Source organism: Williamsia maris, from assembly GCF_024171815.1.
GTDB lineage: Bacteria > Actinomycetota > Actinomycetes > Mycobacteriales > Mycobacteriaceae > Williamsia_A > Williamsia_A maris.
Genome location: NZ_JAMTCJ010000002.1, coordinates 1,081,404 through 1,196,746, shown reverse-complemented (window position 1 = coordinate 1,196,746; position 115,343 = coordinate 1,081,404). Strand labels below are relative to the sequence as shown.

General features: G+C 68.3%; 97 protein-coding genes and 1 riboswitch (2 of these 98 cut by a window edge). Of the genes, 45 read left to right on the top strand and 52 right to left on the bottom strand.

Annotated elements, in window-relative coordinates; all coding sequences use genetic code 11:
* Positions 1 to 1,110, bottom strand: the 5' portion of a protein-coding gene (locus LX13_RS12345; RefSeq protein ID WP_253661597.1) for an aminotransferase class V-fold PLP-dependent enzyme. It extends 222 nt beyond the left edge of the window; only the first 1,110 of its 1,332 coding nucleotides appear in the window; it begins with the start codon at positions 1,108 to 1,110; the stop codon falls past the left edge of the window.
* Between the two features lie 40 nt (positions 1,111 to 1,150).
* Positions 1,151 to 1,267, bottom strand: a riboswitch (SAM riboswitch).
* A gap of 140 nt (positions 1,268 to 1,407) precedes the next feature.
* Here LX13_RS12345 and LX13_RS12340 point away from each other — a divergent pair.
* Positions 1,408 to 2,508, top strand: a complete 1,101-nt coding sequence (locus tag LX13_RS12340; RefSeq protein WP_253661596.1) for an isochorismate synthase — start codon at positions 1,408 to 1,410, stop codon at positions 2,506 to 2,508.
* A gap of 154 nt (positions 2,509 to 2,662) precedes the next feature.
* Here LX13_RS12340 and LX13_RS12335 read toward each other — a convergent pair whose 3' ends face one another.
* The 4 genes from LX13_RS12335 to LX13_RS12320 are packed head-to-tail and all read right to left on the bottom strand — an operon-like array spanning position 2,663 to position 5,487.
* A complete protein-coding gene (locus LX13_RS12335) occupies positions 2,663 to 3,298 on the bottom strand; it encodes a DedA family protein (RefSeq protein WP_253661595.1) in 636 nt (211 codons plus the stop codon).
* Positions 3,299 to 3,314: 16 nt separating this feature from the next.
* Positions 3,315 to 4,523, bottom strand: a complete 1,209-nt coding sequence (locus tag LX13_RS12330) for an O-succinylhomoserine sulfhydrylase (RefSeq protein ID WP_253661594.1) — start codon at positions 4,521 to 4,523, stop codon at positions 3,315 to 3,317.
* 10 nt (positions 4,524 to 4,533) lie between these two features.
* On the bottom strand, positions 4,534 to 4,947 hold the full coding sequence (locus LX13_RS12325; protein WP_253661593.1) for a rhodanese-like domain-containing protein: 414 nt from the start codon (positions 4,945 to 4,947) through the stop codon (positions 4,534 to 4,536).
* A 45-nt stretch (positions 4,948 to 4,992) separates the two neighbouring features.
* Positions 4,993 to 5,487, bottom strand: a complete 495-nt coding sequence (locus tag LX13_RS12320; protein WP_253661592.1) for an Rv0361 family membrane protein — start codon at positions 5,485 to 5,487, stop codon at positions 4,993 to 4,995.
* Between the two features lie 117 nt (positions 5,488 to 5,604).
* Here LX13_RS12320 and LX13_RS12315 point away from each other — a divergent pair, with 117 nt between their 5' ends.
* Together LX13_RS12315 and LX13_RS12310 are read left to right on the top strand one after the other, a co-directional pair.
* Positions 5,605 to 6,612, top strand: coding sequence for an ABC transporter substrate-binding protein (locus LX13_RS12315; protein ID WP_253661591.1), 1,008 nt, complete (start codon positions 5,605 to 5,607; stop codon positions 6,610 to 6,612).
* Between the two features lie 127 nt (positions 6,613 to 6,739).
* A complete protein-coding gene (locus LX13_RS12310; RefSeq protein ID WP_253661590.1) occupies positions 6,740 to 8,128 on the top strand; it encodes an FAD-dependent oxidoreductase in 1,389 nt (462 codons plus the stop codon).
* 106 nt (positions 8,129 to 8,234) lie between these two features.
* Here LX13_RS12310 and LX13_RS12305 read toward each other — a convergent pair whose 3' ends face one another.
* The 3 genes from LX13_RS12305 to LX13_RS12295 all read right to left on the bottom strand — a co-directional run bounded on the left by LX13_RS12305 (position 8,235) and on the right by LX13_RS12295 (position 11,165).
* Positions 8,235 to 9,053, bottom strand: a complete 819-nt coding sequence (locus LX13_RS12305; RefSeq protein WP_253661589.1) for a DUF4435 domain-containing protein — start codon at positions 9,051 to 9,053, stop codon at positions 8,235 to 8,237.
* Between the two features lie 44 nt (positions 9,054 to 9,097).
* Positions 9,098 to 10,432: an AAA family ATPase gene (locus LX13_RS23490; RefSeq protein WP_253661588.1), complete on the bottom strand. Its 1,335-nt coding sequence runs from the start codon at positions 10,430 to 10,432 to the stop codon at positions 9,098 to 9,100.
* Positions 10,433 to 10,772: 340 nt separating this feature from the next.
* Positions 10,773 to 11,165, bottom strand: coding sequence for a hypothetical protein (locus tag LX13_RS12295; protein WP_229704836.1), 393 nt, complete (start codon positions 11,163 to 11,165; stop codon positions 10,773 to 10,775).
* A gap of 205 nt (positions 11,166 to 11,370) precedes the next feature.
* Between LX13_RS12295 and LX13_RS12290 the strand changes: the two genes are divergently transcribed.
* The 3 genes from LX13_RS12290 to LX13_RS12280 are packed head-to-tail and all read left to right on the top strand — an operon-like array spanning position 11,371 to position 14,305.
* Positions 11,371 to 12,381, top strand: a complete 1,011-nt coding sequence (locus LX13_RS12290; RefSeq protein WP_253661587.1) for a FecCD family ABC transporter permease — start codon at positions 11,371 to 11,373, stop codon at positions 12,379 to 12,381.
* A gap of 47 nt (positions 12,382 to 12,428) precedes the next feature.
* Positions 12,429 to 13,484 (top strand): FecCD family ABC transporter permease, encoded by a 1,056-nt coding sequence (locus LX13_RS12285; RefSeq protein WP_253661837.1) that lies wholly within the window; start codon positions 12,429 to 12,431, stop codon positions 13,482 to 13,484.
* Positions 13,481 to 14,305, top strand: coding sequence for an ABC transporter ATP-binding protein (locus LX13_RS12280; protein ID WP_253661586.1), 825 nt, complete (start codon positions 13,481 to 13,483; stop codon positions 14,303 to 14,305). The genes LX13_RS12285 and LX13_RS12280 overlap by 4 nt, the downstream gene beginning before the upstream one ends.
* A gap of 216 nt (positions 14,306 to 14,521) precedes the next feature.
* Here LX13_RS12280 and LX13_RS12275 read toward each other — a convergent pair whose 3' ends face one another.
* The 3 genes from LX13_RS12275 to LX13_RS12265 are packed head-to-tail and all read right to left on the bottom strand — an operon-like array spanning position 14,522 to position 17,063.
* Positions 14,522 to 15,001 carry a DUF456 domain-containing protein gene (locus LX13_RS12275; protein WP_253661585.1) on the bottom strand — a complete coding sequence of 160 codons (480 nt, stop codon included), beginning with the start codon at positions 14,999 to 15,001 and terminating at the stop codon, positions 14,522 to 14,524.
* Between the two features lie 3 nt (positions 15,002 to 15,004).
* The gene (gene purT, locus LX13_RS12270) at positions 15,005 to 16,720 is read right to left on the bottom strand and encodes a formate-dependent phosphoribosylglycinamide formyltransferase (RefSeq protein ID WP_372499884.1); all 1,716 of its coding nucleotides are present in this window, start codon (positions 16,718 to 16,720) and stop codon (positions 15,005 to 15,007) included.
* 10 nt (positions 16,721 to 16,730) lie between these two features.
* Positions 16,731 to 17,063, bottom strand: coding sequence for a UBP-type zinc finger domain-containing protein (locus LX13_RS12265; RefSeq protein WP_253661584.1), 333 nt, complete (start codon positions 17,061 to 17,063; stop codon positions 16,731 to 16,733).
* Positions 17,064 to 17,151: 88 nt separating this feature from the next.
* Here LX13_RS12265 and LX13_RS12260 point away from each other — a divergent pair, with 88 nt between their 5' ends.
* On the top strand, positions 17,152 to 18,756 hold the full coding sequence (locus LX13_RS12260) for a Na+/H+ antiporter (RefSeq protein ID WP_253661583.1): 1,605 nt from the start codon (positions 17,152 to 17,154) through the stop codon (positions 18,754 to 18,756).
* 12 nt (positions 18,757 to 18,768) lie between these two features.
* On the opposite strand, the gene LX13_RS12255 is transcribed toward LX13_RS12260, so the two are convergent.
* From LX13_RS12255 to LX13_RS12235, 5 genes are all read right to left on the bottom strand, one after another.
* Positions 18,769 to 20,331: an adenylate/guanylate cyclase domain-containing protein gene (locus LX13_RS12255; RefSeq protein WP_253661836.1), complete on the bottom strand. Its 1,563-nt coding sequence runs from the start codon at positions 20,329 to 20,331 to the stop codon at positions 18,769 to 18,771.
* A 113-nt stretch (positions 20,332 to 20,444) separates the two neighbouring features.
* On the bottom strand, positions 20,445 to 21,992 hold the full coding sequence (locus tag LX13_RS12250; protein ID WP_372499883.1) for an alkaline phosphatase D family protein: 1,548 nt from the start codon (positions 21,990 to 21,992) through the stop codon (positions 20,445 to 20,447).
* A 57-nt stretch (positions 21,993 to 22,049) separates the two neighbouring features.
* Positions 22,050 to 23,558, bottom strand: coding sequence for an HNH endonuclease signature motif containing protein (locus LX13_RS12245; protein ID WP_253661582.1), 1,509 nt, complete (start codon positions 23,556 to 23,558; stop codon positions 22,050 to 22,052).
* A 66-nt stretch (positions 23,559 to 23,624) separates the two neighbouring features.
* Positions 23,625 to 24,287: a hypothetical protein gene (locus LX13_RS12240; protein ID WP_253661581.1), complete on the bottom strand. Its 663-nt coding sequence runs from the start codon at positions 24,285 to 24,287 to the stop codon at positions 23,625 to 23,627.
* A gap of 4 nt (positions 24,288 to 24,291) precedes the next feature.
* Positions 24,292 to 25,578: an adenylosuccinate synthase gene (locus LX13_RS12235; RefSeq protein WP_253661580.1), complete on the bottom strand. Its 1,287-nt coding sequence runs from the start codon at positions 25,576 to 25,578 to the stop codon at positions 24,292 to 24,294.
* A 154-nt stretch (positions 25,579 to 25,732) separates the two neighbouring features.
* On the opposite strand from LX13_RS12235, the gene LX13_RS12230 reads away from it, so the two are divergent.
* Together LX13_RS12230 and LX13_RS12225 are read left to right on the top strand one after the other, a co-directional pair.
* Entirely contained in the window at positions 25,733 to 26,392 is a 660-nt protein-coding gene (locus tag LX13_RS12230) for a hypothetical protein (protein WP_253661834.1), read from the top strand.
* On the top strand, positions 26,389 to 27,171 hold the full coding sequence (locus tag LX13_RS12225) for a site-2 protease family protein (RefSeq protein WP_253661579.1): 783 nt from the start codon (positions 26,389 to 26,391) through the stop codon (positions 27,169 to 27,171). Before LX13_RS12230 ends, LX13_RS12225 begins: the two co-directional genes overlap by 4 nt.
* Positions 27,172 to 27,251: 80 nt before the next feature.
* Here the strand turns inward: LX13_RS12225 and LX13_RS12220 are convergent, their stop codons facing one another.
* The gene (locus LX13_RS12220) at positions 27,252 to 32,453 is read right to left on the bottom strand and encodes a beta strand repeat-containing protein (protein ID WP_253661578.1); all 5,202 of its coding nucleotides are present in this window, start codon (positions 32,451 to 32,453) and stop codon (positions 27,252 to 27,254) included.
* Here LX13_RS12220 and LX13_RS12215 point away from each other — a divergent pair.
* Positions 32,410 to 33,213, top strand: coding sequence for a hypothetical protein (locus LX13_RS12215; protein ID WP_253661577.1), 804 nt, complete (start codon positions 32,410 to 32,412; stop codon positions 33,211 to 33,213). The two genes, LX13_RS12220 and LX13_RS12215, sit on opposite strands and share 44 nt — an antisense overlap.
* Positions 33,214 to 33,594: 381 nt before the next feature.
* The gene (locus tag LX13_RS12210) at positions 33,595 to 37,083 is read left to right on the top strand and encodes an ATP-binding protein (RefSeq protein ID WP_253661576.1); all 3,489 of its coding nucleotides are present in this window, start codon (positions 33,595 to 33,597) and stop codon (positions 37,081 to 37,083) included.
* Here LX13_RS12210 and LX13_RS12205 read toward each other — a convergent pair.
* The 5 genes from LX13_RS12205 to LX13_RS12185 all read right to left on the bottom strand — a co-directional run bounded on the left by LX13_RS12205 (position 37,052) and on the right by LX13_RS12185 (position 41,117).
* Complete coding sequence (locus tag LX13_RS12205) at positions 37,052 to 37,774, bottom strand: hypothetical protein (protein ID WP_253661575.1); 723 nt, start codon at positions 37,772 to 37,774, stop codon at positions 37,052 to 37,054. The genes LX13_RS12210 and LX13_RS12205 overlap by 32 nt on opposite strands.
* Positions 37,775 to 37,861: 87 nt before the next feature.
* Positions 37,862 to 38,491 carry a pyridoxamine 5'-phosphate oxidase family protein gene (locus LX13_RS12200; protein WP_372499882.1) on the bottom strand — a complete coding sequence of 210 codons (630 nt, stop codon included), beginning with the start codon at positions 38,489 to 38,491 and terminating at the stop codon, positions 37,862 to 37,864.
* A 46-nt stretch (positions 38,492 to 38,537) separates the two neighbouring features.
* Entirely contained in the window at positions 38,538 to 39,452 is a 915-nt protein-coding gene (locus LX13_RS12195) for a cation diffusion facilitator family transporter (RefSeq protein WP_253661573.1), read from the bottom strand.
* Between the two features lie 98 nt (positions 39,453 to 39,550).
* Positions 39,551 to 40,651, bottom strand: a complete 1,101-nt coding sequence (locus LX13_RS12190) for an FUSC family protein (RefSeq protein ID WP_253661572.1) — start codon at positions 40,649 to 40,651, stop codon at positions 39,551 to 39,553.
* A gap of 49 nt (positions 40,652 to 40,700) precedes the next feature.
* Positions 40,701 to 41,117, bottom strand: a complete 417-nt coding sequence (locus LX13_RS12185; protein WP_188490312.1) for a DUF3151 domain-containing protein — start codon at positions 41,115 to 41,117, stop codon at positions 40,701 to 40,703.
* A gap of 186 nt (positions 41,118 to 41,303) precedes the next feature.
* Here LX13_RS12185 and LX13_RS12180 point away from each other — a divergent pair, with 186 nt between their 5' ends.
* Entirely contained in the window at positions 41,304 to 42,608 is a 1,305-nt protein-coding gene (locus tag LX13_RS12180) for an Rv0361 family membrane protein (protein ID WP_253661571.1), read from the top strand.
* An 87-nt stretch (positions 42,609 to 42,695) separates the two neighbouring features.
* On the opposite strand, the gene fbaA is transcribed toward LX13_RS12180, so the two are convergent.
* Positions 42,696 to 43,733 (bottom strand): class II fructose-bisphosphate aldolase, encoded by a 1,038-nt coding sequence (fbaA, locus tag LX13_RS12175; protein WP_253661570.1) that lies wholly within the window; start codon positions 43,731 to 43,733, stop codon positions 42,696 to 42,698.
* A 189-nt stretch (positions 43,734 to 43,922) separates the two neighbouring features.
* On the opposite strand from fbaA, the gene LX13_RS12170 reads away from it, so the two are divergent.
* The gene (locus LX13_RS12170) at positions 43,923 to 44,630 is read left to right on the top strand and encodes a DedA family protein (protein ID WP_253661569.1); all 708 of its coding nucleotides are present in this window, start codon (positions 43,923 to 43,925) and stop codon (positions 44,628 to 44,630) included.
* A 132-nt stretch (positions 44,631 to 44,762) separates the two neighbouring features.
* Positions 44,763 to 45,665, top strand: a complete 903-nt coding sequence (locus tag LX13_RS12165; RefSeq protein ID WP_253661568.1) for a hypothetical protein — start codon at positions 44,763 to 44,765, stop codon at positions 45,663 to 45,665.
* An 18-nt stretch (positions 45,666 to 45,683) separates the two neighbouring features.
* On the opposite strand, the gene LX13_RS12160 is transcribed toward LX13_RS12165, so the two are convergent.
* From LX13_RS12160 to LX13_RS12140, 5 genes are all read right to left on the bottom strand, one after another.
* Positions 45,684 to 46,358, bottom strand: a complete 675-nt coding sequence (locus LX13_RS12160) for a TrmH family RNA methyltransferase (protein ID WP_253661567.1) — start codon at positions 46,356 to 46,358, stop codon at positions 45,684 to 45,686.
* A gap of 6 nt (positions 46,359 to 46,364) precedes the next feature.
* Positions 46,365 to 46,904, bottom strand: a complete 540-nt coding sequence (gene pyrE / locus LX13_RS12155; RefSeq protein WP_253661833.1) for an orotate phosphoribosyltransferase — start codon at positions 46,902 to 46,904, stop codon at positions 46,365 to 46,367.
* Positions 46,905 to 46,928: 24 nt separating this feature from the next.
* Positions 46,929 to 47,867 (bottom strand): TtfA family protein, encoded by a 939-nt coding sequence (locus tag LX13_RS12150; protein WP_253661566.1) that lies wholly within the window; start codon positions 47,865 to 47,867, stop codon positions 46,929 to 46,931.
* A gap of 81 nt (positions 47,868 to 47,948) precedes the next feature.
* Positions 47,949 to 48,476 carry a hypothetical protein gene (locus LX13_RS12145; RefSeq protein WP_253661565.1) on the bottom strand — a complete coding sequence of 176 codons (528 nt, stop codon included), beginning with the start codon at positions 48,474 to 48,476 and terminating at the stop codon, positions 47,949 to 47,951.
* A 235-nt stretch (positions 48,477 to 48,711) separates the two neighbouring features.
* Positions 48,712 to 49,689 (bottom strand): D-2-hydroxyacid dehydrogenase, encoded by a 978-nt coding sequence (locus LX13_RS12140; RefSeq protein WP_372499905.1) that lies wholly within the window; start codon positions 49,687 to 49,689, stop codon positions 48,712 to 48,714.
* A gap of 71 nt (positions 49,690 to 49,760) precedes the next feature.
* On the opposite strand from LX13_RS12140, the gene LX13_RS12135 reads away from it, so the two are divergent.
* From LX13_RS12135 to LX13_RS12105, 7 genes are all read left to right on the top strand, one after another.
* Complete coding sequence (locus LX13_RS12135) at positions 49,761 to 50,585, top strand: SDR family NAD(P)-dependent oxidoreductase (protein ID WP_253661563.1); 825 nt, start codon at positions 49,761 to 49,763, stop codon at positions 50,583 to 50,585.
* A 67-nt stretch (positions 50,586 to 50,652) separates the two neighbouring features.
* A complete protein-coding gene (locus tag LX13_RS12130; RefSeq protein ID WP_253661562.1) occupies positions 50,653 to 51,996 on the top strand; it encodes an aspartate aminotransferase family protein in 1,344 nt (447 codons plus the stop codon).
* A gap of 11 nt (positions 51,997 to 52,007) precedes the next feature.
* Positions 52,008 to 55,070, top strand: coding sequence for an FAD-binding and (Fe-S)-binding domain-containing protein (locus tag LX13_RS12125; protein ID WP_253661561.1), 3,063 nt, complete (start codon positions 52,008 to 52,010; stop codon positions 55,068 to 55,070).
* Positions 55,067 to 56,530 carry an NAD-dependent succinate-semialdehyde dehydrogenase gene (locus LX13_RS12120; protein ID WP_253661560.1) on the top strand — a complete coding sequence of 488 codons (1,464 nt, stop codon included), beginning with the start codon at positions 55,067 to 55,069 and terminating at the stop codon, positions 56,528 to 56,530. Before LX13_RS12125 ends, LX13_RS12120 begins: the two co-directional genes overlap by 4 nt.
* Positions 56,531 to 56,562: 32 nt before the next feature.
* A complete protein-coding gene (locus LX13_RS12115; RefSeq protein WP_253661559.1) occupies positions 56,563 to 57,756 on the top strand; it encodes a M24 family metallopeptidase in 1,194 nt (397 codons plus the stop codon).
* Positions 57,757 to 57,785: 29 nt separating this feature from the next.
* Positions 57,786 to 59,012, top strand: a complete 1,227-nt coding sequence (locus tag LX13_RS12110) for an aminotransferase-like domain-containing protein (RefSeq protein ID WP_253661558.1) — start codon at positions 57,786 to 57,788, stop codon at positions 59,010 to 59,012.
* A gap of 41 nt (positions 59,013 to 59,053) precedes the next feature.
* Complete coding sequence (locus LX13_RS12105) at positions 59,054 to 60,226, top strand: M20 family metallopeptidase (protein ID WP_301301202.1); 1,173 nt, start codon at positions 59,054 to 59,056, stop codon at positions 60,224 to 60,226.
* Positions 60,227 to 60,345: 119 nt separating this feature from the next.
* Here the strand turns inward: LX13_RS12105 and LX13_RS12100 are convergent, their stop codons facing one another.
* Entirely contained in the window at positions 60,346 to 60,792 is a 447-nt protein-coding gene (locus LX13_RS12100) for an OsmC family protein (RefSeq protein ID WP_372499881.1), read from the bottom strand.
* A 482-nt stretch (positions 60,793 to 61,274) separates the two neighbouring features.
* Between LX13_RS12100 and LX13_RS12095 the strand changes: the two genes are divergently transcribed.
* Together LX13_RS12095 and LX13_RS12090 are read left to right on the top strand one after the other, a co-directional pair.
* Positions 61,275 to 62,306 (top strand): ArsR/SmtB family transcription factor, encoded by a 1,032-nt coding sequence (locus LX13_RS12095; RefSeq protein ID WP_253661556.1) that lies wholly within the window; start codon positions 61,275 to 61,277, stop codon positions 62,304 to 62,306.
* Positions 62,290 to 62,895 carry a flavin reductase family protein gene (locus tag LX13_RS12090; RefSeq protein ID WP_253661555.1) on the top strand — a complete coding sequence of 202 codons (606 nt, stop codon included), beginning with the start codon at positions 62,290 to 62,292 and terminating at the stop codon, positions 62,893 to 62,895. Before LX13_RS12095 ends, LX13_RS12090 begins: the two co-directional genes overlap by 17 nt.
* Before the next feature lie 89 nt (positions 62,896 to 62,984).
* Here the strand turns inward: LX13_RS12090 and LX13_RS12085 are convergent, their stop codons facing one another.
* Together LX13_RS12085 and LX13_RS12080 are read right to left on the bottom strand one after the other, a co-directional pair.
* Positions 62,985 to 64,367 (bottom strand): MFS transporter, encoded by a 1,383-nt coding sequence (locus LX13_RS12085; protein WP_253661554.1) that lies wholly within the window; start codon positions 64,365 to 64,367, stop codon positions 62,985 to 62,987.
* A 163-nt stretch (positions 64,368 to 64,530) separates the two neighbouring features.
* Complete coding sequence (locus tag LX13_RS12080) at positions 64,531 to 65,283, bottom strand: GntR family transcriptional regulator (RefSeq protein ID WP_253661553.1); 753 nt, start codon at positions 65,281 to 65,283, stop codon at positions 64,531 to 64,533.
* 166 nt (positions 65,284 to 65,449) lie between these two features.
* On the opposite strand from LX13_RS12080, the gene LX13_RS12075 reads away from it, so the two are divergent.
* Complete coding sequence (locus LX13_RS12075; protein ID WP_253661552.1) at positions 65,450 to 66,883, top strand: amidase; 1,434 nt, start codon at positions 65,450 to 65,452, stop codon at positions 66,881 to 66,883.
* 13 nt (positions 66,884 to 66,896) lie between these two features.
* Here the strand turns inward: LX13_RS12075 and LX13_RS12070 are convergent, their stop codons facing one another.
* The 3 genes from LX13_RS12070 to LX13_RS12060 are packed head-to-tail and all read right to left on the bottom strand — an operon-like array spanning position 66,897 to position 69,256.
* On the bottom strand, positions 66,897 to 67,652 hold the full coding sequence (locus LX13_RS12070) for a maleate cis-trans isomerase family protein (protein ID WP_253661551.1): 756 nt from the start codon (positions 67,650 to 67,652) through the stop codon (positions 66,897 to 66,899).
* 38 nt (positions 67,653 to 67,690) lie between these two features.
* Positions 67,691 to 68,320, bottom strand: a complete 630-nt coding sequence (locus LX13_RS12065; protein ID WP_253661550.1) for a hypothetical protein — start codon at positions 68,318 to 68,320, stop codon at positions 67,691 to 67,693.
* 51 nt (positions 68,321 to 68,371) lie between these two features.
* Positions 68,372 to 69,256 carry an SCO6745 family protein gene (locus LX13_RS12060; RefSeq protein ID WP_253661549.1) on the bottom strand — a complete coding sequence of 295 codons (885 nt, stop codon included), beginning with the start codon at positions 69,254 to 69,256 and terminating at the stop codon, positions 68,372 to 68,374.
* A gap of 92 nt (positions 69,257 to 69,348) precedes the next feature.
* Here LX13_RS12060 and LX13_RS12055 point away from each other — a divergent pair, with 92 nt between their 5' ends.
* The 4 genes from LX13_RS12055 to LX13_RS12040 are packed head-to-tail and all read left to right on the top strand — an operon-like array spanning position 69,349 to position 73,756.
* Positions 69,349 to 70,749, top strand: a complete 1,401-nt coding sequence (locus LX13_RS12055; RefSeq protein WP_253661548.1) for an amino acid permease — start codon at positions 69,349 to 69,351, stop codon at positions 70,747 to 70,749.
* On the top strand, positions 70,727 to 72,403 hold the full coding sequence (locus LX13_RS12050; protein WP_253661547.1) for a dihydroxyacetone kinase family protein: 1,677 nt from the start codon (positions 70,727 to 70,729) through the stop codon (positions 72,401 to 72,403). The genes LX13_RS12055 and LX13_RS12050 overlap by 23 nt, the downstream gene beginning before the upstream one ends.
* Position 72,404: 1 nt before the next feature.
* Positions 72,405 to 73,058, top strand: coding sequence for a DUF998 domain-containing protein (locus LX13_RS12045; protein WP_253661546.1), 654 nt, complete (start codon positions 72,405 to 72,407; stop codon positions 73,056 to 73,058).
* Positions 73,059 to 73,075: 17 nt separating this feature from the next.
* A complete protein-coding gene (locus LX13_RS12040) occupies positions 73,076 to 73,756 on the top strand; it encodes an SDR family NAD(P)-dependent oxidoreductase (protein WP_253661545.1) in 681 nt (226 codons plus the stop codon).
* 3 nt (positions 73,757 to 73,759) lie between these two features.
* Here LX13_RS12040 and LX13_RS12035 read toward each other — a convergent pair whose 3' ends face one another.
* Both LX13_RS12035 and LX13_RS12030 read right to left on the bottom strand, forming a co-directional pair.
* Complete coding sequence (locus LX13_RS12035; RefSeq protein ID WP_308214747.1) at positions 73,760 to 74,404, bottom strand: M15 family metallopeptidase; 645 nt, start codon at positions 74,402 to 74,404, stop codon at positions 73,760 to 73,762.
* Between the two features lie 45 nt (positions 74,405 to 74,449).
* Positions 74,450 to 74,881, bottom strand: a complete 432-nt coding sequence (locus tag LX13_RS12030; RefSeq protein WP_253661544.1) for an SgcJ/EcaC family oxidoreductase — start codon at positions 74,879 to 74,881, stop codon at positions 74,450 to 74,452.
* A 117-nt stretch (positions 74,882 to 74,998) separates the two neighbouring features.
* Here LX13_RS12030 and LX13_RS12025 point away from each other — a divergent pair, with 117 nt between their 5' ends.
* Positions 74,999 to 75,352 carry a VOC family protein gene (locus LX13_RS12025; protein ID WP_253661543.1) on the top strand — a complete coding sequence of 118 codons (354 nt, stop codon included), beginning with the start codon at positions 74,999 to 75,001 and terminating at the stop codon, positions 75,350 to 75,352.
* 3 nt (positions 75,353 to 75,355) lie between these two features.
* On the opposite strand, the gene LX13_RS12020 is transcribed toward LX13_RS12025, so the two are convergent.
* Positions 75,356 to 76,003 (bottom strand): TetR/AcrR family transcriptional regulator, encoded by a 648-nt coding sequence (locus tag LX13_RS12020; protein ID WP_253661542.1) that lies wholly within the window; start codon positions 76,001 to 76,003, stop codon positions 75,356 to 75,358.
* 145 nt (positions 76,004 to 76,148) lie between these two features.
* Between LX13_RS12020 and LX13_RS12015 the strand changes: the two genes are divergently transcribed.
* The gene (locus LX13_RS12015; RefSeq protein WP_253661541.1) at positions 76,149 to 77,666 is read left to right on the top strand and encodes an MFS transporter; all 1,518 of its coding nucleotides are present in this window, start codon (positions 76,149 to 76,151) and stop codon (positions 77,664 to 77,666) included.
* A gap of 71 nt (positions 77,667 to 77,737) precedes the next feature.
* On the opposite strand, the gene budC is transcribed toward LX13_RS12015, so the two are convergent.
* Positions 77,738 to 78,520: a meso-2,3-butanediol dehydrogenase gene (gene budC / locus LX13_RS12010; protein ID WP_253661540.1), complete on the bottom strand. Its 783-nt coding sequence runs from the start codon at positions 78,518 to 78,520 to the stop codon at positions 77,738 to 77,740.
* Positions 78,517 to 79,236 (bottom strand): SDR family oxidoreductase, encoded by a 720-nt coding sequence (locus LX13_RS12005; protein ID WP_253661539.1) that lies wholly within the window; start codon positions 79,234 to 79,236, stop codon positions 78,517 to 78,519. Before LX13_RS12005 ends, budC begins: the two co-directional genes overlap by 4 nt.
* 100 nt (positions 79,237 to 79,336) lie before the next feature.
* Between LX13_RS12005 and LX13_RS12000 the strand changes: the two genes are divergently transcribed.
* Positions 79,337 to 79,726: a winged helix-turn-helix transcriptional regulator gene (locus tag LX13_RS12000; protein ID WP_253661538.1), complete on the top strand. Its 390-nt coding sequence runs from the start codon at positions 79,337 to 79,339 to the stop codon at positions 79,724 to 79,726.
* A gap of 39 nt (positions 79,727 to 79,765) precedes the next feature.
* On the opposite strand, the gene clpB is transcribed toward LX13_RS12000, so the two are convergent.
* The gene (gene clpB / locus LX13_RS11995) at positions 79,766 to 82,330 is read right to left on the bottom strand and encodes an ATP-dependent chaperone ClpB (RefSeq protein ID WP_253661537.1); all 2,565 of its coding nucleotides are present in this window, start codon (positions 82,328 to 82,330) and stop codon (positions 79,766 to 79,768) included.
* Positions 82,331 to 82,829: 499 nt separating this feature from the next.
* Between clpB and LX13_RS11990 the strand changes: the two genes are divergently transcribed.
* From LX13_RS11990 to LX13_RS11980, 3 genes are all read left to right on the top strand, one after another.
* Entirely contained in the window at positions 82,830 to 83,648 is an 819-nt protein-coding gene (locus tag LX13_RS11990; protein WP_253661536.1) for a GGDEF domain-containing protein, read from the top strand.
* 160 nt (positions 83,649 to 83,808) lie between these two features.
* Positions 83,809 to 85,356, top strand: a complete 1,548-nt coding sequence (locus tag LX13_RS11985) for an LVIVD repeat-containing protein (RefSeq protein WP_253661535.1) — start codon at positions 83,809 to 83,811, stop codon at positions 85,354 to 85,356.
* The gene (locus LX13_RS11980) at positions 85,353 to 85,967 is read left to right on the top strand and encodes a DUF305 domain-containing protein (protein WP_253661534.1); all 615 of its coding nucleotides are present in this window, start codon (positions 85,353 to 85,355) and stop codon (positions 85,965 to 85,967) included. Before LX13_RS11985 ends, LX13_RS11980 begins: the two co-directional genes overlap by 4 nt.
* Here LX13_RS11980 and LX13_RS11975 read toward each other — a convergent pair.
* From LX13_RS11975 to LX13_RS11965, 3 genes are all read right to left on the bottom strand, one after another.
* A complete protein-coding gene (locus LX13_RS11975; protein WP_253661533.1) occupies positions 85,953 to 86,468 on the bottom strand; it encodes a PaaI family thioesterase in 516 nt (171 codons plus the stop codon). The genes LX13_RS11980 and LX13_RS11975 overlap by 15 nt on opposite strands.
* 72 nt (positions 86,469 to 86,540) lie before the next feature.
* Positions 86,541 to 87,134 carry a DinB family protein gene (locus LX13_RS11970; protein ID WP_253661532.1) on the bottom strand — a complete coding sequence of 198 codons (594 nt, stop codon included), beginning with the start codon at positions 87,132 to 87,134 and terminating at the stop codon, positions 86,541 to 86,543.
* Positions 87,135 to 87,180: 46 nt separating this feature from the next.
* Complete coding sequence (locus tag LX13_RS11965) at positions 87,181 to 88,653, bottom strand: MFS transporter (RefSeq protein WP_253661531.1); 1,473 nt, start codon at positions 88,651 to 88,653, stop codon at positions 87,181 to 87,183.
* A 114-nt stretch (positions 88,654 to 88,767) separates the two neighbouring features.
* Here LX13_RS11965 and LX13_RS11960 point away from each other — a divergent pair, with 114 nt between their 5' ends.
* Positions 88,768 to 89,481 carry a DUF1345 domain-containing protein gene (locus tag LX13_RS11960; protein WP_253661530.1) on the top strand — a complete coding sequence of 238 codons (714 nt, stop codon included), beginning with the start codon at positions 88,768 to 88,770 and terminating at the stop codon, positions 89,479 to 89,481.
* A 9-nt stretch (positions 89,482 to 89,490) separates the two neighbouring features.
* Here LX13_RS11960 and LX13_RS11955 read toward each other — a convergent pair whose 3' ends face one another.
* Positions 89,491 to 89,937 carry a YfbM family protein gene (locus LX13_RS11955; RefSeq protein ID WP_253661529.1) on the bottom strand — a complete coding sequence of 149 codons (447 nt, stop codon included), beginning with the start codon at positions 89,935 to 89,937 and terminating at the stop codon, positions 89,491 to 89,493.
* 296 nt (positions 89,938 to 90,233) lie between these two features.
* On the opposite strand from LX13_RS11955, the gene LX13_RS11950 reads away from it, so the two are divergent.
* From LX13_RS11950 to LX13_RS11935, 4 genes are all read left to right on the top strand, one after another.
* Complete coding sequence (locus LX13_RS11950) at positions 90,234 to 90,650, top strand: DUF732 domain-containing protein (RefSeq protein WP_253661528.1); 417 nt, start codon at positions 90,234 to 90,236, stop codon at positions 90,648 to 90,650.
* 112 nt (positions 90,651 to 90,762) lie between these two features.
* On the top strand, positions 90,763 to 91,143 hold the full coding sequence (locus tag LX13_RS11945; protein WP_253661527.1) for a VOC family protein: 381 nt from the start codon (positions 90,763 to 90,765) through the stop codon (positions 91,141 to 91,143).
* A gap of 123 nt (positions 91,144 to 91,266) precedes the next feature.
* Positions 91,267 to 93,018 carry a pyruvate dehydrogenase gene (locus LX13_RS11940; protein WP_253661526.1) on the top strand — a complete coding sequence of 584 codons (1,752 nt, stop codon included), beginning with the start codon at positions 91,267 to 91,269 and terminating at the stop codon, positions 93,016 to 93,018.
* 80 nt (positions 93,019 to 93,098) lie between these two features.
* Positions 93,099 to 93,848 (top strand): MerR family transcriptional regulator, encoded by a 750-nt coding sequence (locus tag LX13_RS11935; protein WP_253661525.1) that lies wholly within the window; start codon positions 93,099 to 93,101, stop codon positions 93,846 to 93,848.
* Positions 93,849 to 93,957: 109 nt separating this feature from the next.
* Here LX13_RS11935 and LX13_RS11930 read toward each other — a convergent pair whose 3' ends face one another.
* Entirely contained in the window at positions 93,958 to 96,165 is a 2,208-nt protein-coding gene (locus LX13_RS11930; RefSeq protein ID WP_253661524.1) for a glycoside hydrolase family 3 C-terminal domain-containing protein, read from the bottom strand.
* Positions 96,166 to 96,293: 128 nt separating this feature from the next.
* On the bottom strand, positions 96,294 to 97,079 hold the full coding sequence (locus tag LX13_RS11925) for an NAD(P)H-dependent oxidoreductase (protein ID WP_253661523.1): 786 nt from the start codon (positions 97,077 to 97,079) through the stop codon (positions 96,294 to 96,296).
* Positions 97,080 to 97,168: 89 nt separating this feature from the next.
* On the opposite strand from LX13_RS11925, the gene LX13_RS11920 reads away from it, so the two are divergent.
* Positions 97,169 to 97,507, top strand: a complete 339-nt coding sequence (locus tag LX13_RS11920) for a winged helix-turn-helix transcriptional regulator (protein ID WP_253661522.1) — start codon at positions 97,169 to 97,171, stop codon at positions 97,505 to 97,507.
* 106 nt (positions 97,508 to 97,613) lie between these two features.
* Positions 97,614 to 98,087 (top strand): hypothetical protein, encoded by a 474-nt coding sequence (locus LX13_RS11915; RefSeq protein ID WP_253661521.1) that lies wholly within the window; start codon positions 97,614 to 97,616, stop codon positions 98,085 to 98,087.
* Here the strand turns inward: LX13_RS11915 and LX13_RS11910 are convergent.
* On the bottom strand, positions 98,084 to 99,505 hold the full coding sequence (locus tag LX13_RS11910; RefSeq protein ID WP_308214738.1) for an LLM class flavin-dependent oxidoreductase: 1,422 nt from the start codon (positions 99,503 to 99,505) through the stop codon (positions 98,084 to 98,086). The genes LX13_RS11915 and LX13_RS11910 overlap by 4 nt on opposite strands.
* A 98-nt stretch (positions 99,506 to 99,603) precedes the next feature.
* The gene (locus LX13_RS11905; RefSeq protein ID WP_253661520.1) at positions 99,604 to 100,728 is read right to left on the bottom strand and encodes an amidohydrolase family protein; all 1,125 of its coding nucleotides are present in this window, start codon (positions 100,726 to 100,728) and stop codon (positions 99,604 to 99,606) included.
* Between the two features lie 78 nt (positions 100,729 to 100,806).
* Between LX13_RS11905 and LX13_RS11900 the strand changes: the two genes are divergently transcribed.
* Positions 100,807 to 101,955, top strand: coding sequence for an FAD-binding oxidoreductase (locus LX13_RS11900; protein ID WP_253661519.1), 1,149 nt, complete (start codon positions 100,807 to 100,809; stop codon positions 101,953 to 101,955).
* On the opposite strand, the gene LX13_RS11895 is transcribed toward LX13_RS11900, so the two are convergent.
* Positions 101,952 to 103,076 carry a DUF7159 family protein gene (locus LX13_RS11895; protein ID WP_253661518.1) on the bottom strand — a complete coding sequence of 375 codons (1,125 nt, stop codon included), beginning with the start codon at positions 103,074 to 103,076 and terminating at the stop codon, positions 101,952 to 101,954. The genes LX13_RS11900 and LX13_RS11895 overlap by 4 nt on opposite strands.
* Before the next feature lie 114 nt (positions 103,077 to 103,190).
* Here LX13_RS11895 and LX13_RS11890 point away from each other — a divergent pair, with 114 nt between their 5' ends.
* Positions 103,191 to 103,745 (top strand): hypothetical protein, encoded by a 555-nt coding sequence (locus LX13_RS11890; RefSeq protein ID WP_253661517.1) that lies wholly within the window; start codon positions 103,191 to 103,193, stop codon positions 103,743 to 103,745.
* Between the two features lie 2 nt (positions 103,746 to 103,747).
* Here LX13_RS11890 and LX13_RS11885 read toward each other — a convergent pair whose 3' ends face one another.
* The 3 genes from LX13_RS11885 to LX13_RS11875 form a co-directional block, all read right to left on the bottom strand.
* Entirely contained in the window at positions 103,748 to 105,211 is a 1,464-nt protein-coding gene (locus LX13_RS11885) for a dynamin family protein (protein ID WP_253661516.1), read from the bottom strand.
* Positions 105,208 to 107,094 carry a dynamin family protein gene (locus LX13_RS11880; protein ID WP_372499880.1) on the bottom strand — a complete coding sequence of 629 codons (1,887 nt, stop codon included), beginning with the start codon at positions 107,092 to 107,094 and terminating at the stop codon, positions 105,208 to 105,210. The genes LX13_RS11885 and LX13_RS11880 overlap by 4 nt, the downstream gene beginning before the upstream one ends.
* A gap of 202 nt (positions 107,095 to 107,296) precedes the next feature.
* Positions 107,297 to 111,778: an IniB N-terminal domain-containing protein gene (locus LX13_RS11875; RefSeq protein ID WP_253661515.1), complete on the bottom strand. Its 4,482-nt coding sequence runs from the start codon at positions 111,776 to 111,778 to the stop codon at positions 107,297 to 107,299.
* A gap of 283 nt (positions 111,779 to 112,061) precedes the next feature.
* Here LX13_RS11875 and LX13_RS11870 point away from each other — a divergent pair, with 283 nt between their 5' ends.
* Both LX13_RS11870 and LX13_RS23485 read left to right on the top strand, forming a co-directional pair.
* Complete coding sequence (locus tag LX13_RS11870; protein WP_253661514.1) at positions 112,062 to 113,918, top strand: Hsp70 family protein; 1,857 nt, start codon at positions 112,062 to 112,064, stop codon at positions 113,916 to 113,918.
* A protein-coding gene (locus tag LX13_RS23485; RefSeq protein WP_253661513.1) for a LuxR C-terminal-related transcriptional regulator crosses the window boundary here: on the top strand, positions 113,908 to 115,343 show its 5' portion. Its footprint extends 1,045 nt past the window's final position; the window shows 1,436 of its 2,481 coding nt (coding positions 1-1,436); its start codon is at positions 113,908 to 113,910; its stop codon lies beyond the right edge, outside the window. The genes LX13_RS11870 and LX13_RS23485 overlap by 11 nt, the downstream gene beginning before the upstream one ends.

Here is a 115,343-nt window from a genome sequence, read left to right as displayed (position 1 = left end):
GACGGTGAACGCGGCGATGCCCACGCGATCGGAGGTGTCGGACCAGATCGAGAGCGGCTCGACCCCGGAGATGGAGTCGAGACCGGCGTCGAGACGGCACCGCAGGGCGTGTTCGTGCAGACCGATGCGCTCGTGGCCGAGCTCGGTGACCGCCTCGCACGCCGCGGCGATCGCGACCGCGCCGAGCACGTTGGGGGTGCCGGCCTCGTGGCGTGCCGGTCCGGTGGCCCACTGCACGCCGGTGTCGGAACCGTCGTCGCTCGCTGCGTCCGACCCGCGGACGTCGAGGGTGGCTCCCCCGCCCGCGAGGTAGGGCGCGGCCGCGTCGAGCCAGTCGCCGCGTCCGGCCAGGACGCCGCAGCCGAACGGCGCGTAGAGCTTGTGTCCGGAGAAGACGAGGTAGTCGATGCCGTGGCTGACCATGTTCAGCGCGCGGTGCGGGGCCAGCTGCGCGGCGTCGACCAGGATGCGTGCGCCTGCGCTGTGCGCGATGTCGGCGAGGGTGGTCAGCGGAAGCACCTCGCCGGTGACGTTGGAGGCGCCGGTCACGGCCAGCAGAGCCGCGGGCGAACGCTGCAGTTCCTCCGACAGGGCGGTGATCGTCTCGGCCAACGTCGGACGGCAAGCGACCACGCGAGCCCCAGAACGCTTCCACGGCAACAGGTTCGCGTGGTGTTCGATGTCGAGGACGACGGTGTCGCCGGGGGTGGCTCCGGCGAGCAGGTTGATCGCGTCGGTGGTGTTGCGGGTGAAGATCACGTGGTCGTCGGCGCGGGCCCTGATGAACCTGCGCACCGAGACACGCGCCTTCTCGTACCGATCGGTGGTCAGCTGCGACAGGTACCCGGCGCCGCGATGAACGCTGGCGTACTGCGGCAGCGCTTCCGCGATCTCGGCCGCGACGGCCGACAACGCCGGCGCGCTGGCCGCGTAGTCGAGATTGACGTAGCGGACCGAACGTCCACTGCCGTCGAGCGCGGTGGTGATGTCGGCGCCCACCAGGTCGGCGATCGGGCCGGGCCCGGCCGGCGCGGTCCGCCGCACCCGCACGGGTTCGAAGACGGTGTCCGCACGCGGGAACGTGATGGGAGTGGGGGCTACAGCTGTCATGGAAGTGGCAGTCCTCTCGAGTCGTGTGGGACTCGCAAGGAGTCCGCGCTTGCACACGTCGATCTCGTACGTGTGCCTGGTCGTCACCCGGAGCACCCCACCGCGGTTGGAGGGTTGCCGATCAGCAAGCCGGGGCTGTGCGCTGATACTCATGACCTGGCAGAAGAATGCTCGCCGACCGGTCACGGTGTCAATCGAGGTGTGGCGTGCGCCACACTCACCGTCTCGACGCGGCGCGCCATCGTGGGCGGAATTGCGGTCACGGTGATCGCAAAGCCCCCGGGTAGCGTTGCCGGTGTGTCCTTCCACCTGTCCCGACCGCACGGATCGGTCCGCGCGGGTGTGCCCGTGGCGCAGTTCTCCTCGGCGTCGGATGCCGTCGACGCCATCGCCGCGGGACGGGCGACGGGTCGTCGGATCGCGGTGGTCGGCGCGTTGTCGTTCGACGCGGCCGCCCCCGACGCGCTCGTTGCCGTCGGCGCGCTCGAGCACGGCGGCCCGTCCGAGTCCGGCGCCGAGCCGCTGTCGGTGCCGGTGACGCTGACCGCCTCGGTTCCCACTCCCGAGGTCCACCGCGCGCGGGTCGCGGCCGTCATCGACCGCATCACCGCCGGCGAGGCCGACAAGGTGGTGCTCGCACGGTCGATCGAGATGCTCGCGGGCACCGACGTCGACATCGACGCGGTGGTCGCCGCACTGGCCGCAGGCAACCACGAGCACAACGGATTTCGGGTCGACCTGACGCCGGCCGGGACCGGCTTCGTCGGCCACACCCTGGTGGGCGCGAGCCCGGAGTCGTTGGTACGCAAGACCGGTGACCGTGTGACGTGCCGGCCGTACGCCGGGTCGGCCCCCCGCTCGAACGATCCCGACGTCGACGCGGCGCGGGCGGCGGCACTGCTCGCGTCGGCCAAGGACCACTACGAACACCAGATCGTGGTCGCCTACCTGACGTCGGTGCTGGCCCCGCTGTGCACGACGTTGTCGGTGCCCGAGGAGCCGATCCTGCTGAGCACCGGCGAGATGTGGCATCTCGCGACGCCGATCGAGGGGGTGCTGCGTGATCCGGACGCGACGTCGCTCGATCTGGCGATGCAGCTGCACCCCACCCCGGCGATCTGCGGCACCCCCACCGTGGCCGCGCGCACGATGATCCTCGAGACCGAGGAGCCGCGCGGCTTCTACGCGGGTGCGGTCGGATGGTGCGACACCGACGGTGACGGCGAGTGGATGGTCAGCATCCGATGCGCCGAGGTGTTCGAGGACCGGCGCACGATCCGCGCCTGGTCCGGCGGCGGCATCGTCGAGCAGTCGGATCCGGCGGAGGAGTTGGCCGAGACGTCGGCGAAGTTCGCCACGGTGCTGCGGGCCCTGGGCTGCCCGGACCTGCTCACCTGACCCCCTCACCCCAGTTAGGCACGTAAGTCCATCAGTTGGGCACGTAAATCGTTTGGTTGGGCAGTTGAGTCCACCAATCGGTCCGCAAACGCCCAGTCGAGTGAAGGTGCCCAACTGGCGGAGTTACGTGCCCAACTGGCGGGTTTACTGGCGGTCAGACGGTCTCGTCGACCGGGACAGCTCCCTGCCGACGACGCTCGCGCCACCATGCGAGCGCGAAGTATGCCAGCACCAGCACGCCGACGATCAGGCCGCCGTAGAGCAGCAGCCGCGCACCGACCGCGGCGCCGACCAGGTATCCGAGCATCCCGACCGCGATGACCCAGACCAGCCCACCGATCACGTTGGCCGTGAGATAGAGCTTCACCGGCATCCGCGACATCCCCGCCACGAACGGAGTCAGGGTGCGGACGTACCCGATCCACCGTGCCGCGATGACCGCCGGGATACCCCGGTGCTTGACCGCCCGCGAGACCTTGTCCCACCGTTGCGCACCGATCCTCCGGCCGAAGCGGGAGTTGACCACTCGCGGCCCGAAGTGTCGACCGAGCGTGAAACCCGTTGCGTCCCCGGCGATCGCTGCGACACACGCACCCGCGATGAGCCAGCCGATGTTGGTCGATCCGATCGCGGCCGCGACACCACCGGTCAGCAGGGCGGTCTCGCCGGGCAGGATCAGCCCGAGCAGCGCGGCCGACTCGGTGTAGACCAACGTCCACACCAACAGGTACACCACCCACGGCGGAGTCGTCTCGATGACGCCGATCAGCCAATCGATCACCGACTGCATCGCCGCGTCCTCCTGGCTACAGGGCCTGGCTCAGGTCGCCGACGAGATCCTCGACGCCCTCCAGGCCCACCGAGAGTCGGACGACGCTGTCCGAGAGTCCGATCGCGGCGCGCCCGTCGGGCCCCATCGCCCGGTGGGTGGTGGTCGCGGGGTGGGTGATCAGCGACTTCGAATCACCCAGGTTGTTGGAGATGTCGACGATCGCGAGCTTGTCGAGCACCTCGAAGGCGCGCAGCTTGCCGGTGACGTCGTCGCGGTCGTTGAGTTCGAACGTGACCACGGTGCCGCCGCCGGTCATCTGCGATGTCGCCAGTTCGTACTGCGGATGCGACTGCAGGAACGGGTATTTGACCCATTTGACCCGCGGGTCGTCCTCGAGGAACTGCGCGATCCGCAGCGCCGAGGCGGTCGAAGCATCGACCCGCAGGCGCAGCGTCTCGAGGCCCTTGAGCAGCGTCCACGCGTTGAACGGGCTCATGGCCGGCCCGGTGTGGCGCATCAGGGTCTGCACCGGGCCGTCGATGTACTCCTTGGAACCGAGCACCGCGCCGCCCATCACCCGACCCTGGCCGTCGATGTGCTTGGTGCCCGAGTAGACGACCACGTCGGCGCCGAGTTCGAAGCCACGCTGCAGCAGCGGCGTCGCGAAGACGTTGTCCAACACCACCTGTGCGCCGGCCGCGTGCGCCAGTTCCGACACCTTCGCGACGTCGACGAGCGACTGCATCGGGTTCGACGGCGTCTCGAAGAACACCGCCGTGGTCGGCACCGACAGTGCCTCCTCCCACTGCGCGAGGTCCTCACCGTCGACGAAGACGGTCTCGACACCCCAGCGCGGCAGGATCTCGTTGCACACCACGAAGCACGAACCGAACAGGCTGCGGGCGGTGACCAACCGGTCGCCGGCCTTCAGCAGCGCGCCCAACGACACGAACACCGCGGCCATGCCACTCGCGGTGGCGAAGCAGGCCTCGGCGCCGTCGAGCAGACGCAGACGTTCCTGGAACATCGCGACCGTCGGATTGCCGTACCGGCTGTAGACGAAGCGCTGGTCCTCGCCGGTGAACGCCCGCTCGGCCGCGGCGGCCGAGGAGTACACGTACCCCGAGTTGAGGAACATCGCCTCGGACGTCTCGTCGAATCCCGATCGCACGAGACCCCCACGAACCCCGATCGTCTCCGGGGAGACGCCGGGTGGGAGGTCACGACCCTGCGGGATCACCATGACCTCGCGGTCACGACTGACGCCAGGGCAGTCCCTGCGCCTTCCAACCGACGACGCCGCGGTGTCCGTTCGCGTCGGTGGCGCCCTCGAAACCCTCGCTGATGTTGTAGGCCTTCGCGACACCGTCAGCGGTGGCGGTCTGTGCCGCACCGACCGAACGCTGACCGGACCGACACAGGAACAGCACCTGGTTGTCGTCGGTGACGCCCGCGTCGCGCAACTGCTCGACGAAGTACTGGTTGCGTTGACCGTCGGGGAAGCTGACCCACTCGATGAGGACCACTTCCTTGCCGAGCTCGGACAGCTCGGGAACTCCGACGTAGGACCATTCGGCACGGGTGCGGACGTCGACGAGAACCGCGTTCGGGTCCTCGGCGAGGATGTCCCACGCCTGCTGGGGTGACAGATCGCCTGCGTAACTCACCCCAAAAGAGTGGCACAGACCCCGCGTGCCCCGCACATCAGATTCTCACGGACCCTTCGGTCCGCAGATCTTCCAGTCGTCACCCTGCTTCACCAGCGCCAACGGCAGGATCTGGTTCGACGGGTTCTTGTTGTAGTTCCAGTGCATGTTCGCCGTCGCAGACGAACCGTTGACCGCGGTCTCGGTGATGTCGGTGACGACGATGTTGCCGTGCTCGTCGCGCGAACGCTGCGCGGCGTCGCGGAAGGTCGCGGCCGACGGGAAGGTCGAGGCCTTCTGATCGGTCTCGCAGCTCGCGTCACGGAACTTGTCGTAGGTGATCGAGTTCTTCGCCGTGTAGTAGTCGTTGATCGCGTGGGTGATCTTGGCGGTGTCGGTGAGCCGCTCGGACGCGGGTCGCAGGACGTGGAACAGGCCGATCGCGCCCAGGGCCAGGATCACGATGACGACCGCGACCAGAAACGGCCAGGCCGCCTTCCACCCCGGGTCGTCCGGTGCATCCGGTCCGGACGGGTTCACAGAGGAGTCGGTCGTTGCCATGGGCGCGATTCTATCGAGCGCGGCGCCACGTCCGATTTGCCCCGATCCGCGCGACGGTGTCAGTGTAGAAAGTGAGTGCAGCCTTGCCTTAGCCGTACCGGGATCGAAGGAGTACCGATGCATCGTCGTCTGAGCGTTGCCGTCACCGCCCTCGCGGCGAGCCTCGTGATGGGGGTGTCGGCCGCGTGCTCGGCCCCCGCAGAGGACGCCGAGACCGGGAGCTCGGCCTCGGCAGAACCCGGCGCCCTGCCGGTGACAATCGACCACCGCTACGGCACGACGACGATCGACACCGCGGCCTCCCGCGTCGCAACGCTGGGCCCGGGCGACGCCGACACCCTGCTGGCGCTGGGCATCACGCCCACCACGATGGTGCCGTTCTCGGACCCGACAGAGAAGACCGTCGTCACGCCGTGGAACAAAGACCTCCTCGGCGAGAACCGCCCGGTGATCCTCGCCGGCGCCTCGCAGGACCTCGCGAGTGCGGTGACCAAGGCGATCGCCACGAACCCGCAGCTGATCGTCGCGGTCAACAACGCGGTCACGCAGAACGTCTACGACAACCTCGCGAAGGTCACCGACACCGTCGTCCGTCCGGCGCAGTACGAGGACTGGCAGGTCCCCTGGACCGCGTCGACCACCGAGATCGGCAAGGCCGTCGGCAAGCCGGAGGAGACCCAGAAGCTCGTCGCCGCCACGCAGCAGAAGTTCGCCGACGCGAAGGCGGCCAACCCGCAGCTGGCCGGCCGCACCAGCGCGGTCGTGATCGGATCGACCGGCGGCGGCGTCGACATCTACAGCCCCGGCGACGGTCGCGGCCAGATCCTGACCAACCTCGGGATGACGTTCCCGGCCTCGTTGGACAACACGATCACCAACGGCTTCTACGGGTCGATCTCCGATGAGAACCTCAACCTGCTGAGTGGTCTCGACAAGCTCGTGGTGACCGACTACGCGGGCTCGACCGAGAAGCTGAAGGCCAATCCGGCGTTCGCCAACCTCGACGTCGTCAAGCGCGGCGACGTGGTCTACGTCGACGCCGAGACCGGCAGCGCGATGTCGGTGCCGACGGTCCTGACGATCCCGTGGGTGCTCGACAAGCTGGTGCCGCAGCTCGCGAGCTGAGCGCCCTCGCCCCGACGTGGGCAAATCCACTCACCCGCGGTTGGCATAGGGTGCATCCCGACGCCTACCGTGGTAGGAGGCCTGCGCGAGCAGTCACCCGTCCCGATCAGAAAGTAAGTCTGAGCACATGAGCGCTGAGAACCGCCCGCTGCGAGTCGCCATCGTCGGTGCCGGCCCCGCCGGTATCTATGCCGCGGACGCGCTGATGAAGTCGGACACCGCCAAGGAGCGCGGGGTGAGCATCGATCTCTACGAGCGGATGCCCGCACCGTTCGGGCTGATCCGGTACGGCGTCGCCCCGGATCATCCGCGGATCAAGGGCATCATCACCGCCCTGCACAAGGTCCTCGACAAGCCGCAGGTCCGCCTGTTGGGCAACGTCGACTACGGCACCGACATCACCCTGGATGACTTCCGCACGCTGTACGACGCGGTGATCTTCTCGACCGGTGCGACTGATGACCGGGTGATGGACATCCCCGGCATCGACCTCGACGGCTCGTACGGTGCCGCGCAGTTCGTCGCCTGGTACGACGGTCACCCCGATTTCCCCCGCACCTGGCCGCTCGAGGCCGAAAAGGTCGCGGTCATCGGTGTCGGCAACGTCGCATTGGATGTCGCGCGCGTGTTGGCCAAGACCGGCGAGGAACTCCTGCCCACCGAGATCCCGCCGAACGTCTACGACGGGTTGCGTAACAACAAGGCCGTCGAGGTCCACGTCTTCGGACGCCGCGGACCCGCCCAGGCCAAGTTCACCCCGCTCGAACTCAAAGAACTCGACCACTCCCCGACCATCGAGGTCATCGTCGACCCCGAGGACATCGACTACGACGAGGGCTCCGCGGTCGCGCGGCGTGGGTCGAAGATCACTGACCAGGTCGCCACGATCATCGAGAACTACGCCATTCGCGAGCCCGGCGACCGCCCGCACAAGCTGTTCCTGCACTTCTTCGAATCCCCGGTGGAGATTTTGGGCGCCGACGGCGCGGTCGTCGGCTTGCGTACCGAGCGCACCCAGCTCGACGGGACCGGCAACGTCAAGCCGACCGGCAAGATGACCGACTGGAATCTCGGCGCGGTCTACCGCGCCGTCGGGTACCTCTCGGACAACCTCCCGCAGATCCCGTTCGACGAGCAGGCCGGCGTCATCCCCAACGAGGCCGGACGCATCTTCGACAACGGTGAACACCTCGTCGGGCTCTACACGACCGGCTGGGTCAAACGCGGCCCCATCGGCCTGATCGGGCACACCAAGGGCGACGCGAACGAGACCGTCGAATGCATCCTCGACGACATGAAAGCCGACAACCTCAACGCCCCCGCCACGCCCGAGGAATCCGCGGTCATCGAACTACTCGAATCACGCAACATCCCGTTCACCACCTGGGACGGCTGGTACCGACTCGACGAACACGAACGCGCACTCGGCGAGGCCGAGGGCCGCGAACGCGTCAAGGTCGTCGAACGCGACGCCATGCTCGCCGCCGCCGAACCCGACAAGGTCACCAAGGCCTGAACTAGCCCCTTCCAGGATGTCTCGACTGTCGCGAACGGGATCCACCCGCGTTCGTGACTGTTGCTCCCTAGGTTGAAAACTTCAGCGAAACCGATTTATTGCCCATTCAAGCCGCCTCGCATGGGCATCCGAAGCATGTAGCACCCGAATCGGTACTTGAAAGGGACGCCAGCGTGTCGAACCATTCAGATCGAGTGAAAGTATTGCAAGAAAAGGCAGCAAGAAAGCTCGCCGTCAAATTTTCTCCGCTGACGCTCTTACATCCGAAACCTCGCATCACTTGAGCCGCTGCGGCGAAGAAGTCGTGATCACCTACAAGCGATAATTTCTGGTCCTTATAAGTCTCGACAAACCTTCCGTGCTCGCTGCGTATAGTACCTTCGAGCCCAGACGGGGCGGACCAGTTTAATGCAAGCTGAACTAGCTCGGAATCGTCGGGAGTATCGGACGAGAGTTTGCCAAACGGGTAGTTCCTCAGATTCAGTCCCCAGTTATTTTCTACGCTGATTAATCTAAGGACACCCACCGAGAACGCCAACGCTAGCGCTTTCTCAATTATAACGCTGGCAACTATACCGGCACCGCCCTCAGCTACCTGCCCTCTAGCATGCGATTCGATTACCTTACGAACAATGGTTTGATCCGACAAGACAAGATCCATAACTAAATCGTGACCATCCGAAGCTACGACTGTACGTCCGTATGGAATTGTCGTTGACAAATAATTGTCGTAGTCACGATCAACGAAAAAGTACACACTTGAAATCGCATGCTCATCGACCTTGGAAGAGGCAACCAGAAGGTCAGACTTGCCCCCGAGACCCGCTAGAATGGTCACAGTTTCATCGGCGTGTTGTCTGAAAACATATTGGTCGTCACTGCCTTCAACAACGATAAATGAGCCACGCCTCTCGGGGCGAAGCATAGCAATGGTATTGAAAAGGGTGTTCGAATTCAGGTACTCTAGCATTAGAATTCAGATTCCGGAGGACCAAGACGCACAGCTTTATCCCACTCGCCGTTGATTATCTGTGGAGAATGGGTGGCCACGATAAACCGCAAACCACGAATAGATGCGATCCTCCGAATATCCGGCATAAACGCTACTTGCCAGCCGACGTGAAGTGATATCTCCGGCTCGTCGATGAGGACGAGCGCACCCTCTGGCACTGTGAACAACAGGTCGAACATGAGGATCGTCTCATGCTGCTCTCCGGACGACAGCGCATCCAGCGCTATCAGTCTTTCGTTTGTCTGATCTAGCACGACCAATCCATCCGCCGCGTTGACTTGCACCCGTTTCCGGAGCAATCGATGATTGATTATCTCCTCCAAAAGCTCAATACGCCTGAGGAGTCCTTCGAATGGGGCGAGTTTTTGGTCAGCATCACTCAGATACAGGTCGAGCAGTCTTAGCTGCCAGCCAACAAGGGACTTCTGCGGAAGCGACAACTCGTTCTCTAGTGGTACCGAAACGACCCGGCCGAGTCTAGATCGGAACTCATTCTGCCGATCGTACTTTTCGCGAATTACCTCGTCCACAAGCTCCGGCTTCCCCGGGGAGGCCTCTAGGACCCTATTAGGGAACGTTCTGTCGAGTTGCTGCGTAATGCGTGAGTGCTCGGTCTGCGCTTGATTAATAAGCGTTCTCATTACATCCGCTTGCGCGTTGATTCGCGATGGATTTGCGGCGGCCCGGCGGAGCCGACTTAGATTTACGCTTTTGCGCAGTCTTCGGTTCGCGAAACTCACCGTTCTGAGACGTTGGGTCTCAATCAGATAGACGGGAATACGTTCCTTAAAGTCTTGCATTTCCTCAGGAAGCTGACTGGCATCTGTCCCGCTCAGCTCAGATCCGAACTGCATCTCGAGGTCGCCATACGCAACGATTTCTCCGTCGCGTCGATCTTCCCACAGACCGTTGTCGAGCGGTCGCCAAGAGGTGTTTTCGACTAACCAGTCGATTCCCTCAGAGTCCTCGTACTCCCATGCGCGTAACAGCTCTGCGTCTCTGTACAACCGGAACACTAGGCCCTTTTCGGATCCGCGCCCATTCTCCGCGGCTATTCGAAATCCCTCAGAACACAAAACCTCGGCATATTCGAACGGCAGACCGGAGAGGGCTCGTCCGTCAATTCTGCACAACGCGTGAATTATCTCGAGAGTCTTGGTCTTTCCGACCCCATTAGGTCCGTAAATTATGACGTAATCATCATTCACATTAAAGTCAATACTGTGGTCATAACTGTCTAGCACACCAGTCACCGTTGCGCGCAGCAGTTTCAGCGAGATCGTGTCAGTCACGAGATACATCTTTGCACCTAGCCGCTCCTGGCGGAGGACACCGCGCATCGTTGGCGCGGCGTATAGAACTAGCGGTATCGCGAGGTAAGGGCGAGCGGGCGCCGGCGATGAGCAGGTTTGTCCGACCTCACTCAACGATTTAAACTGCGCCGTCCAGGGGAGAGCTGACAGGCGACCACAACTCAGCAGCGGGCGAGTCCTGCTGTACAAACCCGAGTCATTGTCGTCACATCGCTCCAGAGACCGACCGCGCAGGTGCGACGCAAAGCAACAGCGGCGACCCCCTCTCGGGGATCGCCGCCGTTCGTGTCAGGGCCGTTCGTGTCTGGGCTGAGGAGCGTCAGTTGCGGTAGTAGCCGATGTTGTCGAAGACGTTCTCGCGGATGTCGGAGATCGTGTAACCGCTGATCGACGACGGGAAGCAGCCGCGCTGCTTGGTGGTGATGTTGAGTCGCTCGCCCGGCTTGAGCGCGGCGGAGAAGCGACGCTGGCCGTTGAACTCCTGCAACGTCGTGTTGCGCATCGTCACTCCGCCGACGTTGGTTGCGGTCATCGAGCGGACCAGGGTGCCCACGAATTCGGTCCTGTCGCAATAGACCACACCGGTCAGGCGCAGCTCCGGCGGAGCCACGGCGTTGGCCGGGGCCGCGCCGATGATCCCGGCGGTGCCGACCGCGGCCGTCGCCAGGGTCGCAGCCGCCACACGCTTGAGGTTGTGCACGTTCATCTTCATGGGTGTCCCACCTTCTCCATCAGCCGTCGTTGGTCGAATCAGCCGCCCGTTGTCGACGTCACGGCCAATCCGCTACGTCTCAAGTGCAATGCACGGCTACCGATTGCATCGGTGAATCGAGCAAATCGGTTACCAATGATCGCCAAATTGTTACTTAGGGTACCCTTGCCGAGACCCCGAACGGGGTGTGAAAGCGAGCAGTCGATTGTCCTCCGCGGTCCCCCGCCGACGCACCACCGGTGTCGTCGCACTCGTGGTCGTACTGCTCGCTCTCGTGGTCGCGTCCATCGCGATCGGGTCACGCGCACTGGGCCTCGGCGAGGTGTGGGACGCGTTGTTCGCCCCACAGGACGCCGCCCGTGACGTCGTCGGCATCGTGCGCGACCTGCGCATCCCGCGGACCGCACTCGGCGTGGTCGTCGGGCTGGCCATCGGCGCCGCCGGAGCCCTCACGCAGGCGCACACCCGCAACCCCCTGGCCGACCCCGGACTGCTCGGCGTCAACGCAGGCGCGGCCTGCGCGGTGGTCGCGGGCGTCTACCTGCTCGGCATCAGCACCCCCATCGAGTACATGGGCTTCGGACTGCTCGGGGCGGTCGTGGCCGCCGGTCTGGTGTTCGGTGCCGCCGCGATGACCCGCGGCTCGTCGCCGATCACCTTGGTCCTCGCGGGCACCGGCCTGTCGGCGATGTTGCTGGCGATCACCTCGGCGATCGTCCTCACCGACACCGCGTCGCTGGACGCGTGGCGGTTCTGGAACGTCGGGTCGGTGACCGGGCGCGGCACCGACGTCCTCTACGCGGCGGCCCCCTTCATCGCGATCGGCCTGGTGCTCGCTCTCGGCAGCGGCTTCTTCCTCAACGTGCTCAGCCTCGGCGACGACATGAGCCGCTCGCTCGGATCGCGGATCGCGGTGGTGCGCGTCGTCGGCATCGCCGCGATCACCCTGCTGGCCGGCGCGGCCACCGCGGCATGCGGCCCGATCGTGTTCCTCGGCCTCGTCGTCCCGCACCTGGCGCGGTTCATCGTCGGCCCCGACTACCGCTGGGTGGTCCCGTACTCGGCGCTGCTCGGCGCCATCATGCTGCTCCTCTCCGACGTCATCGGCCGCGTCATCGCGCGTCCCGGTGAGATCCAGGCGGGCGTGGTGTTGGCCGTGCTGGGGGCGCCGTTCCTGATCAAGCTCGTGCGGGCTCGACGTCTGGTGGCGGTGTGAGCGCGACCGCGGCCGACCGCACCTCGGCCGCACCGCCGGTCGAGGAGGTGCGATCGTCGTTGCGGCGCAGCGTGCTCCGGGTGGGGTCGGCGTCGTTCATCGTGCGACCGCGGGTGGTCGCGGTCGGTCTGGTGACCGCCGTCGTCGCGCTGGTGTTGTTCGCGTTGAGCGTCGGCACCGGTGACTACCCGCTCAGCCCCCTCGACGTCGGCCGCATCCTGCTCGGCGGCGGCACCCGGGTGGAGAACGTCGTCGTCTTCGACGTCGCGCTGCCCCGCGCGCTGATCTCCGTCCTCGTCGGCATCGGATTCGGCGCCTCCGGCGCGCTCACGCAGACCATCGCCCGCAACCCGCTGGCGACGCCCGACGTCCTCGGCATCACCGCGGGCGCCAGCACCGCCGCGGTCGCCGCCATCGCGTTCGGCTCGAGCTGGGGATCGTGGTTCGCCGACATCGGCATCCCGGCCGCCGCGCTCGTCGGCGGCACCCTGGCCGCCGGTCTGATGTACCTGCTGGCCTGGCGGGGCGGGATCGACGCGTTCCGGCTAGTGCTGATCGGAGTCGCCCTGACCTGGGTGTTCCAGGCCCTGACGGGATACGCGCTGACCCGCGCGGCGATCAACGACGTCGGTCGGGCCCAGCGCTGGCTGGTCGGGTCGGTCTCGGACGCGTCGTGGTCGTCGGTGGTGCCGGTGGCGATCACGCTGGCCGTCGCCGCGGTCGTGTTGGGGTTCGTCAACCGCGCGATGTCGACGCTGAGCCTGGGCCGGGACATGGCCCAGGGGCTCGGCGTCCGCGCCGACGCCGTCTCGGCCCTCGGTCTCGTCGTCGCGGTCGCGATGGCGGCGATCTGCGTCTCGGCCGCCGGACCGATCGCGTTCGTCGCCCTGCTCGCCCCGCAGATCGCGCTACGCATCGCCCGCGTGGCGACCCCGCCGCCGGTGGTGAGCGGGCTGATCGGCGCGGTCCTCGTCGTCGGTGGCGATCTGCTGTGCAGGCACTGGCTGCCCGACGGCATCCCCGTCGGTGTCGTGACCGCGGGCGTCGGCGGGCCGTTCCTGATCTATCTGATGATCGCCGTATCGCGAAAGGCGTCCGCATGAACACCGTCGACACGCACGACACGTCGGCACCGGCCGACCGTCTCTCTGCGTCGGGACTGACCGTCGGCTACGCCGCGGACCCGGTGATCACCGACCTCGACGTCACCATCCCCACCGGCCAGGTCACCACCGTCATCGGGCCGAACGGCTGCGGGAAGTCGACGCTGTTGCGCACCCTGGGCCGTCTGCTGACCCCGCGCGCCGGGACAGTCATCCTCGACGGCGCCGACATAGCCTCCCGCAAGTCCAAAGACGTCGCCAGGACGTTGGGGTTGTTGCCGCAGAATCCCGTTGCGCCGCAGGGTCTCACGGTCATCGACCTCGTCTCCCGCGGACGCCACCCGCATCAGTCCTGGTATCGGCAGTGGTCGCGCGACGACGAGAAGGCGGTCGCGCACGCACTGGATCTGACGTCGACCACCGAGTTGGCCGACCGTGCGGTCGACTCGCTGTCGGGCGGTCAGCGTCAGCGCGTGTGGATCGCGTTGACCCTGGCCCAGGAGACCGATCTGGTGATGCTCGACGAGCCGACGACGTTCCTCGACCTCGCTCACGCCGTCGACGTGCTCGACCTCGTCAACGACCTCAGCGCCGAGCACGGCAAGACGGTCGTGATGGTGCTGCACGACCTGAACCTGGCTGCGCGCTACAGCGATTCACTGGTGGTCATGCGCGACGGGGCCATCATCCGCGAGGGCGCCCCGCGCGACGTCATCACGCCCGAGTTGCTCGACGCCGCGTTCGGTCTGCAGTCGATGGTGCTCACCGACCCGGTGTCGGGTGGTCCGCTGATCGTCCCGGTCGGCCGATCCGGTCGCTGACCCCACCCGCCAGTTGGGCACGTGAACACGCCAGTTGGGCACCTAACACCGTCAGTTGGGGCACGTAAACACGCCAGTTGGGCACGTAACACCGCCAGTTGGGCACCTGCACCCGTTCATCCGGCGGTCGCGGTGGTCAGAGTTGTCCGTATCCGCCCAGTCGACGTGTTTACGTGCCCAAGTGATGGGCGTACGTGCCCAACTGGCGCCGTGGCGTCAGAGGGCTATCGCGCCGGTGAGCCATCCGGCGGCGGCGAAGAGTGACGCCGTCAGCTCGATGAGGATGGCCACCCCGGCGGCCCGCATCGCCGCGAGCGCACCCCTCCACCCGGCCCGCACGTCCTGATCGCGGGCCCACTCGGCGACGAACGCACCCGCCAGGAACCCGATCGGCAGACCGATCACCGGGATGACGAAGAATCCGACGATGCCCACCAGTCCACCGATGAGGACCGTCCGGTTCGAGATTCCCGACCGCTTCATCGACCGGCCGGCGACGAGATACTTCAGCACCGCGGCGCCGACGATGAGCACGGCAGCGCCGACGACGACCGCCCACGCCCACCCACCGACGAAGATCGCCCAGATGGCGATGGCGGCCAGCACCAACGACGGGCCGGGCAGCATCGGGACGATCGTCCCCACCAGCCCGATCAGGATCACCAGGGCGATCAGCAGCTCACCGACCGCCGACACAGGCTACTTCTCCACGCTGATGCGACCCGACGAGATGTCCTCGTCGGTGTCGGTCGGTTCGGTCGCGGCGTCCTCGTCGTCGTCCCACCGGGGCAGCTCGGAGCGCTCGGTCGGCTGATCGGCACGATCGGCGGGACGGTCCGTCCGTTCGACTGGTGCGTCGGCGGCGTCGGACGTGCCGTCAGCATCGGACCGGGCGGGATCGGGACGGGGAGGATCGACACGGGGCGGGTCACCGGCCTGGGCCCGCCGGGCGATCATCTCGACCGAGATCCGGTCGGTGGCCGGGGCGGGCGGCTGTGCGGGCGGGGGCGGCCGATGGGTCGCGGTGGTCGTCGCCGTCGCCGACACCGGCGGTGCGGACGGGGCCGGGGGACGCACACCGCTGATCGGGCGCACCAGGGCGGCCGCGTCGGTGGCGCGACGACGGGCGCCGTTGACGTCGTCGGCCGTGGCCACGACCACGCCCATGCGACGTCGCTGGTAGCTCTCCGGCTTGCCGAACAGACGGATGTCGGTCTCCGGAATCGTCAGTGCCGCAGCGACGTTCTCGAACGCGATCCCCTGTTCGTCGCGACCGCCGTAGATGACAGCCGACGCTCCGGGGCTGGCCAGGGTGACGTCGACGGGCAGCCCGAGAATGGCACGCGCGTGCATCTCGAACTCGGAGAGTCGCTGCGTCGCCAGGGTGACCAGACCGGTGTCGTGTGGACGCGGGCTGACCTCGGAGAAGTAGACGTCGTCACCCTTGACGAACATCTCGACGCCGAAAACGCCGCGGCCACCGAGCTTTCCGTCACCCAGAGCGGTCGCGATCCGAGCGGCGATCGACATCGCCGCACCGTGGGCGGCCGCGCTCATCGCCTGCGGCTGCCAGCTCTCGACGTAGTCGCCACGTTCCTGTCGGTGCCCGATGGGCGCGCAGAAGTGCGTCGTGAGTCGGCCCGTCGCCGGATCGACCGCACGCACGGTCAGAAGTGTTATCTCGTAGTCGAAGTCGACGAAACCCTCGACGATGACCCGCCCGCCGGACACCCGCGCGCCGGATGCGGCGGTCTGCCACGCCGCGTCGAGATCCTCGGGGCCGCGGAGCATCGACTGCCCCTTGCCCGACGACGACATCGTCGGCTTCACCAGGCACGGGTACCCGACCCGCTCGGCGGCCGAGGCCAGCTGCTCGGGTGAGTCGGCGAACGCGTACGCCGACGTCGGCAGGCCGAGCTGTTCGTCGGCCAGACGGCGGATCCCCTCGCGGTTCATCGTCAACGACGTCGCCCGCGCGGTGGGGATGACCTCGGTGATGCCGCGACGCTCGGCCTCGACCAGTGCGCTGGTGGCAATCGCCTCGATCTCCGGGACGACGTAGTCGGGGCGCTGGTCCTCGATCAGTCCGAGCAGCGCGTCGGGATCGGTCATGTCCATGACGAAGCCGTGATGGGCGACCTGATGGCCCGGCGCGTTGTGGTACCGATCGACGGCGATGACCTCGACGCCCAGACGCTGGAACGCGATCACCACCTCCTTGCCGAGCTCACCGGCACCGAGCAGCATCACGCGGGTCGCGGACGGCGACAACGGCGTGCCGATCCGAGGCGAGATCCCCGTGGGGGCCGGGCCGGGAGGCGGCCCCGGGCGCACAGGAGGGCGGGGCGGCTGCGGCGCGGGACGGGGCGGGCCCGCCTTCGGTCCGTCGGGAGTGTTCATGGGTTCGGGTGTCATCCGATCTGGGTCATCCGAGTTGCGCGTGCACGTAGCACCAGCGCCAGGTCTCGCCCGGTTCCGCCGATCGCATCACCGGGTGGTGGGTGGACTTGTGGTGGGCGGTCGCGTGCTTCCGCGGGCTCGAATCGCAGCAACCGATGTATCCGCAGCTCAGGCAGCGTCGCAGATGCGCCCAGTGCTCGACGCCCTCCTCCGCACAGCCCTGACACGCGTTCTGCGGGCCCGGCATCGGGTCGTCCGCGGGATCGGCCGCCGTGGCGCGTAGGTCGTCGCACCCCTCGGGCTCGACATCGCTGGGGCTGATGAGTCGGTGCATCACCGACCGTCTGATAGATCGCACTCCGCCATTGTCCCGTATCTTTGACGGGTTCGGCCACCCGGTGACCACCCCCGGGTCCGAGCGGTCGCCGTATGGAGAGGCAGCACTCGTGGATTCCGCTCTGCTCGTCGTCATCGTGGTGTCGTTGGCCATCGCCGCGCTGTCGCGCCGATATCAGTTCGCGTCGCCGCTCGTACTGGTCCTGTGCGGACTCGGGGTGTGCTGGATCCCCGGTCTGCCGACCCCCGAACTCGACCCCGACGTCGTGCTGTTCGTGATCCTGCCGCCCCTGCTGTACTCGGCCGCCCAGGACAGTTCCTACGTCGCACTGCGCCGCAACATGCGCGCGGTCGGACTGCTCGCGGTCGCGCTGCCGCTGCTCAGCGCGGTGGTCGTGGGGTTCGTGGCCTACTGGTCGCTGCCCCAGCTGCCGCTGGCCGCGGCGTTTGTCCTCGGCGCTGTCGTCGCTCCCCCGGACGCCGTGTCGGCCACCGCCATCGGTCGTCGACTCGGCCTGCCGCGTCGGATGACGACGTTGCTCGGCGGCGAGAGCCTCCTCAACGACGCGACCGCGTTGACCGCCTACCGGCTGGCGCTGGGCGCTGCGGTCGGTGCCACCACCACCGCATGGGGCGGCATCGTGCTCTTCGCCGAGGCCGCGTTCGGCGGCGTGCTGGTCGGACTGGTCGCGGGCGTCGTCATCGCCAAGGTGCGCCAGTGGCTCACCGATCCGCCGATGGAGACCGCGCTCGGCATCGTGATCCCGTTCGCGACCTACTTCGTCGCCGAGGAGGTGCACGCCTCGGGCGTCATCGCCGTCGTCGTGGTCGGCCTCTATCTCGGCCAGCGCTCGGCGCGTGAGGGTTACGCGACGCGACTACAGGACAACGCCGTATGGCGCTCGATCGACGTGATGCTCGAGTCGTTCGTGTTCCTGCTCATCGGTCTGCAGCTCCCCGAGGTGCTCGACGGCCTGAAGGGCCGCTCGGTCGGGGTGATCATCTGGTCGGGCGTCGCGGTCCTGGCCACGGTGATCGTCGTGCGCATCGTGTGGATGTTCCCGGCCACGTATCTGCCGCGGCTGCTCTCGCGCCGAATACGTGAGCGCGAGCCGGCGCCGACGCCCGGTTCGGTCTTCGTCATCGCATGGTCGGGCATGCGCGGTGTGGTCAGCCTCGCCGCCGCGTTCGCGATCCCGCTGACCACCGACGACAACATGCCGTTCCCCGCGCGCGACGAGATCATCTTCCTGACGTTCGTCGTGGTGGTCGGCACGCTGTTGATCCAGGGGACGACGTTGCCGTTGCTGATCCGGGTCCTCGGTGTGCACAGCGACGAACGACGGACCGACCTGCTCGCGCTCGCCGCGGCGCAGGACCGCGCCGGACGTGCGGCCGGGAAACGTCTCGAGGAGATGGCCGAGGAGATTCCCGACAGCGACGCCATGAAAGAGCAGGTCCAGATCCTGCAGCGTTGGATCCGATCACGCAAGAACCTCGCGTGGGAGGAACTCGGCCGCGGCGAGGAGGAGCTCGGCGAGAGCCCCACGGTGGCGTTCGGGCGGATGCGTACCGAGCTGCTGCAAGTGCAGCGCGAGGTGTTCATCAACGAACGCGACGCGGGCCGCATCGACGACGAGGTGCTGCGCGGCGTGCTGCGCCAACTCGACCTCGCCGAGGGCCTCTCGGACCGATCGTCGAAGAAGCGCGACTGAGAACAGGACCGTTCAGGCGGGCTCGGTGACCGGGGTGTGGGCCGCGAAGACCGTGGTCTCCTCCGACCGACCCCGCAGGGTCTGGCTCTCCATGCGCTCCCAGTGCTCGCTCTCCGACGCCGCCGCGTCCACCGCGCGCTGCGAGGCGAGCGGTCGGGTCGGGTCGCGCTTGGCCAGTTCCGACAGCCGCGCCGACTCGTTCACCGCATCGCCGATGACGGTGTACTCGAATCGCTGGATCGCACCGACGTTGCCGGCGACGACCGGTCCGTGACTGACGCCGATCCCCGCGCTGAGCTCGGGGATCTCCTCGGCCAGGCGTCGGGAGATCTCCCGGCTGGCCGAGAGAGCGGCGCCGGCGGTGTCCTGGAGGTCGATGGGCGCCCCGAACACCGCGAGCACCGCGTCACCCTCGAACTTGTTGACCAGCCCGCTGCGCGCCTCGACCTCCTGGACGATGACCGCGAAGAACCGGTTGAGGATGGTGACGACCTCCGACGGCGGCCGGTCGGAGGCGAGCTTGGTCGAGCCGATGACGTCGACGAACACCACTGCCACCGTGCGTTCCATGCCGCCGAGCTCGGGGTCGCGGCTCAGTGCGGCCTCGGCGACGTCCTTGCCGACGTGCCGACCGAAGAGGTCCTGCAACCGTTCCCGTTCCTGCAGTCCGGTGACCATCGAGTTGAACCCGGCCTGCAGCTCACCGAGCTCGGTGCCGTCGAAGATGACCACCTCGACATCGGTCTCACCAGCGCTGACCTTCTTCATCCCGTTGCGAACGCTGCGGACCGGGGCGACGACCTGTGAGGTGTTGAGCACGGTCAGCAACAGTCCGGTGAACAGGGCGGTGGCCACGAGCACGGTGATGCCGACGAACACGTCGGTCTTCGACGTCTGCTCACGCAGCAGTGAGAAGACGACGACCAGGAACATGCCCGCGATCGGCACCCCGGATCCGACCATCCACGAGATCAGGGCGCGGGTCCGCAGCGCGCTGCGCTTGCGGCGCAGTTGCAGGTCCGCGGTGATGATCTGGGCCGCGACCGGGCGCAGGGAGAACTCGCTGAGCAGGTATGAGATGGCGCAGACGACGGTGCCGCTCAACCCGACGACGAGGAACACCTTGGGGATGAGGATCGGATCGAGAACGCCGTAGGAGATGGTGAACAGGATGACCGCGCCGATCCAGAAGATCGACTGGAAAGCGGTCAGTTTCCACGGGATTCGCCGCGCCTTGCGGGCCTCGCGCGGCGTCGGGATGCGGTCCTGGATCGACCAACGCAGCTGTCGGACGATGATGGTGGTTCCGACCACCGCGCCGATGAGCAGTGCACACCCGATGTAGATGGGCAGCGCGATGAAGTTGACCCACCAGAACTTCTCGTCGAACACGCTCGGTTCGGGGATGCCGACACTGGCCAGGACGACCGCGATGATCGCGCCGATCGCGTTGGACAGCAGGATCGACCCGGTCAGCAGGATCTGGATGCGGATGCGCTGGATGCGCGGGGTGTCTTTCGTGGAGCCCAACAGGATCGAGCCGTAGTCGGCGTCCCTGCGGTTCAACAGGCGCATGGCTCCCCTGATCAGCGGCATGCGCTGCGGCACTCCCGCAGCGTCTGCGAGCAATCTACCGGGAGGTTCCCGAGTGGCCGAGCACCTTTGTCATGTTGACCCCTCCCCCGGCATCATTCACGCGGGATCACCGTGCGGTGGAGGACCTTGCCGCTGGTGTCGCACAGGTCGACGGTGAACGTGCCACCGAGGCCGTCGATGCGCACCTCGCCGAAGTGTTGGAACTCCGTCGTGATGGGTGAGACGTTCGCGGTGGTCGGGGCGTGGACGAAGACCTGGTCGATGCCGAAGGTGCCGTCGAGTTTGCCCGCCGGGAACGCACCCGCATGCAGCGGTCCGGAGACGAACTCCCAGAACGGGTGGAAGTCGGTGAACGCGGCGCGCGAGGGGTCGTATCGGTTGGCCGCGGTGTAGTGGACGTCGGCGGTCAGCCATACGACGTTGCGGACCCGCTTGGTGCGCGAGAGGATCTGCGCCAGTTCGGTTTCGCGGCCGAGTGGCTTACCGTTGTCGCCCTGCCCGACCGCCTCGATACCGTCCTTGTCGCCGTACGTTGTGTCGGGGACGACGATCCCGAGCGGTAGGTCGTTGGCGACGATCTTCCACACCGCGCGTGAGGAGTTGAGGCCGTCGACCAGCCATCGCGCCTGCCGGGCACCGAGGATGTGCCCGGACTGTGTGCGGGCGTTGGAGTTCGAGTCCTTGTAGCTGCGCATGTCGAGGACGAAGATGTCGAGCAGCGGGCCGTAGGACACCTTGCGGTAGACGCGGCCGTCGACGGCGTCGACGCGGCTGACCGGCTGCCACTCGTGAAACGCCTGCAGCGCACGGGCCGAGAGGACGTCGGCACGCTTCTCCTGCGTGTACGCGGGGTTCGCGACGATCTCGCCGGGGAACCAGTTGTTGAACGTCTCGTGGTCGTCCCACTGGACGAGCTGGGTGGTCGACGCGGCGAACCGGCGGTAGTTCTGGTCGGTCATGTTGTAGCTGTGGTTGCCACGGTACTGGTCGAGGGTCTGTGCCACATCGGATTTCGCCTCGGTCACGATGTTGCGCCAGACGCGACCGTCGTCGAGCGTGACGGTCTCCTTCAGCGGCCCGTCGGCGTAGACGGTGTCGCCGGAGTGGAGGAACAGGTCGGCGTTGCGGTCGGCCAGTGTGGAGAACCCGTGCAGTCCGCCGATGGCCTCGTTGATGCCCCAGCCCTGGCCGACGACGTCGCCGGACCAGTTGAGTTTCACCGCTCCCGGCAGCAGGGGCGCGGTCCGGAAGGTCCCGGTCAGCGGCTGCGATCGGGTGCCGCGGTCGGACACGAGTGTGACCCGGTAGTGGATGGTGGCGCCGGCGGGGTGCCCGGTGACCCGGACGCGTCCGGTGCCGTCGGTGGCCGGGGTCAGCAGCGGGCCGGTGAAGCGGCGCGGGAACGCGAAGTTCTCGAACAGCGAGGTCTCCACGATCATCCGCGCCGGGCTGTCCGAGCGCGCCCAGATCAGCGCGCCGTCGGTACGTGGGTCACCGGAGGCGATGCCGTGCGACAGCGTGGGCCGTGCGCGGGTCAGTGTCGGGCTTGCCGACGCATGTGGTGCGAGCAGTCCGCTCGCGGGGATCAGCAGTCCGGCGGCTGCGGACGAACGCAGCAGAGCACGACGAGAGACAGACACCCGACGATCCTTCACCCCGGAAGCGAACGCGAGGTTACGCGCGATCGACCAAACGGCTCATGCGGCCCAGCGGATCACCGGCGTCGGCCACGCGATGTCGAACCCCGGGGGCGACAGCGGTGTCACGACGGCATGGCACGGTTCTTCGCCTCGAGGGCCGTCGCGCGAGGCACGGTGCCGGTCGAGGAGTTCGTCGATGCGGTGGAGGCGGTTGGCGCGCAAGCGGTCGGGTGGGTCGGTGTTGCGGCGCCATCCGTAGCGTCCGCGGTCGGGGCCCTCGGTGATCTTCTCGGTCGTCCACTGGTGCGGTTCGGGACCCACGGCACGGTTGTGCGGTCCGCACGCGGGCGCCAGATGGTTGGAGTCGGTGCGGCCGCCGTCAGCCCAGTCTTTCTCGGCGTGGTGCATCTCTGTGTGCGCGAACGGAACACTGCAGTCGTCCTTGCTGCAGCCTCGGTACTTCGCGAACGCGACGAAGCGCTGGGCTTGCGACGCCAGGCGGCGCGAACGTCCATAGAACAGGGCCTCGTCGGTGTGGTCGTCGAACACGGCGAGGTGCATCTGGGCGTCAGCGGCGAGGGTGAGCGCATCGCTGATCGGAAGGTCGGTTCCGGTGGCGGTGCGGACGACGCCCGCACGCTCTCGCAACTGCGTCTCGGTCATCGAGATGATGACGTGCGGCGGTAGACCGCGATGCGAGGTACCCAGCAGCCCACCGTCGACGGCCGAACGCAACAACGCCGCGAGTGCATCGTGGTTGCGCTGCAGCTGGCTGCGGTGATCACGGTCCGCCGCCTCGCGTACGGCCTCGGGACCGGCATCCGACTTGTCACCGCGGGGCGAGTTCTCGTCGTCGGGGTTGTTCATCCCGGGTGCAGCCCATGCGGCCAACACCACATCGAACAGTGCCCGGGTGGTCGGATCCAGGGTCGCGGACAGTTTCGACATGAGTTGCGAGTCCTGGCTGCCCAGTGACAGCTTCCGGTTGCGCGCGCGATCACGGTCGTCGGTCAGGGTTCCGTCGGGGTCGAGGTGGGCGAGGATGCGAACCCCGGCAGCGGTCAGCTTTCTCGGGGTCAGAGTGGTCGCGTACTCGGCGAGGGACTTCTCGGCGAACTCGCGCCGCTCGGGCGTGACAGCGGCCGGGATCCTCGCCATCACGTCGAGGACGACGTTGACGTGATCGGCACCGATTGAGCCGGCGGCCAATTCGCGGGCGGTGTTCGGGCACGTCGGCGCCATCTTCTCGCCCGTCATCGCATGCAGCGACTCGAGGGACTGGACTGCACGTAACCGCTTCTTCGGTTGGGTGATCCGCAGCGTGGTGGCGACGAACTCGGAGATCGACTGGCATCCCGAGGCGCGGAACGCCTCGCGATCGGAGACCTCGAGGATGCGGCGATTGCCGATGGATTCCATGCGTCGGACCGCTCGCTCGTGGCGCTCGGCCAGCCCCGCGACGACCGCATCGGTGCACGGGGTCGAATCCGCGGCGGCGATCTTGTCCAGAAGGAGTTCCAGGGCAGCGTAATCCGCTTCGAGCGTTGACTGCTGGTGAACGTCCACGATGCCTCCCCCCGGCGGTTCGATACGACAACTCTACCACAATGATCGAACATGTGTTCGAATGAATCAGGTGGCCGGGGCGATGCAATAGCTGAGCGCGCTGGGCTTGGCGAACGAGACGACCTGACCGCCGGGGCAGTCGATGGTCGCCGCCGGCGCTCGCCCCTGGACGCGGATCACCTGGGTGCGATCAGCGGCTGCGGCGTTGCAGGGCGCGGCACGGAAGTCGACGAGAGTTCCCGTGGCCGAGGGCACCGAATAGCATTCACCCGCGGAGAAGTTCGGCACGATGCAGAGTTTCCCGAAGCCCGGCTGGGTGAGCTGCGAGTACTGGCCGACACCGCAGTCATCTGACGCCTGCTGCAACGCAGACGCGACGATGAACGTGAAACCCGCCGCGGTGCAGCTCGATTTCTGCGGGGTGATGCCCCGATCGGTGGCGGTGAGCGACACACACTCGCCGGGACTCGAGTACATCGGCTCGGCCGAACGAGCAACCGAGGTCACCGGCGGCAACGACGAAGGCGCCTGCGCCGCATCGTCATCGGAACCGCCGCCGGTGAACAGCGAGATGAACAACGGGACGGCGACCCCGATGATCGCCAGCGCACCGATTACCGCGATGATGCGCTTGACCCGACTCGACGGTGTCGACATCCGCGAGATCCACGGACGACCCTCGATGGGTTCGACGTCACGCGACCCGTCACCCCGCTGCCCGGGCGTCACCAGCTCAGATGATTGCGCGACGGACGATGGTCTCGTCCCGACCCGGCCCGACACCGATGCACGAGATGTGTGCGCCGGCAAGCTCTTCGAGACGCAGCACGTAGTTCTGCGCGTTCTGCGGCAGCTCCTCGAACGTGCGGCACTCCGAGATGTCCTCCCACCAGCCGGGCATCTCCTCGTAGATCGGCTTCGCGTGGTGGAAACCGGTCTGCGTCATCGGCATGTCGTCGACCCGCTCGCCGTCGACCTCGTAGGCGACGCAGATCGGGATGGTGTCGATGCTGGAGAGCACGTCGAGCTTGGTGAGGAAGAAATCGGTGATGCCGTTGACACGCGTTGCGTAGCGCGCGATCACGGCGTCGAACCAACCACAGCGACGGGCGCGGCCGGTGGTGACACCGACCTCGCCGCCGGTCTTGGCGAGGAACTCGCCCCACTCGTCGAAGAGCTCGGTCGGGAACGGCCCCGAACCGACGCGCGTGGTGTACGCCTTGAGGATTCCCAACACCGTGGTGATGCGGGTGGGCCCGATACCCGAACCCACCGACGCGCCACCCGAGGTGGGGTTCGACGACGTGACGTACGGGTAGGTGCCGTGGTCGACGTCGAGCAGGGTGCCCTGCGAGCCCTCGAGCAGCACGGTCTCACCGCGTTCGAGCGCCTGGTTCAGCAGCAACCGGGCGTCGGCGATGCGGTGCTTGAAGCCCTCGGCCTGGGCGAGCACCTCCTCGACGACCTGCTCGGGATCGAGCGCACGCCGGTTGTAGATCTTGGTGAGGATCTGGTTCTTGATCTCCAGGGCCGCTTCGACCTTCTGGGTCAGGATCTTCTCGTCGAGCACGTCGGCGACGCGAACCCCGACGCGGGCGATCTTGTCCTGGTAGCAGGGTCCGATGCCGCGACCGGTGGTGCCGATCTTGTTGTTGCCCAGGAACCGCTCGGTCACCTTGTCGATGGCCACGTGGTACGGCATCAGCAGGTGCGCGTCGGCTGACAGGATCAGCCCTGAGGTGTCGACGTCACGATCCTCGAGACCGCCGAGCTCGGTGAGCAGCACGCCCGGGTCGACGACGACGCCGTTGCCGATCACGTTCTTCACACCCGGCGTCAGGATGCCCGACGGGATGAGATGGAGGGCGAACTTGTCGCCGTTGGGTAGGACGACGGTGTGGCCGGCGTTGTTTCCGCCTTGGTAGCGCACCACCCACTGGAGTTTCTCCCCCAGCAGGTCAGTGGCCTTTCCTTTACCTTCATCGCCCCATTGGGCACCGATCAGTACGATCGCAGGCATCTGTCGAGCTCCTTCCGGCACGGGAAGACCCGAACCGTGGGACAACCCTACTGGTTTTGTACGACGGATACCTCGTTCCGCCGTGACATGAGGATCGGCTCCGCCGAGGCGCTCAGGCTCGGCCCCGCCGAGAGAGGCCATTTCTGACGTGACGATGACGGTTATCTGCGCGCTCGACGTCCCCGTGCCCGACGCCCTGGACGGCCTCGTCGTGATCCGCGCCGAGAACAGCCGTGACTCGATGCGGGCCGGCGTGGCCAAGGCGGTGGCCGACGCGGCCGTGACCCGCGTGGTGGTGGTCGCGGGACCCGATCACCCCGATGCGTTCCTCGGCGCCGTCGTGGCGCGTCTGATGATCGCCGAGGCGCTGGGGGTCGAAGTCGCCTACGTGGCACCGCAGGCGACGCCGGGCACCGAGGTCTACGGCCTCCCGGTTGATGCGGCGGCCGCCGAGCTGGCGGTGTCGGGGACGGCGGCGTCGCTGCCTCTGATCCGCGACGACGCCGCGGTGGTCGTCATCGGCGAAGCGAGCCACACCGGCGAGAACGGGTCGTTCACCGGCGAGACCATCGTCGACAGCGAGCGCCTGTTCCTCGGCGAGGCCAAGACTGTCCTTATCCGCCCGACCCGGGACGAGCCGGGCGTCGAAGGCGCGCTGCGCAAGCGATTCCGGCAGAAGTGGGTCGCCGGTCGCGCCGTGCAGACCGGTGGGATCGATGTGGTGGTCGAACGGGACGGCATCCGGGCTCCCCGTCCCGTGCACCGGTCGACGATCTATCGCCATCACGAGGATTGGAAGCTGGTCTCTCCATGAGCACCGCGACTCAGATCGCTCGCTCGGTGCGACCGGGGCCGGTGTTCCTCGGCGTGGTCGCTGCCGCTGTCGCCGGCGGGGTGTTGCTGGCGCAGTCCACACCGGGCCGCAACGCGACGTCCATCGTCGGGGCCCTGCTGCTGGTGATCGGCGGCTGGGTGATCTCGTTGTGCCTTCACGAGTTCGGCCACGCGGTGACCGCATTCGCCTTCGGCGACAAAAATGCCGAGAACCGCGGATACCTCACGTTGAATCCCCTGAAGTACGCCCATCCGGGGTTGTCGATCACGCTGCCGCTGGTGATCATCCTGTTGGGCGGCATCGGTTTTCCCGGCGGCGCGGTGTACGTGAACCAGGCCGGGTTCTCCAAGGCGCAGCGGACGATCGTGTCGTTGGCCGGTCCGTTCGCGAACATCGTCGTGGGCGTGGTGCTGCTGACCGTGATCCGTGCGAAGGTCAACTCGATCGATGCCGCGACGATCAACCTGTGGTCGGCGCTGGGCATGCTGGCGCTGCTGCAGATCACCGCAGCCGTGCTCAACCTGATCCCGATCCCCGGTTTCGACGGCTACGGCGCGATCGAGCCGTATCTGTCGCTGGAGACGCGCCGCAAGCTCGCCCCGGTCGGCCAGTACGGCTTCCTGCTCGTGTTCCTGGTGCTGTTGCTGCCGCCGCTGAACCGGACCTTCTTCGACATCATCTACTGGTTCTTCGAGTTGTCAGGTGTCAGTTCTACATTGGCATCCATCGGCTATAACCTGGTCGTCTTCTGGCGCTGAGTTCCCGCCACGAACCGACGAACCCGCCTCGTGCACGAGGCGGGTTCGTCGGTTTCGGGCGGGGTTAGTTGCGGCTGCCGTCAGCGGACCTCGCAGTCAACGACGTAGTTGCTGGTGGTGGTCGGCGCGTTGAACACAGGCGGCAGGCTGAACTGTCCGGGCGTGGTGGTCGGGAACCCGGGGCCCGGTGGGGGGACATTCACGCCGCCCGATGGGACGTTATAAATAGCGCCCGATCCGACGTCAACATATAGGCCGCCCGATGGGGGGACGTATACGCCGCCCGATGACCTCGGCGTCGAGGACGTGGTCACGAGTCTGCCGGTGCAGTAGGAGGCTTTCGTGCCGGGGCCGGTACCCGAGGCGACAGTGGTGATCGGGACCTCGATGGTCACAGCTGTCGATGCGCCCTGCGCGTTGGACACGGTGATGACGAAAGAATCGGTGGTGGCCCCGCCCGATGCTGCGGCCGCTTGTGCGGCCGTGGTGGGCGTGAACGTCCAGACACCGCCGGAGGTGACCGTCACCGATCCGGTCGCCGGACTGTTCGCCGGCGCTGAGTACGAGAACGGTCCTGCACTGGTGTTCGCCGGGATCAGGAAACCCGACACCGCACCGTTCGTCGGGTTCGAGGGCAGGCCGGCCAGACCGATCGCCCCGAAATCTGGCCCCGCCGTGCCGGTCACGCCCGTCGCGCCAGAGCTGCCCGCGGGTCCCGACACCCCTGTGGACCCGGCGACCCCGGTCGAAGCAGTAGGCGCAACAGTCACAACGACTGAGACCGGCACCTCGCCGCCGTGGCCGTCGGACACGGTGACGACGAAGGAATCCGTCGTCATTGACGTCGCGATCACCCGCGCCGCATCCGTCGGAGTGAAGGTGTATTTCCCCTGGGCATCGATGGACACGGCACCGCCGCCCACGGACCTCGCCGGGGCGGAGTAGGTGAGGACATCGCTGTCGCCGTCGGTCACTGACACCACTCCGGTCACGACACCGGTGATGGCGTTGGCCGTCCCGGCCATCTGCGTCCCGACGGTCGGCGCGGCATTGGTCGGACTGATGTCGACGGTAACCATCACCTGGGTTGATTCGCCGTGGCCATCGTCCACTGTGACGGTGAACGCATCCGTCTTCGCACCCGCAGCCGACGCCGCGGTGTGCCGTGCCGCGTCGGTCGGGGTGTAGATGAACTTCCCGGTCGCCGGATCGATCACCACAGCACCGGAAGTCGTTGCCCCGGAACCGCTGTAGGTAAGGGTGTCGCCATCGGTGTCCGTGACTCGAACAACGCCCGAGACCGCCCCGGTGGAGGCACTGGGAATGCTGACGGTGGCACCCGCGGGCGTGATCACCGTGGCACTGCCGCCGGCCAGATTGGTGACGTAGACGATGCCATCCGACCCCACCGCCACACCGAACGGGAAGGAGAACCCGCCGATGGTCGACTCGACCACACCGTTGTTGATCACCGACACCGTGTTCGACGAACTGTTGCTGACGTACACCCGGCCGTCCGGGCCCACCGCAACGCGGTTCGGGTTGATGCCCACATCGATCGTCGACACCACCACACCGTTCTTGATCACCGACACCGTGTTCGACTGACTGTTGGTGACGTACACCGTGCCGTCCGGCCCGGCTGCGATCCCATCTGGGCCACTACCCACCTTGATCGTGGACTCCACGACGCCGTTCCTGATCACCGCGACCGATCCGCCGCCCATCTGCGCGACGTACACCCGTCCATCCGAACCGACTGCAATGCCATCAGGGCCGGCGCCGACCGGGATCGTGGACTCCACGACGCCGTTGCTGATCACCGAAACCCCGCTGCCGGTGGCCACATACACCAGCCCGTCAGTACCGGCCGCGATACCGACCGGCCGAACACCCAGATCGATCGTCGTCTCCACCGCACCGTCGTTGATCACCGACAACGAGTTGCCATCCTGATTGGTGACGTAGATCTTGCCGTCCGAACCGGCCACTGCACTCAGTGGACCACCGCCGACGCCGATGGTCTCGACCACGACGCCGTTGCTGATCACCGACACCGAGTTGCTACTCAGATTGACGACATACGTCCGACCATCCGCACCGACCGCGACACCGGTCGGAGTGGTACCCACACCGACCGTCGACACCGTAGGTGACGTTGTGACCGTCGGCGGCGCGTTGACCGGACTGATGTTGACCGTCACGGTCACCGGGGTCGATCCGCCGAAACCGTCGGTCACCGTGACCGTGAAGGTGTCGGTCTTCGCGCCTGTTGCCGACGCCGCCGTGTGCCGCGCCGCATCAGTCGGGGTGTAGATGAACTTCCCGCTCGCGGGATCGATCACCACGGCACCGGAAGTTGTTGCGCCGGAACCGCTGAAGGTGAGGGTGTCACCATCGGCGTCCGATCCCCGCACCGTTCCCGACACCGCCCCGGTCGAGCTGTCCGGGTCCCCGACCGTGACGTCGGCGGGCCTGATGATCGTTGTGGTGCTGCCGAACAGGTTGGTGACATAGACGATGCCGTCAGAACCCACCGCAACGCCGAAGGGGAAGTCGAACCCGTTGATGGTCGACTCGACTACACCGTTCTTGATCACCGACACCGTGCCGGAACCGCTGTTGGTGACATACACGGTGCCGTCCTGGCCCACAGCAACACGATTCGGGGTGGTGCCCACGGAGATCGTCGACACCACCGCACCGTCTTTGATCACCGACACCGAGTTCGACTGACTGTTGGTGACATACACGGTGCCGTCCGGTCCGACGGCGACACCGTCCGGACCGGCACCCACTGTGATCGTCGATTCCACGACGCCGTTCCGGATAACCGCGACCGATCCGCCGCCCATCTGCGCGACATAGACCCGACCGTCCGTGCCGACTGCAATGCCGTCCGGGCCGGCCCCGAGCGGAATCGTGTACTCCACCACACCATTGCTGATCACCGACACGCCGCTGCCGGTGGCCACGTAGATGAGCCCGTCAGTTCCGGCCGCGATACCGACCGGACGAACACCCAGATCGATCGTCGTCTCCACCGCGCCGTTGTTGATCACCGACACCGAGTTGCCACCCTGATTTGTGACGTAGATCTTGCCGTCCGAGCCGACGGCGGCGCTGAGTGGACTGCTACCCACGTCGATGGTCTGGACCACGACGCCGTTCTCGATCACCGACACCGAATTGCTGCTCAGGTTGACGACGTAGGTCCGACCATCCGACCCGACCAGTACCCCGGTCGGGAAGTAGCCCACGCCGACCGTCGACACCGACGGTGACGTCGACACCACCGGAGCCGCGTTGACCGGGGTGATGGGTACCGTCACCAGGATCTCCGTGCGGCCACCGAAACCGTCATCGGCGACCACGCTGAACGAGTCGCTCGTCGCACCCGTCGCCGAGGCCGCGTTGTGCTGCGCCGCCGCGGTCGGGGTGTAGGTGTAGCTGCCGTCCGCGTTCACCGTGAACGTGCCGCTCGCGCTGACGGTCGTCGCGGGAGTGAACTTCACCGGGTCGTTGTCGCCATCGGTGGTCGTGACCACACCGGTCACCACACCACCGACACCCACCGTTCCGGGCGCCTGGACGCCGGCAACAGGATTCGCGTTCACTGCGGCGATCGGGACCGTCACCACGATCTGAGTCGTGCCACCGAAACCGTCATCGACGACGACGGTGAAGGTGTCGGTCTTGGCACCGTTGGGCGACGCAGCGTTGTGCTGCGCCGTCGCGGTCGGGGTGTAGGTGTAGGTGCCGTCGGGGTTGACCGTCAACGAACCGGTACCTCCCGCGGTGGCCGTCGGGCCCGAGTAGGTGGGCGTGTCGCCGTCGCCATCGGTGACCGTCACCGCGCCGGTGACCACGCCACCGACACCCGGGGCGCTCTGCGTCGGAGCCTCGGCAACGGGATTCGCGTTGACCGCAGTGATCGGGACCGTCACCACAATCTCCGTGCGGCCACCGAAACCGTCATCGGCGACCACGGTGAACGAGTCGCTCTTCGCACCCGTCGCCGAGGCCGCGTTGTGCTGCGCCGTAGCGGTCGGGGTGTAGGTGTAGCTGCCGTCCGCGTTCACCGTGAACGTGCCGCTCGCGCTGGTGGTCGTCGCCGGAGCGAACTTCACCGGGTCGTTGTCACCATCGGTGGTCGTGACCGCACCACTCACCACACCACCGGCACCCACGGTCCCCGGCGTCTGCACGCCGCCAACGGGATTGGCGTTGACCGCGGTGATCGGGACCGTCACCACAATCTCGGTAGTGCCACCGAAACCGTCATCAGCAACGATAGTGAACGTGTCACTCTTCGCGCCTGTTGCCGACGCCGCGTTGTGCTGGGCGGTCGCGGTCGGGGTGTAGGTGTAGGTGCCGTCGGGGTTGACCGTCAACGAACCGGTACCTCCCGCGGTGGTCGTCGGACCCGTGTACTTCACCGGGTCCTTGTCGCCGTCGGTGACCGTCACCGTCCCGGTGACCGCCCCCGTGGCCGGGTTGGTCTGTCCGGCAGGCTGAGTGGCGGGAGCGACGGGGGCCGCGTTGAGCGGGGTCAGCGGGACGGTGACCACGATCTGCGTCGTCGCGCCACGTCCGTCGGTCGCGTTCACCGTGAACGTGTCCTGCGTCGCCGACGCCGGCGCACCGGTCTTCGCGGCCTGATGGCGCGAATCGGCGGTGGGCGTGTAGGTGTAGGCGCCTCCGGCGGTGACGGTGACCGTCCCGCCCTTGGTGCTCGTCGCCGACGGAGCGATGTAGGTGACCGGGGTGCCATTGCTCGATCCCGCCGACACCGACCCGGTGATCGCACCGGACGTCGGGTCCGGGGTGCCGACAACAGGGGTGGTCGGCGTCGGAGGTGCAGTCGCGACGATCGGGACCTGCACGGTCACTGATGACTTCGAGATCCAGTTGCGCGCGGTGACGGTGAACGAATCGCCGGTCACGGTGATCGGCGCTGTCTTCGACGGCGTGTAGACGTACCGGCCGTTCTTGTCGATGGTGACGGTGCCGTTGGTCGGCGCAGTCACGGTGTACCACTGCGGCAACCAGAACGGGCTCGTGAACTGCGCACTACCGGTCACCACACCTGTCAACGGATCGACCATCTGCGGGCCCTGCACCGTCGGGTACGGCGAGAACACCGACTGGAACCGACGGAACACCGCAGCGACCAAGTCGCCCAGCGGATTCGGCGGAGCCACCGGCGCGACCGGCGTCGTCGACGCATTGCCCGCGTTGAGACCGAAGATCGACAGGACGACAGCGGCCAACGCCGTCAACGGCGTCACCACCGCCTGTGACGCCGGCGCGACCATCGGAGCCGACGACGACACAGCCGACACCGAGGCCAGCGACACCGCCGACGAACCCCCACCCGTCGTTGTGACGGCCGGAGCCGAACCCATCACCGGCAACGTCGACGACGGGATCAACGGAGTCGACGACGGACCCGACGTGATGCCGGGCGTGCCCGACGACGTCGATGCCGGTGTTGTCGGTGCGGTGGTCGGAGCACTCGACCCCGAACCACCGGACGAGGAGCCGGCCGACCCCGATGCAGTCGGCGTCGAGGCGGGCGGCGTCGAGGCGGGCGGCGTCGACGCAGCAGGCGCCGTGGCCCCGGTCGAGCCCGAACCCGACGTCGACCCCGAACCGGTCGAGGTCGGAGTCGACCCCTCAGACGACTTCTCCTCTGGCGCCGGAGTGGTGGTCGAGGTCCCGCCGATACCCGTACTGCTCGACGTGCTCGGCGCACCCGAGCTGTCGCTGGTAGTGGAGGTCGAACCGCTCCCCGCGGTCCCGGTTTGGGTGCCCGACGCCGCACTCGTCGACGAACCGGTCGCAGAATCAGCGGCCGACGTCGACGCCGGCGACACCGTCCGGGTCGTCGACGACGAATCGTCTGACGAACTGGCCCCACCCGAGGACGCGCCGCCACCGGTCGCCGTCTCGGCGTTCGCGAGACCTGATCCGCTGATCAGCACCGCACCCAAGCCGACGGTCAACGCACTGGTCTTCACCCAGGTCGGCACCTCGTGATGCTGCGGACTGCGATGCCGACCCTGACCCGCCTTCGCCGCCTTCGCGGCACGAGCCTTGGCCTTCGCACGATTGTTCACCCGGTGAGTACTCATCGATCCCTGTTTCGTCGGTGCGCCCTCGCGCACAACCCGGACCAGACACCACACACCGCGCTACCAGCAACTTCTGCACTGATCATTCGACGACGAGCACAACCACCCGGGGCTACGCCGACACACTAAGAACGGATTGCAAAGAAAATGTAAATCTACGCCGGAGCAATGATTTCCTTAGGTATCGCCAGTTGTTTATGCTCGATTAAATGGACGTGGATGCACCAGCCCGCATCGCGCGCACCGACCGGCAATCCCAGTCCTGGCCGCCTGTGGTGTGGTGACAATGGAATTGGACGAGGCGGTTGCGATTCGCCTCATCGGCGAGGTGCGGGTCGTGCACGGGGGACACGTCGTCCACCCGCGGGTGGTCGGGGGCGCGCGCTGCGTCGAGGTCTTGGCCTACCTGGCGGTCAACCGGCACCGGGAGATCCCACAGGACGAGCTCGCGGGTCTGCTCTGGTCCGACAACCGCCCCCAGTCCTGGAACGCCGCTCTGCGCGGCGTGCTCTCCCGCGTGCGCGACACCATGGAGTTGGCGGCGATGCCGGCCGGCAGTGTCCGGTCGCGCGGCGGAAATGTGCGGCTGTCGCTGCCCGACGGGTTCATGACCGACATCGAACTCGTCCGGCGCTACTGCGCCGCACCCGACGCCGACCTGGGTGTGGCCGTAGCGAACGCCCGCCGAGCGCTCGACCTCACCGCCGCCCCCGCTCTGGCCGGCGCCGCGGGGGCGTGGGCCGACGACGTCCGCACCGAGACCCAACACCTGCGCCGACGGGCTCTGGAGATCGATGCGAGCGGGTCACTGACACTGGGCGAACCCGCGCGCGCGATCGCATCGGCCGAGGGGCTCCTCGCACTCGACCCGTTGCGCGAGAGCGCCTATCGGACGGCGATGAGCGGATACCTGGCCCTGGGCGAACGAGGGCAGGCACTGCAGGTGGCCGCCCGGTGCCGTCAGATCCTCGACGACGAGCTGGGGGTCGCGCCGTCGGCCGAGACCGAATCCCTCTACCTGCAGATACTCCGGGCCGACGAGCCCGACTCTGCGGTGCCCGGCTCTGCGTTGGCCGGCTCTGGGGTGCCATCGCCGACCATCGACATCGGCGACGACTTCGTCGGTCGCGGAGCCGAGTTGGTGACCATCACCGAGGCCATCGGTCGTGCCGACCGGGGCCGCGGACAGTTCGTCGTCGTCGCCGGGGAGGCCGGCAGCGGCAAGACCACCATCGCGCTCGAGGTCATGAGGCGTGCGCATGCGGCCGGGGCCCACATCCTTTTCGGCCGGTGCAGCGACGAGGCCGTCGTGCCCTTCGAACCGTTCGTCGAGGCCGTCGGTCGCGAACTCGACGCGTTGGGCATGACCGAGGCCCGTCAATGGTTGCGCAGCAACGGCACCGACATCCTGCGCCTGGTCCCCAACGCAGTGCGACGCTTCGGTGAGATGGCACCCGCACGAACCGAAGTCGATGAGCGCGCAGTCATCATGACCGCCGTTCTCGACTGGTTGACGTCGCCGGTCAGGTCGGGGCCGACGGTTCTGGTGATCGACGACCTGCACTGGGCGTCGGCCGCGACGCTGGCGGTCATCCGCTACCTGATCCACGCATCCGAGCAGAGCCGGCTGTGCGTGGTCGCGACAGTGCGTGACGAGCTCGCGGACGGCGCGGACATCCGCGCGACCCTGGCGGCGCCGACCCGGTCGAGCGGGGTGCAGCGCCTGCATCTGGGTGGGTTCAGCCTCGCCGAGATCGGTGCGCTGGTCGACGCCGCGGACACCGCCCTCGATCCGGTCACCCTCTACGAACGCACGGACGGGCTCCCGCTGTTCGTGGCCTCGCTGATCGGTTCCTACGAACCGGGTGCCGGCGGCACGCTACCTGCGTCGGTCGCCGAGTCTGTCGCCCAGCGGGAGCGACTGCTGTCCCCTGCCGCGCTCGTGCTGCTGCAACTGTGCTCGGTGGTCGGCATGGTGTCGCAGCGTCTCGTGTTGCGCTCCGTCGCATCCGATCTCGACGACATCGCGTTCGCCGACGCGCTCGACGAGCTGGTGCGCAACCGGCTCGTGACCGAGAACCCGACGGAAACCAAAGTCCGGTTGCGCCACCCGCTGGTGCAGGAGGCAGTCTACGAGGGCGTCACCGGCCGCAGGCGAGCGGAGATGCACACCCGGGTGGCGCGGACCTCGGAGCATCTGGGTGGTGTCACGGCCGCCGAGGACTACTCCCGGCTCGCCTACCACTTCAGCCGTGGCCTGGACTCCGAGCGCCCGCGCGCAGCCGAGTTCTCCCGCAGGGCCGGCGACAGCGCGATGTCGATCGGCGCCTACGAGGACGCGGTGGTGTTCTACACGAGTGCGGCCGAGCAACTTCTCCCGCGTGGCGATTCGGCCCAACGATGTCGGCTGCTCGTCGACCTCGGTCGCGCACAGCGCAAAGCGCGTGACCCGGCGTTCCGACCCACGCTGTTCGATGCGGTCACGATGGCCAAACGGCTGGGCGACACCGAATTACAGGTGACGGCGACGCTGGCGAACGACCAGCCGGGCACCCTCTACGTGCACATCCACTCCGATCACGAGCGGATCGACACCCTCTACGACGCGCTCCATGTCCTCGAGTCAGACGGTCACGGTGACGGATCCGCGGCCGCGCGCCTGTTGGCGCAGTTGGCCATCGAGCTTCTCTGGTTGGCCGATTCGCGCGTGCTCCGCGATCTGCTGACACGATCCATCGGGGCGGCGCGTGTCTCCGGCGACCAGGAGGCGCTCGTCGCAGCCCTGTCCGCGGTCCTGGTGGCCCTGCGGGCGCCGCTCTGCACGGAGATGCGACGCGCCGCGTACACCGAGCTGATGACCGTGCTCGACGATTCACCGGCGCGGCGGGTCGACGCGTTGATGTCGACGTGGATCGCGCGCAACCAGATCGAGTACGGACACCTCACCGCTGCCGCACGCACGAGATCCGGACTGACCCCGGCACGGGTGTCCCGTGACCCGGAGTTGGCCTGGCTGGTGCGCAACATCGACTTCTCGATCGATCTGGCCGCCGGTCGACTCCAGCGGTGTGAATCGACGTTCGATGCGCTACGCGACATCCCCGCCTCACCCGCGGTCACCTACACCTACGGCCGTCTGCTGGGTCAGCTGTTCGCCCTTCGGACGTTGCGTGGCGACATGTCCGAGATCGTGGCCGCGGCCGACGGCATCATCGAGCGCCTCGACATCGTCGACACCTACCGCGTCTGCCTCGCGACCGCGTACGTCGACGTCGGGAACCGTGGCGCCGCGGTCGAACTCGTCGACTGGTACGACCGGCGACGGATCAACGAGATCCCCAGGAACCACATGTGGCTGGCCACCATCGCCACCATCGGGCGCGCGGCCGCGCAGGTGGGGAACGCCGAGGTCTGCCAGATCGCCTACGACCTCCTCCTCGATCACTCCGGCGAGAGCACCATCACGTGGGCGTCGATCTACGGCGTCGTCGACCATCACCTGACCGAACTGGCGATCGCACTCGGTCGATTCGACCGGGCCGCCGCCCACCTCGACGTCGCCTTCACCGAACACGAGCGACGCGGCTTCATGGGCTGGTACGCCGAGACCGCCTATCTCGCAACTCTCCTCGAGGTCAGACGGGATGGACAGGCATCGGACGCGACCATCGGACGCGCACGGCGCCTGGCCGACGACGTCGCCGCCACCGCGGTGCGGCGCCGAATCGACGCGTTGCGTCCGATCAGCCGACCGGCGCATTCGTCGCCGGGCTGATCGCGACGACCACCTCGGTCGAGGTGACCCCGTCGTGCCCGTCGCCGGCGACGATGAGGAAAGAGTCGTGGTGTGCGGTGCTGGTCGACCCACCGCGGGCCGCCGCATCCACCCGCGCCTCCGGGGTGGGCACGTAGACGAAGGTCCCGTCGCAGGCCATCATCACCAGACCCCGGTGTGGGCGCGACGCGGACCAGGTGACCGCGTCGGCCTCCCGGTCGAGTGCGCACACGGATCCCGTGACCGCGCCGGTGACGCGATCCGGGACGTTCACCGACACCGACCCGAGCAACGGCGCCCGGTTGGTCGGGACGATCGGCACCCGGACCGTCACCGCGCACCGGCCGAAGCGGTTGCGTGCGGTGAGCGTGAACCGGTCGGTGCCGGATACACCGGCCTGGCGCACCTTGTGGCGTGCCGCGGAGATCGGGGCGTAGACGTAGGTCCCGTCGGTCTCCACGAACACGGTCCCGTCGCTCGCGGCGCCGACACCGACGGCGAGCGGGGTATCGGAACGGCTAACGAACCGGACGCGACCGGTGACGGCGCCGGTCAGCGTGTCGACGCTCTGCGCACCCATCTCGGTCGCCGTCGGACCGAACCGGCAACGGAACCATTCCGCCGCCCGGCGGACGGGATTGTTCGTGTGCGGGTGGCGCATCATCGTCGCGCTGACGCATCCGGTACTCATGCGGCAAGGGTAGAAACCGATTGCATACGAAATGTAAATGTGAGTGTCGGTAACGGAATGAACCGTGGTCACACCCCACGAGCGGGGTCAGTCGCGGGTCGTCAGGCCCCGCACCGACGCAGGGACCTCGCCGTCCGTGGCACCGACAGGCTCTCCGTACACGATCCGGGTCGGAACGACCCCGGTCCAGACGGGTTCCGACGGTTCGCCGGGCGGTCCGCTGCGCGCCTTGGTGATCCACTGACCGTCCCGGATCTCCAACGCCAGCACCGCGGTGGCGGCGATCTCTTTGCCGGTGTGGGCGCGCACCTCGTCGGTTCGGCCCGGGATCAGCTTGTCCGACAGCACGTCCAGCGCATGCGATGGATCGACGTCGACCTCGTCGAGCGTTCCCCGGACGACGGCGGAACGATAGTTGGCCGAGTGGTCGAAGAGGGTGTCGGCGACCACGAGACCATCGAGCACGAAGGCGGTGAGCGTCACCGGAGCACCGGTCGCCACATGCCGCAGCGCTCCGGCCCCGGTCGATCCGTGGAGCAGGATCCGGTCACCGTCACGGGCGAACAGCATCGGCACCGACCACGGCAACCCGTCGACGACCGTCGACAACGTGCCGACCTTCACCTCGTCGAGGATCTCGTCGAGCAGCGCTCGGTCGCCGCCGCGGTCGGGTTTGCGGTGTAGTCGGCTCAACGCGTCGGTGCTCATGACGCCCATCCTGTCCGACGGTCGGCGCGCCTGGCCAGCGAGTTTCGCCCCGGTGCTACCAGGTGAGGTCGCGGTGACAGGCGCGTTGGATCTCGATGGGATCGACCTGGACGGTCGCGTGATCGAGACCGTGCCGTTCGAGGACCGCGCGCGCCGCGGTCAGCACGTCAGCGTTCGGCTGGTCACTGCCGAGATGCACAGTGGCCACGTCCATGCCGGTGGTCAGGGTCCACACGTGCAGGTCGTGGACGTCGTGCACCTGGGGCAGCGCCTCGAGTTCGGCGCGCACGGCCGCGACATCGACATGCGCGGGCGCCCGCTGCGACAGGATGCGCAGGGCGTCGAGCGCAAGGCGGATGGCCCGCGGCGCGACCCACAGGGCGATCAGCACGGCGACGACGATGTCGGCGTAGCCCCAACCCGTGGTCAGCGCGATGATGCCGGCGATCAGGACGCCGACGCTGCCGACCGCGTCGGCGAGCACCTCCATGTAGGCGCCGCGGACCGCGATGCTCTTCTCGGAGTCGCTGCGCAGCAACAGCATCACCACCAGATTGGCGGCGAGCCCGACGAGGGCCACGACGATCAGGGTGAGGCCGGGGACCTGTGGATCGGTCCCCAGGCGCTCGATCGCCTCGTACAGCACGAAGACCGCGACGCCGATGAGCAGGACGGCGTTCGCCACCGCGGTGAACACCTCGGCGCGGTGCCACCCGAAGGTCTTCTCCCCCTCGGAGCTGCCGTGTCGAGCCAGCAACAGCGCGACGAGTCCCATCGCCATGGCGAGGACGTCGGTGAGCATGTGGCCGGCGTCGGCGAGCAGTGCGAGCGAGTTCGCCAGGACACCGGCGACCACCTCGACCACGAAGAACGTGCCGATGATCGCCATGCCGACGACCATCGGCCAGAGGCGACGGTTGCCGACCGAATCCGCCGATGGCGCGTGGGAGTGACTGTGTCCGTGGCCCATGTCGTCAATATATGCGCATTCGCGCATATAAGACAACGGGCCTGGGAGAACTGTCTGGCATCGCACGCTCGGCGGGTTTGTTTCGGCACGCTCGGCGGTCAGCGGAGCGTGGCGATCGCGGATTCCCGCTTGAGACCGGCCACCATCAGCAGGTCGACGATGATCGACCGCACCTGCCCGAGGATCACCGTCTCCGACAGCCCGCTCCCGGCCACGAGTTCGGGTTTCGCCTTGCGCGCGATGCTCCGCAGCACCCGGGCGGCGTCGGCCCCGTCCGGCGACTCGCCGGGGTCGGCGAGCAGCATCCGGCGGAGGATTTCCAGCGCCGCGACCAGCTCGGCCACCACGTCGATGACGTCGGAGTGCATCTGCTCGCCGTGCTGGATCCCCGAGAGCGCCCGGCGAGCCATCACCCGGATGTTGCGGACCGCGTTGTCGATGGGGTCCGCGGTGGCCGCGAGCCGCGACAGCCGGTGCCGTGAGTTCCAGTACAGCGGCGAGATGTGGCTGATCTCTTTGCCGCCGCTCATGTCGGCGCGCATGGTGTCGATCGCTCCCTGCGTCCCACGGGCGCGACTCAGGGCACCGGAGATGACGTCGGCGTCCGACGACCGCAGCCCCTCGACCACGCCGTCGACCACGAGTCCCATCGTCGCGAGGACCGCGGCCGCGTCACGTCGTGCCCGCAGCACCGGGTGGGTCGGGATCAGGGCCACGATGAACACCCCGATGACGCCACCGATGAGGGCGTCGATCATGCGGTTGAACCCGGCCGCCCCACCGGGAGGCAGAAGGGTGGCGACGAGGACGGCCGAGCTCGCGGCCTGGATCGGTACGAGCGGGCCGCGGTCGAGGGAGACCGCGACGACCATCGCCAGCGCGACCACGACGCTGATCTGCCACCAGCCCGAGCCGATCCATCGGACCAGGAGGTCGCCGACCCCGATGCCGACCGTGACACCACCGACCATCTCGACCGCGCGGCGCCACCGCTGGCCCAGCGAGAGTCCGAGGGAGATGACGGCGGCGATCGGCGCGAAGAACGGGGTGGGGTGGCCGAACAGATGCGTGGCGATCGCCCAGGCGGCGCCGGCCGCAAGCGAGCACTGCGCGATGGGCAACAGCGACAGCCACACGCGACGGGTGCGCGTGCGGACGGCGGGTGGGAGCTGGTTGTGTCGTCGACGCAGAGACGCCAAGAGCGCCTGTAGCGGCGCGTTGTCGGACGCGCCGCCGGTACTCGGACCTCTAGGCGAGGCCGAGTTCCGCCGCTGCGGTCTCGTCACTGTCGTTCAGGAGATCGAGGCAACGGTGGTATTCGTCGTTCTCGCCGATGGACTGGGCCGCACGGGCGAGCACGGCGACGCATCGGAGGAAGCCGCGGTTGGGCTCGTGGCTCCACGGAACGGCGCCGAAGCCCTTCCATCCGTGGCGTCGCAGCTGGTCGAGGCCGCGGTGGTACCCGGTGCGGGCGTAGGCGTAGGCGGTGATGACCTCGCCGGAATCGAAGGCCGCCTCGGCCAGGTACGCCCACGCGATCGACGCGGTGGGGTGCGCGGCGGCGACGGTCTTCGCGTCGGTTCCGTTGAGCAGATCCGATTCGGCGTCGTCGTCACCGGTGAGCAGGGTGGGCTGTGGACCGAGAAGATCTCCGAAGGACGTCACCGCCCCATTGTGCACACCGACAGGTCCGGGCGGCGCCACCGGCAGCACGAACAGATGGTGCGACGGCCCATCGCACGTTCGATAGGGTGAGCGACTGCGGGCCGATGCTCTGCTCGCCGTGGGCTCGACGGAGCGGCGCGGCGACGGCCGGAGCCACCCAGCCACACGACGAAGGCGAGGACACGGATGTCGCATCCGGACGACACGGGCAACTCGGCGGTGGGCAAGGCGCTCTCGGCCATCCGACGTCTGAGGCGACCGACCACGGGCGCGACCGTCGAGCCGTCACCGGCCGCCGACCAGTCCGTCGCCCCCGCCCCGCGCGCGAACACCGAGGACGCATCCGCCGTGACGCCGTCCGAGCCGGCCGACATCCCGGGGACCACCGATCCCGAGGAGGACTCCGAGGCGGTCGCCGACGACGACCCGGCGGCGGACGAGCCCGAGGCCGAGACTTCGGCGGAATCGACCGAGGCTCCTGACGGCCAGGCGATCGAACCCGAGTCCGACGATGTCGACGAGGCGCAGGACGCGCCCGGCGCGGTGACCCCGGAGGTCGACCTCGACGACGACCCGGAGAACGCCGAGAACGAGATCCCGTCGGCGGAGACCGATGCCGCGGTCGTCGAGGAGCAGGCGGCCCCGCCCGTCGACATCGAACCGACCGAGGCCGAACTGGCCGCCGCTGAACTCGCCGACGCCGAGATCCCGGTCGACGAGCCTGCCGAGGACACGACCGAAGCGGGCCGGCCCGACGACGCCGTGGCACCGGTCGTCGAGGAGCCCGTTGTCGAAGACCCGGTCGTCGACGAGACGCCGGACGAGACCGAGCCGATCTCCGTGGTGAAAGCCCCCGCCGCCGAGCCCGAGGACACGACACCGCCGGTCGCGGCCGACCCAGACCCAGAGCCCACCGATCTGCCCACCGAGAAGATCGCCCCCGTGGCGGCCGCATCGGCGCCGTCCACCGCGGACGACGCCAACTGGCGGTCGGATTCGGTTGCACCGCAGTACATCCCGCCCGCAACCACGTCGACGAAGGCCGCAGCCGTCGGACGGTCTCGTCGCGTGGTGCTGTGGGTCGCGTCGATCGTGGTCATCGTGGTCGCCATCGCAGCCGTCGTCATCGCCCTCGTCGCCACCCGCGGAGAACCCGCCAAGCCCGACGCCGACCAGGCGGCCGACGCCGCGACCACCTATACGACCGCTCTGAGCAACGGCGACCTGTCCACCCTGCGCTCGATCACCTGCGGCGAGCGCAAGCAGTTCTACGACACCGTCAGCGACGAGGCGTTCCGCCAGCAGTTCGAGACGCAGAAGGCCAACAACGAGTTGGTCGATGTGCGTGGTGTGAAGGCGGCACGGGTCGACGGGTCCGACGCCGTCGTCGAGGTGACCGCGTTCAACACCGGTACACCGGAGAAGACCACCGACGTCGCCCTGCGTCTGCGCAAGGACGGCGACGACTGGAAGGTCTGCACCGCGGGCTGACCACCCGTACCGGACACGACCACACCGCACACGACGCGGCCCCCGATCGCATCGCGCGACGGGGGCCGTGTTCGTCTGGCGGGGAGGTCAGGCGCTGATGGACTTCCCGGCCGACTTGAGGTCGTTGCAGGCCTCGACGACGCGCTCGGTCATCCCGGCCTCGGCCTTCTTGAGGTAGCTGCGCGGGTCGTAGACCTTCTTGTTGCCCACGTCGCCGTCGATCTTGAGGACGCCGTCGTAGTTGGCGAGCATGTGGCCGGCCAGCGGGCGGGTGAAGGCGTACTGGGTGTCGGTGTCGACGTTCATCTTGATGACGCCGTAGCCCAGCGCCTCGTCGATCTCGCTCTTCAGCGAGCCCGATCCGCCGTGGAAGACGAAGTCGAAGGGCTTCTCGCCTGCGGATTCTCCGAGCTTCTTCTCGGCGACCTCCTGACCGAGCTTGAGCACCTCGGGCTTGAGCTTGACGTTGCCCGGCTTGTAGACGCCATGGACGTTGCCGAACGTCGCGGCCAGCAGGTACCGGCTGCCCGCATCGCCGGCTCCTAGGGCGTCGACGGTCTTCTCGAAGTCATCGGCGGTGGTGAACAGCTTGTCGTTGATCTCGTTCTCGACACCGTCCTCCTCGCCACCCACGACGCCGATCTCGATTTCCAGGATGATCTTGGCCGAGGCCGCCTTGGCCAGCAGGTCCTTGGCGATCTCGAGGTTCTCGTCGAGCGGGACCGCGCTGCCGTCCCACATGTGCGACTGGAACAGCGGGTTCTGACCGTTGTCGACACGCTCCTGCGAGATGGCGATCAGGGGGCGGACGTAGGTGTCGAGCTTGTCCTTCGGGCAGTGGTCGGTGTGCAGCGCGACGGTGACGTCATACTTCGCCGCGACCACGTGCGCGAACTCGGCGAGCGCGACTGCGCCGGTCACCATGTCCTTGATTCCGAGTCCGGAGCCGAACTCCGCGCCACCGGTGGAGAACTGGATGATGCCGTCACTGCCGGCGTCGGCGAAGCCCTTGAGGGCCGCGTTGATCGACTCGGACGAAGTGCAGTTGATCGCAGGGAACGCGTAGCCGCCCTTCTTGGCGCTGTCGAGCATCTTGGCGTACTGCTCGGGGGTGGCGATGGGCATCGGGTTGTCCTCCAACCGGGTAGGTCTGAATCAGTGCGCGAGTCGGTCCGCCGCCCGTCCGATCGTGGACTGTGGGCGCAGACGCTCGCGAACAGTATGGCAACTCACAACCGCCCGCGTCCCGCTCCGGTGCCGACGACCACCGCACGCACAGCGTTTCCTCAGGACCGACCCGCTATTGTCGGTCCCGTGAATTCCACCGTCCTGGCCGATGCCGCGAGCCACACGACCACCAACCTCGCGTTGCTCCCGGGCTTCCTCGACCCGATCACGCTGCTCGGATACTTCGGCACGTGGGCGCTGGTCGGTCTGCTGGCCGTCATCCTGATCGAGTCCGGCGTGCTGTTCCCCGTCCTGCCGGGTGACTCGCTGCTGTTCGTCGCCGGCCTGGTCGCCGCGGGTGAGTCCGCCGAGGTCAGCAAGTTCGCGTCGCTGTGGCAGCTACTCGTGTTCATCCCGATCGCCGCCATCATCGGTGGTCAGATCGGTTACTGGATCGGCCGGTACGCAGGGACCGCGATGTTCGCCGAGGGCAACCGCGTCCTCAAGAAGCGCTACATCGACGAGGCCCACGAGTTCTTCGAGAAGCGCGGCCCGATCACGATCTTCCTGGCGCGTTTCGTCCCGATCGTGCGCACCCTGGCCCCGATCGTGGCCGGCGCGGCCCGTATGAACGCGGCTCTGTTCACCGCCTACAACGTGCTCGGCGCCATCGTCTGGGGTTGTGGCATCACGCTGCTGGGCTACTGGCTCGGCCAGTTCGAGATCATCCAGAAGCTCATCGAGCCCATCTTCATCCTGATCGTGCTGATCTCGATCGTCCCGATCATCTGGGAGTACTACAAGCGCCGCAAGGCCGCAGGCCCGCCGCCCCCGGTCGAGGCCGACGCTTCCTGACCGTCCGCACCGGCACGGCTGTGACACCGTAGGCGGATGGTCGCCTGGGTCGAAGTCCTCGTGAAGATGGTCGACGCACCGTCGCTGCCGATCCAGGGAACGATCCGGCGCACCGGACCGGTGGAGCCCTAGGTGAGTTTCGGTGGCGACATCCCGCCGGTCTACGTCAACGGCGTCGACGACCTACAGGTGTGGCGCGACGGCCCGTGCGTCCGGGTCGACACCGCCGACGGCGCGCCGCTGGCGAGGACCGACGGCGAGCACTCGTGGCGGTGGGCCTTCGGCCACGAGCTCCCCCTGCTGGGCTCGATGCGCGAGCTGACCTACTACGGACTGGGGAGCGAGTTGCTCACCACCCGTCCCCCGTCGAGGTGGATCGGCGACGACTTCGCACAGCCCCTCGGACCGATCGAGGAGGTCGAGTTCCTCGGTCGTGCCTGCTGGTCGTTCGAACTGGCCCCTCCGGCGCACAAGCTGCATCCGATGCAGATGGTTGTCGATCAGCGCACCGGCGTGGTCCTCGACGAGCGCAACGACGGTTTCGGGATGGCGGTGAGCTTCGTCGAGTTCACCGCCGGCATCCCTGTCGACGGGACCGTCTTCACCTGGACCGGCGAGATCCACACACCCGAACCGTGGGAGGTACCCGATGTCCGGTCGCCCGCGGTACCGAGCCACGCGGAACGAAAACATCAGCAGCTCAACTGGTTTCACAGCAATGTCACCGAGCTCGACCTCGTGGTGTCGGTGCGCGTGGATCTCAGCCTGATCCACCTCGACGCCTTCGACGACAACGGGTCCTTCATCGCGCGTCTCGGGTGGGGTCCGGTGTCAGGCCTCCTCGCACGTCGTCGACGGTCGTCGTTGCCGTGGGAGGAGGAATGGCAGGACGACGCGCAGACGTGGTCGACGCCCGAGCACGACTGGGCTGTCGACCTCTACGGCCTCGTCCTCGACGACGCCGCACTCGCCGATCTCCAGCAGCGTCTGCACCCGGGTGTCGACGTCACCGGGGTCCCCCAGATCGACTCCTGACCGCGCACGGCGAGGGAGCTACCAGGCTGCGTCGAGATCGGCGTGCCGGCGAATCCACGCGTGCATGGCGATGCCCGCTGCCACGCCGGCGTTGATGCTGCGCGTCGAGCCGAACTGCGCGATCGACACCGTCAGATCCGCCCGCTCGCGCGCGTCCTCGCTGACGCCGGGCCCCTCCTGACCGAACAGCAGCACACACCCGCGGGGGAGGTCGGCGGTCTCGAGTCGTGTCGACCCGGGGGTGTTGTCGACGGCCACCACCGACAGCCCCGCACCGTGCGCCCAGGTCAGCAGTGCGTCGACGTCGGCGTGGTGCTCGACGTGCTGATAGCGGTCGGTGACCATGGCGCCCCGCCGATTCCAGCGTCGGCGTCCGACGATGTGCACCGCGGCGGCACCGAAGGCGTTGGCGGTCCGGACCACGGTGCCGATGTTGGCGTCGTGCGCGAAGTTCTCGATGGCGACGTGGAACGGGTGGCGCCGGGTATCGAGGTCGGCGACGATGGCCTCGCGCGTCCAGTACCGGTAGCGGTCGACGACATTGCGTCGATCGCCGTCGGCCAGCAGTTCCGGGTCGTAGTGGTCGTCGTCGGGAAGCGGTGTGCCACGCTCGATCTCCCACGGCCCCAGCCCGACCGGATCAGCGGGCGTCACCCATTCGGTCGGCCCTACCTCCGGCGAGTCCGACGTCACCGCGAGCTACGCGAGGCCGATGTCGGCCAGTCCCAGCAGCGATCGGTACGGCACGCCCTCGGCGGTGATGACGGCGTCGGCGCCGGTCGCGCGGTCGACCACGGTGGCGACGCCGACCACCTCGGCGCCGATCTCGCGGGCCGCGCGCACGGCGGTCAGCGGCGAATTGCCGGTGGTTGTGGTGTCCTCGACGATCAGCACACGCTTACCGACGATGTCGGGGCCCTCGATCTGGCGTTGCATCCCATGGGCTTTCGCCGCCTTGCGGACGACGAACGAGTCGATGTCGCGGCCGGACGCGTGCATGATCGAGGTCGCGACCGGATCGGCACCCAGCGTGAGTCCACCGACGGCGGCGTAGTCCCAGTCGGCGGTGAGCTCGCGCATGAGTGAGCCGATGAGAGCAGACGCCTCGTGATGCAGTGTGGCCCTGCGCAGGTCGACGTAGTAGTCGGCTTCCTTGCCGGACGAGAGTGTGACCTTGCCGTGCACCACGGCCAGTTCCGCCACGAGTTCGGCCAGACGTTCCCTGCTCACGCGATCGATCTCCTCGTTGCGGTGGTGACGAACTCAATCATCAAGGCGTGTGGGGCGTTCGGTCCTGCGGCGCACCGGCATCGGCTGCATCCGACGACCGGTGTCCGACGCCGCGGGCTTCGGCCCGGTGGTCGGCGGCTGTTGCTGCTGATGCGGGCCGGACGGGCGCGCCGACTGCGACGGACCGGACGGCGGACCCGACGGGCGCGACGGTGATCCCTCGGTCGACTGCGGACGCAGCTGATCACGCGAGATCGCCTCGGTCTTGGGTTCGTCGAGCCCCCGACGGCCGCGGCCGGTGGGAGACGACGGGTCACGCGGATCCGGCGTCCGCGAGGGGTCGAGCACGGGCGGCAGGACCCGGAGCAGATCGGTGAAACGGCGGACGGTCTCGAGCGCAGTGTCGAGGCGGACCGGGTCGTTGGTCAGCGGCATCGACGCCACCGCCCAGTGGCCCTCGTTCCACAGCACCTCGATGTAGTCGGGCGCGTTGCTCGCCAGCGCGACCATGCGGCGGTCGCAGACGCGGCGCGCGATGTCGAGGTGTGTGGAGAACATCACCCGGCGACCCATCGCGCCGAGCAGCTCGACGTCGTCCTCGGCGGGCGCGAGCACCTTCTCCTGGCGGACGTCGATCACCACGCTCGAGGCGCTGGAGCGACGGATCGCGACCACGGTGGCGACGTCGGTGAGGTCGAAGGCGATCGCTTCCTCGCCGTAGTACCGGCCGTAGGTCAGGTCAGAGATCTCGACGTGGTCGGCGAGGTCCATGGTGGCGCGGTGCAGCTCGGAGCGCATGTCACGCAGGCCGGTGGCGTCGTCACGCTCGGAGGCGGCGTAGCGGAAGCCGTGGCCGTCACCCCACACCGCTCGCTCGCGGCGCACCACTGCGGTTCGACGGCGGTCGAGCCACAACAAAAGGGCCGCGCCGATCAGTGCCAGCGCGGCGATCACGAAGTAGACGGCGGTCATCACGGAATACCTTATCCACTCGGGGGCGCGACGGCCCGGTAGCCCATGGTGATCATCGCTGGTTACCGGTCGTCGCCGGTGTCAGTTCCCCGGACTCGACGCCGTCACGCGTCCGTCCACCACGAGGTCGGCGACCATCTCGTCGCCCTTGATCAGCACGTGCACCACCACGATGTCCCCGATGCGCACCGTGGGCGACGACGAACTATGGGCCGACTCGAAATGGGTGTCGGGGGTGACGGTGATGGTGTGTCGTCGGCCGTCGCTCATGTGGATGCCGAGTTCGGTTCCGGTGAGCCGGTCGACCGTGCCGAGCAGCATCTTCGACCGTGTCACCGACAGGCCACCGTTCGGTGACACCGTCGACGGCGCGGGCGCGGCGCCCACGGTGGAGGGCATCGCGGTGGGCGCATTGCTGGGGGCGATGTACTTCAGCGCCGCGGCGGACGTCGACTCCTGGTCGTTCTCGTCACCGCGTTCGGCACCGAGGTGCACGCAGTACGCGAGGCCCAGACCTGCGACGACGAGGCCGGCCATGCAGAGCAGAGTGGTTGCGGTACCCGACCGCATGCCGTCGCGGCCCTCCCTGCGGAACCGTGGTCGGTTCATCGCTGCACCGACCTCCTCCGTGGTTCTCGACCGCTCGATGCCCGAACGTGTTCCCGAGGCTAAGAGCAGAGCCTGAGAACGGACTGTGAATGTCGCACCACCCGGCCTGAGAACGCCGTGTTGGGCCGTCGTCGTCGCGCGTTGGGCCGCAGTTTCTCCGCGTTGGGCCGTTGTCGTCGCGCGTTGGGCCCTCGTTCCCCCGTGTTGGGCCCTCGTTGCCGTCGGGCTGGGCCCCCTAGTGGACGTATCCGCGGGACTTGTCGACCTGGTTCTCGAACTCGTCGCCCGCGACATATCCGCGCAGACGGTCCAGGAACCGGTCGGCCAGCTCGTCGCGCCACCCGACGACGTCACCGCTCATGTGCGGCGAGATGGCCACCTGCGGCATGGCCCACAGCGGACTCGACTCCGGCAGCGGCTCGGTCTCGACGACGTCGAGCGACGCGGCGGCGATCGTCCCGGAGCGCAGCGCCTCGATCAGGTCGTCCTCGACCACGAGCTGGCCACGCCCGACATTGATCAGGTGGGCGGTCGGCTTCATCGCCTGCAGCACGCGCGCGTCGACGAGGCCCGACGTCTGTTCGGTCAGTGGCGCGATCATGACGACGTTGTCGAAGCCGCCGACGTGCTCGACGAGGTCGTCGGTGGCGATGACGTCGCCGAAGTCGGGATCACCCGAGCGCGCGGTGCGTCCGGCGCCGGTGACCTCGAGGCCTGCCGCACGCAGCAGACGGGCCACAGCGCGTCCGATGCCGCCGGTCCCGACCACCAGCGCGGTCGAGCCGGTGGTGCGGCGCGTCTCCCGCCACTCCCACTGCTTGTCGTTCTGGAAGGCGCGCGACTCGTGCAGGCGTTTGTCCCACGCGAGGATCGATCCGAGAACGAACTCGGCGATGGGGCCGTCGAACACCCCGCGGGCGTTGGTGACGGTCACGTCCGACTCGCGCAGACCGTCGAACATGATCGCGTCGACGCCGGCCGCGCAGACATGGATCCAGGCCAACGCGTCGGCGCTGTCGAAGTGATCGCGCAACGAGGCCGAGAAGTAGTCCCAGAACATGAGGATCTCGGTGCCCGGCAGCGCGTCGGCCAGCTCGTCGGCGGTCACCATCCTGACCCGGGCCAGCTCCTCGATCTCGGCCAGGTTGTGCGGCGGATCGAGGTCGTCGCGGGTGAGGACGGTCAGGCGCAGGGTCGGTTCGGAAGTCACGATGTCACGGTAGAGAACGCGGCAATCATCGCGACACGGCGGTGAACATACCCATGCGTATGTACGTTCGGGGGATGGCTCTCCCCACTCCCTCCCCGACCGCCACCGCACTCGTCACCGGCGCCTCGTCGGGCATCGGCGCGGACATCGCCCGTGAGCTCGTGCGACGCGGGCACGGGGTGACACTCGTCGCCCGACGTGAGGACCGCCTGCGCGCGCTCGCCGACGAACTGTCCGGCTCGGTGCGCATCGAGGTGGTGGCGTGCGACATGGCCGACGCATCCGCCCGGGCGACGCTCCTCGACACCATCGCCGAACGTGGGCTGACCCTCGACATCCTCGTCAACAACGCCGGTGTCGGGACCATCGGATCGGTCGCGACGAGCACCGTGGACGCCGAGCTGTCGATGGTGCGCGTCAACGTCGAGGCGGTGATCGACCTGTGCACCCGCGCCGTCGCCCAGATGGTGCCCCGCGGGCGAGGTGCGATTCTCAACGTCGGCTCGACCGCGGCCTACAACCCGTTTCCCGGTCAGGCCGGGTACGCGGCATCGAAGGCGTTCGTCGTCACGTACAGCGAGGCGTTGCGGGCGGAACTCCACGGCTCCGGGGTGACGGTGGCGACGTTGTGCCCCGGTCCGGTGCGTACCGAGTTCCTCCAGACGGCCGGTATGGACGAGGGGACGTTCGCCGAGGCGTTCCCGGAGTTCATGTGGGTTCCGGCCCGCGAGGTCGCCGATCTCGGAGTCGACGCGATCGCCGAGGACCACGGCACCGTCGTGCCCGGCCTTCCCAATCGGATCGCCGCGACAGCGTTTCGTCACCTACCGCGACGCCTCCTCCTGCCCGTGCTCGCCAAGGCGCACCCGGCGCTGAAACAGGAGCGCTCACGGCGCTGAGCCGAGGCCCGCACGGGCCGATAGTCCAATTGTTGACAATCAGACCATCCCCCGTCACCGTGTACCCATGACCTCGACGCTGACCTCGGATGTGAACGCCTCTGCGACCGGTGGGACCACTCCGGCCCCGACCGGAAACCGCGCCACCTTGAGTCCCGGGCTCAAGCAGGCGACCCCCGTCGTGGTCGATCACGCGACCGGCTCGTGGATCCACGGCACCGACGGCAAGTCCTACCTCGACTTCACCACCGGAATCGGCGTGACCAGCACCGGACACTGCCACCCGCGCGTGGTCGCGGCCGCGCAGGAGCAGTGCGGGAAGATCATCCACGCGCAGTACACGACGGTCATGCACCAGCCGCTGCTCGAACTGACCGAGAAGCTGGGCGAGGTGCTGCCCACCGGGCTCGACTCGATCTTCTACGCCAACTCCGGCTCGGAGGCCGTCGAGGCGTCGATCCGCCTGGCCCGCATGGCCACCGGTCGCCCCAACATCGTGGTGTTCCAGGGCGGGTTCCACGGCCGGACCGTCGCCGCGGCCAGCCTCACCACCGCGGGCACCCGCTTCTCGGCCGGCTTCTCCCCGCTGATGAGCGGCGTGCACATGGCCCCGTTCCCGTACGCCTACCGGTACGGCTTCGACGAGGACACCGCGGTGGAGTTCGCCCTGCGTGAGCTCGACTACCTCTTCGCCTCTCGCGTGGCCCCCAACGACACCGCCGCGATGCTCATCGAGCCCGTCCTCGGCGACGGCGGCTACCTGCCCGCTCCCCCGGCGTTCCTCGCCGGCCTGCGCGAGCGCGCCGACAAGCACGGGATCATCCTGATCGCCGATGAGGTGCAGGCCGGGTTCGGCCGCACCGGCAAGTTCTGGAGCCACCAGCACACCGTCGGCCTCGTCCCCGACATCATCATCACCGCAAAGGGTCTCGCGTCCGGCTTCCCCATCTCGGCGATCGCCGCGCCCACCGAGCTGATGGCCAAGGCGTGGCCCGGCTCGCAGGGCGGCACGTACGGCGGCAACGCGGTCGCGGCCGCCGCGGGTGTCGCCACCCTCGCGGTCATCCACGAGGAGAACCTCGTCGAGAACGCCCGCCTGCGCGGCGAGCAGATGCTGGCCGGCCTGCAGAAGATCGCGGCGAAGTTCCCGCAGATCGGTGACGTCCGTGGCCTCGGACTGATGGCCGGCATCGAGTTCATCGACCCCACCGCCACCTCGTCCGCCCCGGTGGCCGACGCCGCGTCGGCCGCCAAGGTCCAGCAGGCGTGCATCGGCGAGGGTCTGCTCACGCTCACCTGCGGACCGCTGGCCAACGTGATCCGATTGATCCCCGCGCTCGTCGTCACCGAGGACGAGATGACCACGGGGCTATCGCGTTTCGACGCCGCCCTGTCCTCCGTGCTCGGCTGACGCCTCCGACGATGTCGAATGCACCCGCCGGCGAACTGACCTCCGTCGACGACCGGTCCCGCGTCGGGTCCGACCTCAGGGCCCTGGGCCTCGACGCCGACGACTCGTCCCGTCGGCGTGCCGAGTACTCCTACGACGCGTCGAACTACCGCCTGTCACCGCTGTGCGTGGTCTTCCCGCACGACGATGTCGAGGTGGCCGCGACCGTGGCGCACTGCCACTCCGTCGGCATCCCCGTCATCCCGCGCGGCGGCGGAACGGGCATGGGCGGCAACGCCATCGGAGAAGGCGTGGTCATCGACCTGTCCCGCCACATGACCCGTGTCGTGACCGTCGACGCCGAGCATCGCACCGCTTTGGCGCAGGCCGGGGTCGTGCTGACCGAGCTGCAGAAGGCCGTCCGCACCGACACCGACGGGGCGTTGACGTTCGCGCCGGACCCGTCGAGCCAGTCCCGTGCGACGCTCGGCGGCGCCATCGGCAACGATGCCTGCGGCAACCACTCGGTGCGCTACGGGCGCACCACCGATCACGTCGTCGAGACCAATCTGGTGACCGCGGACGGATTGCGCGTCACCGCGACCCGCACCGGGCTGCGCGCCACCGACCCCACCGACCCGGCGGCGGTCCGGCGTGCCGAGGAGATCGCCTCTGCCCTCGGTGATCTCGTCAGTGCCAATCTCGCCCCGCTGCGCACCGAACTCGAACGCATCCCCCGGCAGGTGTCCGGATATCACCTCGCGCATCTATTGCCCGAGCGCGGTTTCGACGTCGCCCGAGCACTCGTCGGGAGCGAGGGGACCTGCGCTCTCGTCGTGTCCGCCGTGGTCGGTCTGGTGCCGGTGGCCCAGCACCCACAGCTGCTGTGCCTCGGCTACCGCGACGTCGTCGACGCGGCGCGTGACGTCCCGGTCATGCTCAGCTTCTCCCCGTCGGCCATCGAGGGCATCGACGAGCGGATCGTCGCCACCATGCGCGCCCGCCGCGGACGCTCCTCGGTCGAGGGCCTGCCGGACGGACACGCCTGGATCTACGTCGAACTCGACGAGTTCAGCGCGGACGACGTGCCCGCCGCGATCTCCGATCTCCTCGAGAAGTTGCGCGCCGAGGGTCGACTCGTCGACGCTCGCACCGTCACCGACCCCACGCAGCGCTCGATGCTGTGGCGCGTCCGCGAGGACGGCGCCGGGTTGTCCTCGCGACTGGTCGATCTCGACGATCCCGATGCGGGCAGCGGCTACGAGTCGTGGCCCGGCTGGGAGGATTCCGCCGTCGCGCCGGAGAACCTCCCCGAATATCTCGAGGGGTTCACCGAGCTCCTCGCGCAGCACGGTCTGACCGGTGTCATGTACGGGCACTTCGGTGCCGGCTGCATGCACGTCCGGATCACGTTCGATCAGCGCAGCGAGTCCGGCCGCGCGACGATGCTCGCCTTCTGTCGGGACGCGGCGCATCTCGTGGTGGCCCATGGCGGTTCGCTGTCGGGTGAGCACGGTGACGGTCGGGCCCGATCGGAGCTCCTGCCGATCATGTACTCGCCGCAGATGATGGGGCTGTTCGGTGCGTTCAAACGGATCTGGGATCCGACTGCACTGCTCAACCCCGGCAGCATCGTCGAGCCCGACGCCATCGGCGACAACCTCGCGTTGGCCGACATCCCCAGCCGAACCTGGTCGACCGCTTTCGATCTCGGTATCCCGGGTCCCGGCGCCGACCACGGACACAGCAGTGGAGCCGATCACCCGCACGCCAAGAACGGCCTCGACCCGTTCGTGCACGCCACCCAGGCGTGTATCGGGGTCGGGCGCTGTCGCTCGCACTCCGGCGGGGTGATGTGTCCGAGCTACCGCGCGACCAAGGACGAGAAGGACTCCACCCGCGGACGCTCGCGGGTGCTGCAGGAGATGATCCGCAACGCTCCCGACGTCGAGAGCGGTTGGCGCTCGGAGGATGTCCGCGAGGCGATGGACCTGTGCCTGTCGTGCAAGGCGTGTTCCACCGACTGCCCCACCGGCGTCGACATGGCCACCTACCGTTCGGAGTTCCTGCACCACCACTACCGTCGGCGCGTACGGCCGATGTCGCACTACGCCCTCGGCTGGATGCCGGCCTGGCTACGCCCCGCCACCACGATGGCGCCGATGATCAACGCCGTGCTGGCCACCAAGCTCTCCGGTGCGGCCGCGCGGCTGGCCGGCCTCGACGCGCGCCGGGCGATGCCGCAGTTCTCGCGACGCAAGGAGGTCCGCAATCACCTGCGCGGCCTCACGAAGGACACCGACGCCGGCACCGTGCTGTTCCTCGACTCGTTCACCAAGGCGTTCCGACCCGAGGTCGGGGCCGCCGCAGCGCGGGTTCTCGCAAACCACTCGAGTCCCGGTTCGACCACGAGCCCTGGATCCGCGTCGACGGGAGTGAGCTGCGAGAAGGACAACTGCTGCGCGCTCACATGGATCTCCACCGGGCAACTCGACCACGCCCGCAAGGTGCTGACCAAGACCGCCGAGGCCCTCGACGACGGTACCGACCGACCGATCGTCGTCCCGGAACCGAGTTGCGCCGCGGCGCTGTACAAGGACATGCCCGAGTTGGTGCACACCGACGCCGCACGCCGGGTGGCAAAGCGGGTGCGCAGTTTCGCCGCCCACGTCGGCGAGATGCTCGACGACGGGTGGCAGCCACCCACCATGCCCGACGCCGTGACGGTGCAGACCCACTGCCACGAGTACGCCGTGTTCGGCCCGGCCACCCAGGCGTCGGTGCTGCGCCGACTCGGCGTCTCGACGGTCACCACCGCCGACGGATGCTGCGGTGTCGCAGGAAACTTCGGCTTCGAACGCGGTCACTACGAGGTCAGCATGGCCGTGGGCGAACAGGCCCTCGCGCCCGCTCTGCGCGCACGGGTCGACGACGAGCCGGTGCTGACCGACGGGTTCAGTTGCGCCATGGCCGTGCAACAGCTCGTCGCCGTCGATGACCGGATCCGCCCCGTGACCGGCACCCACCTGGCACAGTTGCTCGATCCGCACCCCAGCGGCGAATCCGCCGCACGACCACGAGGAGACCACGCATGACGAACCGTGCTGCCGAACTGATCGGCAAGCTCAACACCGGACTGTTCATCGGGGGCGCATGGTCGTCCGCCGAGTCCGGTTCGACGTTCGTCGTGGAGAACCCGGCCACCGGCGAGCAGATCGCCACCGTCGCCGACGGTGGCGCGGTCGACGCGCAGCGCGCCATCGAGACCGCCGCCGCGACCCAGAAGTCGTGGGCCGCGACCTCTCCCCGCTCACGCAGCGAGATCCTCTACCGCGCGCACAAGCTCATCCTCGAGCGCGCCGACGACCTCGCCCTGATCATGACGACCGAGATGGGCAAGCCACTCGCCGAGGCGAAGGGCGAGGTGACCTACGGCGCCGAGTTCTTCCGCTGGTTCGCCGAGGAGGCCGTCCGCATCAACGGCGACCACACCACCACCGGTGACGGCGCCAACCGCATCCTCGTCACCAAGGAGCCGGTCGGTCCGTGTGTCCTGATCACCCCGTGGAACTTCCCGCTGGCCATGGGGACCCGCAAGATCGGGCCCGCGGTGGCCGCAGGCTGCACGATGGTGTTCAAACCCGCCGAGCTCACCCCGCTGACCGCACTCGCGCTGGCCGACATCCTCACCGAGGCCGGTCTGCCCAAAGGCGTCCTCAACATCGTCACCACCAACAACCCGGGCCCGGTCGTCACCACCTGGATGGACAGCGGACTCGCGCGCAAGGTCAGCTTCACCGGCTCCACCCAGGTGGGCAAGCTGTTGCTGGAGCAGGCATCTCGCACCGTGATGCGCACGTCGATGGAACTGGGCGGCAACGCCCCGTTCATCGTCTGCGCCGATGCCGACATCGACAAGGCCGTCGAGGGCGCCATGGTGGCCAAGATGCGCAACATGGGCGAGGCGTGCACCGCCGCCAACCGCCTGTTCGTGCACCGGTCGGTCGCGCATCAGTTCGCCGAGAAGCTCAGTGCGCGGATGGGTGCGCTCGTGGTCGGTGACGGCGCGCAGGACGGCACCCAGGTGGGTCCGCTGGTGGAGTCGAAGGCGCTGGACAAGGTGCGCGACCTGGTGGCCGACGCCGTCGGACGCGGGGCGACCATCATGTGCGGCGGCATCGCCCCCGACACCGCGGGCCACTTCTACCCGCCCACCGTCCTCGCCGACGTGAGCCCGGAGTCGGACCTCATGTCGACCGAGATCTTCGGGCCCGTCGCGCCGGTCATCCCCTTCGAGGACGAGGACGAGATGATCGCGATGGCCAACGACACCCAGTGGGGTCTCGTCGGATACCTGTTCACCCAGGACATCGACCGTGCGCTGCGGCTCTCCTCGGCGCTCGAGGTCGGGATGGTCGGACTGAACACCGGGTTGGTGTCGAACCCGGCCGCGCCGTTCGGCGGGGTCAAGGAGTCCGGCCTCGGCCGCGAGGGCGGTCGGATCGGCATCGACGAGTTCCTCGAGGTCAAATACCTCGCCATTCCGCGTACCTGACCGGTTGTCCGCACTCGAGAAAGAGGTGTGAGTTGTACCTGGGACATCAGTTGTTCTCCGACGCCGAGTACACCGAGCGTCTGGGCAAGGTCCGTGTCCTGATGGAGCGGCAGGGACTCTCGGCGGTCATCGTCACCGACCCCGCGAACATCTTCTACCTGATCGGCTACAACGCGTGGTCGTTCTACACCCCGCAGATGTTGTTCGTGCCCATCGAGGGCGAGATGGTGTTCTTCGCCCGCGAGATGGATGCCCATGGGGCACACCGCACGACGTGGTTGCCCGCCGAGCAGATCGTCGGCTACCCGGAGAGCTACGTCCACCGCCCGCACCTGCACCCTTTCGACTGGGTGGCGTGGGCGTTGCGACAGCGTCACCAGATCGCGCCCGCGTCGCGGACCGGGTCGGTCGGTCTGGAGATGGACTCGCACTTCTTCACCCCCAAGGCCTATCGCGCGCTGTACAACGCGATCCCGGAGTGGAAGCTCGTGGACAGCTTCGAGCTCGTCAACTGGGTGCGGTCGGTGAAGTCCGACGCCGAGATCCAGCTGATGCGGCAGGCGGGCATGGTCTGTTCGCAGGCGATGCGCGCGGCCATCGACACCATCGAGGTCGGCGTACGGCAGTGTGATGCAGCGGCGGCGATCTCGCAGGCCCAGATCACCGGGACCGACGACTTCGGCGGCGACTACCCGGCCATCGTGCCGATGATGCCGACCGGTGCGGCGGCCGACACCCCGCACCTGACGTGGCATCAGGGCACGTTCAACGACGACGAGGCGGTCGTGATCGAGCTGACCGGCGCCCACAACCGGTATCACTGCCCGCTCGCGCGGACGGTGTCGTTGGGCACGCCGAGCAAGGACGTCGACTACGTGGCCGGTGCCACCGCCGAGGGACTCAACAACGTGCTCGACGCGATCCGACCGGGCGTCCCGACCCGCGAGCTGGCGTCGACCTGGAACTGGACTCTGGCCAAGTACGGACTCGAGAAGCCCTCGCGCCTGGGCTATTCCATCGGGATCGGCTACCCGCCGGACTGGGGCGAGCGCACCATCAGCATCCGTACCGAGGACGAGACCGTCCTCGAGGAGAACATGACGTTCCACATCGTCTGTGGGATGTGGATGGACGGATACGGATTCGAGTTGTCCGAGTCGGTCCGCGTCAGCGCCACCGGCGTCGAGACATTCACCAGCTTCCCGCGCGAGCTGATCCGCAAATAGCCACGATTCCTGAGATCGAAGGAGCACCCATGACCGCGAGCATCATCGCCAACCAAGCCCCCACCCTGCCCCTGGCCGGGCGCGCAAAGGATCTCGTCGGGTCGATGATCGACTCGTCGACCTCGCTGCTCGCCGCGCAGACCCACGACATCGTGCGCTTCGCGATGGGGTCGCCCGCCGACGAGGCGGTGCCGTCGGAGGAGTTCCGCGAGATCGCAGGCACCATCCTCGACGCGTCGTCGTTCACCTACGGCGCCACCGAAGGCGAGCCGCGACTGCTCGAGTTGCTGGTGAAGTACCTTGCCGGCACCCCCGATCCGTCGAGTGAGGACCGTCTGGTCATCACCACCGGCGGCATGCAGGGACTCGACCTCGCCTGCAAGCTGTTCATCGACCCGGGCGATCTGGTCGTCGTCGAGTCGCCGACCTACACCAACGGCAGCGCGACGGCGCTGTCCTACGGCGCGCAGTTGCTCGAGGTCCCGATGGACGAAGACGGCATGCTCGTCGATCAGCTCGAGGACCTCGTCGGACATCATCACCGCCCGCCCAAGGCGATCTACACGATCCCGACGTTCCAGAACCCGTCCGGCGTGACGCTGTCGCTGGAGCGCCGGAAGGCGTTGTTGGAGTTGGCCCATCGCTGGGGTTCGATCATCATCGACGACGACCCGTACGGCCTGCTGCGCTTCTCCGGCAACGACATCCCCACCTTCCAGACGCTCAGCCCGCAGGACCCGCTGCTGTTCTCGGTCCGCACCTTCTCCAAGATCCTCGCGCCGGGGTGGCGCGTCGGCTGGGTCGACGCCGACCCGTCGATCCGCCAGCTGCTCATCAACGGCAAGCAGGCGATGGACACCTGTACCAATGTGCCCAACCAGCACATCGTCGCCGAGTACATCGCCCGCGGTGGACTCGACGACCACCTCGCCTCGATCCGCGTGCTCTACCGCGAGCGCAAGGACGCGATGCTCGACTCGATCGCACGGCATCTCGGTGACCGGGTCACCACGACCAACCCCGAGGGCGGGTTCTTCCTGTGGCTCACCCTCGCCGGTGAGTTCGAGGGGATCGACACCCGCGAGCTGTTCGAGGTCGCGCTCGCCGACGGCGTCGCGTTCATCCCCGGGCCGGCCCTCTCGCCCGGTGGGCGATTCCGCAACGCCCTGCGCCTCTGCTTCGCCTCCAGCACCCCCGAGCGCATCGAGGAGGGCATCAAGCGGCTGACGGGCAGCCTTGAGAAGATGATCGCGTGAGTGAGACCACCGAGACCGCGCGGCCGATCGAGACGAGCCCGCTGAGCGCACGTGAGCGGGCCGTTCTCGATCGCATCACCGCGGAATCGGTGGTCGCGCTGACCCGCGCACTCGTCGATGTCCCCAGTGTGAACCCGGGCGGGACCGAGGCCGGGACCGTCGCGGTCCTGGCGGCCGCCGCCGCAGATGCGGGATGCACCGTGGAGACCCACGAGGTGGCGACGGACCGCCCGAACCTGGTGGCGACGCTGCCCGGTGGCAACGGGCCGGGCCTGATGTTCCTCGGCCATTCCGACGTCGTCCCGCCGGGGCCCGGTTGGACCGCCGACCCGTTCGTGTCCCGCGTCGTCGACGACCGGATCATCGGTCGCGGCGCCACCGACATGAAGGGCGGCCTCGCGGCGATCATCGTGGCCGCGGGCGCGTTGGCCGACGAGAACCTCTCCGGCCCGGTGCAATTGGTCTGCACGGTCGACGAGGAGGAACACGGTCTCGGTGTCCGCGACTTCGTGGGTCGTGGACGAGCCGGCGAGTTCGCCGGATGCGTCGTCGCCGAACCCACCGACCTCGACACCGTCATCGCCTGTCGCGGGGCGTCTTACATCGAGATCGAGATCCGTGGTCGCGCAGCCCATTCCGGCCGGCCCGCCGATGGACGCAACGCCATCAACGCCGCGGCGCGGATCATCGAGATCATCCGCGCCGACCACGACGCGATGCAGTCCGACCTCGACCCCCTGCTCGGCGCGGGGACCTGGAACATCGGGACCATCAGCGGCGGGCAGGGCATCTCGGCCGTCGCACCGAACGCGTCGATCGGCATCGATCGTCGGCTGATGCCCGACGAGGACGCCGAGGAGATCGCGGCCCGGTTGCGTGCACGCGTCGCGGTCGACGGCATCGACACCGACGGCATCGAGGTGGACATCTCGATGACGATGTCGATGCCCGGCTTCCGCACCGATCGCAGGCACGGACTCGTGCTGTCGGCGGTGGACTCGGTCACCGCCGCGGGCGGCACGAGCGCCATCGGCGGATGGACCGCGGCGTGCGACGGCGGGTTCGTCCACCGTGACCTCGGCATCCCGTGCATCGTGCTGGGCCCCGGTGACATCAACAACCAGGCCCACCAGCCCGACGAGTCGGTGCTGATCGAGGACCTGGTGATCGCGGCCCGGGCGTATGCCCTGCTCGCCCTGCGCATGCTCGGCTGACCCGCCAGTTGGGCACGTAACACCCCCAGTTGGGCAGCACTCCCCGCGTTGGGCCGTCCTTGCTCCCTGTTGGGCCCTCGTCGCCCCGCGTTGGGCCCTCATCCCCTCGTGTTGGGCCCTCAGTGAAGCGCAACCTCTATTACCGGGTGGTGCTCGATGGGTACGCGTACGGATCTGGCTATGAAACAGAACTGGGCGACGTCGCCATGAAGCTTGGCCGCAACGTCCACATCGGACGATCCGCTGATGGTCACATGGGGATGCAGCGCGACGAGTGTGAACTCACCTCCGCCGTCGGTGTCCTCACGCATCGTGGCCGTCGGCTTGTCCCGATAGTTCGTCACGACCACTCCAGCGCGCACGGCGAGATGGAGGTACCAGAGCATATGACAGTTCGCGATCGACGCGAGGAACAGCTGTTCAGGGTTCCATCGGGTCGCATCGCCACGAAAACTTGCATCTGCAGATCCCAGGACTGCCTCGGTATTCTCGCTCTCCACGGTGTGATCCCTGCTGTAGCCGCGGTAGTTCGCGGTACCCGCACCCTGATTTCCGGTCCAGGTCACGTCCAGTCGGTATTGATGTTCTCGAGCCATGGCCCTGCCTCTCCAAGACGCTTTGTCGTTCGGACGGTATCGCCCGATGGCGTCGATTCACATCGGTTTTTGATCCGCCGATCGACAGGTGCCGCCCGGCTTGCAACCCGACGATGTAGCCGCAGGCTTAATCAATTCTCGGCGGCGCGATGACGGCGTTGGCTCACACGCATGGACAACGACCACCGGCGCCACCACCATCTCGCCACCGACCCGACGACTGCCATCGCCTACGCACGGATCGCCGATCGACACGACTCAGCACAACGGCATCGACACCTCGATCCCGACGACCCCCGCGTGCACGCATCGCCCGGACCGCTGATGCGAACCGTCAACCGGATCGCGGCATGGTGGCGACGCGGGCCGACCGGGGTCATCGCGGCGCAGGTGACGCAGCGTGCGAAAAAGTCTGGTGCCGGCCCGGAAACGGACCTACTTTCTCTGCTGAGATGCTGACCTATCACCTGGGGACCGACGACCTCGCCCGCGTGCGACTGGCGATCTCGCCAATGGGCGAGACGTCGCTGAGTCTGTGGTCGCTTGTCCTCGGTCCGATGGGGCGTCCGTACCTCGCACCGTGGCACGAGAACGCGATGGCACGTCGGGATGACTACGACTTCGCGCTGCTGACGGCGCTGGTGTCCCCTTCCGGCTTCAGCATGCCCGACTTCATCAACCCGCCTCTGCGAACCACGCGCCCCGGTCTCGACGACGAGTACGAACTCATCGCGAACACCCGGACCGACCTGGTCGTCCGCGACCTCACCGCCATCTGCGACGGCCTCGAGCCCCGCCCCGAGATCGCGGCGCTGCTCGACGATCCCGCGAACGCAGGTCGGGTCGTTGCCGACGCCCTCCGCAACTATCACGAGGTGGTGATCGCACCGTACTGGTCCAAGATCGCCCGAGTCCTGGAGTCCGACATCACCTTCCGTGGACGCGAGTTCGGACAACGCGGCGTGGCCGGCCTGTTCGACGGCCTCACCGAAGGGATCCGATGGCTCGACGACGGCACCATCGAGGTGACCATGTCCTGCGACCGCGAGGACGAGAGCCACGCGAAGGGGAACGGGGTGGTGCTCACCCCCAGCGTGTTCACCCGACGCGCGGTCAGCTGGCGCTACGCCGAGTGCACCCAGCCGTGGGTGTCGTATCCCGCACGCGGAGCGGGGCTCCTGATGGGAACACCGGCCGTCGTGCGGAACAGCGCGTTGTGCGATCTCGTCGGCGGGCCGAAGTCGGACATCTTGTGCGCATTGTCCGAGCCGGCCTCGACGTCGGAACTGGCACACCGCTTCTCGGTCACCCCGAGTGCGGTGTCGCAGAATCTGCGGGTACTCGGCGAGAACGGCCTGGTGGAGAGCAGCCGTCACGGCCGCGAGGTCCTGTACCGGCTGTCCGAGACGGGCCGTCGCCTCGTCGACGGCGCCGACCGTCCGACGCGGTCTCGTGCAGACTGGAAGCATGAGTACACCCACTGACCGGATCGTCCACGACCCCGCCACGGTCGACCCGGGCGACTTCTACAAGCTGTTGACCGCGTCGATCGTCCCGCGCCCCATCGCCTGGGTGTCGAGCCGCAGTACCGGGGGCGTCGACAACCTCTCGCCGTACAGCTTCTTCTCGGTGTCGTCGACCACGCCACCGGTTGTGCAGTTCACCTCGGTGGGTGGCGCGAAGGACAGCGCACGCAACGCCATCGACACCGGCGAGTTCGTCATCAACATCGTCTCGAAGTCGTTGATGCACCTGGCCAACGCCAGCTCGGCCGGGTTCGACTCCGACATCGACGAGTTCGTCGAGGCGGGCATCCCGTCGACGCCGGCCACGGTAGTGAACTGCCTGCGGGTCGCCGACTCACCGATAGCCATCGAGTGCCGCCTCCACCGCGCTGTCGAGGTCGGCAACTCGGTGGTCGTGATGGGCGAGGTCGTCGCGCTCACCGTCGATCCGTCGATCGTCGCCGACGACGGACTCCCCGACTACGACAAGCTCGCCGCGGTCAGTCGCCTCGGTCGCATCGAGTGGGGCCTGCCCGGCGACACCGTCGACCTCGATCGGCCCCACTGACGCGCACAACGCCCGACGAGGCGCCGACATCGGCCCAACCGGCGGGAACTAGGGCCCAACCCGCGAGAACGACGGCCCAACCCGCGGGCTCAGGCGTTGGTGAGGGACTTCTCGGCGTCGGTCTCCTCGCCGGGGATCTCGGTACCGCGGATCGAGCAGCCCGCGGTCTCCCGCAGGAACGGCAGCGCGATCATGCCGATCGCACACGCGATCATCATGTAGCCGGCCGGGAAGAGGTCCCACCCGTCGTTCTGCGTGACCGCATCGTTGACCAGCGGCGCCGTGCCACCGAACGCCGCGGTGGCGACGTTGTAGGAGATCGCGAACCCGGCGTAGCGGACCTGCGTCGGGAACATGGCCGGGAATGTCGCGGAGATCGTCGCCAGCTGCGGGATGTAGAGCACGCCGAGGATCACGAATCCGATGATGGCCCAGACGAATCCCTGCCCCATCAGCCAGAACAGCGGCAGCGCGAAGATGAACAGGCCGATCAACGACCCCCACCACAGCGGCTTGCGTCCGGTGCGGTCCGACAGCTGTCCGAAGAACGGGATGAGCGCCATCATCACCAGCTCGCCGATGAGGATGGTGACGGTTCCGGTAGTCGTCGACATGCCGATGTTGTTCTGCAGGTAAGTCGGCAGGTACGCCAACAGCGTGTAGTTCACGACGTTCAGCGCGATGACCATCCCGAACATGATCAGGATGGGGCGACGGTAGTCGCGGAGCAGATCGACGAAGCGGGTCCACGCGGTGCCCTCGATCTCGCCCTTCTGCTCCATCTCACGGAACACCGGGGTGTCCTCCATCTGGTTCCGCAGGTACAGGCCGACGAGCCCGAGCGGGAGTGCGAAGAAGAACGGAATGCGCCAGCCCCAGGTCTGCATCTGATCGTCGGTGAGACCGAGCTCCAGGAACAGGACGAACGCGGTACCCATGACGAAGCCGGCGAGAGTGCCGAACTCGAGGAACGATCCGTACTTGCCGCGCTTCTTGTCGGGTGCGTACTCGGCCATGAAGGTGGCCGCGCCGCCGTACTCGCCGCCGGTGGAGAAGCCCTGCACGACGCGGAGCGCGATCAGCAGGATCGGCGCCCAGACGCCCGCCACGGCGTGGGTCGGGAGCACACCGATCAACGCGGTGGCGATCGAGATCAGCATGATGGTCATCGCGAGGACGGCCTTGCGGCCGATGCGGTCGCCGATCGGACCCCACACCATGCCGCCGAGCGGGCGGAGCGCGAACGAGACCGCGAAACCGAGCATGGTGCCGATCGTCCCCAGGTCACCCGGGAAGAACGCCTGCGTCAGGTATGTCGCGGTCGCCGCGTAGACGCCGTAGTCGTACCACTCGGTCGCGTTGCCGATGGCAGATGCGCCGATCGCCTTGCGGAGGAGCTTGCGGCCCTCCGGTGTCTCGGGGTCCGGCAGCGCGGTCGACGACCCCGATCCCTTGGCAGTGTTCGTGGTCATCGTGCCTCCCGGAATGGCAGAACAGCTGTCGCTTGTGCAGATGTTTTCGCAGTGGACATTGTTTCGACCGTAGCCCGTCCGCGTGGTGGATGGGAACCGAACGCAGTGGTTCACAGGATCGAAAAGACCTATCGGACACCGCAGAAAAGCGCCCTACCACGCCTTACGTGCGATGTACCGGTGCGGTGAGCGAGGTTTCGTCCGGCAGCAGCCGCGCCAACCCGTCCCGCATGTGCGCGATCATCAGTTCATCTGCACGCGATGTGTCGCCGTCGACGATGGCCGCGACGATGTCGGTGTGCTCGTCGATGCGCGCCTGCGCCGACGCATACGTGCCGCGCATGGCGCCCAAACACATTCTCGTCTCGACGAGGATGGTCTCGTGGATGCGTGAAAGCCTAGGGCTGCGGGCACATTCGACGAGCAGCGCATGAAAGTTCATGTCCGAGTCCGCTATCTCCGGACCGTTGGGGGCATCGGCGAAGGACTGCATCCGATCGATGGCCTCGTTCAACACCGCGATGTCGTCGGGATCGCGACGCGAGACGACCTGCGCCAACGCGGCGCGTTCGACCGCCGACCGTGCTACGTACATGTCGTTGATGTCGGCGTCGTCCATGGAGATGACGAACAGTCCTCGGTTGCGGTAGCTGACCAGCAACCCCTCCTGTGTGAGGCGCTGCATGGCCTCGCGCAACGGTCCGCGGCTCACCCCCAGATCGGCGGCGAGTCCGGCCTCGGTGAGCTGCGATCCCGGCGGGAAATCACCGGCCGCGATGGCCGTTCGCAGCTTGCGCGCGATGATTGCGGGCGTCGACTCCTGGACCAGCGGTTCGAGCACGCGTTTGCGCGCCGTCCCCGACAGGACACCCCCGGTGTCGGACTGCGGCGCGCCGCTCACAACGCCGTCGCTCATGTCTCCTCGATTCGTTCGGGACAGCAGCGTTCCCTGCTTGGTAGATTGTCGACAATCTACCCCGGTGACCGTACCGGGTGCCAGCGGTTCAATCCATCGGCACGTACGGCTCCGAACGGCCGCCACCGGCGGAACGTTCGTGTACCACGTTGCTAGAGTCGGTCGGATGACCACCGAAGCGAGCCGGGTCCACGCCTTCACCGACGACGCGTTGGGCGATCTCGATGCCACCGGGGTCGCCTCCGCGATCGCGTCGGGCGACATCAGTTCGGTGGACGCCGTCACCGCGGCCATCGCACGCGCCGAGGCCGTGAACGACCGGCTCAACGCCATCCAGACCCCCGACTTCGACCGCGCCCGCGGGTTCGCCCGGAGCCCCGGCGCCGGGGTGTTCGCCGGGGTGCCGACCTTCGTCAAGGACAACACCGACGTCGCCGGGCTGCCCACCGATCAGGGCTCCCTGTCGATCAACGCGACGCCCGCGCCGCGCAACGCCGGGTTCACCGATCAGTTCCTGTCCACCGGGATGATCAACCTCGGGAAGTCGACGCTGCCGGAGTTCGGGTTCAACGCCAGTACCGAGTACGAGACGCTGCCCCCGACCCGGAACCCCTGGCACACTGGCTATTCCAGCGGCGCATCGTCGGGTGGTTCGGCTGCGCTGGTGGCCTCCGGCGTGGTGCCGATCGCGCACGCCAACGACGGCGGTGGATCGATCCGCATCCCGGCCGCGGCGTGTGGACTCGTGGGGCTCAAGATGACCCGCGGTCGCGAGATCATCGACGCCCACGCCGCCGACCTGCCGGTCAACATCATCTCCAACGGGGTCGTCAGCCGGACGGTGCGCGACACCGCCACCTTCATCGCCCAGATCGAGCGCTATCGCCCGGTCGCCCACCTCGAGCCGGTGGGCCTGATCGAGGGGCCGGGCACACGGCGGTTGCGCATCGGGGTCGTCAACCAGTCGCTCCCGGACATCCCGGTGGACACCGAGACGCAGGCCGCGGTCAGTGAGACCGCGCGCGTCCTCGCCGATCTCGGGCACGACGTCACCGAGATCGGACTGCCGCTCTCGGAGAAGGACCTCGAGGCGTTTCGACAGGACTTCGTGCACCTCTGGGGAATGATGGGCTTCGGGATCCAGAAGTTCGGCAAGCGCGTCATGGGGCCCGGGTTCGACCCGACGAAGACCGATGCGCTCACGCAGGGGCTGTCACGGATGTTCCTCCGTCACTTCTGGCGCACACCGCAGGCGATCTGGCGGCTCCGACAGTCCGAGGCCAAACATCACAGGGCTTTTGCCGACGTCGACCTGATGGTCTCGCCGGTCCTCGCGCACACGACACCGGAGATCGGACATCTCTCTCCGGCAAACGGATTCGATGTCCTGTTCCCCCGGCTGCTCGCCTACGTCAGCTTCACACCGCTCAACAACGCGACCGGTGGGCCGGCCATCTCGCTGCCGACCGGACGCACCAGCACGGGCCTGCCGATCGGGGTACAGCTCGCCGCCGACCACGGCGACGAGGCCGCGATGCTCGAGGTCGCCTTCGAACTCGAGGCAGCGAAGCCCTTCCGCCGGATCCAGGACCCCGACTGATGCGTTGCGCAGATCAGGCGGCTGAACCCCGGGCGAACAACGACTGCTCGGCGAACGTGTAACCCGTTGCGATGGTGGAGCGTTCCTCGACGCGGACCGCGTCCTGTAGTGCCGCCCACGCCGTGACCTGGTTGGCCGAGAGCACCGGCCTGCCGAGTTCGCGTTCCAACATCGACAACACATCGTAGGTCGGCAGGTTGGTGCACGAGACGAAGACCGCGTCCGCGTCGTCGGAGTCGGCGGCGCGGATCAGATCGCAGGTGACCTCGTACGGGATGGTCCAGATGTCGTGGTCGCGACCGAGCCCGGTCTGGTTGACCACCGCGCGTCCCGACTCGGCGAGGTAGTCACAGAGCAGATCGGTCAACGCCGTCACATAGGGCGTCGCCACCGAGATGCGGCCGAGATCCATCACATCCAGCGCCCGCAGCAGCGCCTCGGAGGTGGTGACGGCCGCAGGCGCACCGGCCATCCGCATGCAGGTCGAGATGGCGCTCGCGCCGGACATACCGCGGACGAAACTGCCGGACGCACATGCGTATCCGACTGCCGACGGGCGTACCGCCATCACCGATCGCACGGCCTGGTCGATGGTCGCGAGGTCGGCGAGTTCCGAGCAGAGTTCGACGTCTACCGGATGCGGCAGATATGGGGTCCGGGTGAAGGGCAAGGAGACGGAGTCGGGCATCCACCGCCAGAGTTCGCGGTCAAGGGCCATGTCGAAGGGACACACCATCCCGATGCCGATCTGGCCAGCCTCATCCGTCATGTGGCGATGATGACACGCGACAGCGAACGCGAAAACCGCTACGTCGACGCAGGTGAAAAGCTTTTCACGGCAGCCGCCGAGTCGTTGCGGCCAACGCAACAAATCGACTGCGCGCCGGGTTCGCGGGCGACCGTATCGCTCGACGGGTCGCAGACATGTCGGTTCCACGAACCCCATTCGAAGTGGAAATCATCGCCGATGAACTTGAGCCCCCGCATTCGCCCGCGACCCGACGCACGCACCCTGGAATCGAACACCTGACGGACCTCGGTCGGGTCGCCGAGTCCGGCCGTCACACGCACGACCACCCGATCTGCCTGTCGTAGCCCGCAGACGACTTTGTTCGACAGACATTTCGAGCTGATCCCCGAGTAGGTCTTGAATTCGGTGAGCAGACCGGACACGCTCGCGTCGGCCGACTTGACCCCCTCGCGAAGCGACCGCGGGAGCGCTATGACGGTGTGCCCCTCGGCGGCGAGCACACGGGCGATCCAGGCTTCATCGGAGTTGAACGAGGCCATCGACTCGTCGATGCACCCGGTTCGACCGTCGCTCCACGACTGCGCGTCGATCTCGGCCAGGGTGGCGTCCAATCCCTGGTCGAGTCCGTACTCAGCCCACTCGTGAATCCGCCACCGCGCGGGATGCTCCCAGGTGTCCAACGACATGGGCGCAGGATGCCACCGGGGTCGGACATCGCAGCCGGCCCAAGGCGCCGATTACTTCTTCTTCGTGCCCGGGAGCATGCCGGAGTCGATGACGGGCTTGACGTAGGTCTTGGCCGCGGCCATGACGTCGTCGAAGTCGGCCAGACCGGCCCAGGCGCCTGCCGCGGCGTCGTCGGTGACGGCCTCGATGTCGGCGTACGTCTCCGCCCCGCCCGCGCTGAGGATCTCACCGTCGGCGTCGCGGTCGACCAGACCGCGGGTCGCCAGCGCGTCCGCGGCGACCTCCCACTGCTCGTCCGACCACCCGCGGGTGATCTGCGACAGCTTCTTGCCGAGACCGCGTTTGCGCACCGACGGGTCGGGGTGACGTGCCTCGTGGAACACGACGGCCTCGAGACGGTCGAACCCGGCGTCGACCAGGGCGGCGATGTGACCGTCACCGCGCCACTCACGCAGGATGGCCGTCGCATGCCACAGCCGCACGTGGGGCTGCTCGGGCGGCGTCGACTCGGCCCACGCCGACGCGAGGGTGCGCCCGGCGTACGGGACCGACTCCGCGATCTCGTAGAAGCGGTCGGCGAGGGTGACCAGGCCCGGATCGGATGCCCGGTCGCCGAGGGCGATCGTCAGCACCTCGTCGAGCATCTGAAAGCGACGCTCGGAGACCCGGTCGAGTCCGTACTCCTTCGACGCGATCCACCCCGGATGGATCACCGACGGGCTGAAGTTGAAGAACGCCGCCGACACCACCGACGGCACGCAGTCACCCAGCGGCGCCCCCCGCGCCCCGACGTACCAGGCGTAGGCGTCGAGACCGGTGTCCTGTTGCGCCTGCTGCAGGCCGGAGTTGAAATACGCCAATACGTGCAACGGCTCCAGCGTCTCGTAGGCGGTACGAGCGCGAGCGCGCGCCTGGTCATCGAATCGGTACGTCACGCGCCTCACTGTGCCAGAGTGATTCCTCGCGAGCGCGTGAAACCACCACCGACGCGAACCCGAGACGATCACCGACCACGTGATGAGGGCACATGACCACCACCAAGAGCGAGCCCGGTTCACTCGGAGCCAGCCTGAAGCCACGACACATCACCATGATCTCGATCGCCGGGGTCATCGGCGCCGGCCTCTTCGTCGGATCCGCCACCGCCATCGAGGCCGCCGGCCCGGCGGTGATCATCTCCTACGCGCTCGCCGGGACGCTCGTCGTGTTCGTGATGCGGATGCTCGGCGAGATGGCCACCGCCAACCCCGACACCGGGTCGTTCTCGGTCTACTCCGAACGCGCCATGGGACGGTGGGCCGGCTTCTCGGTCGGCTGGTTGTACTGGTGGTTCTGGGTTCTCGTGATCCCGGTCGAGGCCACCGCCGCCGCATCGATCCTCAGCCGGGTGATCGGCAGCGAGCAGTGGGTGTGGGCTCTCGCGGTCACCGTGCTGCTCACGGCGACGAACCTCGCCAGCGTCGGCAACTACGGCGAGTTCGAGTTCTGGTTCGCGCTGATCAAGGTTGTGGCCATCGTCGCCTTCATCGCGATCGGCGTTCTGGCCATCGTGGGCGTCTTCCCCGGCTCGGACGTGAGCGGCGTGAGCAAGCTGTGGGAACCGAACGGGTTCCTGCCCAACGGGTTCGGCGCGGTGATCGCCGCGATGCTGACCACCATGTTCTCGTTCATGGGATCGGAGATCGTCACGATCGCCGCCGCCGAGTCGCCCGACCCGGCCAAGGGCATCAGCCGCGCGGTCAACTCGGTGATCTGGCGGATCTTCCTGTTCTACATCGGCTCGATCTTCGTGGTCGTGGCCCTGGTCCCCTACGACCGGCTCGACGACGGCTCCTACCAGACGGTGTTGCAGGCCATCGGCATTCCGGGATCGGCCCGCATCATGGACGTCGTCGTCCTCACTGCGGTCGCATCCTGCTTGAACTCTGCGCTGTACACCGCCTCACGCATGCTGTTCTCTCTCGGTACCCGCGGCGACGCGCCCGCGGTCGTGCGCAAGGTGACCGGCAACGGCGTCCCGTGGGTCGCCGTCATCGCCTCGATGGCGCTCGGTTTCGTCGCCGTGATCGGCAACTACGTGTTGCCCGACAAGATCTTCGGATACCTGCTGGCCACCAGCGGCGCGGTCGCGCTGTTCATCTACCTCGCCATCGCGGTGAGCCAGCTGCGTCTGGGACGCACCATGCGCACCCGCGGCGAGGTTCCCCCGGTCCGCATGTGGCTGTTCCCGTACGCGACGTCGGGCGTCATCGTGTTCATCGTCGCCGTGCTGGCGCTGATGGCCTTCGACGAGAACCAACAGCAGGCCATCTCGTTCTCCCTCGCGTCGGCCGTGATCATCATCGCGATCGGCATCTACCGGCAACGCACGTTGGGTAGCTCGAGCGCCGCGAGCGACCCCACCGATGAAAAGGATTCGCTTGTCTGACAACGACCCCCACGCCGATCGGCCAGCCCACACCTACGTGTCGGTCGACGCCGATCGGTTCCTCACCGACGCGATCGCCGGCTTCGTCGCAGCGCAGGACCACATCGCGTGGGAGTCCGACCCGGGATTCCTGCACCGGACCGACCGCACCGACGACGGCGTGGCCCTGGTGTCGGGCGGCGGGTCCGGCCACGAACCCATGCACGCGGCGATGATCGGGTCCGGCATGCTCGACGCCGCGTGCCCGGGACTGGTCTTCACCTCCCCCAACGCCCTGCAGATCGCCGGCGCCACCCGGCACGCCGACCGCGGGGCGGGCGTGTTGCACATCGTCAAGAACTACACCGGCGACGTGATGAATTTTCGGGTCGCGCGGAACATGGTGCGCGACGAGGTCGCCACCGACCACGTGCTGATCGACGACGACGTGGCCACCGAGTCCGATCACGACGGCCCCGGCCGACGCGGAACCGGGGCGACGGTGATCGTCGAGAAGATATGTGGCGCAGCCGCCGCCCGCGGCGACGATCTGCGCACCGTCGCCGAACTCGGCCGCCGGGTCGCCGCCGGATCGCGCAGCTTCTCCGTGGCGTTCGCGCCCTGCACCGTGCCCGGCGCGAGCCGACCGAGTTTCGATCTCCCGCCAGGCGACATGGAGTTCGGCGTCGGAATCCACGGTGAGGCCGGCGTCGACCGGTTACCGCAGCAGCCCGCCGACGAGCTCGTCGCCGGCATGCTCGACCGGATCCTCGCGTCGCTGGCGCCCGACGACGGCGAGCCGCTGATCGCGTTCGTCAACGGTCTGGGCGCAGCACACCCGCTTGAGCTCAACGTGGTGTTCGACCAGGTCGTCCGACAACTCACCGACCGCGGGCACGAGATCCGCCGCAACGTCGTGGGCACACTGGTCACGGCACTGGACATGGCCGGCTTCTCCATCACACTCGTGCGCTGCGACGACGAGATCGTCGAGCTGTTCGATGCGCCGACCGGCGCCCCGGGTTGGCCCGCGCAGGCGGCCACCGGCGGGTCACGCCCGGTCGACGTGGGCTTCGCCGAGCCCGACGACTCGGCCGACACCGGCGACGAATCGCGCTGGTTGTCCACGTTCGTCGGACGGGTCCAGGAGTCGATCGACGAGCTGACCGAACTCGACCGTCAGGCCGGCGACGGCGACTTCGGCACGAACATGGCTGCGGCCCTGCGTCATTTCCCCCTTCCGCTGCGAGGGACGGACCCCGACGTGTTACGCGCCCTGAGCACGTCGTTCCTCGTCCGTGCCGGCGGCACGTCAGGAGCGCTGTTCGGGTTGTTCTTCGCCGAACTCGCCCGCGCCTTCGACGAGTCGAGCGATCGCACCGGCGCCCTGCGCACCGGCGTCGCCGAGGCCCTACGCCAGATCCAGGACCTCGGCGGCGCGCACGTCGGGGACAACACGCTGGTCGACGCACTGTCGCCCGCGGCCGATGCCCTCGCCGAGGGATCGTCGCTCCCCGACGTATCCGCGGCATCCGCCGACGGCGCCGAGTCCACCCGCGAGCTCGTGGCGTCACGGGGCCGCGCGAGTTACGTCGGCGACCGGGCGCGCGGTGTCGTCGATCCGGGCGCGCTGGTCATCTCGTGGTTCTTCGGCGCTGCCGCCGACGTTGCCTGACGTGTCGGTGATCGACCGGCCGTCGGGTGTTCGATCCGCGGCGTGGGCGTGGCTGATCGGCGGCGTCGTCTACTTCGTCACCGAGGCCGTGGCCGCCGTGCGCTATCCGGACTACAGCTACTCGCGGGACTACATCAGCGCTCTCGGCGTCCCGAGCTCCTCGCCGTCGGCGGCACTGATGAACCTCGGCGCGTTCATCGTCCACGGGATCCTGTTCGCCGCCGGCGGCATCCTCCTCGTGCACGCGATCGGGCGAACGAGTCGGGGACGTACCGCGTTCGTGGTGCTCACCGTCGTCAACGGCATCGGCAACGTCCTCGTCGGGGTGTTCCACGCCGGGGCCAGTCCCCTGCACGGCTTCGGCGCCCTGCTCGCGATCGTCGGAGGCAACGCCGCGATGATCGTCGCCGGCGGGGTGTTCGCCGAGATCGGGGCGCCGCGCTGGTACTGCGTCGCCTCCTGTCTCGCGGGAGTCGTCGGTATCGCGAGCTTCATCGCGTTGCTCGCCATCGCAGGTGCGGACACCGGCCTCGAGGGCGCCGTCGAGCGCGGCGCCGTGTACTCGATCATCGGCTGGGACATCGTCACCGGCCTGGTGATCCTGCTGCTCGTCCTGCCAGGTCGGCGAACTGCTCAGCCCCCACCCCACCGGTAGAAGTGCACTATGGGGTGATGACTGATTTATCCGGCAAGGTGTTCGTCGTCGTCGGCGCCACCGGCGCCCTGGGTTCCCGCATCGCCACGTTGCTCGCCGACGCCGGCGCGACTCTGACGATCTCGGGCCGGTCCGCCGACAAACTCGACGCCCTGGGCATCGACGGCGCACACATCGTCACCGCGGATCTGCGTGAGCCGGCCGCGGCGGCGCAGGTGATCGACGCCGCCAAGGAGGAGCACGGTCGTATCGACGGCGTCGTGAACGCGGCCGGGGTCGCGGCCTTCGGGCCGGTGGCCGAGATCGACGACGACACCGTCGACGACCTGGTGCTGATCGACTTCCTCGGACCGCTGCGTCTGCTGCGGGCAGCGTTGTCCGCCGTCGAGGAGGGCGGCGTCATCGTCGGGATCAGCGCGGTGCTGGCCGAACAGCCCGTCGCCGGGATGGCGACGTACTCCGCGGTGAAGGCGGCCGCGTCCACGCTGTACATCGCGGCGGCGAAAGAGGCGCGCCGCAACAAGATCCGCGTGGTCGACGTCCGACCGCCGCACACCGAGACCGGACTGGTCGACCGGGCCATCGCCGGCGAGCCACCGAAGATGCCCGAGGGGATCGCGCCGGACGCGGTTGCGAAACGCGTCGTGTCGGCCATCACCGGCGGCGAACGCGAAGTGCCCAGCAGCGACTTCGACTGACGGCTACCTCCGCAGCGACGACCGGGCGACCGGGAAGTCGAAGTAGGTGTTGCCGAACCGTTCCGGCTTGTAGGTGAAGTGCCACCACTCGTAGGGGTACGGGGCGAATCCCTGCTGCACCAGTCCGTTGAGGAGCAGGACACGGTTCCGAAGCTGTTGGCCCCCGACGCGAGAATCCAGTGGCCACGCGAGGGTGTTGAAGCAGTCGAAGCCAGTGCCCATGTCGATCGAGTTGTCTGCGAAGCGTTTTGCCTGCGGTGCCGTGCAGTCCACGAGTCGCTGTCCACGCACATACGGCCGCGTCGGCCGGGCCGGCAACCGGACGAGGGTCAGGTCCATCGTGCTCCCGCGACTGTGCCCGGACTGCTCGGCGATGTAGCCGTCGCGGAACAGATTCGATTTGTCCACGCCGGAGTAGAACTCGGCCTTCATCCGTTGGTCGTCGAGCTTCTTCGCCCACGCGACGAAGTCGTTGACCGCGCGCTGCGGGCGGTAGCAGTCGTACACCTTCAGCGAGTACCCCTGCAGCAGGAAGTGCAGTTGTGCCCGGTGCAGCCCCTCGGCCGCCTCGCGGGTGCTGCCGACGCGGTCGGCACCGCGACGGAGAGTGCGACGAGAACAGCGGCCCCGAGGCCGAGGAGTCTGGATGTCATACCCGGGGATTATCGCACCGCGAGGCGACAGTTGCCGCTTTCAGTCGAGAGCCGGGAGCACGTCGGTGATCGGGGTGTTCTGGCCGCCGGCGAGCCACCACCGATCGTCACGACGCACGAGCACGTACATCGCCATCTCCGAGAAGGCGCCGCTGAGGGCACGCCTGCGGATCTGCGCGATCACGACGTCGTCGGTGGGTGCCGACGCCTGTGCGAGTTCGAACACCGAGACCGGGGACGCCGGCGCCCCCGTCAGCTGAGTGCGATGGATCGCGTTGAGGGGCGCGAACCCCTGCAGCACCTGACCTTTCGGTGAACCCCACAGGATGTCGCCGGCGAACAGCCCGTCGTAGGTGTCGGCGTCGCCGGTGTCGTGACCACGCTGCAGGTGGTCGATGAGGTGCGTGATCGCGTCACGGTGTTCGCCGCTGTCGAGCGACGGGCGGTGGGTCCGGTCGTTGTGCGTATCCATGGCGGCGACGGTAGGACCTCAACGCCACTTGAAGTCAATGTCGTCGATGACCGATGAGTTCCGACGCCTCGCCGGGTCGGTATCTGTGTACGGACTCCCCAGACGAAAGGACGAACCATGTCCATAGTGCATCTGCTCGCAGTGGTACCCGTGTCCGACCTCGCGACCGCGAACAGCTGGTACGAGGGGCTCTTCGGTCGGCCCGCCGACAACAACCCGATGCCGAGCCTGGTCGAGTGGCAGGTCACCGACCACGGCTGGGTACAGGTCAGTGTCGACACCGAACGAGCCGGGTCGGGTCTGCTCAACCTGGCCGTCGACGACATCGACACGCACGTGACCGAGCTGGCCGCACGCGGACTCACCACCGGCGAGATCCAGACCGTGACGAAGGGCGTTCAGCTGTCGGCCATCACCGACCCCGACGGCAACACGATCACCGTCATCGGGAGCTTCCGCGAGACGTACTGAGAATCAGATGTCTTTGACCGCGACGCGGAACGCGTCGTAGGTCGACTGCAGCGCATCGGCACGTGCGGCCTGGCTGCCCAACTGTGCTCCAGCGCCGCACAACTTGTCCATGGCCAGGTGCATCAGCGACAACCACACGGTCGCGATGACGCGCACCTGCATGTCGTCGGTGCTCGCACCGGTGCGTTCGGCGATCTTCTCGCTGAGGCGGCGGAACTTGATCTCACCCATCTCGGCGCTGCGACCACTCACCGACGGCGATGACTGCGCGATGCGGTTCATCACCTCGAAGCGGTCGAGGTCGAGGCTGGAGATCTCCGGACACCCGCCGCACATCACCGAGAGGTGCGCGTCGAGGAGCGCCTGGAACTCGTTGCCTGTGCGCGGCTGAGCGTCCATCGCGGCCGCGACGGCGGCGACCATGTCGTCGATGGGGGCGAGGATGACGTCCTCTTTGGTCGCGAAGTAGCGGTTGAACGTGCGCGGCGAGATGTCAGCGGCGTCGGAGATCTGCTCGACCGTGGTCGCGTCGAACCCCTGCGAATCGCACAGTTCGAGCGCGACATCAATCAACCGAGCCCGCGTCTGTACCTTCTTGCGCTCACGCAGACCGGCTCTGGCCTGCGGCTTCTCGGTATCCACCACCGTCACGAGCACCATCGTACCCGTCCGACGGAGACAAGCGCCGCAAACCGTCAAATGTCACTCACCGTCTTCTGGCACTTGACGTCAAGTGTCTGACCCTGCCACTATTGCCGAGCGCCGCCTGGCACACCCTCTCCAGATTCGAGGAATCGTGGCACTCACCAATCCCCCAGAACTCGACGACACCGAACTCGACACGACTCGGTCGTCCCACACGTCGGCCACCGAGCCGAAGAGCAACCGCAAATGGTGGGCGCTCGGCATCATCGCCCTTGCGCAGTTGATGGTCGTCCTCGACGCCACCATCATCACCATCGCGCTGCCGTTCGCCCAGACCGATCTCGGCATCTCCGACGCCAACCGCCAGTGGGCACTGACCGCCTACACGCTGTTGTTCGGCGGACTGCTGCTCCTCGGCGGTCGCATGGCCGACTATCTCGGACGCCGCAAGATGTTCCTCATCGGACTCGCCGGCTTCGCATTGTCCTCGGCCGCAGCGGGACTCGCCTGGAACGGCGCGTCGTTCTTCGCCGGTCGCGCACTGCAGGGCGTTTTCGCCGCGATGCTCGCCCCCGCAGCGCTCTCGCTGATCACCGTGACGTTCGTCGAGCAGAAGGAACGCGCCCGTGCGCTGGCCGTCTACGCCGGCGTCTCTGGTGGTGGCGCGGCGATCGGCCTGATCGCCGGTGGTGCACTCACCGAGTACTTCTCGTGGCGCTGGACCCTGCTCATCAACACCCCGATCGCCCTGATCGCCGCCATCGGCGGACTGATCCTGGTGATCCGCGACAAGCCCGTCACCCGACGCGGCAGCTACGACCTGCCCGGCGCCGTCACGGTCACCGCAGCTCTGGTCAGCCTCGTCTACGGATTCACCAAGGCCGCCGAATCCGGTTGGGGCGCAGCGTCGACAGTGTCGCTGCTGGTCGCAGGCGTCGTGCTCCTCGCAGCGTTCATCGCCATCGAGATGCGCGTGTCGAATCCGCTGCTGCCGCTGCGGATCCCGGGAGAGATCAACCGCGGTGGTGCGTTCCTGATCTCGTTCATCGTGCCCATCCCCATGTTCGCGATGTTCCTGTTCCTGAGCTACTACTTCCAGAACACGTTGGGTGAGACCCCACTGCGCACCGGCGTCCTGTTCCTCCCGTTCCCGATCTTCATCGTGATCGGTGCCGGGCTGGCCAGCTCGCTGCTCCCGCGCTTCGGACCGCGTGCACTGCTGGTGGGCGGTTCGGCCCTGGCCACCGCCGGCCTGCTGTACCTGGCCCAGCTCGACACCGACTCGACGTGGTTGGTCAACGTCCTCCCCGCGATGATCCTCATCGCCGCGGGCATGGGACTGGTGTTCGTCTCGATGCAGACGGTTGCGCTGCACCGCGTCGACGCCGACGACTCGGGCGTGGCCAGTGCGCTGGTCAACACGACCCAGCAGATCGGTGGCTCGATCGGGCTGGCGCTGCTGAGCACGATCGTGGCGCAGGTGTTCGCCGGTCGGCCGAACACCAACACGCCGGACGGTCTGAAGGAGGCGAACATCTTCAGCTACGACGTCGCGTTCTACTCCGGCGCCGGTTTCATGGCCGTGGCGCTGGTGGTCGCGCTGGTCACCATCCGGATGCGCAAGCAGGATCTGGCCGACGAGTCGCCCGATCCCCTGCTCGTCGCCTGACCCACGCAGGTGAACAACGAAGGGCCGCCCCGAGACATCGAGGCGGCCCTTCGTGTGTCGTCCGACCGGAGCTACTCGACGTGCGGTTGTCCCGTCGACGCACTCGTCCCGCCGTCGACCGTGAGCATGGTGCCGGTGATGTAGCGGGCATCGTCGGACGCCAGGAACAGCACCGCCGGCGCGACGTCGTCGGGCTCACCGGGTCGGCCCAGCGCGATGCGATTGACGAACGGGGCCAACGACTTCTCGTCGCGGCCCATCCCCTCGGTCATCTCGGTGAGGGTGAACGCCGGTCCGACAGCGTTGATCCGCACGCCGCGACCGCCGTAATCCAGTGCGAGGGAACGCACGAAACCGTTCACCGCGTGCTTGGTGGCGTTGTAGGCCGCCTGCCCCCAGTCACCGCCGATCCCGGACACCGACGACACCGCGACGAGGTTCCCGCCGGTTCTCACCAGTTCCGGCAGCGTCGCCTGCGCGACGTGCACGAAGCCGTCGATGTTCACCCCGCGCAGCAGCGCCCAGCTGTCGTCGGACATGTCGGTGATGTCGCCGCCACCGTCGTGGACCCCGGCATTGCTGACGACGACGTCGATCCGGCCGAATTCCTCGAGGGTCGCCACGACGAGGGCGTCGACGTCGGCCCGCTTCGACACGTCACCGGGAACCACCAGGGCGTGACCGTCGGCGGCGTCGCCGACCGTCTCCTCCAGCGGGTCACGACGACGGCCCGAGACGACGACCTTCGCGCCGTTGGCGAGGAATGCCCGGGCGATCGAGCGCCCGATGCCGGTTCCCGCGCCGGTGATGACCACGACCTTGTCGCTGACTGCGTATGTGTTGGTGGTGCTCATGCGCTGCGTGCGCCTCCTTCGACGTGAATGGTCTCGCCGCTGATGAAACCGGCGGTCAACAACCATGTTGCCGCATCGACGATGTCGGCAGTCGTGCCGACGCGGCCGGCCGGGATGCTGCCCGCGACGCCGTCGAACAGGGCGGCGCGGTCGGCGTCGGGGAGTCCGTCCCAGGTCCCGGAGTCGACGATGCCGGGTGAGATCGCGTTGACGCGGAGGGGTGCGAGTTCCGCGGCGAGGTGGTCGACGGCGAACGCCACCGCACCGTTGGTGATGCCCATGATCGACTTGCCCGGAGACGGCTTCCATGCCGCGACACCGGAGAACAGGATGATCGACCCGGACGGCGGCATGGTCGGCGCGAAGTGCTTGGCCAGCATCAGCGGGCCGATCACCTTGGCCTCGAACGCCGTCACGACCCTGTCGTGGTCCAGCGCGGTCACCGCGACGTTGTGGTGTGCTGCGGCGGTGGCGACGATGTGGTCGACGGCGCCGAGTTCGGCGGCCGCGGCCGCGATGCTCGCCTCGTCGGTGATGTCGATGGTGATGGGCCGGGCGTTGTGAACGGCGGCGGCCGCCGTGACCGCGGCATCGTCGTCACGTGCCCCGATGACGACCTGTGCGCCCAGTTCGGAAGCGCGCGTCGCGATCGCCAGTCCCAGGTTCTTCGCACCGCCGACCACCAATACCGTCTGCCCGTCCAACGTCTGCGCCATGTCCGTTCCTCCTGTGGTGTCGTAGTGTTTCCACCAGAGACGGTATGAATTTGATACCGGTATCTACAACGAAACCGTCGACCACCAGGAGGGACACGCGATGTCGAAGGCCTACAACGTGATGGCGCCGACCTGCCCGAGTCGCGTCGTGCTGCACCGGATCGGCGCCCGGTGGACGGTCTTCGTCGTCACCGCGTTGGCATCGGGCCCGATGCGGTTCGGCGAGTTGAAGACCCACATCCAGGGCATCACGCCCAAGGTCCTCACCGAGACCCTGCGTGCGTTGCACCATGACGGTCTGATCGACCGGAGGGACTTCGGCGGTCAGCCACCGCACGTCGAATACGCCCTCACCGACCTGGGACACTCGCTTCTCGAACCCCTGGCCGCGGTCCGCGCCTGGGCGGAGTCGCACGTGCCCGAGGTGCAGGCGGCCAACGCACGCAACGACGACGCGCGAGACGACAACGCCCGGCACGACGTCGGGTAGACGTCGCGCCGGGCGCCGCGCGCTACACGCGGGGCGGGGTCAGCCCAGAACCAGGCTCTCCCCGTCGGCGCTGGTGTTGACCGGGACGACGTCGCCGTCGTGGATGTCACCGGCCAGCAACCCGCGGGCGAGTTGGTCACCGATCGACTTCTGGACGAGCCGTCGCAGCGGTCGCGCACCGTAGAGCGGGTCGAAACCGCGCGCCGCCAACCACTTCTTGGCGTTGGCCGACACCTCGAGCTGCAATCGGCGCTGCGCCAGTCGCGCGGCCAGCGACCCGATCTGGATCTCGACGATCGACTCGAGTTCGGACTCGTTCAGCGCGTCGAAGATGACCACGTCGTCGAGTCGGTTGATGAACTCGGGCTTGAAGGCCGAGCGGACCGCCGCCATCACCTGATCCTTGGTCCCGCCTGCTCCCAGGTTGGACGTGAGGATCAGGATCGTGTTGCGGAAGTCCACCGTTCGGCCCTGGCCGTCGGTGAGGCGTCCCTCGTCGAGCACCTGCAGCAGGATGTCGAACACATCCGGGTGCGCCTTCTCGATCTCGTCGAACAACACGACGGTGTACGGCCGACGACGCACCGCCTCGGTGAGCTGACCGCCCGCCTCGTATCCCACGTATCCCGGAGGGGCACCAACGAGCCGTGCGACGCTGTGCTTCTCGCCGTATTCGCTCATGTCGATGCGCACCATCGCGTGCTCGTCGTCGAACAGGAACTCCGCCAACGCCTTCGCCAGCTCGGTCTTGCCGACGCCGGTCGGCCCGAGGAACATGAACGAACCCAGCGGCCGGTTCGGGTCGGCGACACCGGCACGCGAACGACGGACCGCATCGGACACGGCCTCGACCGCCTCCCGCTGACCGACCACGCGGGCACCGATCTCGTCCTCCATCCGCAGCAGCTTGGTGACCTCACCCTCGAGCATTCGGCCGGCAGGGATGCCGGTCCAGGCGGAGACGACCTCGGCGACGTCGTCGGGGCCGACCTCCTCCTTGAGCATGACCGAATCGCCTGCGGGCGCGCTCTTGTCGGCCGCGATGGCGAGTTCCTTCTCCAGCACCGGGATCTGCCCGTAGCGCAGCTCGGCAGCACGTCCGAGATCACCGTCGCGCTCGGCACGATCGGACTCACCGCGCAGCGACTCCAGCTTCTCCTTCAGATCGCGGACACCGTCGATGGCCTGCTTCTCGCCCTGCCAGCGCGCCGAGAGCTCGTTGAGCTTCTCGCGCTGATCGGCGAGTTCGCGGCGCAGCTTCTCTAGACGCTGCTTCGACGCCTCGTCGGTCTCCTTGTCGAGCGCGACCTCCTCGACCTCCAGCCGGCGGACGATGCGCTCGACCTCGTCGATCTCGACGGGACGCGAGTCGATCTCCATGCGCAGACGCGACGCCGCCTCGTCGACGAGGTCGATGGCCTTGTCCGGCAGGAACCGTGACGTGATGTAGCGGTCGCTGAGCGTCGCCGCGGCGACGAGTGCGGAGTCGGTGATGCGCACACCGTGGTGCACCTCGTAGCGCTCCTTGAGTCCACGCAGGATGCCGACCGCGTCCTCCACCGAGGGCTCACCGACGTACACCTGCTGGAAACGACGTTCCAGGGCGGCGTCCTTCTCGATGTACTTGCGGTACTCCTCCAGCGTGGTCGCACCGACCAGCCGCAGCTCACCGCGGGCGAGCATCGGCTTGATCATGTTGCCCGCGTCCATCGCGGAGTCGCCGGTGGCGCCGGCACCCACGATGGTGTGCAGCTCGTCGATGAAGGTGATGACCTGACCGGCCGATCCCTTGATGTCGTCGAGGACGGCCTTGAGCCGCTCCTCGAACTCGCCGCGGTACTTCGCTCCGGCGACCATCGACGACATGTCGAGGCTGACGACGGTTTTGTCCCGCAGGCTCTCCGGCACGTCACCGGCGATGATGCGCTGGGCCAGTCCCTCGACGATGGCCGTCTTGCCGACACCCGGCTCGCCGATCAGCACCGGGTTGTTCTTGGTGCGGCGGCTCAGCACCTGCACCACGCGCCGGATCTCGGTGTCGCGACCGATGACCGGGTCGAGCTTGCCCTCGCGGGCCTGCGCGGTGAGGTCGGTGGAGTACTTCTCCAGGGCCTGATAGGTCGATTCCGGATCGGGCGAGGTGACGCGCGCGCTGCCGCGAACGGCGACGAACGCCTCGCGCAGGGCCTGCGGGGTGGCGCCGACGTCGTGCAGCAGCTTGGCCACCTCGGAGTCACCGGTGGCCAGACCGACCACGAGGTGTTCGGTGGAGACGTACTCGTCGTCGAGCTCGCCCGCCAGCTGCTGAGCAGCGGTGATCGCGGCGATCGTCTCGCGCGTGAGCTGCGGCGCGGAGCTGGCACCGGATGCGGTCGGCATCCGCGACACCAGGTTCTTGGCCTGCGCCTTCACCGCGGTCGGGTCGACACCGACGGCCTTGAGCAGCGGCGATGCGATTCCCTCGGGTTGATCGAGCAGTTCGACCAGCACATGGGCCGGCCGGACATCGGGGTTCCCGGCGGCGGTTGCCGACTGCACCGCGGCCGACAGTGCGGCCTGCGTCTTGGTGGTGGGGTTGAACCCGCCGGAGTTGGGAGTGGACATGTGCTCACCTTCCTAGGTCTTGCGTGAAGTATCTCGGGTCCGATGACCCGTCGAGTTCTTCAACGCACGAGAACTTGAGTCTGTTCCGCTCAAGTATGCATCATCCGCGAGCCCGCGCAGCACATCGCCATCAACCAATGTCGCATCGGACAGTGGTACGGACTAGGGTCGGTCGGTGCCCGATCCACCACCCGGCGCGGTGCCCGCGACACGCGACGGACTCCGGCAGATCGCCGTTCTCGCGCGGCAATGGTGGAATGACCCGGTCGACCACCTGTGGTCGAGAGCATTCCTGCACGCCAGGTCACTGACGACGGTTGTGCGAGTTGCGATCTCGGCGTTCGCCGCCATGCTCGCACTGTCAGCGATCGCTGTGATGTGGTCGCCGTCGGGACCGGGGAGCGGTCCGATCCGGATCGCAAACATCACGTGCGCACTATTGGCCATGTTCTGGATGCTGCGCTGGATTCTGCGACCTTGGCCGAATCAGCGGACCTCGGTGACTTTCGTCCTGTCCGCCGACGCGGGAATCTGTCTCGCGTCGACTCTCGACGCCGACCCCATGGCAGGCCTGTGTGGGGTCCTGATGTTGTTGGTGCCCGGCCTGTACGTGACGTTCTTCCATGGCCCTGCACTGGTCGTCGCACACGTCGCGATATGTCTGGTCGCGGTCGTGGTGGTCCTCACGCCGGTTGCGCTCGGTCCGGACGCTGATCCCGCCCTCACCGTCGCGAAGGGCGCAACCGCCGTGATGGTCCTGGTGGTCATCCCGACCATGACCCACATCGGCTTGTGGCTACTCCGAGCGGATGCCGCCGCCTCGCTGGTGGATCCACTCACAGGCCTGCTCAACAGGAGGGGGTTCACAACACAGATGTCGCGTCTGATGGTGGCCTCACAAGGCACGGTGTCGGACCATCTCGCTGTTGTCGTCTACGACCTCGACAACTTCAAGAGGGTCAACGACACCTACGGACATGACGCCGGAGATCTCGTCCTGCGCCGTGCAACCCAGTGCGTGGATCAACAACTACCCCTCTCAGCCATCCATGCACGACTCGGTGGCGAGGAATTCGCGGTCGCCGCGGCGAGGCCACCGACAGAGGTACGCGCACTTGCCGAGGCCGTGCGGCTGGCCGTGCAGATGTCCGACGGACACACTCCCGTCACCGCCAGCGTCGGTGTCACGTCGACGCCGATCAGCGGCATCGACTCCACCGACCTCGAGGTCCGCGTCATCGAATGGCTCCGCGACGCCGATCGTGCGATGTACCGGAGCAAGCGATCCGGAGGCAATGCAGTGGGTGTCGACGGGTGAATCCAATCGCCGAAACTGTTGACATCTCTGTCATCGGGCAATGACACTCTCCGGGTGTGTGACGCGGCGCACATCCGTACGGGCGAGGTGCTGCGGTCGGTTACCGGATCACCGGTGCTCGATTCGCACATCTGATGAGAAGCCATTCGGGAGGCTCGACGTGCACGTCACACCCATCCGCCGCTGGATCACGGTCATCGCGATCGTGGTGGCGGTGTTCGCCTCGAGCACGACCCTCGCCGTGGCCAAGGCGCCGCCCGGATACAACGACCTGACCGACGTCTGGCCGGACTCGGTGGCGCAGGCCCGGTGTCGGCCCGGCGACCGGGTGGAGACCGGGGTGCAGGGCGAGGTCCCGCTGTCCGATCGGAAGAGTGGTCGGAGTCGTCGCGGGTACAACTGCAACGTCGACCTCGTCGGGCAGCTGCAGAACGAGGGCACCGGGATCACCAGCGCGTCCTACAAACAGTGCACCTACACCGGCACCAGCTTCCCGACCAACCTGCTCAACCGTAAACCCGCCGGCGTCAACGTGATCGACGCATCCGATCCCGCCCGGCCCGTGCGCACGGCCGTCCTGAACGAGCCCGCGGCGCTGGGCGGCACCTGGGAGTCGCTGAAGGTCAACGAGGCCCGCGGGCTGCTGGTCGGTACCGCCGTCGGCGTCCTGGAGGGCGCCGGCTACATCTCGGTCTACGACATCGCCACCGACTGTGCGCACCCGCGCCTGCTCAACCGTGGTGCGGGGAGCCGGCTGAACATGCCGATACCGATCACCACGCACGAGGGCGACTTCTCCCCTGACGGCAAGACGTACTGGGCCTCTGGTGTCGCCCCGGGCTACATCAGCGCCGTCGACCTGACCGACCCGAGCCGGCCGATGGTCGTCTGGAGCGGCATCACCGGGATCTCCGCCCACGGCATGGGCTTCACCCCCGACGGCAAGACCATGTATCTGTCGAATCTGGCCGGGCTCACCATGATCGACGTGTCCGCGATCCAGAACCGGAAGCCGCGCACGATCGTCTCCCGTCCGGCGCCGCACATCGGCCAGAAGTTCTGGACCGACGGCCAGATCACCCAGCACAGCATCTACGTCACCTACCGCGGCAGGCCCCACGTGTTCTCGATGGACGAGGCGGGCTCGGGTGGCGCGAAGCTGTTCGACGCCACACGGTCGTCGAACCTCAAGCTGCGCAACGTCATCAAACTGGCCATCAACCTACCGAGGAACCAGACCCGCGCAGTGGCCAGCGCCGGCGGCAACGGACCGTTCGCCTACGAGTCGCACTACTGCTCGGTGGACCGTCCGGTCGATCCGCGTCGGATGGCGTGCGGGTGGATCCAATCCGGCATCCGCGTCTTCGACATCAGCGATCCCGACCGATTCCGGGAGATCGGTTACTACAACCCCGCCGCCCAGGTGGGCAAGACGTTCACCACCCTGACCAACTCCATCCACGCCGGACTCGCCAACATCGCCGCGCCGCCGATCATCGGGGCCGCGGCGCTGGGTCGCGCGATCCTGCAGGGACAGGCACCGCTGACCGGCATCGTCAACGACCGGTCCCGACTGATCGGCGTCGACATGACCGCGGACTGGTGCATGTCACCGCCGCAGTTCCGTGGCGACCTGCTCTACGTCACCTGCTCGGACAACGGCTTCCTGGCGTTGCGGATCGATCCGCGCGCGGGGACGGCACGGTGAGACAACGGTGGGCGTTGTGCATCGTCGCCCTCACCGCCGGGGTGTCGATGATCGTCGGGGTGATGATCGGGAACGCGAGAGCCGTCGAGGCCGCACCGGCTCTGAGCAGCATCGACATCGGGTTCGCGCAGGACATGCTGGCCCACCACCAGCAGGCGATCACCATCGTCGGGCAGCTCTCACCGCAGGCGACACCGGAGGTTCGCGCCGTCGCCGATCAGATCTCCAGCACGCAGCTCGCCGAGACCGGGCAGATGCGCGGATGGCTACAGGCGGCCGGGGCGCCCGAGCAGTCATCGACTCCGATGGCATGGATGGGATCCGCGCACGCTCAGCACGCCGGGTCGGTGATGATGCCGGGGATGGCCGATGATGCCGAGCTCACCGCCCTGCACGAGACGACCGGCTCGGTCAACGAGGTCCGGTTCCTGCAGCTGATGATCCGGCACCACCAGGGCGGGATCAGCATGGCGCAGTACGTGCGTCAGCACGGTCACAACGCCTCGGTCACCGCGACCGCGACCCAGATGCAGGACGAGCAGAGCAACGAGGTCGATCTCATGGTGACGCTGCTGACCGCTCGTGGCGGTACGCCGTTACCGTTTGCCTGAGGGCGCCTGCGGCGCGGTGTCGTTGGCGCGCAGGCGGATCCGCATCGTGTGATCCGCACCGGCGACCACGGTGCCGCTCGAGTCGACGATGTCGACGTGGTGGATCACCTGCGTGACGCCCTCGCGGGTGGCCTCGTCTCGGATGCGCTCGGCCTCGTCGTTCGGGAGTTCGACGCGGAGTTCGAGGCGGCCGCGTCCCGGCGCCTGGAAGTCGATGCTCGCGGCCTTCGTCCACACCTCGAAGCGGCGACCGAGCTGCGCAGCGAGCATCATCCCGTAGAGGACGTCGGTGGCCGAGAACAACGCTCCCCCGAACGCGGCGCCGTGCAGGTTGGCCGTCCACGGGTAGACACGGACCGTGATCGCGCCGGAGGTCCAGTCGTCGGCGATGTGCGAGACCCGCACGCCCGCGCCGAGCAGCGGCGGGTAGAGCCCGACGAGCAGACGGAACCTCGACGGCTTGTAGAGCCAGCCGTGGAACACGGTCTTGTTGTTTTTCACACCCGCCATTGTCGGCCACCGCCTCGTCGGGCCGACGAGGTGATCGCGGACGTGGCCCGACAACGGCGTGCCTCACATGCTGGTGTGACCGTCGATGCTCTCGCGGATGATCTCGGCGTGACCTGCGTGCTGGGAGGTCTCGGCGACCAGATGGATCAGGACTCGTCGAACGCTCCACGATGCGCCGGGCTCATTCCACGGCGCTGAGGGCAACGGCGTCGTGCGCGACAGGTCACCGGCATCGCCGATCACGGCCTCGGTCGCTGCGGCGACCCGTTCGTAGTCGGCGATCACTCCGGATCGGGTGTCCTCGGGGAGCATCTCGAACTCGTTCTGGCGATCGATGGCCCATTGCGGGTAGGTGTGCGCCGTCCCCGACATCAGGTCCTCCCAGGTGACGCCCTCGGGGAGCACCAACTCCATCCCGGAGGTGCCCTCGGTGACGAACCGCATCCACGCCGCCTCGGTCGACGCGACGTGCTTGATCAGCCCGCCGAGACACAGTGCGCTGGCCGTGGAGCGCAGGCCGAGCTGCTCGTCGGTCAGGCCCTGCACCGTCCCGAGAAGAACGGCTCGGGCGGTGGCCAATTCGGTGAGCAACTCCGCGCGCTCGTCGTCGATGGTGGTGGTCATGGTGTCGGCTCCCTGGGACTCGGTGATCGTCATGAGATGAGCATGTCCCCCATTGCGGACAGTTACGGTCCTCGATCCGTCAGGCCGGCGTCGTCACTTTCGCTGTCGAGGTCGGACGTGCGCGTACGGCGTCGACCACCGCGATAACCAGGGCGACAGCGGTGAGCCCGGCGGCCACCGACATCCCGATCTGGAAGGCCGGAGCAGAGTCACCCGGGGAATCGGCCACCTGAGCGAAGAACACCGCGCCCACCAGCGCGATCCCCGCGGCCGAACCGATGCGCTGGCCTGTCTGCAGCACACCGCCGGCGATACCTGCCCGCGACACCGGCACGTCGTCGAGGGTCAGCGTGATGTTGGGCGAGATGACGAGCCCCGATCCGATTCCGGCCACCAGCAGCGGCAGCGCGGCGGCCCATCCGACACCGTGGCCCGGTACGGCCATCGAGGCGACCACGGCTCCGACCATGCCGACGACGACCATCGCCAGCCCGGTCGCGACCAGACCTCGTCCGAAGCGACCGACCAGGTTGCCGCCCACCCGGGCCGACACCGCCGAGCCGATGGCGAACGGGGTGACCGCCAGACCGGCCTGCAGGGCCGAGTAGCCGAGCCCCTGCTGCACGTAGAGCGTGTAGACGAAGAAGATCGTGGTGAAGCCGGCGAAGTAGACCATGCCGATGACGCAGCCGAGGGTGTACGACCGCAGCGAGAACAGGCCGAGGTCCACCAACTGTTGCTCACCGCGTGAGCCGAGCCTGCGTTCCCACAGCAGGAACGTCCCGAAGAAGATCGCGGCCGGGATCAACAACAGCCATTTGGCGTTGCCCTGCCACTGCTGTTCCTGGACCAGCGGCAGCATGAGCGACACCACGGCCAGACCCAGCAGCACGACGCCGACCGGGTCGAAACTCGAGGCACGCAGGGGTTGTCGCGACTGCGCGGGTGTCCCCGGGAGCAGTGCGATCGCGGCCACCAGCGCCACGACACCGATCGGGATGTTGACCATGAACACGTAACGCCAGCCGTGTTCGGTGCCGCCGAGCTCGATGAGGACACCGCCCAGCAGGGGCCCGACCGCGGTGGAGATACCGATGGTGGCGGCGAACAGTCCGAATGCCTTGGCGCGCTCGCGGCCCCGGAACAGCTGTTGGATGATGCCCGACACCTGCGGGCTCACGATGCCGCCGGCGACACCCTGGACCAGGCGGGCGATCACCAGGACCAGCGGACCGGTGGCCAACCCGCACGCAGCCGATGCGACCACGAAGGCGATGAGTCCGACGATGAACGTGGTCTTGCGCCCGCGGGCGTCACCGATCCGTCCGGCGGCGACGAGCACGAGGCCGAACGCCAGCGCGTACCCCGACACCACCCACGACAGGTCGGCCGACGACGCACCGATGCCCTTCTCGATCGACGGCAGCGCGACGTTGACGATCGAGACGTCCAGCAGGGTCATGAAACCGATGACGAGACAGACCGCCAGCGCCTTCCACCGCCTCGGGTCGGGCTGCGTGTCGTCGGGCGACGTGGGGTCGGGAGTCGGCATTGTCGGTTGTGCGCCTTTCGGTCTGGGGCTCGCGTCGGTGGCGGCACCCCCGTGGGACGGCTGCGCACACCAAACCGCCGAGTCTACTTTCCGGACCCGGGCACAATCACAGTTGTGACCGAACGCGACGAACACGATCGAGGACTGGGCCGACGGATCTCCCGTGACGCCCTACCCGCGTGGCGACGTATCACCGCAGGCGAACCGCGCTGGGTCGCGTCGGTGGCGATCATCGTGGTCATCGCGCTGCAGCTGGCGCTGCCCGACCGACTCAACCTCTCGTCACGGTTTCTGCTGCCGGCCATCGAGGTGGTCCTGCTCATCACCCTCGTCGCGGCCAACCCCTTGCGCATCGACCGCGTGTCCACTCCCCTGCGCTGGGTGAGCCTCACGCTGATCGCCGTCGCCAGCCTGGCCAACGGATACTCCGCGGTGCGTCTGGTGCTCGAGATCGTCGCCGGCGACCACCGGGTGTCGGCAGCGGCGCTGCTCGCCACCGGCGGTGCCGTGTATCTGACCAACATCATCATCTTCGGACTCTGGTACTGGGACCTCGACCGTGGCGGGCCCGCAGCACGAGCGGCCGGACTCCGGCGTTACCCCGACTTCCTGTTCCCCCAGATGACCACCCCCGATGTGTCCGACCCCGACTGGGAACCGCAGTTCGCCGACTACCTGTACGTGTCCTTCACCAACGCAACCGCTTTCAGCCCCACCGACACCATGCCGATGAACCGATGGGCCAAACTGCTGATGGCGGTGCAGTCGATGATCGCGCTGGCCACCGTGGCCATGGTTCTCGCGCGGGCGATCAACATCCTGAACTGAACATCACGCTCACCCGATCGTGTAGACCAGACCCGATCGCTCGTCGGCGAGCTCGCAGACGAATTCTCGGGCGGCCCCCAGATATTGACTGACATAGTCCACCTCGAACAGCACGCGCTCGCGGCGTCCGGGTACGGCCACCGGCTCATCGACGAGCACGATGTCGCGCGCGACCTCGGCGACCTCGTCGGGATCGAGGACACCGAACCACGGGTGATACTCGACGCCGTTGCCACACATCGCTACCTGACCGTGCACCATCGCCGCGCAGGGACGACCGACGAACAGCTGCTGCAACGCCCTCCACGCCTTGTCGAGATACAGCATCGGCGGACGATCGTCCGGATCACCCCATGCGTCCATCAGCGGGTCGTCGGAGATGAACAGCCTCGGGTCGGAGCGTGCGTGATCGACGAGTTCGGCACGGACCGGATAGGCGTAGTAGCGGATTCCCATGCGCACCAACGTTGCACCGGACGCCGACCACAACACCGGGCATGACCATGACTGGGCGCCGGTTGTGCACAGATGGGGTTTCATCCCCATGAGTCCGTTCTCGATGACTGTCTCCGGGCCGGTCGTTCCAGCGTCACGTCGATGAGACCGTCGGAATCGTAGACGCTGTCGATGAGGCTCTGGGACGGCCCGTGCGGGTAACGGGTTTGTCGCATTCGGGGATGCCGCCACACCGCTGGGCGATACTGATGGCCGCCGACGAGATCCGTCGGGGAACTGATCTTTATGGGGCAAACATGAAGAAACTCGTGATCGCGGTCCTGGCGGCCAGTGCGTTGGTCCTCGCGGGCTGTTCGGACTCCGACACCCAGAGCACCACCGATTCGGCGACGAACGCCGCCAACAACGCCGCCGACGACATCGGCAGCGCCGCATCCAAGGCCGCCGACTCCGCAGGCAACGCCGCGTCGGACACCCGCGACGCCGGATTCATCGCGGTCCTGGCCGCGGCAAGCCTGAAGTTCGGTGACGACAAGGACATGGTCGACGAGGCCAAGGACGTCTGCGAAGACCTCAAGGGCGGCAAGACCGCGTCCGAGGCCGCCGACGACGTGAAGGACAAGTACGACGGCGACGCCGGCAAGGCGCTCAACTTCGTTCGTTCCGCTGTCCCGGCGTACTGCACGACCGAGGTCGGCAAGCTCGTCGGCTGACCTGACCGCACGGCACACCGATCAGCCGTCGCCTCGATCCACGATGCTCGATATCGTGTCCGGGCGGCGGCTGTTCGCGGTCAGCGGCCGGCTCATCGAACGGAGAGTCACCATGCAGATCGAATCGCTCGACCATCTCGTTCTGACCGTCGCCGATCCGGATGCGACCGTCCGTTTCTACACCGACGTCCTCGGGATGACCGAGCACACCTTCGGCTCGGGACGGACCGCACTGCTCTTCGGCCGCAGCAAGATCAACCTGCACCGGGCCGGGCACGAGTTCGAGCCGAAGGCGGACCGTCCGACACCCGGCAGCGCCGATCTCTGCTTCCTCGTGGCGACGCCCATCGCCGACATCGTCGAGCAACTCGACGCGGCCGGCGTCCCGATCGTCGAGGGGCCGGTGTCGCGCACGGGCGCGACCGGCGACATCCTCAGCGTGTACGTCCGCGATCCGGACAACAACCTGATCGAGTTGTCCAACCCGATGTGACATGCCGGACAGCGCGACGGAGGTGTCGCAGAGCGCTCGGGGCGCGGGACTACCGTGACAGGAGCACCTGCGCCTCACACCGGAGCATGTGAACCAGCACACATCTCTCACAAGGAGTTTCACATGGCGACAACAATTGCCGACCAACTCATCAGCGGACTCATCGACGCAGGTGTCACCCGCATCTACGGGATCGTCGGCGACAGCCTGAACCCGGTGGTCGACGCCGTGCGTCGCTCGGGCGGCTCGGCGAAGGGCGGCATCGACTGGATCCACGTCCGCCACGAGGAGGCGGCCGCGTTCGCCGCCGCCGCGGACGCGCAGACCACCGGAAAGCTCGCGGTGTGCGCCGGGTCGTGCGGGCCCGGCAACCTGCACCTCATCAACGGCCTCTACGACGCGCACCGCTCGGGCGCACCGGTCCTCGCGATCGCGTCGCACATCCCGAGCAGCGAGATCGGCTCGGGCTACTTCCAGGAGACGCACCCCGATCGCCTGTTCGGCGAGTGCTCCCTGTTCAACGAGCTCATCCTCACCAGCGAGCAGGCGCCGCGGATGTTCCGCGCGGCCATCCACTCCGCCATCACCGGCAACGGCGTCGCCGTCCTCACCCTGCCCGGCGACATTGCCGAGGAATCCGCCACCGCGACAATGGATCCCATCTCGATCCCGGTGGCGCCGATCGTCACCCCGCCCGCAGAGGTCATCGAGAAACTGGCCCAGGCCATCAATAACGCCGAGAAGGTCGCCATCTTCGCCGGCTACGGCGTCAAGGGCGCCCACGACGACGTCGTCGCGCTGGCCGAGAAGATCGGCGCACCCATCGGACACTCCTTGCGCGGCAAAGAGTTCATCCAATACGACAACCCTTTCGACGTCGGCATGACCGGACTCCTGGGCTACGGCGCGGCGCACGCGGGTATCCACGACGCCGACCTGTTGATCCTGCTCGGAACCGACTTCCCCTACTCGCAGTTCCTGCCCGACAAGGTCACGACCGCCCAGATCGACATCGACGCGACGAAGATCGGCCGACGCACCGCGGTCGAGCTGCCGGTGCACGGCGATGTCGGGGCGACGGTGCGGGCGCTTGCACCGCTGGTGGACCGCAAGACCGATCGGCGCTACCTCGACACCTGGCTGGCCAAGCACGACCAGTTGATGAACAAGGTCGTCGGCGCCTACGCGAGCAACGCCGAGAAACTCGTCCCCATCCATCCCGAATACGCCGCGTCCATCCTCGACGACCTCGCCGACGACGACGCGATCTTCACCACCGACACCGGCATGTGCAACGTGTGGACCGCCCGCTTCATCAACCCCACCGGCCGACGGAAGTTCATCGCATCGATGCTGCACGGCTCGATGGCCAACGCACTGCCGCACGCCATCGGCGCGCAGTCGGCACAGCCCGGGCGACAGGTGATCTCGATCTCCGGTGACGGCGGCCTGTCGATGCTGCTGTCGGAGATCCTCACTGTCGCGATGTACAAGCTGCCGGTGAAGATCATGCTGTTCGACAACGCCACCCTGGGCATGGTCAAGGCGGAGATGCTGGTCGACGGGCTGCCGGACTTCGGCGTCGACGTCGCCCCGGTCGACTACGCCGCGATCGCCAACGCGGTCGGGATCCACGGTCGGCGCGTCACCGATCCCGGCGACATCTCCGCCGCGATGGCCGAGGCACTCGCCCACGACGGTCCGGCGTTGGTGCAGTTGGTCACCGATCCGCTGGCGCTGTCGGTGCCACCCAAGCTCACCGGCACACAGCTCAAGGGTTTTGCTCTCGCGATGAGCAAGGTGGTGCTCAACGGCGGGATGGGTGAGGCCATGAAGATGGCGAAGTCGAACCTGCGCAACGTTCCGCGTCCCTGATGTTGACCCTCACGTAGCGTGCGGCTCTAGCGTCGATTCCGTCGGCCACACCGGGTGGCCGCAGAGGAGAGGGTGTCGGCATGGGTGGGTCCGAGAAGCTGTACCGCGTAGGACAACTGGCGGAGCTGACCGGTCTCACGGTGCGGACCCTGCACCACTACGACGACATCGGCCTGCTGAGTCCGTCTCGTCGCAGCGGTGCGGGCTACCGGCTGTACGACGGCGTCGACGTCGAGCGTCTCTACGAGATCCTGGCGCTGCGACAACTGGGATTGTCTCTCGAGCAGATCGCCGAGGCGATCACCGACCAGACGTCACTCGAGGCGATGCTGGTCGCGCATTCCGAGCACATCGACGCCCGGCTCGCCGCCGTCCAACGGCTGCGAACCCAGCTCGGCGGCGTGCTCGCGACGGTGCGTCGAGCGGACCGCCCCACCGACACCGATCTCCTCGACCTCATCAGAAGGGTGATGACAGTGGATGCACGTGTGGAGAACTATTTCGACGCCGACCAGCTCGCGGCGCTGGCGGTCCGTCGAGAAGAGTTGGGCGAGGACCGGATCCGAGCCGTGGAGAACCGGTGGCCGTCGTTGATCGCGGAGGTCGACGCCGCGATCGCCGCGGGTATGGACCCGGCCGCACCAGAGGCCGGCGCGCTTGCGACCGAGTGGATGGGCCTGCTCGAGCAGTTCCACGGAGGCGATCCCGGTCTGAGGGACGGGATGTACCGCATGCAGGAGGACAACACCGAGGAGATCCAGAAGAACTTCGGCGGGCCGACGACGGAACAGATCGACTTCATCCGCCGCGCCGGCGAATCGCGCGGCTGAAGAGTCCGATCGCGACACAGATGACACCGATGGGCCCCGGCGCGTGGATATTCCACGCGCCGGAGGCCATCGGTGACTGTTGTGTACGAAACCGTCAACCGGCCGACGGTCAGTCGGTCGTGAGCAGGTCGTCAAGTGCGTCGGATGCCATGCCGAAACGCTTCAACCGGTCCAGCGGCATCGACCCCATGACCTTGACGATGTCGGTGCCCAGGGCATCGCCGCCGTCGGACGCGCCCGCCGGCAACATGTCCGCCATCGCCGCCGCGACGGCCGGATCGGCCAGCGCCTCGGCGAGGGTGGACTGCCAGGTGATCGGGACCGGTTGCTCGTCGCCGGTCACGTCGACGATGTCGGTGACGCGCAGATCGCGGCTCGACGCACCCACCCCGACCACGTACGCACCGTCCTCGACGGTCCAGTCGCCGCGCCGCTCGTCCCAGAACGCGATATCGGAGCGGGCGACATGGATCGAGACCTTCTCGGACGCAGCGGGTTCGAGAACCGCCGATGTCGCGAATCCCTTGAGCTCCCGGGGCGGCCGGACCACTCGCGAGTCGGTCTTGGTGAGGTAGACCTGCACCACCTCGCGACCCGCGCGCTCGCCGGTGTTCGTGACGGTGACCTCGACGACGACACCGGTCTCGTCGGAGGCCACCATCATTTCGCTGTACTCGAAGTCGGTGTAGGACAACCCGTGACCGAACGGGAACGTCACCTCCAGGGCGCGGGCGTCGTAACCGCGGTATCCGACGTGGATGCCCTCGCCGTACCGGACGTGGGAGTTCTCGCCCGGGAAGTCGAGGTACGACGGGCAGTCCTGCACGCGGACCGGAACCGTCTCGGTCAGGCGACCGGACGGGTTCACCGCACCGAACAGCACGTCGGCGATCGCGCCACCACCGGCCTGACCGAGCAGAGCACCGTCCAGGATGGCCGGGACCGCATCGGCGACCGGTTGCAGACGCAGCACGCCTCCGTGGGACAGGACCACGACGGTCCGCGGCTGCACCTGCGCAATCGCGGCCACGAGATCCAGCTGTCCCCAGGGGATCTCGATGTCATCGCGGTCGAAGCCCTCCGACTCCTGGTCGGCACCGAGTCCGAGGAACACGACGGCCACCTCGGCGTCGGCCGCCGTCTGCACCGCCTCATTGCGCAGTGTCGCGGCGTCGCCGGACCCGTCGGTGGTGAAGCCGGGCGCGAAGGTGACCGTGCCGGCGCCGGCCTGCGCGCGGATCTCGTCGAGCGGGATGTCGAGTCGCGTCGGGTTCACGTGCGAGCTGCCGCCGCCCTGATAGCGGGGTGATTGCGCGAACTCGCCGATGACGGCGAGCGCGGTTCCCGCCGTCAGGGGCAGCAAGTCGGTGTCGTTTTTCAGCAGGACGATGCTGCGCGCGGCGACCTCGCGTGCGAGCCGGTGGTGATCGTCCAGATCGGCGGTGACGGCGGCCTCTCGTCCGGGCTGAACCCGGCGCGCCAGACCGGCCACGGCGGCCGCCGCCCGATCCACCGCGTCCTGGGACAGGTCACCGGCCCGGACCGCGTCGACCACCTCGGCGTCGGACGCGGGACCCGTTCCCGGCATCTCCAGGTCGAGACCCGCGCGGACGGCGGCAACACGGTCGCGGACCGCGCCCCAGTCACTCACCACCGCTCCGTCGAAACCCCATGTCTCGCGCAGGAGTTCGGTGAGAAGCCAATGGTTCTCGGCGGCGTAGACCCCGTTGATGCGGTTGTAGGAACACATGACCGTCCACGGGCGGGCGGTGCGGACGATGTGAGCGAACGCGTGCAGGTAGATCTCGTGCATGGGCCGGGGGTCGACGTCGGAACTCGAGCGCATCCGATCGGTCTCGGCGTTGTTCAGCGCGAAGTGCTTCAGCGACGTCCCGACCCCGACGCTCTGCACACCGGTGACCCACGCGGCGCCGAGCACGCCGGCGACGACCGGGTCCTCGGAGAAGTACTCGAACGACCGGCCGCACCGCGGGTCGCGTTTGATGTTCACGCCGGGCCCGAGCAACACGTCGACGTCGAGCGACCGCGCCTCACGGCCGAGTGCCTCGCCCACCCGATGGATCAGGTCGGTGTCCCAACACTGACCGAGTCCCACCGCGGGCGGGAAGCACGTCGCGGCCTCGCTGCCCGCCAGACCCAGGTGGTCACTCGCGCCGGTCTGCTTGCGGACGCCGTGCGGGCCGTCGGTCAGCATCAACGACGGAACCGCGCCGACGGCTTTCGTCGTCCAGAAATCGGCGCCGCTGCCGAGGGACGCCTTCTCCTCCAGGGACAGGTCTTTCGTCGGGTCCGTCATCGACACTCCTCTTCGCCGTTGCCACCGCTGGTCCGGTACCGAGGCTACGGATCCCCTCGCCTCGGGACGGATGAACGAAACTCTGCACTGAGCGGCCCACCGCGGTGTATGCGTCGATGCCGCCCCGCTCAGTGCAGAGTTTCGCCACCCACGTGAACACCGAGTCCGGTCACGCCGGGCCGGATGTCGGAGCGCAGGACGTGCTCGTCGTCGTAATCCCCTCCGCGGAGGTCTCGGTAGTTCATCGGTGGCTCGTCGTCGAGGCCGTCGAGTCGGCGGTGCAGCCGTTCGACCTCGCCGCGCAGCCGAAGGTCGTCGACCCGATCGGCCGAGGCGATCAGATGGGGCCGCAGCGTACGCATCCCGGTGTAGTGCGCAGTCCCGTGCAGCAGCGGCCACAACACCTCGTCCATCGCCCCGTTCACGCCCCGAGGGTCGAACGCGGATTCACGATCACCCGCGGACACCACGGCCAGGAACGTGGTCCCGGTCAGCCCTCCGTCGCCGTACTTGCGGACCCGGCCCTGCTCGTCGAGTACCCCGAACGCGAATCCGTTGGTGAAGACGCGGTCGAACCACCCCTTGAGGATGGCGGGCATGCCGAACCACCAGAGCGGGAACTGCACGATCACGCGGTCGGCCGCCGCGATCTTCGACTGTTCGCGGCGGATGTCGTCGGCTAGCCGGCCGGTTCGGGTCGCCAGCTTCTGACGGTGGCCGAGAGTCGGGGCGTGAACCCCTCCGAGATCCTCGTCGCTCAGGACGGGGTTCCAGTGATCCGCGTAGAGGTCGGAGACGATCGGTGTCTGACCGCTCTCGCGAAGGTGGCCGACACCGGAGTCGAACAGCAGGCGGTTGAGGGACTTGTCGTCGGGATGGGCGAAGACCCAGAGTGTGCGCGATGTCGGTGCCATGATGCAACGATCGGCACTACCGACAGCGGATTCAAGTACTGACATCGTCAGCACATACGGGCAGAAAGGTAAGTGATGAGGTGAAGCCGGTGCGCAAGGCAGTGCAGCACGCCCGCGACGTCTGTCCGGTGGAGGTCGCCGCGGCGGTGTTGGGCGGATCGTGGAAGCTCACCGTCGTGAAGCATCTCCTCGACGGACCCGTCCGATTCGGGGTGCTGGGGCGAGCGGTGGGCGAGGTCAACCCGCGCGTGCTGACACGGCAACTCCGCGAACTGGAGTCCGACGGGATCGTGCATCGCGAGGTGTTCCCCGAGGTCCCGCCGCGCGTCGAGTACTCGCTGACACCGATGGGCGCGACGCTGCGGCCCGCGGTGTCGTGGCTCGACGACTGGGGCGTGAGCTACGTCGCCGACCTCGACGAGGCTTAGATCAACGGTGTCGGCCGTCCAGGCGCTTCACCGGCGACCGGGTAATGCGGTACTGCTGAGTACCGATAGTCAGCAGGTGTAAGTACTTCGTCCCCGAGGAGCTCCCATGTCATCAACCCGCGCCACCGCACTCCGCACAATCGCCGTCGGATGCGCCGTCGTCGGTGCCGCCGCGATCGGCGCCGCGCCCGCGAACGCCCTACCGGTCGCGCAACCCGCCTTCACCCACCACGACTTCCGCGTCACCACCTTCGCCGGCCCGCCGCTACCGCTCCCGAACGGGGTCATCTCCGTCGACGCCGCGACGAACGGCACCGGGGTCGTCCGGTTCACCATAGGCCGACGGTGCGCATCGGAGGGCGGCCGTGTGTGCGGCGCCGGCGGCGAGATGCGGGTGCAATGGATCAACTTCGCCAACGGCGCAACCGGCAGCACGATCGTCGGCACCACGATCCTCGGGCTGGACGGATACACCGGGGCGGCCCCGAAGTTCGTGACCACCGGCAGAGGCCCCGTGGGACTCTCCTTCGGCACCACTCGTTCACCGAGTCTGCCGTCCCTCGGCCTGGTGAACCCCTAGCGGCCGGCGCCGATCCCGTCGCGCACCGAGTCGTCGATGGTGGAGTTGACCCCACCGACGCGGAAGCCGGCACCGCGATGGCGATCGGGCAGATGATCACTCTCACCGAACAGCTTGTGCCGCAGTGTTCCCGGCGTGTACTCCCGCTCGTAGGCACCGCGACGTTCCAGGGCGGGGATGACGTGGTCGATGACGTCGGCGAACGTGCCCGGGGTGACGGCGTAGGCGAGGTTGAACCCGTCGACGTCGGTCTCGGAGACCCAGCTCTGCAGTTGGTCCGCGATGCTCTCGCCGGAACCGACGAGCACGGGACCCATGCCGCCGATTCCGCCCCAGGCGGCGATGTCGCCGACGGTCCACTCCTTGCCGGTGTCGGACGCCTGACTGAACGCGGCGACCGCCGACTGGATCGCGTTGCTGTGGACGTTGCCGATCGGCTCGTCGAGGTCGTAGCTCGACAGGTCGATACCCATCCATCCCGACATGAAGACCAGCGACCCCTCGTCACTGGCGTAGCTGCGGTACTCCGCCGCCTTCGCCTGCGCGGCCTCCTCGGTGGCGTCGGTGATGATGGTCAGCAACGTGTAGATGCGCGCGTCATACGGCTTTCGTCCGGCGTCGACGAGCGCGGCGCGAACCTTCGAGACGGTCTCGCGCAGCAGCGCTTTGGTGGGCGCGGCGACGAAGATGGCCTCCGCGTTGCCCGCGGCGAACGCGAGTCCGCGGGGCGAGGCGCCGGCCTGGTAGATCACCGGCGAACCCTGAGGCGACGGCTCGGAGACGTGGATCCCGGGCACCGAGAAGTGCTCACCGCGATGGCCGATGTGGTGGACCTTGGCGGGGTCGGCGAAGACGCCTGCCTCGCGGTCGCGGCGGACGGCGTCGCGTTCCCACGAGCCCTCCCACAGTTTGTAGAGCACCTCGAGGTATTCGTCGGCGTGGTCGTAGCGTGCGTCATGGGCGAGCTGATCGGTCTCACCCATGTTGCGAGCCGCCGACGGCAGGTAGCCGGTGACGACGTTCCAGCCGATCCGCCCCTTGGTCAGGTGGTCGAGCGTCGACATACGGCGTGCGAACGGGACAGGGTGCTCGAAACCGGTTCCGGTCGTGATGCCGAAACCGAGGTGCTCGGTCGCGTACGCCATCGCCGACACCAGCAGCAACGGATCGTTGACCGGCGTCTGCGCCCCCTGTCGGATGGCGGCCTCGTCGGTGCCGGCGAAGACATCGTAGGTACCCAGCACGTCGGCGATGAACAGCCCGTCGAATCCGCCGGTCTCGAGCAGCTTGGCCAGCTCCACCCAGTAGTCGAGGGTGTTGTAGTCCCAGGACCGGTCCTCGGGGTGACGCCAGAGCCCGGGCGACTGGTGGGCGACACAGTTCATGTCGAAGGCATTGAAACGGATGGGACGCGACACGACACTCCTCGATAGAGGTGACTTCGAGGTCCATTGTCGCGGTAGTCGAGACAGCCCGCCACGGTTGCGCCCAGCGTGGCGCCAAACCCTGACGCGAGTCAGGCGTCGAGGCGGTAAACGCGGATAGCGTTGTCGCGGAACACTTTGCGGAGCAGGTCGGGTCCGCGCGGTGTCAACACGTCGAGCAGGGTGCCGACGATCATGACCACCGAGGCATTGGGTTTGTCGATCGGGTAGTTCGACCCGAACATCACCCGATCCGGGCCGAAGACGTCGGTGGTGTGGTCGATGAGCGGGGCCATCATGTCGGTCAGCGTCGCCTGGCTGCCGATGTTGCCCGACGCCTGGTGCCCGTAGCCGAGGAACGGGAACGCCAGACCGGAGTGCTTCGCGACGACATTGGGGCACGACGCGACCTCGGCGATGCCGTCACGCCACCGCGCGTAGATGTCGGCGCGGTCGGCCGCGGTGTGCCCGGTCCGCGACCCCATCGGCCCGAAGACGCCGACCGGCGTGGCGTAGTGGTCGAGCACGATGGTGACCTCGGGGTACTCCCGCGCCAACCGCACCACGTCGGACATCTGGTGCGAGTAGACCCATGCCTCGAAGCTCAGACCGCGCTCGGCGACCGCCGCGAATCCCCGCAGGAACGACGCCGAGGTGAGCGCATGGTCCTCGTCGGTCCAGTCGCGTACCCGCGGGTCGGGGTGCCGTGCGGCCATCGAGCGGATCCCGCGGAACGGCGAGCGGCTGGCGGCGCGGATGTGGGCATCGAGCAGGTCGGCGACGTGCGGATCACGCGGGTCCGCGTGCCCCACGATCGCGCCGAGCGACGGCGACCGCCCCTCCCCGAACGGGAGCTCGTCGATCCAGTGTGTCTCCCCGGCCGGGCCCAACTCCTCGGAGCTGTGCCAGCCGGCCTCGATGTGGACCGCCGAGCCGATCGGTACACCGGTCGCACCCTCGACCGCGACGACGTCGGCGAGGTAGTCCCGCGGGCGGTAGGCACGCAACAGGTTGCGCGGCGTCAGCGCGAACTCGCGGTCGGCCTGATTGCGCAACCGGAACAGGCGGTCGCCGACGGCGGGCAGGATCCGGTAAACGCGTGCCACCGAGCTCGACTCGCGCGGCGTGGTCAGCGGATCCCACTGATGGATGTGTGTGTCGATGATCGACGGGATGACGTCGGCCAGTGCATCCGAGGACGACTCACCGAAGACCATGGTCAGACTGTACTAACGTGGGCACCGACACTCCGTGGGGGTACGCGCGAGTTGTCGAGTGCAGGAGGTCGGTTCGCGATGGGAAGTCACACGCGCAACGGGCTGGCGGCTGTGCGCGGCGCGATCGGCCGCGATCCCGACCGGTTCGTCTCGAACTTCTACACCCGCCTGTTCTCGGTACGTCCCGACCTGCGCGACCTCTTCCCGGCGACGATGGCGCATCAGCGCGCGGCCCTGTTCGGCGTCCTCGACCACATCTTCGAGGTGATCCCCGACCCCGCCGGCCACACCGATCTCATCGGGTTCCTTGGCCAACTCGGCCACGACCACCGCAAGTACGGCGTCTCGCCCGAGGACTACGACGTGTTCTTCCGGTCGCTGCTCGCCGAGATCAGCTCGACCCTCGGTGAGGACTTCGACCCCGCTACGTCGGCGATCACCGCGCAGGCGCTGCTGTTGGCCACCGGCGTCATGCGAGGCGCCGCGGAGAGCGCCCGTGGCCCCGCGACGTGGCAGGCCCGGGTGGTCGAGAAGTACCGGCTCTCGCGCGATCTCGCGGTGGTCCGACTGGTCACCGACACCCCGCTGACCTACATGGCCGGGCAGTATCTCGAGATCCAGATCCCGCAGTGGCCGCGTTTCTGGCGTCATCTGTCGCCGTCGATCCCACCGAATCCGTCGGGCGAACTGGAGTTCCACGTCCGCGCGGTGCCGTCGGGAACGGTGAGCGCGTCGATCGTGACCGAGACCGCCGTCGGCGACGTCTGGACCCTCGCCCAGAGCCACGGGACGCTCGCGGTCGAACCCGACCGCGACGTCGTGCTACTGGCCGGCGGCACCGGGCTGGCGCCGCTGCGGTCGTTGATCATCGAGATGTCGCGTCGGGTCGATTCCCGTCCGACGCACCTGTTCTACGGGATGCGCTATCCCGGCGAGCTGTACGACGTGGGCACGCTGGCCCAGATCGCGGGCACCAACCCGTGGCTGACGGTGACCGTGGCGTCCGAGGAGACCACGAACCCGTGGTGGCTCACCCGCGACATCGACTTCGCTCGTCTGGGTATGGAGCACCGCATCGGGACGGTCGCCGAGGTCGCCCTCGCCCACGGCGACTGGTCGGAGCACCAGGCGATCGTCGCCGGATCACCGGAGATGGTGGAGAACACCCGTCGGTCCCTGATCATCGCCGGCGTACCGGCGCGCAGGATCCAGAGCGACCCGCTCTAGCCGGCACCGTTCGCGGGATTCGCACCGGCGGGCGGATCGGCGGGAACCTTGCTCGGGTCCTCGGGTTTGACCGCCGACGCAGGAGAGCTGGTTGTGGTGGTGGTCGGCGGAGGTGTCGTCGTCCGGGTGACCGTGCGCGGGGGCTGGGTCACGGTGACCGTCTCCGGGGGCGGCGCAGGCGGCGGCACGAACTCCTCCGTCTCCTCCTCGGTGGTGGTCGTGGTGGTGGTCGTCGGCGGCCGTGAGCGCGTGGTGGTCGGTGCGGGTGTGGTGGTCGTCGGCGCCGACGTGGTCACCGAGGACTCCGACCCGGCCGGAGACGGCTCGTCGTCGCCACCGGTGAACAGCACGACCCCGACCACGACGGCGGCGAGGACGGCCGCGGCGACCGCGGCACCGACCAGCGCCAGCCAGCGTGTGCGGTTGCTGCCGGTGACGCCGCGGTTGCGACCGTGCAGCGCGGCACCGTGTGCGGCGGCGTAGGTGGGTTCCGACGCGATCTGGACGGGCAACTGGGTCTCGTACTCCAGCGTCGGGGCGACGCCGGGGACCTCGGCGCCCGGTCCGACGACGAAGACGCCGCTGCGTCCGACATCGGTGCTGGGCAGCAGCCCGAACGCGCCGGCCACGGCCTGTGCGCCGGGGGTGTCGGTGACCGGTTCACGCTCACCGCCGGTCGGCAGCTGAACCGCACCGACCACCGTCGCGGTCTCGGTGTCGACCGCGGCGATGGACAGTTCGTTGAAGGGCACGGCGTCCGCGGCGAGGTCGAGGACCACGACGACGCCACGCTGATCGGACTGTGCCGCAGCGACATTGGCGAACGCGAACGGGGTGTCGGTGATGGTGGTGCGCGAGAACCACTCCGGGTCGGTCTTGGCGCCGGCCGTGACGGTGTTGTGCAGCGACACCTGCATGCTGCGCTGAGCACACGCGACGGTGACCGCGTCGACCGCGAACGGGGCGGACTCGACCAACTGTGTGATCGCGTCGAAGACCGTTTCGGGGGAGCTGTCGGTCAGATCCACGACGTTCCGGGCCAGCACGTTGCCGGTGGACACCTCCATGACAACGGAGGCGATCTGCAGATCGGTGACCGAAACGCCCAGTACCTGACTCATCGTCTGACACCTCGCGTCTGGCTGCGTGACGGACCGGGTGGACCGCACGTCGTACGAGACCCTATCGGGACACAGACGGCCTCCGTTACCCTGCCCGCTGGTTAGGCTCGTGCCATGTCCCCCGACCAGCCGCAACGACCGGCCCGACCGGCGCGTCCGCAGATCGCCGTGACGCCGATGCGCGAACCGGTCAGCGACGACCGACCCCGCATCGTCGACGTCGGTGTGATCGCGTGGGTCCTCACGGTGATCGCGCTCGCGGCGACGTCCGCGCTGGTCGCGATCCGCCAGAGCGAGGTCCGCGCGGAACTCACCCGCTCGCTCGCCGCGGACAACGCATCCGCCTCGGCCGACGAGGTGAAGACCGCCGTCGACATCGCCATGATCGCGGCCGGGGCGATCGCCCTGGTGATCGTCCTGCTGGCGCTCTACGGCTGCATCCGCATCCGCGACCGCGTCCCCGGGGGACGCACCACCCTGACCACGGTCGGGGGCGTCACGGTCGTCGGGTCGATCGCGTTCTGGACCGTCGTCGAGCCGGCCCGCGATCTGATGTCCCCGGTCGTCGGGTGGTCACCGTTCGTGGTGGCCGCGCTCGCCGCGATCGCCACCGGGGTGATGTTCGTGCCGTCGGTGGGCCGCTGGTTGCGGGCCGCTCCGAAACGCTGAACTCAGCCCGAGAGGTCGGCGAGGACTCCCTCGGCGCTGCGGGCCGCGGCACTGCAGGCCAACGCGGTGGGACGGTCGAGAAGCGGATGCGTTGCCCGGGCGCGCCAGGTGCGCACCGCGTCCAACGCCGTCGACCGCACCTTCTCCGCCGGATCGTCGGGCGCCAGACCGAGTCGCAGGCTGGGTTCGATGCCGTAGCCGCCGACGACCCGGGTGAGCTCGTCGAGGTGATGCTCGGGCAGGTGGATTGCCCCGGTACGCAGCCGCCCCAGCAGACGCAGCTCGGCGAAGCCGTGGACGTCGGCGAGCATCCGGTCGGCCGTGTGCCGGATCTCCGACGCCTCCCGCGAGTCGCTGCGGGCCAGGATGCGGCCCAGCGCGATGAGCGCGGTGTGACTCTTGAGCTGATCGGCCCGCTGCCCGAACTGCACGTCGATGACGTCGCGGAGCTCGTTGAGCCCACTGCGTTCGACGAGCTCCGAGGCCAGCGTCGGCGAGTCGGGTGTCCCGAAGCGGATCAGGGTGATGGCCAGGCGGATACCGAACAGTCCGAACCGGTCGAGCAGCGCTGCGCGCAGGGCGGGCTCGACGGGAAGTTCGGTGGTCGGTGCGACGAACCGGTCGACCGAGAGCATCGCCACCACGAGGTCGTCCGGGGAGACCGCGGCCAGTTTGACCAACGCGCGGTACTCGACCTCGCGCAGCGTCCGGGCGCCGAGGGCGAGCAACCCCGCCACCGGGACCACCGCCTGACACAGACCGGTCCGCTCCAGCTCACCCGCGAACCGCGCCGCCACGTCCTTCGCGGACATCATCGCGTCCATCCGCCCCGCGCCGATCTCGTCGGCCCGCGACACCACGCCGACCACGCCGAGCGGCCCGGAATCACGACCGATGGACTCGCCGATCCGCGCCAGGAACGAGGTGTCGGTGCCGGTGAGGGTGCGCAGCAGGTAGACGACCGCGTCGGCGCCGGACTCCCCGTCCTCGGGCGTCAGCATGTCGACGGTCAGGGCGGACACGTCGCGGGAGAGCGACGCCGTGCCGGGGGTGTCGATGATGGTGGTGGTGCGCAGGGTCCGCGCGGGCCAGGTCACGTCGAGACGGTCGACGCGTTCGGCGGTGAGCTTGCCGAAGTCGAAGGTGAGGCGACCGTCCGGACGCAGCACCGGGATCTCGGTGGTCCGGTCGCCGTCGTAGGTCGCCGTGACCGTGGGCGTCACGCCGCGGCGGTACCACGTGACGACGCGTGTGCACTCGGTCGCGTCGGTGGGCGCGATGTCCTGTCCGACAAGGGCGTTGAGCAGCGTGGACTTGCCCGCCTTCAGCGAGCCGGCCAGAGCGATGCGCAGCGGCTCGTCGAGACGTTCACCGCACTGGACGAGTTCGTGGTGGATGCGGGCGTCGTCGGACCAGAGGTCCTGCGCGGAGGCGATCAGCGCGCGAGCCCGGTCGATCGTGCTCACGCGCCGATGATCCGCTTGTCGGGGGTGACGACCCGGATCGCCTCGGGGCCGGGATCGAGCTGCTGGGCGACGGTGCGCAGCGCGGCAACGGCTTTGAGCTCACGTTCGAGTTCGGCCACCCGGCCTGCGCGTTCGGATTGTGCGAGGGAGGCGGCTTCCTGGGCCGCGCGCAGCGACTCGCTGACCGATGTCGAGGCCTGCTCGGCGACCGCGGTGAAGTGATCTCGCAGGGACCGTTGGATGTGGCGCAACCGGTCCCGCGACTCCTTGCCCACCTGGAAGCTGACGTCGTCGGTGTACTTGAAGATCGCCTGCTTGGCCTTGGCGCGGCGTTGGTCGACGCGAACACCCTTCTCGTCGCGATAGGCCTTGCTGCCCAACAGGATGCCGGCGCCGACGGAGATCGGGTTGATCAGGGTCAGGCCGATCAGCGTCGTCATCAGACCGAACATCAGGACACCGCCGTAGGACCCGCGCATCCCGATCAGTGCCTTCTGTCCGATGCCGAGTCGCCCGGATTCGAGGTCGGCGAGGTCGGTGACGGGATCGAAGATGCCGTCGATGTCGGAGATGTCGAGGTCGGGCAGATGAGTCTCCGCGGCGTCGGCGAAGTGGTCGGCGACCTGCTGTGACAACCACAGCGCCTGCTCGTGCGCCCAGACGAAGTTGTCGCCGACCGCGGTCGCGATCTGGTCGGACAGCCACTCCCCGATCTGCGGCCAGTCCTTGCCGGGATCGCCCTCGTCGACGGCCTTCTCGGCCTCGCGGGTGACCGCGCGGAGTCGGTCGCGCAGGTCGTGGTCGATGTCGGCGGCGAGGTCGGTGACGCCGTCGGACAGCGTCTGCTGCCACAGCGCGGACTTCTTCTGCATCTCACCGGCCGCGGTCTGCGCGCGTTGCAGACCGGCCACGGCCACGGCCGCGGTCTCCGGGTCACGCAGGGCAGCGAGCTCGCTGCCGAGGGTCAGCGCGAGATGTTCCGACACCGACCGCAGGTCGAGCGACACCGACGACCGCGTCGCGAGGTCGGCGTGCGCGACGACCTTCTCCCGGAGGTACGTGTAGAGATCGGCGAACCCGGACTCGGCGTTGAGCCCGTCGTCGTTGAGCCGCAACGCGTGTGACCGCAGCATCGACGAGATCGGGAGCAGCGGGACGTCGATGCCCTCGCGCGTCAGGTGACCACGATCGGCGTCGACGATGGCCCGCCAGTGCGGGTAGAGGTCGGTCTTGGTGATCAGGCAGGCGACGGTCGGGCACAGCGCGGTGACCTGCCCGAGGAAACCGACCTCGGGCTCGGTGAACTCCTGGCTGGCGTCGGAGACCACGAACACCGCGTCGGCGGACGGGATCAGACCCAGCGTGCTCGCGGCGTGCGGGTTGCCGTGCCCGCCGACCCCGGGGGTGTCGATGACGACGAGACCGTCGGCGAGCAGCGGGCTGGGAACGCTGATCTCGAGGCGCAGGATGTCGCGGCCCTGTGCGAGCGGGGTGGTCGGGGTGATCGACCGGATCTGCTCGATCGGGATGGGGACGCGCGTGGGCTCGGTACCGGGTTGATCCAGCACCAGCACCGCCGACGGCGTCTCGGCGTGCTGCACCAGGGTCGGCACTGCGGTCGTCTCGTCATCACCGACCGAGCAGACCTCGAGGTTGAGCAGCGAGTTCACGAACTGACTCTTGCCCTGCTTGAGCTGGCCGACGATGACGATCCGCAACCGCGGATCGGTGATGCGGGTGCGAGCGCCCTCGAGTCGTTCGACGAGGTCGTGGCGGTCGGCCCGGGAGGCCACCCCGCCCATCTGGCCGAGCAGGTCGCCGAGCCGGCGTGCCGCCGAGCCGTCGGACTGTGCGACCTCGTGGCCGTCGGGGGTGGAATGCATGGTGGCGGGTGACCTCACCTGGGTTGTCGTCGGGTGTGGCGGGACTGCGCGGCGGGTCGGGGTCACCGAACCGCAACGACCCCGTACGCCAGAAATCCAGCGTACGGGGCCGATGCTGCCAGGCAGGCGCGGACGGTAGTTCGGGGCAACCGGCGCGCGCTGCACTGACGAGCTCTTTCGCGGTGACGCCGCGAGGCGTCGGTCAGGGCAGCAGGCCGTGTCCGATGTCGAGGTGATGCGACTCCGAGGTGGTGGCCTCGGTGTGCGTCTGCCCCGCGGCGTCGCCGCCACCGGTGAGTCCGCCGGTCAGGCCGTCGGTGAGTCCGCTGGTGTGCAGACCGCCGTCGCCCGCGGTGGTGCTCGAGCCGCTGCCCGCGAAGGTGTGGTCGGCGTCGAGACCCGACCACGTGGAGCCCGCGCCGGCCGCGGCGTGGTTCGCCGTCGATCCGGTCAGGTCCGCGGTGGTGTCGGTCAGACCGTGGGTCGCGCCCTGCAGCGAACCCGCACCCGAGGCGTCGCCGGTCGCCGCACCCGCGGTCGACCCGGTGAGCCCGGACGTGAGGCCGCCGACTCCCGAGGTGGTGGTGTGCAGCGCACCGGCCAGGTCGCCGGTCGCCCCGCCCTGCAGGGCCGAGTCGACACCCGAACCGAGGCCGAGTCCGCCCAGGCCCAGACCGCCGGCCGCATGCGAACCGGCGTCGACCGCACCGCCCGCGCCTGCGCCCAGCGTGCTGTCGAGTCCGGTGTCGGTACCCGTAGCGGCGCCCAGTGCTCCGGACGCCCCGGCTGCGACCCCCGAGGTGAGGCCGAGCCCGGTCGACAGACCCGCACCGAGATCGGGCAGACCGGGGGTGGCGCCGGTGAGGCCGGTGGCGCCCGAGAGCGCGCCGGTCAGGCCGGTGGTGGCGCCGAGGGCGGCACCGAGGCCGCCGGTCGCCCCGAGGGCACCGTCGAGTCCCGTCGCGCCGCCGAGTCCGGCTGCTCCACCGAGTCCGGCGACGGCGTCGAGTCCGGCTGCTCCCGAGAGGGATCCGGCCAGTCCGGCACCGAGTCCGGTGACGCCTGCGAGTCCGCCGGTCAGGGCGGCCGACGGGTCGGCTAGTGCACCGAGCTGTCCGTCGAGCCCGCCGGTCGCCTGCGCGCCGGTGGTGATCGCGGCGCCGAGGGCGGTGCCGAGGCTGCTGGTGAGGCCGCCGTCGAGATCGAGCGCGCCGCCGAGGCCGGTGCTGATCGCGGTGCCGAGATCGGCGCCGCCGCCCAGTGCACCGACGACCTGCGTGCCGAGATCACCGGTGACGGCCGCACCCAGCACGGTGCCGAGCGATGCGCCGAGACCCGCGGCGGCGCTGCCGCCGGCGCCGAGTGCGGCACTCAGGGTCGCGCCGAGGTCCGCGCCGCCGCCGAGCACGGTGGACAGATCCACCGACCCGCCGAGCACGGTGTTCAGTGCGGCACCGAGCTGTCCGACGACCGCGCCGTCGAGTCCGAGGCCGCCGGCGAAGTTGCCCGCGAGCGCCGCACCGAGGTCGAGACCGACCGAGGGGTCGAGTGCACCCAGGCCGGACAGGCCGGCTCCGAGCACGCCACCGAGTGCGGCTCCGAAGTCGGCGCCGAGGGCGCCACCGGCACCGAGCGCGGCGCTCAGAGTGCTCGAGAGACCGGCCGTGAGGCCGCCACCGAGGAGGGCCGTGACGTCGGCCCCGAGCAGTCCGCCCGCGCCGAGTGCGGCGGTGAGGGTGGTGCCGAGCGAGGTGGCGAGGCCACCGGCGACGTCGAGTCCGAGCGCTCCGCCGAGCACGGTCGACAGACCGGCACCGAGGCCGAGGCCGCCGGCGACGAGTCCGGAGAGCTGTGCGCCGAGGGTGCCGGTGAGCGCGGTGCCGAGGACGGCGCCGAGCGAGGCGCCGACGCCGGCGGCGAGAGCTCCGCCTGCGCCCAGCGTGGCGCCCAGGATGGCCGACAGGTCAGCGGTACCCGCGACGACGGCGGCCAGGTCCACGCCCGCGCCGAGAGCGGCGCTCAGGGTTGCCCCCAGGCCCCCGGCGAGCAGGCCGTCGAGGCCGAGAGCACCGGTGAGCGCGGTGGCGAGCGTGCCGCCGAGGCCGAGCACCAGGGTCGGGTCGAGCGCGATCAGACCACCGACACCGACCACGCCGGCGAGTGCGGCGCCCAGCGCCACGCCCAGGTTGGCCGCGACCGCGCCGCCCGCGGACAACGCGGTGCCGAGTGCGCCGGAGAGCTGGCCGGTGAGTCCACCGGAGAGCAGTGCGTTGAGGTCGGCGCCGAGGACGCCGCCCGCGCCGAGGACGGCACCGAGCGTTCCGCCCAGGGTGGCGGTCAGATCGGCGGCGACACCGGCCGCGAGTCCGGCGACCACGTCGAGGCCCAGGGCCCCGCCGAGGACGGTGGACAGTGCGGCACCGAGTCCGACACCGCCGGCGAGCAGACCGGCCAGCTGTGCGCCGAGCGCACCGGACAGGGCGGTCCCGAGGACTGCGCCGAGGGTGGCGCCGAAGTCGGCGGCCAGGACCCCGCCGAGGCCGAGTGCGGTGCCGAGGACGGCGCCGATGTTCGCGGTGCCTGCGAGCACGCCGGCCAGGTCGACACCGCCGGCCAGGAGTGCGTCGAGCGACGCCCCGAGCTGTCCGACGGCGAGACCGCCGATGCCCAGCGCGGCACCGAGCTGTCCGGCGAGGGCCAGGCCCAGGGTGGGTGCGAGAGCGAGGGCGCCGGACACGCCCGCGAGGGCACCGAAGACGCCGCCGATCGCGAGGCCGAGGTCGGCGCCGAGGATGCCGCCGGCGCCGAGCACGGCACCGAGGGCGGCCGAGAGGTCGGCGGTCAGGCCGCCGGCCAGCAGGGCGGTGAGGTTGCCCGCGACGAGGCCGCCTGCGCCCAGGGCTGCGCTGAGCGCGCCGCCGAGAACGGCCGACAAGTTGCCGACGACGCCGCCGACGAGCACAGCGCCCGCGCCGAGGTTCAGGGCTCCGCCGAGGACCGTGGCCAGGGCGGTGCCGAGGCCGACACCACCGGCGAGCAGGCCGCTCAGCTGCGCGCCGAGCGCGCCCGCCACTCCCAGTCCGCCACCCAGGGCGACTCCGAGGACACCGCCGAGGGCGAGGCCGAGGTTGGCGGCGACCGCGCCACCCGCGGCGAGGACGCCGGACAGTGCGGTGCCGAGGGCGAGACCGAGGTTGCCGCCGCCCGCCAACACCGCGGCGAGGTCGAAACCGCCGGCTGCGGCGAGCGCGGCGTCGAGTGCACCGGCGAGCGCTGCGGTGATGCCGCCGCCCAGGCCGAGGACGCCGGTCAGGGCGCCGGCGAGGGTGCCGCCTGCGCCGAGGACCGCGTTGAGATCGAGGATCCCGGTCAGGTCGGTGACCGTTCCGAGGACCGCGCCGAGCGCGAGACCGAGGTCGGCACCGATGACGCCGCCGGCGCCGAGCGCGGTGACCAGGGCACCCTGCAGCGCGGTGGTCAGGCCGCCCGCGAGGGTGGCGAGCACGGTGGTGTTGAGCAGACCGGCCAGCGTTCCGCCGAGTCCGGCGGTGACGCCGAGCGCGGCACCGAGTGCGCCGCTGAGCTGGGCGACGACCCCGCCGACGGCACCGACACCGACACCGAGCGCGCCGGCGAGGACGGCGACCAGCGATCCGCTGACGCCGACACCGGCTGCGAGTGCGGCGGACAGATCGGCGGCCAGGGATCCGCCCACCCCGATCAGTCCACCGACCGCTGCACCGAGGGCCGCACCGACGTTTCCGGCGAGGGCACCTCCCACTCCGAGTGCGCCACCGAGGACGGCGCCGATGGTCGCGGTGCCGTTGAGCACCGCGGCTGCGGCGACGCCACCGGCGACCGCGACGGCCGCGTTGATGGTTCCGGCGAGCTGTGCGCCGAGACCGGCGGCCAGGCCGAGGCCACCGGTGAAGACACCGGCGATGGTGGCGCCGATGTCGAGGACACCGTTGATGTCGATGACGTTGACCAGCGAGCCGCCGAGAGCGACGACCGCGTCGACGAAGGCGCCGAACGCCGCGCCGAAGGTGGCCGCGACGGTTCCGCCGACGCTGAGTGCGGCGGCCAGCGAACCGGCCAGGACGGCACCGAGCTGGGTTCCGATGGCCAGGTCGCCGAGGTCGAGGACACCGGACACGAGGTTGCTGATGGAGACGACACCGAAGTTGAGTGCGCTGAGGTCGAGGGCGCCGAGGTTGAGGCTGCTGAAGTCGAAGTTCCCGAGGCTGCCGAAGTTCACGGACCCGAAGTTGATGCCGTTGCCGAGGTTGATGCCGCCGAGCGCGAGGCTGCCGAAGTCGATGCTGCCGAAGTTGAGGCCGCCGAGCGCGATCCCACCGAGACCGCCGAGGGCGACCCCGCCCAGGTTGATGCCACCGAGGTTGATGCCGCCGAGACCGACGTTGCCCCCACCGAGGCCCACGCCACCGACTCCGCCTGCCGCGACCGGCACCGCGCCGGCGTTGACGATCGAGGCGAGACGCTGACCGCCGGGGAACAGACCGGACTCGGCGACCATCGGCGCCGCACCGACGATGTCGGCGTGGCAGAGCTCGGGGAGCCCGGCCGCGTCGAGCGCCGCCTGCGGGTTCAGGCAGTAGGCGCTGGCCGCCTTGTCGTCGCGCAGCAGGTTGAGGATGAAGTCGAGGACTGCGTTGGTGGGCATGGTGGCTCCTGTGGCTGGTTGTGGAGGTCTGAGCTCTTCGTGAGATCCCGGATCTCCGATTGACCACAACGCTAGGCATCCGCGACCCCCCGCCCAACGGGGATCAACCCCCTTGTCCGCGTCCTGCTCGGACTAGGGGGTCGGGGGGTGCGTTAGGGGGAATAGGGGATGTCCCCGCAATCTCCTGACGTGCGGTAACAGAACAAGGTTTGATATCGACAATGGAATGAAGTCACGTGAATGGGCGTCCGCACGCCCGCGTCGTAATAGAGGAGTCGACCCCATGGCCTCTGGCCTCGGATTGAAGATCGGTAGTTCCGCCTCGGTGGCGGTCTCGACGACCCGGTCGGGCACCTACGACGCACTGGTCCGGCAGACGGCTCTGGAGCTCGCCCCCGGTCGCGCGCCCGTGCTGGCCGCGGCCGGCGCGGTCTCGGCGGGGTCGCCTGACCTGGCCGGATTCACCCAACGGGTCGGTGACCCGGTCGCACTCGTCGCCGACGACGGCCGTCAGTTCAGCGGCGAGGAGCTGTACGCGACGGCGCTGGCCTGCCTCGCCCGCGAGAGCGGTTCGGATGCGTCGAGCGTCGTCGTCGCGTGCCCCAACGGGTGGCAGGCCTACACCGTCGACGCGTTGCGCGCCGCCGCGGCGACCCAGGGACTGTCCGACGTCACGTTCGTCCCCGAGGCGATCGCGGCCGTGGCAGCGGCCGAGGCCACCCGACCCGACGGGCTCGCCTCCGGCGGTGTCCCCCGCTCGGGCGGCTCACATGCCGCGGTCACCGACACCGACACCGACCTCGTCGTGGTCTACGACCTCGGCGGTTCCGCCCTCGACATCGCCGTGGTCCGCACCGGCGAGGCATCGCAGATCATCGGTCGCCCCGTCCGCAGCGAGGACATCAGCGGCGACGCGTTCGACCAGCTGATCCTGACCCACGTCCTCGAGTCGGTCTCCGCGCTCGACGACCTCGACCCGTTCGCCCCCGACACCGTGGAGTCCCTCGCGACGCTGCGCCGACGCTGCACCGCGGCCAAGGAAGCCCTGTCGTCGGACACCGACACGACGGTGTCGGTGGAGTTGCCGGACCTGCGGACCGAGACACGCCTGGTTCGCTCCGAGGTCGAGGACCTGCTGCACGAGCCGATCGCCACGTCGCTGACCCTGCTGCGCGAGACCGTCGCCGGTACCGGGCACAGCCTCAGCGACGTCACCGCGATCATCCTCACCGGTGGCGGATCGGCGGTTCCGCTGATCACCGAGATGATGTCGTCGATGCTGCGGGTCCCGGTGATCGTCGACGCCGACCCCGTCACCACCTCGGCCTTCGGCGCCGCCATTCTCGCCGGCGAGATCGATTCCGCCGCAGCCGCACTCGATGCGATGCCGGCCAACGCCGCGGCCGCGGTCGCTGATCTGGCCGCCGCGCGCAAGGCCGATCTCGTACCCGCGCAGACCCGCGCGGTCGAGCCGGCCCCCCGCACGACCGTGGTCGAGAAGATCCCCATGGGACGAAACAAACGTCTCGCCATCATCGGCGGTGTCGCGGTCGCGATCGCGTTGCTGACCGCGGGCGGACTCTCGGTGGGCACCGCACTCTCCGGCGACGAGGCCCCCGCCGCCACCCCGACGCAGTCGGCCCCCGCCACCTCGGGCGCACCGTCGGCGAGTGCGGGCCGCAGCGCGTCGGCCGGCTCCACGCCCGGTGCGGGCAGCACCGGCGCCTCGGCTGCGCCCAACACAGGCAGCGGCGGTACCGCCGGCACCGGTGGGGGCGCCGCGCAGTCGCCCGGCACCGGCGGCGGCTCGGGGTCGGGCTCGCAGAACAACGGCGGTACCGGTTCCGGATCCAACGGTTCGACCGGCGGCGGCACCGGCGGGAACACCGGGGGCGGCAACACGGGCACCGGCAACACCGGCGGCGACACCGGCGGGGGCAGCACGGGTGGCGGCAACACCGGCGGCGGCGACACCGGAGGGGGCGACACCGGTGGCAACGCGCCCCCGGAGACCGCGGGTCGTCCGACGATCCCGACACTTCCCACCCTCCCGAACTTCCCCGGTCGTGTCGCGCAGGTACCCGGGAACATCCTGGGCGGGGTCGGCGACACCGTCGGCGGGATCCTCGGTGCCAACTGACCTCACGTCACCCGCGGGTGCGCTGGCCGGGATGCCGGACGCGCAGTCACTGCTGCTCGACGTCGAGTCGAGCGCCGGCCGACCGTTGCGTGCCCACGTCGTCGGTGTCGCGGGCAGCGGCAAGAGCGCCGTTCTCACCGCGCTCTCGGATGCGTTGCACCGCATCGGCATCCCGGTGGTCCACGACATACCTCTCGATCCCGAGCCCGGGTGCGCCGTGCTCGTCGACGACGCGCAGGACCGTGACGACGCCACCCTGGCCCACCTCGCGACGCTGGCCGTACGCGCCGACATCACCGTCGTCGTCGCCGGCGAACCACGCGACCACCGCGATGCGATCGCCGATCTGAGCGCCGCCCTGCGGTCGCGCGGACGAGTCGTGCCGCTGCGTCCCATCTCCGCGGCCGGGGTGGTCGAACGGTCCGGTCGGCATCTGCTCGCCGGGCCCGCCGCCGCGATCGCCCGCGCCACCGGCGGGAACCGCGCTGCAATCGACGCCGCCCTGCACGCCGTCGAGATCCAGGGTCAGGGCACCGACGGACGCACGCTCGACACCGTCGCGGCCACTGCGATCTCCGCGTGGCAACACCGACAGCTCCGCCGCCTGGACCGGAATGCGTTGGCGGTGTTGACCATCGCCGCCGCCGGCTCGTCCCCCGATCCCGACACGGTCGCGCAGACCGCGACGGTGTCGCGGACCGAAGCGGTGGCCGCCGTCGATCGCGCACGCGGTTCCGGCTTCCTCGGCGACTCCGACTTCTTCCTCCCGGGCGCAGAGGCATCCCTTGTCGCCGTGGTCGGTGCGCATCAGATCGGTTCCACCCGTGCGGAGCTCGTCCGGGTCCTGATCGCCAATCGGGCGCTCGACGCCGACCGCGCCATCGCCGCGGCCGACGAGGGCATGGTCGATCCGGCCCTGGCCGAGACCCTGTGCGAGTTCGCCCGCGCCGCCGCCGGACACCGAGCGGTCACGCTGTGGTCGGCCGCTCGTGTCGCCGGCGCCGATCCCGCCACCACCGACGTCGCCCTCGCCCAGGCCGCATTGGAATCCGACGACCTCGACGTCGCATCCCGCATCGCCGACGCGGCGCTGGCCTCGGAATCGACCGACACCATCCGCACCGGTGTCCGCGTCGCATCGGCGGTGGCGTCGCGGCGAGGGACGTACTCCCGTGCCGCGCAACTGTTCCGCTGGCTCGGTCCCGATCGTGCAGGCGCCGACGCGGCGATCGGCGTCGTCGCCCTTATCGCCTCCGGGGACCGCGAGGGAGCCGCCGCGTTCGCCGAGGCCTCACACAGCGCTCCCCCGACCGCCGACAACGCCTCGTCCGGCCTGCTCGCCGACGGGTTGGTCGCCTCGCTGGGATCCGATCCGGCCCCTGCGCTCGGACCGGTCCTGCGGTCGATGTCGCTGCGACGGGTGTC

Coding starts and splice junctions, on each gene's coding strand:
- LX13_RS12335 (WP_253661595.1), bottom strand. CDS start 3,298: ATGCAGTCGGTGATCGATTGGCTGATCGGCGTCATCGAGACGACTCCG.
- LX13_RS12330 (WP_253661594.1), bottom strand. CDS start 4,523: ATGGTGATCCCGCAGGGTCGTGACCTCCCACCCGGCGTCTCCCCGGAG.
- LX13_RS12320 (WP_253661592.1), bottom strand. CDS start 5,487: ATGGCAACGACCGACTCCTCTGTGAACCCGTCCGGACCGGATGCACCG.
- LX13_RS12315 (WP_253661591.1), top strand. CDS start 5,605: ATGCATCGTCGTCTGAGCGTTGCCGTCACCGCCCTCGCGGCGAGCCTC.
- LX13_RS12310 (WP_253661590.1), top strand. CDS start 6,740: ATGAGCGCTGAGAACCGCCCGCTGCGAGTCGCCATCGTCGGTGCCGGC.
- LX13_RS12305 (WP_253661589.1), bottom strand. CDS start 9,053: ATGCTTCGCCCCGAGAGGCGTGGCTCATTTATCGTTGTTGAAGGCAGT.
- LX13_RS12295 (WP_229704836.1), bottom strand. CDS start 11,165: ATGAAGATGAACGTGCACAACCTCAAGCGTGTGGCGGCTGCGACCCTG.
- LX13_RS12280 (WP_253661586.1), top strand. CDS start 13,481: ATGAACACCGTCGACACGCACGACACGTCGGCACCGGCCGACCGTCTC.
- purT (WP_372499884.1), bottom strand. CDS start 16,720: ATGACACCCGAACCCATGAACACTCCCGACGGACCGAAGGCGGGCCCG.
- LX13_RS12255 (WP_253661836.1), bottom strand. CDS start 20,331: ATGCGCCTGTTGAACCGCAGGGACGCCGACTACGGCTCGATCCTGTTG.
- LX13_RS12235 (WP_253661580.1), bottom strand. CDS start 25,578: ATGCCTGCGATCGTACTGATCGGTGCCCAATGGGGCGATGAAGGTAAA.
- LX13_RS12230 (WP_253661834.1), top strand. CDS start 25,733: ATGACGGTTATCTGCGCGCTCGACGTCCCCGTGCCCGACGCCCTGGAC.
- LX13_RS12225 (WP_253661579.1), top strand. CDS start 26,389: ATGAGCACCGCGACTCAGATCGCTCGCTCGGTGCGACCGGGGCCGGTG.
- LX13_RS12210 (WP_253661576.1), top strand. CDS start 33,595: ATGGAATTGGACGAGGCGGTTGCGATTCGCCTCATCGGCGAGGTGCGG.
- LX13_RS12205 (WP_253661575.1), bottom strand. CDS start 37,774: ATGAGTACCGGATGCGTCAGCGCGACGATGATGCGCCACCCGCACACG.
- LX13_RS12200 (WP_372499882.1), bottom strand. CDS start 38,491: ATGGGCGTCATGAGCACCGACGCGTTGAGCCGACTACACCGCAAACCC.
- LX13_RS12195 (WP_253661573.1), bottom strand. CDS start 39,452: ATGGGCCACGGACACAGTCACTCCCACGCGCCATCGGCGGATTCGGTC.
- LX13_RS12180 (WP_253661571.1), top strand. CDS start 41,304: ATGTCGCATCCGGACGACACGGGCAACTCGGCGGTGGGCAAGGCGCTC.
- fbaA (WP_253661570.1), bottom strand. CDS start 43,733: ATGCCCATCGCCACCCCCGAGCAGTACGCCAAGATGCTCGACAGCGCC.
- LX13_RS12150 (WP_253661566.1), bottom strand. CDS start 47,867: ATGACCGCCGTCTACTTCGTGATCGCCGCGCTGGCACTGATCGGCGCG.
- LX13_RS12145 (WP_253661565.1), bottom strand. CDS start 48,476: ATGAACCGACCACGGTTCCGCAGGGAGGGCCGCGACGGCATGCGGTCG.
- LX13_RS12135 (WP_253661563.1), top strand. CDS start 49,761: ATGGCTCTCCCCACTCCCTCCCCGACCGCCACCGCACTCGTCACCGGC.
- LX13_RS12130 (WP_253661562.1), top strand. CDS start 50,653: ATGACCTCGACGCTGACCTCGGATGTGAACGCCTCTGCGACCGGTGGG.
- LX13_RS12125 (WP_253661561.1), top strand. CDS start 52,008: ATGTCGAATGCACCCGCCGGCGAACTGACCTCCGTCGACGACCGGTCC.
- LX13_RS12120 (WP_253661560.1), top strand. CDS start 55,067: ATGACGAACCGTGCTGCCGAACTGATCGGCAAGCTCAACACCGGACTG.
- LX13_RS12110 (WP_253661558.1), top strand. CDS start 57,786: ATGACCGCGAGCATCATCGCCAACCAAGCCCCCACCCTGCCCCTGGCC.
- LX13_RS12095 (WP_253661556.1), top strand. CDS start 61,275: ATGCTGACCTATCACCTGGGGACCGACGACCTCGCCCGCGTGCGACTG.
- LX13_RS12090 (WP_253661555.1), top strand. CDS start 62,290: ATGAGTACACCCACTGACCGGATCGTCCACGACCCCGCCACGGTCGAC.
- LX13_RS12085 (WP_253661554.1), bottom strand. CDS start 64,367: ATGACCACGAACACTGCCAAGGGATCGGGGTCGTCGACCGCGCTGCCG.
- LX13_RS12080 (WP_253661553.1), bottom strand. CDS start 65,283: ATGAGCGACGGCGTTGTGAGCGGCGCGCCGCAGTCCGACACCGGGGGT.
- LX13_RS12075 (WP_253661552.1), top strand. CDS start 65,450: ATGACCACCGAAGCGAGCCGGGTCCACGCCTTCACCGACGACGCGTTG.
- LX13_RS12070 (WP_253661551.1), bottom strand. CDS start 67,652: ATGACGGATGAGGCTGGCCAGATCGGCATCGGGATGGTGTGTCCCTTC.
- LX13_RS12065 (WP_253661550.1), bottom strand. CDS start 68,320: ATGTCGTTGGACACCTGGGAGCATCCCGCGCGGTGGCGGATTCACGAG.
- LX13_RS12055 (WP_253661548.1), top strand. CDS start 69,349: ATGACCACCACCAAGAGCGAGCCCGGTTCACTCGGAGCCAGCCTGAAG.
- LX13_RS12050 (WP_253661547.1), top strand. CDS start 70,727: ATGAAAAGGATTCGCTTGTCTGACAACGACCCCCACGCCGATCGGCCA.
- LX13_RS12040 (WP_253661545.1), top strand. CDS start 73,076: ATGACTGATTTATCCGGCAAGGTGTTCGTCGTCGTCGGCGCCACCGGC.
- LX13_RS12030 (WP_253661544.1), bottom strand. CDS start 74,881: ATGGATACGCACAACGACCGGACCCACCGCCCGTCGCTCGACAGCGGC.
- LX13_RS12025 (WP_253661543.1), top strand. CDS start 74,999: ATGTCCATAGTGCATCTGCTCGCAGTGGTACCCGTGTCCGACCTCGCG.
- budC (WP_253661540.1), bottom strand. CDS start 78,520: ATGAGCACCACCAACACATACGCAGTCAGCGACAAGGTCGTGGTCATC.
- LX13_RS12005 (WP_253661539.1), bottom strand. CDS start 79,236: ATGGCGCAGACGTTGGACGGGCAGACGGTATTGGTGGTCGGCGGTGCG.
- LX13_RS12000 (WP_253661538.1), top strand. CDS start 79,337: ATGTCGAAGGCCTACAACGTGATGGCGCCGACCTGCCCGAGTCGCGTC.
- clpB (WP_253661537.1), bottom strand. CDS start 82,330: ATGTCCACTCCCAACTCCGGCGGGTTCAACCCCACCACCAAGACGCAG.
- LX13_RS11970 (WP_253661532.1), bottom strand. CDS start 87,134: ATGACGATCACCGAGTCCCAGGGAGCCGACACCATGACCACCACCATC.
- LX13_RS11965 (WP_253661531.1), bottom strand. CDS start 88,653: ATGCCGACTCCCGACCCCACGTCGCCCGACGACACGCAGCCCGACCCG.
- LX13_RS11955 (WP_253661529.1), bottom strand. CDS start 89,937: ATGGGAATCCGCTACTACGCCTATCCGGTCCGTGCCGAACTCGTCGAT.
- LX13_RS11950 (WP_253661528.1), top strand. CDS start 90,234: ATGAAGAAACTCGTGATCGCGGTCCTGGCGGCCAGTGCGTTGGTCCTC.
- LX13_RS11945 (WP_253661527.1), top strand. CDS start 90,763: ATGCAGATCGAATCGCTCGACCATCTCGTTCTGACCGTCGCCGATCCG.
- LX13_RS11940 (WP_253661526.1), top strand. CDS start 91,267: ATGGCGACAACAATTGCCGACCAACTCATCAGCGGACTCATCGACGCA.
- LX13_RS11935 (WP_253661525.1), top strand. CDS start 93,099: ATGGGTGGGTCCGAGAAGCTGTACCGCGTAGGACAACTGGCGGAGCTG.
- LX13_RS11930 (WP_253661524.1), bottom strand. CDS start 96,165: ATGACGGACCCGACGAAAGACCTGTCCCTGGAGGAGAAGGCGTCCCTC.
- LX13_RS11925 (WP_253661523.1), bottom strand. CDS start 97,079: ATGGCACCGACATCGCGCACACTCTGGGTCTTCGCCCATCCCGACGAC.
- LX13_RS11915 (WP_253661521.1), top strand. CDS start 97,614: ATGTCATCAACCCGCGCCACCGCACTCCGCACAATCGCCGTCGGATGC.
- LX13_RS11905 (WP_253661520.1), bottom strand. CDS start 100,728: ATGGTCTTCGGTGAGTCGTCCTCGGATGCACTGGCCGACGTCATCCCG.
- LX13_RS11900 (WP_253661519.1), top strand. CDS start 100,807: ATGGGAAGTCACACGCGCAACGGGCTGGCGGCTGTGCGCGGCGCGATC.
- LX13_RS11895 (WP_253661518.1), bottom strand. CDS start 103,076: ATGAGTCAGGTACTGGGCGTTTCGGTCACCGATCTGCAGATCGCCTCC.
- LX13_RS11890 (WP_253661517.1), top strand. CDS start 103,191: ATGTCCCCCGACCAGCCGCAACGACCGGCCCGACCGGCGCGTCCGCAG.
- LX13_RS11880 (WP_372499880.1), bottom strand. CDS start 107,094: ATGCATTCCACCCCCGACGGCCACGAGGTCGCACAGTCCGACGGCTCG.
- LX13_RS11875 (WP_253661515.1), bottom strand. CDS start 111,778: ATGCCCACCAACGCAGTCCTCGACTTCATCCTCAACCTGCTGCGCGAC.
- LX13_RS11870 (WP_253661514.1), top strand. CDS start 112,062: ATGGCCTCTGGCCTCGGATTGAAGATCGGTAGTTCCGCCTCGGTGGCG.